This is a genomic window from Actinophytocola sp. NPDC049390 (assembly GCF_044466355.1).
Lineage (GTDB): Bacteria > Actinomycetota > Actinomycetes > Mycobacteriales > Pseudonocardiaceae > Actinophytocola.
Map to the genome: position 1 here is coordinate 201,576 of NZ_JBITMQ010000013.1, position 110,730 is coordinate 312,305.

Here is a 110,730-nt window from a genome sequence, read left to right on the forward strand (position 1 = left end):
CCCGCCTCAAGCCCGCGGACGGCGACTTCGGCACCTCCGAGGAGTGGCGCCACTACAACGCGCTGTACTTCTACTACGTCGTCGGCGTCCGCCCCTACAGCGTGCGCACGAAGGTCACCGAGATCGACCCGGTGGCCCGCCGCGCCCTCGCGTGGTTCGTCGACCAGGTCCCGGAACGCACCCTCCACAACTGGCAGGCGGCCGCCGCCAAGATCGTCGCGGCCGAGCTGCGCGTACCGGTTTCACCGTCATGACCTGCGGTTGGCAGTAGTTGGCAGCTCTTGGCGTGGCACTGGCAGTGCCCGCCGGGCGACCTTCGGTGGCGTCAACAACGACCCAGCCACGGAGGTTCACATGACCGCCACCATCGCCGCCACGAACACCACCGCCACCCCGAAGCTGCTCCGCGAGGCCGTCCTGCTCGACGGGTTCGCCACCCTCCCGTCCGGTGTCCTGCTCGCCGCGCTGGCCGGTGTGCTCGCCGAACCGTTCGGCATCCCCACCGGAGTACTGCTGGGCGCCGGGCTGTTCTTCGTCGCCTGGGGCGCCGCCGTGCTCTTCCTCGGCTTCCGCCCGGTGATCAACCGGCGGGCGACGATCGCGGTCGGCGTCGTCAACATGGTCTGCGCGGTCGACGGGCTCATCGTCGAACTGGCGGGCGTGGGCGAGCTGACCGCGCTCGGCTCGTTGCTGCTGGTCGCGCTGTCGGTGGTCGTGCTCGCCCTCGGCGCCTTCCAGGTGTTCGCCGCTACGCGGGGAAGCCGCGCATGATCGAGGTGAACTCGTAGTCGGACTGGTCGATGCTCGAGCAGGTGGGGGAGACCCCACCGCCCGGGCACGACCCGTTGTCGCGTCCGGCCGACCAGAAGGCCAGCAGCCCGATCCGGTTGGCGTTCGCCCAGTCGACGAGCTGCCGCGCGTCGGACTGGTCGAACACCTTCCCGTTGAAGTTCCGCCCGATCATCGGCGTGACCCCGAGGTGCCGCCGCAGGTCCGCGTCCGACATGGCCGGCCAGATCGTCCTCATCTGCCCGAGCACGCTCTCGGCCGCGGCGATCACCGCGTCACCCCAGTCCGGCCTGCTGGTGCCGAACTCCATGGTCATCGGGTTCACCAGCACGTCGACCCCGTGCGCCGCCGCCGACCGGAGCACCTGTACCGAGTAGGGGTCGAGCCCGTAGTCGTCGCCCTGCACCCGCAGCGTGTAGCTGATCGAGGTGCCGCGCTCGTCCTGGATCCGCTTGAGCGCCTGGTTGACCGTGTCCTGCGGGATGGTCGCCTCGACGTCGACGTCCAGGTGGTTCGCCCCGGTCGCGTCGAGGATCTTCCGGTAGGCGTCCGCGAGCGCGTCGACGCTGCCGCACGTGTACTCCAGGTACGGCCCGGCGGCGCCGCCGGTCGCGACGATCACGTCGCCGCCCATGGCCCGCAGAGCCTGGATGTCCCCGATGATCCGCGGGTCGTCGAGCGGGATCGTGCCACCCCACGACGGGTTGCAGCCGGTCGAGTCGGCGAGCACGAACGCGAGCGTGAACACCTTCTGCCCGGTCGCGTTCGCCACGTCCACAAGGGACGGCGACGGCATCGTGATGTCGATGTAGGGCGCCGCCGTCGGTCCGGCCACGGCGGCCTGTGCTGGTACGGCTCCGAAGATGCCCGCGGCGAGCGCCGCGACAGCGGTGATGATCGTCTTGCGCATGTCCCCGACACACCTCTCGCATCGCTGGAAGTAGGCGTGCGCTCACGTTAAGTGGTTCAGACCACAAGGTCAATAGGTCTAGACCACGGCCATGAGTCAGACTGTGCGCGTGACGTTCCCACCTGCTGCCGCGACCGCTGTCGGCTCGATGCCGGGCACCGACCCGGTGGCGGCGGCGGCCATCGTCGTCGGCGAGCTGCCCGGCCTGCCGAACCTGCCGGAGCTGCCGAAACGTGGTCTCGGTGCGGACATGATCGGCCGGACCGCCGCGCTGCTGGTCGACCTCGCCGTCGAGGTGGTGCCCTCGGCGTACCGGGTGGCGGCCCGTCCCGGCGGCGACCACCGCACGGCCGTCGACCACCTCCGCCGCGACCTCGACGCCTTCGAAGCGGCGACCGACTCCGCGAAGCCCTCGCTGGTGAAGGTGCAGCTGGCGGGCCCGTGGACGCTCACATCGGAGATCGAACTGCCCCGCGGCCACCGCGTCATGACCGACCCCGGCGCGCTCCGGGACTTCGGCGAGTCCCTCGCCGAGGGGCTGACGCGGCACGTCGCGGAGGTCCGCAAGCGCACGGGCGCCGAGGTGGTCGTCCAGTTCGACGAGCCGTCCCTGCCCGCGGTACTGGCGGGTGCGTTGCCCACCCCGTCCGGGCTGGGCATGGTGTCGGCCGTCGCCGAACCGGAGGCCCGCGAGGTCCTCCGCGTCCTGATCGACGCGGCCCGCGCGGCCACGGACCAGCCGGTGGTCGTCCACTGCTGCGCCCCGCGCCCCCCGGTCGCCCTGTTCCGGTCGGCGGGCGCCGACGCGATCTCCTTGGACGCGACCCTGCTCGACGGCATGCCCGCCGTGTTCGCCGACCAACTGGGCGAGGCGTGGGACGACGGCTGCGTGTTCTTCCTCGGCCTGGTCCCGAGCACCGAGCCGAACCGCCCACCCACCCTGCACGACGTGGCCCGCCCGGCGCTGGAACTGGTGGACCGCCTGGGTTTCCCGCGCACCCTGCTGGCGGAACGCGCGGTGCCGACACCGACGTGCGGGCTCGCCGGCGCCACGACCGCGTGGGTTCGGCGGGCGCTGGAGCTGACCCGCGACCTCGGCAAGGGCTTCGTGGAGCCACCCGAGTCCTGGTAGGTCAGCGCCTCGTTTCCTGCCACGACAGGGGCGGCTTCCCCGGACGCCATGAACCACACCACCGCCGCGGCGATCAGCGACGCGGGGATGGTGCCCGCACCGGCCGGGTTGCCGCGCACGAGCATGAACACGCCGATCGCCACTCCCTCGGCCCCCGCGACGACGGCCCACACCCGCAGGAACGTCCACCGGCCCGGTACCGGCGTCGGGACCGGGAGCGCCGGACGCTGCCCCGCGAACCACGTCAGCGCGACGTGAAGCGGCGAGCCCACGGACAGGGGCAGCCGGATCGGCGCCGACCGCAGTACCGGTGCGGTGTGGTCTATCCGCAGCACCCCGGCCGGCTCGTGAACCATCCCGGTGAGCTGGTCCGCCATGATCGTCCGGCGTCCCAGCAGCGGCGGCCCGAGGACGATCCGGTCGGGGTGCACGCTCACCTTCAGCGTCGTCTCCCGCTGTCCGACGTATCCCGTGGTGGTCCCCTCGGCCACCGCGGGCGCGGCAGGCGGCAGCGGCGGGTCCGCCGGGCCCAGCATCATCTCGGGGAGGGCACGCCGCAGCACCAGGAACAGGATGGCGGGCATGAACGCGACGAACATCAGCGGAAGAACGACGACCCTCGTCATGATGAGGGCGAACGACACCGCCGCGACGACCGCGGCGACGACGGTGAACACGCGTGACATGGCGTGATCCTGCCCTGTCCGGGGGCGAGGGGCGCATGTTCTCCGCACAGTCGCGGGAACATGTGCCCCCTGCGATCAGAAAAGGACCAGCCCCAGCGCCACGATCAGGACCACGACAGCCACCGCGATGGTGAAGACCGAGCGCCACCAGGGCGGTGGCATCGCCCCGGTCACCAGCTCCGGCCGCAGCGCCTCGACCGCGGCCCGCACCGGGTGCCCGCGCTTGAGCACCAACCCGACGGGCGACGGCACCCCGGCCGCCGCGTGCTCGACCCGCAGCACGTACCCGCTCCCGAGGTGACGTTCGCCCCGCTGGATCCCCACGATGTCGCCCGCCGAGACGAACCCGGCGTCGTCCGGCGACCCCGACACGGTGAACCCGTCGGGCTCGACGGTCACCGCCAGGAGAACCGTCCGCCGCCGGATCACGCCCCAGACCATGTGCACCCCTACATCGTGGCGCTCACTCCCGGCGGAACGTCAACGCCACCACGAACGTCAGCAGTGCGATCAGCGCCGACGTCGTGAACGCCGCCGTCATGCCGGTGACCAACGCGTCCGTGCCCGTGTGGCCGCGCGCCGCCGAGCCCGCCACGGTCACCAGCACGGCCAGCCCCAGCGTCGAGCCGATCTGTTGCATGGTCTGCAGCGCGCCGCCCGCCGCCCCCGCGTCGGCGGGCGGGACCGTCGACATGATCACCACGTTCAGCGGGGAGAACGCGAGACCACCGCCGACGCCCATCAGCACCATCGGCCCCAGGACGTCCGGCACGTAACCGGAACCGGCGGACAGTCCCGCGAGCCACCACAGCCCGGCCGACATCAGCAGGGTGCCGGTCACCGCGAGGGGCTTCGGGCCCAGGCGCGGCAACAGGCGGGGCACCAGCCGGGACAGCGCGAAGATCCCGACCGCCATCGGCAGGAACGCGAACCCCGTGGTCAGCGCCCCGTACCCGCTGATCTCCTGCAGGAACTGCGTCAGGAAGAAGAACGCGGACATCATCGACAGCGGCCCGAGGAAGAAGTTCGCGTACCCGGCCGCCCGGTTCCGGTCCGCGAACAGCCGCAGCGGCAGCATCGGGTGCTCACCGAAGGCCTGCCGCCACACGAACGCCACCAGCAGCAGGACCCCGGCGACCACCGACCACACCGCGAACCCGTCGCCCCACCCCGCCTCGGCGGCGCGGATGAACCCGAACACCAGCGACCCGACGCCGAGCGTCGCCAGCACGGCACCCGTCACGTCGAGCCGGGCCGGGTGCCGTGCCGGCTCGGCGATGTGGCGGGCGCCGAACGCCAGCACCACCGCTCCGAACGGCACGTTGATGAACATGACCGACCGCCACGTCAGCCACTCCGTCAGCAACCCGCCCAGGATCAGGCCCACGGCGAACCCCGACGACGCCATCGCCGAGAACAACGACAGCGCCCGCACTCGCGCCCGCGGTTCGGTGAACGTGCTGGTGAGCAACGCGATCGTGCTGGGTCCGGCGGCCGCCGCGCCGAGCCCCTGCACGATCCGCGCCGCGATCAGCAGCCACGCCGAGTCGGCGAGACCGCCCGCGAGCGACGCCGCCGTGAACACCCCGACGCCGACCAGGAACACGCGCCGCCGTCCGAACAGGTCGCCGAGCCTGCCGCCGAGCAGCAGCAACCCGCCGAACACCAGCGTGTACGCGTTCATCACCCACGACAGCCCGGCCGGTGAGAAGCCGAGGTCGGCGCGGATGCGGGGGAGCGCCACGTTCATCACGGTCGCGTCGAGCATGAGCATCAGCTGGCACGTGAGGATCAGTGCCAGCGCCACGCCCGGCCTTGCCGTCACCGGCCGGGCGATCGATTGAGTTGTCAAGGAACACACCCCTAAACGGAGACAGTCTCCATATGGCTGGCGCTAGCATATGGAGAGCGTCTCCGGTGCGCAAGAGTATCCGGAGGATCTCTCCGGATGGAGTGAATTTCGATGCGCGCCGACGCACGCCGCAACTACGAGCGGATCGTGGCCACCGCGCGTCAGGTGTTCTTCGAGAACGGCGTCGACGCGCCGCTCGACGACATCGTCAAGCGCGCGGGCGTCGGGCCGGGCACCCTCTACCGGCACTTCCCCCACCGCGAGGCGCTCATCGAGGCGGTCTACCGCAGTGAGATAGAAGAGGTCGCCGACCAGTCCCAGGCGCTCGCCGACGCGCTGCCCCCGTTGGAGGCCCTCCGCGAGTGGATCCGCGACCTGGTCAACTTCCAGACGGACCGGGCGGGCCTGACCGCGGCGATCAAGGCGGTCATCGACCAGGACTCGGAGACCTTCCAGTACTGCAAGCACAAGCTGCGGGACGCGGCGTGGTCGTTGCTCGAACCCGCCCAGGCCGTCGGCGCCGTGCGGTCCGACCTGGAACCGATCGACCTGATGCGGTTGTCGCACGGCATCGGCGCCGCCGCCAGGTACGCCGACGAGGAGAGCAGGGGACGGATGATCTCCATCCTGCTGGAGGGGTTGAAGGCGTGAGGTTCTTCCGCCGCAAGGAGACACGGGCGTCCGTCGCGCAGCCCGACCCGGCGACGCTCGCCGAACGGTTCTGGTGCGGCTGGTTCGAGATGCTGCCCGAGGTGGCCGCGTCGCTCGGCGACCGCGAGCCGCAGCGGGTCGAGAACCAGCTGTGCGCCCTCGTCGCCGACCTGCACCCCGACCTGCACTTCTCCCTCGAACGCGGACAGAAGGCGATCTACGCGCTGGTGCTGAGCGGGCAGGAGGACCCGCGACTGCGCCCCTACACCGACGCGTGGCGTGCGGCCGCACCGCCCGACGACGCCATCTGGGAGTACCACGACTCCGTGCCGCCCGTCCCGGACCCCACACAGGTCACCGTGAACCTCGGCGCCCACCGCGTCCCGCTCGCCGACATCCGCGTGGTCGCCCAGGTCGACGGCGACGTGGTCGACGTGGCCGTCTACCACCCGGAGATGGCCGCGCTCGACGACGCGGCCCGCGACGCCATGACCTACCTCCCGCTCGACGCGGCGCTGGGGGAGCGGCTCGCGGCACAGCGGCTGCGGCGCGTGGAGACCGCGACGACCGAACCCGCCGACACGATCGGGTTACTCGAGTTCCGGACGCTCGTGCGGGATCTCGACGAGGCCGAAAATGTCGGTGGTCCCGACTAGTCTGCCCTCGTGAGCAGCGCAGAAGACACTGCAGAAGACACCGTGAAGGCCGAAGGCGTCGAGGACGTGCCCTCGGAGGTGCGCGAGCGCCACCAGGCGCTGTCCGAGGAGATCAACGGGCACCGCTTCCGCTACTACGTGCTCGACTCGCCGACGATCTCCGACGGCGAGTTCGACGCGCTGTGGCACGAGTTGCTGGCCGTCGAGGAGGCGCACCCCGGCCTGGTCACGCCGGACTCGCCGAGCCAGCAGGTCGGTGGCACGTTCTCCACGGAGTTCAGGGCCGTCGACCACCTGGAGCGCATGCTCAGCCTCGACAACACCTTCGACGCCGACGAGCTGGGCGCGTGGGTGGACCGGGTCGAGAAGGAGCTGGGGCCCACGTCGTACCTGTGCGAGCTGAAGATCGACGGCCTCGCCATCAACCTCCTGTACGAGGACGGCCGCCTCGTCCGCGGGCTCACCCGTGGCGACGGCCGCACGGGCGAGGACGTCACGCTGAACATCCGCACCCTGGAGGACGTGCCGACCCGGCTCACCGGCACCGACGAGTTCCCGGTGCCCAAGCTCGTGGAGGTCCGCGGCGAGGTGTACTTCCGCGTCGAGGACTTCGCGGAGCTCAACGCGAAGCTCGTCGAGGCGGGCAAGCCCGCGTTCGCCAACCCGCGCAACACGGCAGCGGGTTCGTTGCGGCAGAAGGATCCCAAGGTCACCGCGAGCCGCAAGCTCAAGCTGATCTGTCACGGCCTCGGCAAGCGCGACGGCTTCGAGCCCGCCCGCCAGTCCGAGGCGTACGACGCGTTGAAGGCGTGGGGCCTGCCGGTGTCCACGCACACCAAGGTGATCGACAGCCGCGACGAACTGTTCGCGCACATCCAGTACTGGGGCGCGCACCGGCACGACGTCGAGCACGAGATCGACGGCATCGTGGTCAAGGTCGACGAGGTCACGAAGCAACGCAGGCTCGGCACCACGTCGCGGGCACCGCGCTGGGCCATCGCCTACAAGTACCCGCCGGAGGAGGCAACCACGACGCTCCTGGACATCCGGGTCAACGTCGGCCGCACCGGCCGGGTCACGCCGTACGCGGTGATGGAGCCGGTGAAGGTCGCCGGTTCGACGGTCGAGATGGCGACGCTGCACAACGCGAGCGAGGTCAAGCGCAAGGGCGTGTGGATCGGCGACCGTGTGGTCATCCGCAAGGCGGGCGACGTGATCCCCGAGGTGCTCGGCCCGGTGACGGACGCGCGCCCGGACGACGCGTACGAGTTCGTCATGCCGACGGAATGCCCGTCCTGCGGCACGACGCTCGCGTACGAGAAGGAGGGCGACGCCGACATCCGCTGCCCCAACGCCCGGTACTGCCCGGGGCAGCGCAAGGAACGCCTCTCCTACATCGCGGGCCGCTCGGCGCTGGACATCGAGGTGCTGGGGTACGAGGCCGCGGCCGCGCTCGTCGACTCCGGCGTGCTGGCCGACGAAGGCGACCTGTTCGACCTGGACGAGGAGAAGTTGCTCCAGGTCGAGCTGTTCCGCACCAAGGCGCGCGCGCTGTCGGCCAACGGCCAGAAGCTGTTGCAGAACCTGGCCACCGTGAAGGAGCGTCCACTGTGGCGTGTCCTGGTCGCGCTGTCGATCCGGCACGTCGGCCCGACCGCCGCGCGGGCACTGGCGCTGGAATTCGGTTCCTTGCCGCGCATCATGAACGCGTCGGAGGAGGAGCTTGCCCAGGCGGAGGGGGTCGGCCCGACGATCGTCACGGCGTTGCGGGAGTGGTTCGCGACCGACTGGCGCCGCGAGATCGTCGAGAAGTGGCAGCGGGCTGGCGTGCGCATGGAGGAGGAGCGCGACGAGTCGATCGTGCGCAACCTGGAGGGCATGTCGATCGTGGTGACCGGCAGCCTGCAGACCCTCTCCCGTGACGAGGCCAAGGAAGCGATCATGGCCCGTGGCGGCAAGGCGTCCGGTTCGGTGTCGAAGAAGACGGCGTTCGTGGTGGTCGGCGACGCGCCGGGCTCGAAGTACGACAAGGCCGTGCAGCTGAAGGTCCCGGTACTGGACGAGGACGGTTTCCGCGTGTTGCTCGACCAGGGGCCGGACGCGGCGCGGGACGTGGCGCAGGTGGGGGAAGAGGCAACGGATGAGTGAGGTGACGATCCGCCCCGCCCGTGAGGACGAGTTGGGGGTGGTCGGCGAGCTGACGATCAACGCCTACCACGCGGACGGTTTCGAGACTTCCGGCGAGTACGCGCTGAAACTCGCGGACGCGCGCCCGCGTGCACGGGAGGCGGAGTTGCTGGTGGCCGTGGACGACACCGACGCCGTGCTGGGCACCGTCACCGTCGCGCCGCCCGGCTCGCCGTGGGCGCAGGTGTCGGGCCCGGACGAGCTGGAGTTCCGGATGCTGGCGGTGGCTCCCGCGGCCAGGGGGAGGGGAGTGGGAGAGGCCCTGACACGGCGTGTGATCGAGCGGGCCGAGGAGCTGGGTTTGCGTGCGGTGACGTTGAGCAGTTCGCAGAACATGGTTGTCGCACACCGGTTGTACGAGCGACTGGGTTTCCGCCGCACGCCCGAGGCGGACTGGAGCCCGGTGCCCGGCGTCGACCTGATCACCTACCGGCTGGACCTGTAGCTCGTCGGCGCGCAGGGGCAGCACGTAGTTCACCGTGTGGCGCTGAACCTGAACGACCGGCCGCCGGTATGCGTGGCCGCGTCCTGGAAACCGTTGTGCCGCAAGCGGTCCGGCATGGTGCCCGGGTCGACCGGCACCATCGTGTCCCCGATGTGGATCAGCCGGAAGCGCAGGTTCACCACGCTGTCCGAGCCCGCGAACACCCCGCCCGGCCGCAGCACCCGGGCCGCCTCCGCGAACAACCGGTCCTGGTGTTCGGGTGACGGCACGTGGTGCAGCATCGTGAAGCACACGACCGCGTCGAACGTCTCGTCCTCGAAGGGGAGCGCGGCCGCGTCGCCTTCGCGCACGTCCACGTCCGGGAACCGCGTGCGCAGGTCACCGGCCAGCGCCGGGTCGACCTCCACCGCGGTCAGCTCACCGCCGTGTTCGGTGAGCCAGCGAGTCGTGATCCCGTAACCCGGCCCCAGCTCCAGGACCTTGCCGGTCAACGGGACGTCGCGGGTCGCCCACGGCAGCACCTGCGAGCGCATCCTCGTGGCCCAGCCGTCGGACTGGCAGATACGGCGATGTATGACGTTCATCGGCATGCGCTCGACGCTAAGGGCACGCTCGGCGCGGCCGAAACCACGTACTCTGACAGGCCATGTCGCGTTTCGGTCACCTGGACTCCTTCGCGTTGCCGCTCGGCGTGGCCCTGCCGCGTGGTCACCGGTTCCCGACGCACGTCCATCCCACGCACCAGCTGGTGTGGGCGCGCACCGGCGTGGTGACCGTCGGCGTCGCGGACACGACGTGGGTGCTGCCGCCGAGCCGTTCGCTGTTCGTCCCGGCCGGGGTCCCGCACACGACGGCGGCCGCGTCGACCATCGAACTGAACAGCCTCTACCTGAGCCCCGACCGCTGCCCGGCACTGTGGGCGGCCCCGACCGTGCTCGCCGCCACGGACATGTACGCCGCGCTGGTCGGCCACCTCACCCGCCCGGAACTGTCCGACGACGCACGCCGTCGCGCGGAGGCCGTGCTGTTCGACGTCCTGGTCCCCGCGCCCGTGGCGTCCGTCGACCTGAGGTGGCCCCGCGACGACCGTGCCCACCGGGTCGCCGACGCGCTCGCCGCCGACCCGGCCGACGACCGCGACGCCGCCGCGTGGGCCCGTGCGGTCGGCGCGAGCGAACGCACGCTGTCGCGGCTGTTCGTCGCGGAAACCGGCGTCAGCCTGGGCCGGTGGCGCACCCGCCTGCGCGTCCGCGCCGCGCTGGAGCTGCTGGCCGACGGCACCCCGGTCGCGGTGGCGGGCCGCCAGATCGGCTACCGCACGACGAGCGCGTTCATCGCCGCGTTCCGGCGGGAGGTCGGGGTGACGCCGTCACGGTGCTTCCCGTCCGGCTGATTTCGCCGGGCCATGCAACCCGCGGCGCGGGAAGTGGCGTGACTAATCCGTGAATTCACTCAGGAGGGCGCCATGAACGATCGCGACGAGGGGTTCGCCGCCTACTTCGCGAGCAGGTCTGGTGCGATGCGCGGCACGGCGTTCCTGCTGTGCGGGGACTGGCATCGCGCCGAGGACCTCGTGCAGACGGCGTTCGTGAAGCTGTACCGGGCGTGGCACCGGATCGCCGCCCACCAGAAGCTGGACGCCTACACGCGCCAGATCCTCGTGCGCACGTTCCTCGACGAGACCCGGCGCGGCTTCCTGTCCCGCGAGGAGCCGACCGCGGACCACGTCGACGGCGTCTCTCCCGATGCGAGCGGGATCGAGGACCGGTTGGTGCTGGTCCGTGCTCTCGCCGACCTGCCCGCCCGTCAGCGCGCCACGCTCGTGCTGCGTTTCTGGGAGGACATGTCGGTCGAGGACACGGCGAAGGTCCTGCGGTGCTCCGTCGGCACCGTGAAGAGCCAGACCTCCCGCGGCCTCGACGCGATGCGCGACCTGGTGCCCACCCCTTTCTGACCCCTTTCCGACCATGGACGAACACGGAGAACACGCATGAGCGAGCAGGACTTCAGAGACGCGCTGCGCAGGACGATGGACACGGCGACCGCGCCACCGCCCATGAGCGACGCGCCGGTGCTGGAGGCGGCCCACCGCGACCGGCGCCGCCGCCGCACGCTGTGGGCGTCCGCCGGCACCGCCGCGGTGGTCGCGGCCATCGCGGTCGGGGTGGTGGTCGTGGCTCCGTCGAAGTCGGGCGGTGACGGTGTCCAGGTCGGCAACCAGCCCCCTGGCCCGCGGTCCACGCAGGACGTGGCGACCCCGACGTCGGCCAACGAGCAGACCGGCGGGTCGGCCGTGGCGGAGGACGACACCGAAACGCTGCCGCCCGGGATGACCGACCGCACGCAGCGGTCCGGCCCGCAGCACGAACGCGGCGTCGCACTGGCCGTCGCCCTCGACGACGTGGTGACCGCCGCCGGTTTCGGCGCGCCCGGCGACCTCGAGGGCAACGGCGACCTCGCCGGCTCCCGGCTGAAGCACGACCAGGCGAACTACGACGGCAAGGTCGACGGGGTGGAGAAGTGGTCGTACATGGCCGCCACTCCGGTGACCAAGGGCAGCGGCGTCGGCGAGATGATCGTCGAGGTACGCACGGTGGACGAGCAGGCGTCCGGATGCGAGCTGGCGCCGATGTGGGGTATCGACGGCCAGTGCCGGGAGGTGATGGTCGACGGCAAGAAGGTGGGCGTCACCAGCGTCAACCACCCCGACCAGGAGCACCTCGACCAGGTCGCCGCGTACCGCCACGACGACGGCACCGTCGTCTACGTAGCACAGTCACTCGACTACGGCTTCACCAACCACCCGGCACTGACCGAACTGCCGTTCACCCCACAGCAACTGGCCACACTGGCCACAGACAACCGCTTCAAAGTAACCAAGTAACCCCGCGAGTCGCGCCCTCAGACACAGCGAGTCGCGCCCCCAGACACAGCGAGTCGCGTTCTCCAGCACATCGAGTTGTCGATTTCGTGCACCTGCCCGGCCCTGCCGCGGACCAAGATCGGCACGAAACATACAACTCGGTGCGCGCGAGAACGCGACTCGCGGTGTTCGAGAACGCGACTCGCGGTGTTCTGGCGCGCGACTCGCCGTGTCTGGGTACGCGACTCGCGGGGTTAGCCTGAGAGGACTACCGCGATGATGCCTGCCAGGTGGGCCAGGCGGGCCACTTCGGCGGCGCGGAACTGGGGGCCGCCTGGGCGGCCTACCAGCAGGACGCGTTCCGGTTTGCCCAGTGGGGTGGCGGCCAGTTCGGTGCCCAGTTCCTTCCAGGTCTCCGGTACCCAGGTCTCCTCGCCGTCGAGCACTGTTGCCCGGGCGAGCGGCAGGAACGGCAGGTCGAGAGTCTTGAGCTGAGGTGCCGCCGTCGACGCGGTCAGCGTTCGTGCGCCGCCCGCCTCCGGGCCCACGACCATGGCCCATCCGGCGCGGATGATCCTCGGCACGCCCTCGGTGAAGATGGTGAGGCCCTCGTCGGGCTGGGCGGCGACCTCTTCGACCAGCTCCAACTCACGGTGCGTGTCCAGTACGCCGGCATACGGTCGCACAGCGTCGACCTCGACGTCGTTGACCGATTCAGCAGCAGTGATCAGCACGTCCGGCAGGCGCCCCTTCGGCAGCTCGACGACCAGGTCGTCGATGGCCGAGCCGTTGTTCCGCTCCACGACGTCCACCGAGAGGATGTCGGCCCCGATGGCCCCGAGAGCGGTCGCGACCGCCCCGAGCGCTCCCGGAACGTCCGGGAGCTGAACCCGGATCAGGAAGGACAAGGCGAACGCCTCCCGCTACGTAGGTGTCGATCTCGTGCCGGCCGACGATTGTCGCAGACGCCGAGATGCCGCCGGGCCCGCCGTCCACACCCCGGGACTCGCGTGCCTGTGACCAGCTTGCCACCTCGATAACCCGTTCGTGTGCTCATCAGGGGCGCAAATAGACTGCGGATGCTTTCAGTTTCGAAAGACAACACACGTGAAAGAACGGTCGACCCAGGAGTCTCTCCGTGCCCAACATCTCCCGCGACGAGGTGGCTCACCTCGCTCGCCTGGCCAGGCTGGCCGTCACCGAGGACGAACTGGACACGTTCGCCGGTCAGCTGGACGTGATCCTCCAGTCGGTGGCGCGTGTCGGCGAGGTGGCCGCCGAGGACATCCCGCCGACCTCGCACGCCGTGCCGCTCACCAACGTGTTCCGCGACGACCTCGTGCGTCCCGGCCTCACACAGCAGCAGGCGCTGGCCGGTGCGCCGGCCGCCGAGGAAGGACGTTTCCGGGTGCCGAGGATTCTGGGAGAAGAGGCATGAGCGACCTGACGAGGCTGACCGCCGCCGAGCTGGCCGAGATGATCCAGAAGCGGGAGGTCTCCGCGGGCGAGGTCACGCAGGCGCACCTGGACCGGATCGCCGCGGTCGACAAGACCGTCAACGCGTTCCTGCACGTCGACACCGAGCGCGCGCTGTCCGCGGCGCGCGCCGTCGACGAGGACGTGGCGGCGGGCCGCGAGCCCGCGTCGCCGCTGGCGGGCGTGCCGCTCGCGCTGAAGGACGTCTTCACGATGGAAGGCGCGCCCACGACCTGCGGTTCGAAGATCCTCGAGGGCTGGCGGCCGCCGTACGACGCGACCGTCACCCGCAAGCTCCTCGAAGCCGGTGTGGTCATCCTCGGCAAGACGAACATGGACGAGTTCGCCATGGGCTCCTCCACCGAGAACTCCGCGTTCGGCCCCACCCGCAACCCGTGGGACCTCGACCGCATCCCCGGCGGCTCGGGCGGTGGCTCGTCCGCCTCCCTCGCCGCGTTCGAGGCGCCGCTCGCCATCGGCACCGACACGGGCGGCTCGATCCGCCAGCCCGCGTCCGTCACCGGCACGGTCGGCGTCAAGCCCACCTACGGCGGCGTCTCCCGGTACGGCCTCGTCGCGTTCTCCTCGTCGCTCGACCAGGGCGGCCCGTGCGCACGGACCGTGCTCGACGCGGCGCTGCTGCACGAGGTGATCGGCGGCCACGACCCGCTCGACTCCACCTCCATCGACGCGCCCGTGCCGCCGGTCGTCGCCGCCGCCCGCGAGGGTGCGCGCGGTGACCTGTCCGGCGTGCGGATCGGCGTCGTGAAACAGTTCCAGGGCGACGGCTACCAGGCGGGCGTCACCGCCGCGTTCCTGCAGGCGGTCGAGGCACTGACGGGCCTCGGCGCCGAGGTCGTCGAGGTGTCCTGCCCGAGCTTCGACTACGCGCTGCCCGCGTACTACCTGATCGCGCCGAGCGAGGCGTCGTCGAACCTCGCCCGCTTCGACGCGATGCGCTACGGCCTGCGGGTCGGCGACGACAGCGAGAACAGCGCCGAGCAGGTCATGGCGCTCACCCGGGAGGCCGGATTCGGCGCGGAGGTCAAGCGCCGCATCATGATCGGCACCTACGCGCTGTCGTCCGGCTACTACGACGCCTACTACGGGCAGGCGCAGAAGGTCCGCACGCTGATCACGCGTGACTTCGAGAAGGCGTTCGAGACCGTCGACGTGCTGGTCTCGCCGACCACGCCGACCACCGCGTTCCGCATCGGCGAGCGCGTGGACGACCCGATGGCCATGTACCTCGCCGACCTGTGCACCATCCCCGCCAACATGTCCGGCACGCCCGCCATGAGCGTCCCCGCCGGACTGTCCGACGAGGACGGTCTGCCGGTCGGCCTGCAGGTGATGGCGCCCGCGCTGGCCGAGCAGCGCATGTACAAGGTCGCGGCCGCCTACGAGGCCGCCCGCGACGCCGCGTCGGGCGGCAAGCTGATCAACCGCGTCCCCGAGCTGGAGGCCTGATGACCGTCGCGACCGTCCTCGACTACGACGAGGTCATCGAGCGTTTCGACCCGGTGCTCGGCCTCGAGGTGCACGTCGAGCTGAACACGCACACGAAGATGTTCTGCGGCTGCCCCACCACGTTCGGCGCGGAACCCAACACCCAGGTGTGCCCGACCTGCCTGGGCCTGCCGGGTTCGCTGCCGGTGGTGAACCGGGTGGCCGTCGAGTCGGCCATGCGGATCGGTCTCGCGCTGAACTGCGAGATCGCGCCGTGGTGCCGGTTCGCGCGGAAGAACTACTTCTACCCGGACATGCCGAAGAACTTCCAGACGTCGCAGTACGACGAGCCGATCGCGTTCAACGGGTCGCTGTCGATCACGCTGGATGACGGCACGGTCGTCGAGGTCGGCATCGAGCGCGCGCACATGGAGGAGGACACGGGCAAGTCGCTGCACGTCGGTGGCGCCACGGGTCGCATCCACGGCGCCGACCACTCGCTGCTCGACTACAACCGTGCCGGTGTGCCGCTGATCGAGATCGTCACGAAGCCGATCGAGGGCACGGGTGCGCGGGCGCCGGAGGTGGCGCGTGCGTACGTGACCGCGCTGCGGGACCTGCTGCGTGCGCTGGACGTGTCGGACGTGCGCATGGACCAGGGGTCGCTGCGCTGCGACGCGAACGTGTCGCTGATGCCCAAGGGCGCCACCGAGTACGGCACCCGCACCGAGACCAAGAACGTCAACTCGCTGCGCAGCGTCGAGCGCGCCGTGCGGTACGAGATGACGCGCCAGGCGGCGATCCTCGTCGAGGGCGGCTCGATCCTGCAGGAGACGCGCCACTTCCAGGAGGACACCGGCACCACGTCCGGTGGCCGTCGCAAGGAGACCTCGGAGGACTACCGGTACTTCCCGGAGCCCGACCTGGTGCCGATCGCGCCGTCCGCCGAGTGGGTGGAGAAGCTGCGTGCGACGCTGCCGGAGATGCCATGGGAGCGCCGCAAGCGCATCCAGGCCGACTGGTCGCTGACCGACCTGGAGCTGCGTGACCTGGTCAACGCCGGTGCGGTGGACCTGGTGGCGGCGACCGTCGACGCGGGCGCGTCCCCGGCCGAGGCCCGAGCCTGGTGGGTGAGCTTCCTCGCGCAGGAGGCCAACTCGCGGGCCATCGAGCTGGCCGCGCTGCCGATCGCCCCGGCGCAGGTCGCGCGGGTGTCGGCGCTGGTCGCCGAGGGCAAGCTGACGAACAAGCTGGCCCGCGAGGTCATCCTCGGCGTGCTGGCCGGCGAGGGCGAGCCGGACGAGGTCGTCGAGAAGCGCGGCCTCGCGGTCGTGTCCGACGACTCCGCCCTGTACGCCGCCATCGACGAGGCGCTGGCCGCGCAGCCGGACGTGGCGGACAAGATCCGCGGCGGCAAGGTCGCGGCGGCGGGCGCGATCGTGGGCGCGGTCATGAAGGCCACCAAGGGCCAGGCCGACGCGAAGCGGGTGCGCGAGCTGATCCTGGAGCGTTGCAAGTAGAGGCGGTGGCGCCCAGGTTCGGCGTCCTCGGTCCCCTGCAGATCACCGGCCACGACGGCCGGTGGCTGCGCCTGCGCGGGGAACGGCAGCGGTCGCTGCTCGCGATGCTGCTGTTCCACGCCAACGAACGCGTGCCGACGGACCGGCTCGTCGACGCGCTCTGGCCGGACGTCCCGCCGAAGTCGTACGCGTCCAACCTGCACACGTACGTGTCCAGGTTGCGGGAGCGGCTCGGTGACACGCCCATCGACCACGCCGGCCCCGGCTACCGGCTGCGGGTCGACGACGCGGACCTGGACCTGCTGACGTTCCGCACGGCCGGCGAGTCCGGCCGTGCCGCGCTGCGGGACGGGGACGCGGACACCGCGGCCCGGCACCTGCGGCTCGCGCTCGACCAGTGGCGGGACCGTCCGCTCGCCGACCTCGCGCTGCCCGCGCTCGACGCGGAGGTGGCGCGCCTGGAGATCGAGCGGCTGACCGTGTTCGAGGACTGGGTCGAGGCCGAGCTGGCGGTGGGCCGCCACGCCGAGCTGCTGGGCGAACTGCAGTCCGCGGTGGCGGAGCACCCGTTGCGGGAACGGCTCGTCGGCCAGCTCATGCGTGCGTTGCGCCGCTCGGGGCGGCAGGCCGACGCGCTCGCCGCGTACCGCACGGCCCGCACCACACTCGTCGAGGAGACCGGTCTCGAACCGGGCGCCGAGCTGCGTGCCGTGCACGCGGAGATCCTGCGGGGCGACGAGGCGGAACCGGCCACCGACGAGTGGCCCATCCGGCAGCTCCCCGCCGACAACCGCGTGTTCACCGGCCGCGACGGCACCGTCGACGAGCTGACCGCGCTGCTCACCGACCCCGGCGGGCTCCCGGTCGTGCTGACCGGCGAACCGGGCGTCGGCAAGAGCACCCTCGCCGTCCGCGTCGCGCACCGCCTGCAGACCGCGTTCCCCGACGGCCAGCTCTACGCCCACCTGGCGGGCGCCACCGCACCCCGTCCGGTCGGTGACGTCCTCGCCGACCTGCTGCGCAGCCTCGGCGTCACCGGTCCGGCCATCCCCGACGACGTGCACGCCAAGGCCGCGGTGCTGCGCAGCAGGCTCGCCGACCGCCGGGTCCTGCTGGTCCTCGACGACGCCGCCGACCCCGGCCAGGTCCGCCCGCTGCTGCCCGGCACCGCCAGCACCGCGGTGCTCGTGACCAGCAGGCGCAGGCTGTCCGGGCTCCTCGGCGCGCACCGCGTCACCGTCGGTTCGCTCACCGAGGCCGAGGCGCTCGACCTGCTCACCGCCATCGCCGGGACCCGCGTGACCGCCGACCCGCACGGTGCCCGCCGGATCGCCGCGGCCTGCGGCAACCTGCCGCTGGCACTGCGCATCGCGGGCACCCGCCTCGCGCTGCGGCCACAGCTGAGGCTCGCGACCCTCGCCGACCGGCTCTCCGACGAGCAGCGCCGCCTCGACGAGCTGGCGGTCAGCGACCTGCAGGTCCGCGCCGGGCTCGCGCTGAGCTACGCGGCACTGACCGAGCCGGCCCGGACCACGTTCCGCCTGGTCGGCGCGGCGGCCGTCGCCCGTGTGCCCTCGTGGGCGATCACCGTGCTGCAGGACGGGGTCGCGGGGGACGCGGCGGTCGACGAGCTGGTCGAGTCGAGCCTGCTGCAGCCGGTCGCCGACGACGCGTGCGGCGAGCCGCGCTACGAGGTCCACGACCTGGTGCTCACGTTCGCGCGGGAACGTCTCCTCGCCGAGGACGGCACCGCCGCCTGCGACGACGCGACGGCCCGGCTGCGGTCCGCGATCCTGTCGGTCGCGGACCGGCTGGGCAGGCACCTGCCCGCGGTGTTCCCGGAGCTGCCGGTCGACGCGGTCCCCGTCGTGCCGATGCCGGAGGAGAGCCTGGCCCGCTACGCCGCCGACCCGGGCAGCTGGTTCGCGACCGAGCACTCGTCGCTGGTCGCGGCCATCGGCGGACTCGTCGAGCGCGGCCGGTACCGGCACGCGGCGCGGATCTTCGAGCGGGTCGCGCGGTACCTGTGGCCGCAGGGTGCGTACACGGACCTGCGGACCTGTGCGTCGGCGCTCGCGGACGCGGCGCGCGCGGCGGGGGACGAGCGGGTCGAGGTGTGGGCGGAACTCGTCCACGCCCGCGTGCTGCACGTGCGTGGCCGCTACGCCGCCGCCGACGCGAAGTACCGCTGGTGCGCCGACCGGCTCGACGGGCCCGCGCTGGCGTGGGTGCTGACGCACCTCGCCGACTGCCTCATCGGCCTCGGCGTGCCGGAGGAGGCGCTGGCGCTGACGGACCGCGCCGCTTCGCTGTCCACTGAGGACGCTGTGGCGGCGACGCGGTCGGCCGCGTTGAACCGGCTCGGCCGGCCCGCCGAGTCGGTGCGGGTGGACACGGGCGCGCTCGCGGTCGCACGCGAGTCCGACGATCCGCGCGCGGTGGCCGACGCGCTGCAGAGCCTGTCGTGGAGCCTCGCGCTGACCGGGGAACTGGACCGGGCGGCAGCCACCGCGCGGGAGGCCGTGGCGCTGTTGCGGGACACGACCGCACGGCGTGCGCTGGCCCGGTCGCTGCGGACACTGGGCGCGATCCAGGCCGGACGGGGGGAACGCGCCAGCGCGCTGGCCGCGTTCAGCGAGTGCCGCGCGATCGCGGAGGAGATCAACGAGGTGCCGCGGGCCCTGTCGAGCAGGCGCGCGATCGCGGCGAGCTGGGTCGGGGACGGCCGCACCGACGACGCGGTGGTGGAGCTGCGGGTGTGCCTGGCCGCGTACCGGGAGATGGGGTCGGTGTCGTCGGTGGCGATCACGTTGCGGCTGCTGGCCGCCGCGTACGACGCCGGAGGCGAACCGGAGAAGGCGGAGAAGGCACGTGCGGAGGCCGACCGTACGGCCGACCCCCGCGACAGCAACGCGCACGCACTCACCGCGTTGCTCATGAACCTCACCAGGGTGCCGGGCCCCTCGCTCTCGGCACCCTGAGCGCGCGTCAGGCCTTGAGCGCCTTGCCGTAGCGGCCGATCGGCGGCAGCCACGTGAAGATGATCGAGACGATGGCGCCCAGGATCGCGAGCATCGCCAGCCCGGCCATGGTGGTCGTGGTCTCGTCGCCGAGGATCACCAGGCTGAAGATCATGGCGAACACGGCCGAGATGGTGACCAGCACGCGGGTCCAGGTGGCGGCCTTCATCATGAGCAGACCGAAGATCAGCATCGCGGCGCCCGCGCCGAGGGCGAGGTAGCCGCGGGTGGTGAAGGTGCTGATGATCTCGTCGAACGAGCCTTCGCCCGCGAGCTGGGCGAACGCGTCGAGGTCGGCCTCGGTGACGCTCTCGGGCATGCCCGCCTGTACGAGCAGGTCCCTGACGAGTTCCTTGCCCCCTGTGGCGATCAGGATGCCGTTGACGATCGCCGCCAGCGCGGTGACCACCACGACACCGACGGCCGCGACGAGCATCCCCGGCCTGCGGACAGGCGCGGGTGCGGTCGGCGTAACCGGAATTGCGGACACGATTCTCCTTGCTGAGTAACGGAAAAGTGGCAAGGTGACCACGAACGCGACACCCCTCGAGATCGCGGTGATCACCCAGGCGGAGCAGGCTAGGAGACCCCGCCACACGGAACGAACACAGGTCCGCCACCCCGGGTTCAAAAGTGTTGGTCCCGACCGAGCACCGCAGGCGGTTGGTGGCTGAGCGCCGTCACGTTCCCCTGAGGTAACTGCTGACCAGGCCAAGACTTGTGTGCAAAGATCTCTGGGCGCGCCTGGGCGTGTGCCTAGTCCGGGCCGCCCGCGCCGCCGCCGGTCGGGGGCAGGACCACGATCGCGCGGTCGTCGCTGGAGCCGGGCTTGCCGCCGTCCTTGTTGACCGTGCCCACGACCGCCACCTGCGCGTTCACGGCGTCCATGCCACCGAGCAGGCCGAAGCCCTCGTCCTTCGCCAGCGAGATCTGCGGCTTGCCGGAGAACGACCCGTCCGGCGCCATCGGCAGCATCTGCGCGTTGCCCGCCTTCGACGTCACGACCAGCACGCCGGTCGCGCTCGCCGTGCAGCCCGCGACACCCGGCCGGTCCGGCCACGTCCACGCGGGGGTCGACAGGGGCTTGCCCGGCGTCAGCCGGTACAGCACGTCCTGCGCCGGGGTCCGGTCGGTCACCCACGTGCCGGACCCGTCGAACGCCGCGCACACCCCGCCCGGCGCCCGCAGTCCGCTCGCCACGACCAGCGAACCCGGCGTCGGGTTGCCTTCCGCGGGTTGCCCGGACGCGTCGAACCGCAGCACCTTGCCCGCCAGCGACTTCAGGTCACCGGCCGCCTTCGGGTTGCCCGCGTCGCCCGTGGCCAGCACCAACGCGCCGCGACGGTCGAGCGCCAGCGCGCCCCGGTTGTTGGTGGCGCCCCGCGGGATGCCGGTGATGATCGGCTTCGGCACGTCACCCGGCGCGATCCGCACGACGCGGTTGTCGGTCGCGGTCGTCACGTAGGCGAAGATCAGCTGGTCCTCGGCGTAGGTGGGGGAGAGGGCGAGCCCGGTCAGGCCGCCGTCGGTGCTCCCGTCCACCGGCACGGTCGCCACGACCTGCGGGTCGTTGCCCATCTTGACCCGCAGGATCCGGCCGGTCTTCCGTTCGCCCACCAGCGCGGTCGGGTCCCGGCCGTCCCCGGGCAGCGCCGCGACCGCGCTCACGGTGTCCATGCAGGTGCCGATGACCGCCGGGTTGTAGTCGGTGCACCCGTCGGGCGGCGGGATCTTCGACGGCCGTCCGCCACCGCCGCCACCCGGTTCCGGGGGCTGCCCCTCGCCGGGGACCTGCGGTTCCGGGCCGCCCTGCGGGGTGAGCTGTTCCTGTGGCCGCCAGGCCTCCGGCGGCGGCTGGTCCGTGAACGTGGCACACCCGGCCGTGAGCAGGACGCCGCACAGCACGCCCGCGAACAGCACACGTGACCTCGAGGACATGGCCCCACGCTAGGGTCCCGCCCGTGAACCTCGGGTAAGTAGGGTGCCTGACGTGACGATCACCGTGCTGGTGCCGGACGAGGCCGGCGAAGCCGCGCTGGCCGGCGTGAACGGCCTCGACGTGGTCCGCTACGAGGTCGACGGCGAGCTGCCGGAACGTGCCGAGGTCCTGGTGCCCGGCTTCCTCGCACCGGCCGACCCGGCCGCGTTCCTCGCGCGGCTGCCGAATCTGGCGCTGATCCAGCTGCTCACCGCGGGCGCGGAGGCCTGGGTGGGCCAGGTGCCGGACCACGTCATGCTGTCGGTCGCCAGGGGCGCGCACGGCGGCAGCACCGCCGAGTGGGCGCTCGCCACGTTGCTCGCGGTGTACCGGGACCTGATCCCGTTCGAGCACGAGCGGGTGGCGCGCACGTGGGTGCGCAGGCCGACCGAGACGCTGATCGACAAGAAAGTGCTGGTCATCGGCGCGGGCGACCTCGGGACCCAGCTGAAGCGCAGGCTGGACGCGTGCGACGCGACCACCACGCTGGTCGGCACGACGGCCCGCGACGGCGTGCACGGCTTCGACGAGGTGCCCGCCCTGCTGGGGGCGCACGACGCGGTGGTGCTGATGGTGCCGCTGACACCGGCCACCGAGCGCATGGTCGACGCGGGGTTCCTGTCCAGGATGCGGGACGGTGCGGTGCTCGTGAACGCGGCCCGCGGCAAGGTCGTGGACACCGACGCCCTCGTGGCGGAACTGGCGAGCGGCAGGCTGCGTGCCGCTCTGGACGTGACCGAACCGGAGCCGCCGCCCGCGTGCCACCCGCTGTGGACGGTGCCGAACCTGCTGCTCACCCCGCATGTCGCGGCGAGCGTCGAAGGCTACGAGCGGCGGGCGTACGCGGTGGTGGCCGAGGAGATCGCGAGGTTCGCGGCGGGCGAGCGTCCGCGCAACCTGGTGCTGGGTCACTACTGATCGCAAGTTGGGGGTCCACGCCGTTCGGGCTAGGCGTTACCCTCCCCCGGGTGAGTACTGAAGACGACCGTGGCTACTACACCACGGCTGACTCCTCGTCCACGACACAGAGCTTCGGCCCGCGCCCAGGCACCAGCTCGTCGTCGATGTTCGACGACGACGATGACGACGGCTACACGAGCGCGCCGACCACAGCCCTCTCCAGCTTCGACCACGAGTCGCCGCTGGAGGCCTCCGCACGGGAGAGAACGCCGGAGTGGCACCGCGGGCTGGACTTCGGCCTGCTGGTGCTGCGCGTCGTCGTCGGCGCCCTGTTCGTCGCGCACGGCGCGGACAAGCTGTTCGGCTGGTTCAACGACGGCATGGGAATGGAGGCCACCAGGGAGATGCTCGTCGGGTTCGGGTACACCGAGCCCAGCGCGCTGGCCCTGGTCGTCGCGCTCACCGAGACCGTCGGTGGCGTGCTCCTCATCATCGGCCTGTTCTTCCCCGCCGGTGCCGCGGCCATTCTCGGCGTGATGGCCAACGTCATCGTCGTCAAGGGTGACTGGAACCTCTTCCTCGGCGGTGTCGAGCTGGAGATGGTCTACGCCGCCGCGGCGTTCGCCCTGCTGTTCACCGGTCCCGGCCGGTTCGCCATCGACCGGCACACGCACTGGTGGCGCAAGGCCCCGGCGTACGGCTTCGTGTTCCTGATCCTGGCCGCGGGCCTGACCGTGGTCACGCTGGTCGTGTTCCGCTGAGATACTGGCGGAGTGCCATCAGCACTACCGGACGGTGACGTAGCTCCCCCGGACGGCGCGCTGCCCGCGCAGGCCCTCGAGGGCCTGGGCAGGCGCCCGTTCGGGGTCTACGTGCACGTTCCCTTCTGCGCCACCCGCTGCGGCTACTGCGACTTCAACACGTACACGGCGGCGGAGCTGGCGAGTTCCCGCGCGTCCCCGCGGTCGTGGCTCGACGGCCTGCGGACGGAGCTGGCCCTGGCGGCGTCGGTTCTGGGCACCCCGCCACCCGCCGACACGGTCTTCGTCGGCGGCGGCACCCCGTCCCTGCTGGGCGCCGACGGCCTGCGCGACGTGCTGAACGCGGTCCGGGACACGCTCGGGCTGGCACCGGACGCGGAAGTGACCACGGAGTCCAACCCGGAGTCGACCGGCCCGGCGTTCTTCGAGGGGATTCGCGAGGCCGGGTACACGCGGATCTCTCTGGGCATGCAGTCGGCCGCCCCACACGTGCTGACCGTGCTCGACCGGAACCACACCCCGGGCAGGGCGACGGAAGCGGCCCGCGAGGCCCGCCGCGCGGGCTTCGACCACGTGAACCTGGACCTGATCTACGGCACCCCCGGAGAGAAGGAAGCCGACCTGGCCGCGTCCCTGGACGCCGTGCTGGACGCGGGCGTGGACCACGTCTCGGCGTACGCCCTGATCGTCGAGGAGGGTACGGCCCTGGCCCGCAGGATCGCCCGCGGTGTCCTGCCAGCACCGGACGACGACGTGCTGGCGGACCGCTACGAACAGGTGGACAGGGCGCTCTCGGCGGTGGGTCTCCACTGGTACGAGGTCTCCAACTGGGCCACCGAACCCAAGGCCTGGTGCAGGCACAACCTGGGCTACTGGCACGGCGCCGACTGGTGGGGCGCGGGCCCGGGCGCGCACAGCCATGTCGGCGGCGTCCGCTGGTGGAACGTCAAACACCCGGCCCGCTACGCGGCGACGCTGGCGGAAGGGATCTCGCCCGCGGCGGCCCGCGAAACCCTCACCCCGCAGGACCGCCACCTGGAGCGGGTCATGCTGGAACTCCGCCTGGTCGACGGTCTGCCGGTGGAGGTCCTGTCCGAGGCCGCGCAGAAGGAAGCGCACCAGGCGGCGGAGGAGGGCCTGCTGGACAGGGACGCGCTGGCAGGCGTCAACGGCCGCTTCGGCCGCTGCGTCCTGACCTTCAAGGGCCGCCTGCTCGCCGACGCAGTGGTCCGCCGCCTGACCTGACAACACCGCGAGTCGCGTTCTCCAACATGGCGAGTTGTGTGTTTCGTGCAGGTCTCACTGCACGAAACCGACAACTCGATGTGTTTGAGCGCGCGACTCGCCGTGTTTGCGTGTCAGGTCGGTTGTGGTGCTGCCAGCCCGGCCAGCATGCGACCGATGACCGTGCGGTACTCGTCTTGTAGCCGCGGCTTGTCGGCCTCGGTCGCCTTCGACAACGCCTGTCCCGCGCCGCCCAGCATGCAGAACGCGAGCCGGGACATGGTCTCCACCGGCAGGTCGACGACGTAGCCGCCCTCGACGAGCGCCCGCACGTACTCCTCGATCAGCCCGAACGCGAACTTGTTCTCGAGCTCCTCCCACCGCACCCACCCCATCGCGATGGGCGCCTCCTGCCACACGATCCGGCCGTACACCGGGTCCGCGCAGGTCTCGAGGAACGAGTCGAGCGCCAGCAGCGCCCGCTGCCACGGGTCCTCGCCGCGGTCGCCCGCCTCGGCCGACTGGCGCACCGCCTCGGTCTCCAGCTTCTCGAAGACCGCTTCGAACAGGGCTTTCTTGCTGGGGAAGTGGTGGTAGACGGCGCCGCGCGTGGCGAGGATGTCGGCCGCGACGTCCTCCAGCGAGGTCCCGGCGAACCCCAGCGTCGCGAAACGGCGTGTGGCCGCTTCCAGCAGTGCGGCCCTCGTCGCCTCCGAGAACTGGTCGCGCCTGCTCTTGCCCGTTGACATGCACGGAGTATAAGACATACGCTGTGTATGTGACCGACGCTGAGTAGGTGAATGCCATGTCCATGGCCTGGGAGAGGACCCACCGGCGGTACGCAGTGACACAGGCGGTGCTCGCGGCAGTGGCGAGCACCCGACGGCCGGACATCCCGGCCGACCTGCTGGGGGAGATCGACACGCTGTACGGCGACCTGGACACGTTCCTGTCCGACCTTCGCCGCCGCTGGTACCTGATGTTCGACGCACGCCTTGACGCGCTGCTCGAACAGCCGCCGCCCGACATGGCGCGCGCCACCGCGGATCTGCACCGCGACCTCGACCGCGAGCAGCCCGCGTTCCGCATCCTCTTCGAGGCGCACCCGGACCGTGTCGCGGTCCACGACCACCACACTGCCCACGCTCGGACGAGGAGGGTGTCGTGACGGACACCGAGCTGCTGTTCAACCCGTTCCTGCCCGACTTCAACGCCGACCCGTACCCGCACTACCAGCGCATGCGCGACGTCGACCCCGTGCACGAGCACCCGCTCGGCTTCTGGCTCGTCACCAGGTACGACGACGTCACGGCGTTGCTGCGCGCGAAGCTCTCGGTCGAGAGCCGCAACCTCGCGGGCGGCCTGATCGCCGACCAGTACGAGCAGCTCGACCCGGGAAGCGCCCGGGCACTGTCCATGCTGGACCGTGATCCGCCCGACCACACGCGCTTGCGGGCACTCGTCACCAAGGTCTTCACGCCCAAGGCCATCGCCGCGCTGGAGCCGATGGTGACCGAGCTCGTCGACCGGTCCCTCGACCGGGTCGCCGACGGCGGCGAGGTCGACCTGATCGACGAACTCGCCTTCCCGCTCCCGTTCGCGGTGATCTCCGAGATGCTCGGCACGCGCCCGGCAGACCACGAACGGCTCCGGGAACTGAGCGGCACCCTTGTGCGCTCGCTCGAAGTGCAGACCGACCCCGCCGTGATCCAGGCGATCGCCGACGCCGAGACCGAGCTGACCGAGATGATGCGGGACATCATCGCCTGGAAGCGCGACAACCCGGCCGACGACCTGCTGACGGCGCTGATCGCCGCCGAACACGACGGCGACCGGCTCACCGAGGACGAGCTGGTGGCACAGGTGCTGCTCCTGTACGTCGCGGGGCACGAGACCACGGTCAACCTGATCGGCAACGGCGCCATCGCCCTGCTGCGCAACCCGGACCAGCTCGCGCTGCTGCGGGCCCGCCCGGACCTCGCCGCGAACGCGGTGGAGGAGCTCCTGCGCTACGACAGCCCGGTGCAGCAGTCGCGCCGCATCACCATCGCTCCGTACACGATCGGCGGCCGCGAGATCCCCGCGGGCGCGTTCGTGATCGCCGGCCTGGCGTCCGCCAACCGCGACGACCGCCACTTCGGTCCCGACGCGAACGTGCTGCGCATCGACCGCGAGGAGGCCAGGACACACGTGTCGTTCGGCGCCGGCCCGCACCACTGTCTCGGCGCGGCGCTCGCCCGTCTCGAGGGCCGCCTCGCGTTGGGCAAGCTGGTCAGCCGCTTCCCGGACCTGTCGCTGAACGGCGACGTGGAGTGGAACGGACGGCTGAACCTGCGTGGCGCGGCGAAGCTCCCGGTCGCGGTCTGAACCCGGACCACGACCCGAGCGGCCGCGGGTAGCTCACGACGCGGCCGGACGTGGTGTGCACACGGTGGCCCGCGGGAAGTGGTCAGGGCGTCCGGCCGGGGCGGACAGTTCGCCGTAGACAGTCCCGGTTACGTGGCTGGTCGCCGAGGCTGGAACGCGCCGACGAGCCCAGCGAGGAACACGTCCAGCCCGAACTCGAACCGCTCCTCGGGCGTCGCCTCGGAGAGGATCTGCCCGACGCCGAGCAGGTTGGGGAACTGGGCGGGACGTGCCGCCATGTAGGCGCCGATCTCCTTGCCCCGCGCGGCGATCTGTGCCGGGTCGGCGTCCCCGGCCCTGGCCGCGCCCAGCTCGAACGCGAACGCCGCGCACCACAACGCCAACGTGTCGAACGCGAGTACCGCGACCCGGTCGGGCAGCCCGCCCGCGCGCAGCACGGCGAGCATCGCCTCACCGTAGGCGAGCGCGTTGGGGCCGGCGGGCACGATCGTCTCCAGGCCTACCCGGGCGATGCCCGGGTAGGACGTGAGCATCGCCAGCTGCGCCCTGGCCATCTCGACGACCTGCTCTGTCCACCGGCCGGGGTCGGGCGCCGGCCGGGGAAGCGTCCCGAGGAGCCGGTCGAGCATCAGCTCGTGCAGTTCTTCCTTGTTGCTGACGTGCGCGTACAGCGACGCCGGGCCCGTGCCCAGCTCCTGCGCCACCCGTCGCATGCTCACGGTGTCCAGGCTGCCCTTGCCGAGCAGCTCGAGCGCCGTGTCGACGATCAGGTCCTGGCTGAGCACCCGGCGCTGCTGCGCCGCCGCCCGCGACCTGGGCCATTCGGCCGCCAACCCCACCACCTCCGTAGTCGAGCAGCCTACTTGACACGAACACCGTTCGTGAATAGAACGGTGTTCGACACAACGAACACTGTTCGCGAGGAGTGAGTGATGACTGACGAGCGACACCCGGTGCTGGTCGTCGGCGCGGGGCTGGCGGGCCTGTCGGCGGCGATGTTCCTTGCCGTGCACGGAGTGCGTCCCCTGGTGGTCGAACGCCATCCGACGACGTCCGTCTACCCGAAGGCGAGAGGCCAGTTCCCGCACGTCATGGAGGCGCTCGCGGTGGCGGGCGTGGCGGGACGGATGGTGGACGCGAGCCCGCCCGAGACCGGATTCCGCATCGCGGTGGCCGAAAGCGTGACGGGCCGGGTCTACAACGACGTGATGGTGGACCGAAACCCCGACTTCGGTGAGCTGAGTCCGGCGGGCTGGGCCAACGCCAGCCAGGAACGTGCCGAACCCGTCCTGCTCGCCAGGGCGCGCGAACTGGGCGCGGACATCCGGTTCGCGACCGAGCTGGTGTCGTTCACGCAGGACGAGTCCGGGGTGCGCGCGGTGATCCGGGACGAGCGGGGTGAGCGGACGGTCCTGGCCGACTACCTGGTCGCGGCCGACGGTCACCGGAGTCCGATCCGGCACGCGCTGGGCATCGGTGTCCACGGTCGCGGCGACCTGAGCCGCTCCGTCGGCATCGTCTTCGAAGCCGATCTGGGCAGGAGTGGCTTCGGTCTGTTCTACCTGCGGAACCCGGAACTGCCGGAAGGCAGCGGTGTGGTGGTGAGCACCGACGAGCCACATCGTTACGCGCTCGCGGTCGGCTACCGCGAGGACGTCACGGACGCGGAGTGGCTGGACCTGATCCGCACCGCCACCGGTGTCCCGGACCTGAACCCGAGGCTGGTCACGAACGGCGTCACCAACGGCTACACCGCCGCTCGCGTGGCCGACAGCTTCTCGCGCGGCCGGGTCCACCTGATCGGCGACGCGGTCCGCGTGATGCCGCCGACGGGTGGTTTCGGTGGCAACACGGCGATCATGGACGGCTACTACCTGGCGTGGAAGCTCGCGATGGTGCTGAAGGGCGAGGCGGGGCCGGCGTTGCTGGACAGCCACGACCTCGAACGTCGCCCCTACGCGGACATCCTGGTCGAGCAGCAGTACGCGGCGTTCGTCCAGCGCATGCGCCCGGATCTGGTCGACGACACGGTCGCGGCCCCGATCGACCCGATCTCGACCTTGTTCTTCGGCTACCGGCACCTGTCGAACGCCGTGGCCGCGGAACCCGCCGAGGACGGTGCGCCGCTGGAGAACCCAGAGCAGCCGACGGGCCGGCCTGGTTCGCGTGCGCCGCACGTCCCGTTGCGCGGGAACGACAGTGAGCTGTCCACACGGGACCTCTTCGGCAGGAACTTCGTGTTGTTGGTGGCGTCGGCCGGGGAGAAGTGGTCGGAGGCGGCCCGGAAGGTGAACCTGAGCCTGACGGTCTACCGCGTCGGCACGGATGTGGAGGACTCGGAGGGGCGGTTCACGAAGACGTACGGCATCACGGAACGGGGTGCGGTGCTGGTTCGTCCGGACGGGTTCGTGGCCTGGCGCGCGGAGGCGGAGGACGGGGATCTGGCGGGCGCGGTGAACAGGATTCTGGCTCGCGAGTGACGGTTCGTCCCGAGTGGAGGCAGAGATGGAGCCAGGAACGCGCGGGAGGAACAGCGGAGGAGACGGCAGACGAGGGAGAGAGAACGGCGGGCTGACGAGGGAGGAGTCGATGGAGCGACAGGGGTGGGCCGCGACCGGTGTGATCGAGGTCGAGCCGGAGCGGGTGTGTGACGTGTTTCTCAGTGTGCGCGAAGGGGCGGTGGGCGCCGGGAACGCGCTGCTGCTGCGGGCGTTACCGGGTGCTGGTCGACTGATGAGGTCGGCGAGCCTGTGGGGTGGTCCTCGGGAGTTCGCCCTTCGCTACGGGGCGCATCCCGGCGGAATCGTCGAGGAGGACGCCGCCGCCGGGTACTTCGCGTTCCAGGGTGGGTACAAGTTCCGTGCCGAGTACCGGTTCTCGCCGCATCCCGCCGGCACCTTGCTGACCTACACGGCTGTCAACGTGGCGCCTGGAGCCCATCAGAGCAGGGCTTTCGTCCGGTTCCAGTTCTGGCTCGGGGGAAAGCTGAAGGTGGGCCTGCGCGGCGCCCTCAAACAGATCGGGAGGAGGTTCGGTTGTCGCGCGTACCCGGTGAGCTGACCTCCGGTCGTCGTCGGAAGTCGCCACGTGAATCGATTCAGGGTCGAGGTCGGATCGGCTGGCTACGCGGCTCGGCTCTGGTTGGTTGAGCCCCCTCGGGGCAAGTCGCGGACTCCATTTGGCACCGGTTCGACCGGTACTCGCCCGGACCTCCGTAAACTCGTGGTGAAGACGGGAGGTGACCTGATGGCGAGCACGGACGAGCGGCGGTTCGCGGTGCTGCGTGCGATCGTGGCCGACTACGTCTCCAGTCAGGAGCCGGTTGCCTCCAAAGCGATCGTCGAGCGGCACAACCTAGGGGTGTCCAGCGCCACCGTGCGCAACGACATGGCCTCCCTCGAGGAGGACGGGTACATCGCCCAACCGCACACGAGCGCCGGGCGGATCCCGACCGACAAGGGCTACCGGCTGTTCGTCGACCGCCTCACCGACGTCAAACCGCTGTCCTCGGCGGAGCGGCGCGCGATCCACTCCTTCCTGGAAGGGGCCATCGACCTCGACGACGTGATGCGGCGCAGCGTTCGGCTGCTCGCGCAGCTCACCCGGCAGGTCGCCGTGATCCAGTACCCGACGCTGACGCACTCGACGGTCCGGCACATCGAGCTGGTCCAGCTGACGCCCGCCCGGGTGATGCTGGTCCTGATCACCGACAACGGGCGGGTCGAGCAACGGACCGTCGACCTCGGGGACGTGACCACCGAGGAAACGATCTCGCGGCTGCGGAACATGTTGAACTCCACGCTCGTTGACCATCCGTTGACGGAGGCCGCGGCCAAGGTCAGCGAGCTGCTCGAGGACGCGCCGTCGGACCTGCGGGACGCAATGACGCGGCTCGCGACCGTGCTGGTGGAGTCCCTGGTGGAGCACCCCGAGGAGCGCCTGGTCCTGGGAGGCACCGCCAACCTGACCCGCAACGCGGCCGACTTCCCCGGGTCGCTGCGCCAGGTCCTCGAAGCACTCGAGGAACAGGTGGTGGTACTGAAGCTGTTCGCCGCCGCCAGCAAGCCTGGCACCATTACGGTGCGGATCGGGGAGGAGAACGAGGCCGCCGAGATGCGCAGCACCTCGGTGGTCTCCATCGGCTATGGCGCGCACCACACGCTTCTCGGCGGCATGGGCGTGGTCGGGCCGACGCGGATGGACTATCCGGGCACCATCGCGGCCGTGCGCGCGGTCGCCAACTACGTGGGAGACATCCTGTCCGGGCGATGATGCCCGCGACCGGACCGATCAGGGAGTGAGACCCCGGAGCCCTCCGGGGCAGGAGGACGGGAACACGGTGGCGAGGGACTACTACGGCACTCTCGGGGTGCGCCAGGACGCTACGTCCGACGAGATCAAGCGTGCCTACCGCAAGCTCGCGCGCGAGCTACATCCCGACGTCAACCCCGACGAGTCGGCCCAGGAGCGGTTCCGCGAGGTCACGGCGGCCTACGAGGTGCTCTCCGACCCGCAGAAGCGCAAGATCGTCGACATGGGCGGCGACCCGCTCGGCAACGGCGGCGGGGGCGGTGCCCGCGACCCGTTCGCCGGGTTCGGGCTCGGCGACATCATGGACGCCTTCTTCGGCGGCGGCGCCGGTGGCGGGCGAGGGCCCCGCAGCCGCGTGCAGCCCGGCTCCGACGCGCTCATCCGCATCGAGCTGACCCTCGAGGAGTGCAACACCGGTGTCTCCCGTGACCTGACCGTCGACACCGCCGTCCTCTGCGACCTGTGCCGGGGCGCGGGTACCGCCGAGGGCACCTCCGTCCAGGTCTGTGACACCTGCGCCGGCCGCGGCGAAATCCAGTCCGTCCAACGCTCGTTCCTCGGCCAGGTCGTCACCGCCCGGCCGTGCCCCGTCTGCCGCGGCGTCGGCGAGGTCATCCCCGACCCGTGCCGCCAGTGCGGCGGCGACGGTCGCGTCCGAGCCCGCCGCACCATCACCGCCAAGGTCCCGCCGGGTGTCGCCGACGGCATGCGGGTCCGGCTGTCCGGGCAAGGTGAGGTCGGCCCCGGAGGCGGGCCCGCCGGCGACCTGTACGTCGAGGTCGTCGAGCAGCCGCACCACACCTTCGAACGCAACGGCGCCGACCTGCACTGCACGGTGCGCATCCCCATGACCACCGCCGCGCTCGGCGCCGTCCTGCCGCTCGAGACCCTCGACGACACCGTCGAGCTAGAACTCGAACCAGGCACCCAGCCCAGCACCGAACTGCTCCTCACCGGGCACGGCCTCCCGCGGCTGCGGTCCTCCGGGCGCGTCGACGGACGTGGCGACCTGCACGTCCACGTCGAGGTCGAGATCCCGAACAAACTCGACGCCCGGCAGACCGAGCTGCTCCGCGAACTCGCCAACCTCCGCGGCGAAGAGGAACAGATCGTCGCCACCACCAACAACGGCCGAGGCGGCGGGCTGTTCTCCCGGCTCCGCGCACGGCACCGCTGAGCGAGGCTCGCGGAGCGAACCAACGTCGTGAGCGACACCGCACCCGTCTTTCTCGTCGACACCGTCCCGTCGGGCACCACCACGGTGCTCGACGGGACGGAAGGCAGGCACGCCGCCGCCGTTCGCCGACTGCAGCCCGGCGAGGAACTCGTCATCGCCGACGGGCACGGCACCGCCGCCGCCTGCGTCGTTGAAACGGTTCAAGGTAAAGAAAGTCTGACCCTGCGCCTCGTCCGGCGATGGACGGAACCCCAGCCACAGCCCCGGATCGTGCTCGCACAGGCACTCATCAAAGGCGACCGGGGCGAACTCGCCGTCGAGCTCGCCACCGAAACCGGCGTCGACGTGATCGTGCCGTGGCGCGCCGGCCGCAGCATCGTCAAATGGGAAGACGGCCCCCGCGGCGCCAAGGCCCTCGCCCGCTGGCGCAGCACCGCGCGCGAAGCGGCCAAACAGTCCCGGCGAACCTGGATCCCCGACGTCACCGAACCCGCCACCACTCGACAACTCGCCGAACTGGCAAGGAAAAGCGCCGCCACCGTCATCCTCGACGCCGCCGCCGAGACCGGCATCCGTGATCTCGAGCTGCCCGCCGACGGTGACCTGGTCCTGGTCGTGGGACCCGAAGGAGGTATTTCCGAAAGTGAGTCCGACACCCTCCGCACCGCAGGTGCGCAGGTAGCGAGGCTGGGTCCCACCGTCCTGCGGGCCTCGACGGCCGCTGCCGCCGCTATAGCAACGCTTGGAGTCCTGACGCCACGCTGGCGCTGAGCGTGCACAACGGTCTACTCTTTGCACAGCACCACTCTTGAAAACAAACGTGGGGCGAACGAGCTACCGCCGGACACCTCCCCCCTCGGTCCGGCGGCGTCGCGTCGCGGTGGAGCGACCCCCAGGCTTCACCGCGACGCGACATCCCCTTCCCTGTTCGGTGGTTCCCACCTTCCCGGGGGCCCTTGTGTCTGCCGGGGGGCCGAGCCCCCCGAAACCCCCCACGGTGCGGTTGGTGTCTGACCCAGCGTGGGCGCTTGAGGTGGCGCTTGAGTGGGGCCTTGAAGTGGGGCCTTGAAGTGGGGCCTTGAAGTGGGGCCTTGAAGTGGGCGCTTGAGTGAGGTCTTGAGTGGGCGGTTCTTGGGTGGGGTTCTTTGGGGTGGTGTTTGGGGTGGGGGTTGGTTGTGTGGGTTTTCCTTCTTGGCTTGGGTTTCTTCGGTTGGGGTTCGGCACTAGGTTGTTGTTGTGGCTGGTGGTGCTCCTGCGGTTGAGCTCGAGGTTGGGGACCGGGTTGTTCGGGTCAGCAACCCGCAGCGCGTTTACTTCTCCGCTCGGGGTGAGACCAAGCTCGACCTTGCGCGGTACTACCTGGCCGTGGGGGACGGGATCGTCAACGCGCTTCGTGAGCGGCCCTGCATGATGCACCGGTTTCCTGATGGGGTTGACGGGGAGAAGGTGCACCAGAAGCGGTTGCCGCGCGGGGCGCCGCCCTGGGTGGAGACCGTGCGGGTGCACTTTCCGCGTTATGGGCGGCATGCGGACGAGTTGTGTGTCACCGAACTCGCCAGCGTGATCTGGGCCGTTCAGATGTCCTGCGTCGAGTTCCACCCGTGGAACTCGCGACGCTCGGACACCGAGAAACCCGACGAGTGGCGGATCGACCTCGACCCCATGCCCGAGGCCACCTTCGACACCGTGCGGAAAGTGGCGCTCGTCGTGCAGGAGGTGCTCGCCGAACTCGGCGCCGTCGGGTTTCCCAAGACCTCCGGCGGGAAAGGGCTGCACATTTACGTTCGCATCCTTCCTTCGTGGGGTTTCCACGACGTGCGGCGGGCCGCACACGCGTTCGCACGGGAAGTCGAGCGGCGGGCCGACGGCCTCGTCGACCTCTCGTGGTGGCGGCGGGAACGAGATCCCGCGACCGTGTTCGTCGACTACAACCAGAACGCGCGGGATCACACGATCCGGTCGGCTTATTCCGTCATCGGGGTACCTGAGGCGCGGGTGTCGACACCCATTCGGTGGGACGAGATCCCGGACGTGGACCCGCGCGAGTTCACCATCGCCACCGTGCCCGCGCGGTACGCCAGGCTGGGGGACCTGCACGCCGACATCGACGCGCACGCGTTCGACCTGACACCGCTGCTCGAATGGGCCGACCGTGACGGGCAGGAGATCCCCGACCTCGACCAGAACGACCAGCCGACCGGCTAGCCTCAGCGCATGCCCGAGAACGACTGCCTGTTCTGCAAGATCATCGCGGGGGACATCCCCTCGACGACGGTGCTCGAGACCGACACCACCTACGCCTTCCGGGACATCAACCCGCAGGCAGACGTGCACGTCCTCGTGGTGCCGCGCACGCACCACGAAGACGCCGAGGCCCTCGCGAAAGCACCGAGGGAGCTGGCCGACGTGATCAGCACCGGCGTCGCCGTCGCCAAGCAGGAAGGCATCGACGCCGCCGGGTTCCGGCTGGTCTTCAACACCGGCGAACACGCAGGCCGCACCGTCTTCCACGCCCACCTGCACGTCCTCGGCGGCGAACAACTGGGCATGTTCGGACGCCCCGGCCACTGAGCACCCATAACGTCGATGCGAACTGTCGGTGGGGGCGACTAACATCGAACCGACAGCGACGACCGAAATGGCGCGACCAGGCGCAGAAGGCAGGACCGAAAGCACGTGACCGGTACCGCACGGGGCAGCGCGAGCCCCTCTTCTGCACCGACCCCAGCCGACCCGGCACAGTCCCGGTTCAACGTCCCCGACCAGGCCGTTCTGGCCCTGCTCGGCTCCCGTGACGAGAACCTGAAGGTGGCCGAGGAACTCCTCGACGCGGACATCCACGTCCGCGGCAACGAGGTCACCCTCTCCGGGGCACCCAGCGACGTCGCGTTCGCCGAACGGGTGTTCGCCGAGCTGGTCACCCTCGCGAGCCGCGGCCAGCAGCTCGGGCCCGACGCGGTGCGCCGCACCGTCGCGATGCTGTCCGCCGGCGGCACCGAATCGCCCGCCGAGGTGCTGAGCCTCGACATCATCTCGCGGCGCGGCCGCACGATCCGGCCCAAGACGCTGAACCAGAAGCGTTACGTCGACGCCATAGACCAGCACACGGTCGTGTTCTGCATCGGCCCGGCCGGCACCGGCAAGACCTACCTGGCCATGGCCAAAGCCGTCCAGGCGCTGCAGGCCAAGCAGGTCAACCGCATCATCCTGACCCGGCCCGCGGTCGAGGCGGGGGAGCGGCTCGGCTTCCTGCCCGGCACCCTGTACGAGAAGATCGACCCGTACCTGCGGCCGCTGTACGACGCGCTGCACGACATGGTCGACCCCGAGTCCATCCCGAGGCTCATGCAGGCGGGCACTATCGAGGTCGCGCCACTGGCCTACATGCGGGGCCGTACGTTGAACGACGCGTTCATCATTCTCGACGAGGCGCAGAACACCTCGCCCGAGCAGATGAAGATGTTCCTGACCCGCCTGGGCTTCGGCTCGAAGATCGTCGTGACCGGTGACGTCACACAGGTCGACCTGCCGGGCGGCGCGCAGAGCGGTCTTCGGGTCGTGCAGAACATCCTCGGCGACGTCGACGACGTGCACTTCGCGACGCTCTCAAGCAGCGACGTCGTGCGGCACAAGCTGGTCGGCGACATCGTCGACGCCTACGACCGGTGGTCGGCCACCCAGGACAACGACCAGGACGCGCGCCGCTCCGGCCCGCGTGGACAGGCGCGGCGAGGCCGGTAGTCATGAGTATCGAAATCGCCAACGAGTCGGGCGTGGCGGTTGACGAACCGTCCATTGTGGCCGCGGCCCGGTTCGCGCTCGACCGGATGAAGGTCAGCCGTCTCGCCGAGCTGTCGGTGCTGCTCGTCGGGCTGGACGAGATGGCCGACCTGCACGAGCGCTACCTCGACCTGCCAGGCCCGACGGACGTCATGGCGTTCCCCATGGACGAGCTCGAGTCCGCGCGCAGACCCGACGCGCCCGACCTGGGGCCGACGCTGCTCGGTGACCTCGTGCTGTGTCCGCGGTTCGCCCGCGACCAGGCCCGCAAGGCAGGCCACTCGCTGATGGACGAGCTGCACCTGCTGACCGTCCACGGTGTACTCCACCTGCTCGGCTACGACCACGCCGAGCCCGCCGAGGAACGTGAGATGTTCACGCTCCAGAAGCGGATCCTCGCCGACTTCACGAGCGAGCGGGCCGCCGCCCAGCGCCGGGCCGCGCAACGCCGCGAGGACGACAAGCTGCTCGGCGCGGCCGGGTTCATGGAGTCCGACGACCGCAAGCCGGACTCCGACGACACGGCCGGATAACCCTCGGGGGTCGAAGTGAGCAGCTCCGCGGGACTACTCGTGATCGCGGTACTCCTCGTGGTTCTCGCCGGTTTCTTCGCGTGCGCCGACGCCGCCATCTCGGCGGTGTCCCGCGCACGTGTCGACGGCCTGGTCCGCGGGAACCGCACGGGGGCCCGGCAGCTCCTCGCGGTCGTCGCGGAACGGCCCCGGCACATCAACCTGTTGCTCCTGCTGCGGCTCGGCTGCGAGCTGGCCGCGACCGTGCTGGTCACCGTGGCGTTCATGCGGATCATCGACTCGAACTGGGTCGCGGGGCTCGTCGCCGCGCTGTCCATGATCGTCGTGTCCTATGTGCTCGTCGGGGTCGGGCCACGCACACTGGGCAGGCAGCACCCGTACTCGGTCGGCCTCATCGCGGCCGGGCCGGTGCGCGCCCTGGGCACCGTCCTCGGGCCGTTGTCGCGTTTCCTGATCGTCGTCGGTAACGCCATCACGCCCGGTCGCGGGTTCCGCGAGGGCCCGTTCTCCTCCGAGGTCGAGCTGCGTGAGCTGGTCGACATGGCGCAGGAGAGCGGCGTCGTCGACGCGGGCGAGCGCGAGATGATCCACTCGGTGTTCGAGCTGCGCGGCACGATCGCGCGCGAGGTCATGGTGCCGCGCACCGAGATGGTGTGGATCGAGCAGACCAAGACCGTGCGGCAGGCGCTCGCGTTGTCGCTGCGCACCGGCTACACGCGACTGCCCGTGATCGGCGAGAGCGTCGACGAGGTCGTCGGCGTGGTCAACCTCAAGGACCTCGTCAAGGCCACAGTGGACCCGCGGGCCAACGGGCGTGCCGAACGCGGGCTGGTCAGCGAGTTGATGGGTGAGGCGACGTTCGTGCCCGACTCCAAGCGCCTCGACGACCTGCTGCGCGAGATGCAGCTGTCCCGCAACCACATGGCGATCGCCGTCGACGAGTACGGCGGCACCGCCGGCCTGCTGACCATCGAGGACATCCTGGAGGAGATCGTCGGCGAGATCACCGACGAGTCCGACACCGAGGACCGTCCGCCGGTCGAGCACCTCGACGACGGCGCCGTGCGGGTCAGCTCCCGGCTCCCGGTCGAGGACCTCGGCGAGCTGTTCGGCATCGAACTGGACGACACCGACGTCGAGACCGTCGGCGGCCTGCTCGCCCAGCAGCTCGGCCGCGTCCCGCTGCCCGGCACCGAGGCCGAGATCGAGGGCCTGTCGATGCGGGCCGAGGGCGGCAAAGACGGCCGCGGCCGGATGCGGATCACGTCGGTGGTCGTGCGCTGTGTGCCCGCGGCCGACGCGGCGGAGAAGGAAGGAAGCGAGAGTGGCTGACCTCGACCCCGAGGACGCGAAGCTGATCACCCTGGCGCGGTCGGCGCGAGCCCGCAGCGGGGCGGCCGAGGGCGCCGCCGTGCGTGACGACACCGGCCGCACCTACGTCGCCACCACCGTGGACCTGCCGTCGTTGCAGCTCACAGCCCTGCAGGGGGCGGTGGCGGCCGCCGTGTCCAGCGGCGTGCGCACGCTGGAGGCCGCCGCCGTGGTCACCGACCTGCTCGACGTGGACCGGGCGATCGTCGACGACCTCACACCGTCCGCGCCGCTGCTGGTCGCGGACCCGAACGGCGAGCCGCGCTGAGGCCGGACGACAATGGTGGGATGACCACACCGCACCGCTCCGGCTTCGCCTGCTTCGTCGGCAGGCCCAACACGGGCAAGTCGACGCTGACGAACGCGCTGGTCGGCAGCAAGGTGGCCATCACCTCCAGCAAGCCGCAGACCACGCGGCACGCGATCCGCGGCATCGTGCAGCGCCCCGACGCCCAGCTGATCATCGTGGACACCCCCGGCCTGCACCGCCCCCGCACGTTGCTGGGGCAGCGGCTCAACGACGTCGTGCGTGCCACGTGGTCCGAAGTGGACGTGGTCGGGTTCTGCGTGCCCGCCAACGAGAAGATCGGGCCCGGTGACCGGTTCATCGCGGCCGAGCTGGTGAAGCTGTCCCGGCACACGCCCGTCGTCGGCATCGTCACGAAGACCGACGTCGCGACGAAGAACCAGGTCGCCGACCAGCTCGTGGCGCTCCAGGAGGTCATGGAGTTCACCGACCTGATCCCGGTGTCCGCTGTGGATGGTTTCCAGGTCGACCGACTTGCCGACGTGCTGGTGTCCCGGCTGCCCGAAGGCCCCCAGCTGTACCCGGACGGCGAGCTGACCGACGAACCCGAGGCCACGCTGATCGCCGAACTGGTCCGTGAGGCGGCGCTCGAAGGTGTGCGCGACGAGCTGCCGCACTCGATCGCGGTGACCGTCGAGGAGATCACCGAACGCGAGGACCGCGACGACATGCTCGACGTGTGGGCGAACCTGTACGTCGAGCGCGACAGCCAGAAGGGCATCGTGCTGGGGCACAAGGGCGAGCGCCTCAAGTCCGTCGGCGCGACCGCCCGCCGCCACATCGAGGCGCTGCTGGGCAGCAAGGTGTACCTGCACCTGCACGTCAAGGTCGCGAAGGACTGGCAGCGCGACCCGAAACAGTTGCGCCGCCTCGGTTTCTGATCACGACACCCTGATCATCACTGTGGTGCCGTTGTTGCGGAGGATGTCCATGTTCGTGCCGCTCGCCGTGCCGATCGTGCCGGTGCCGCCCACGGAGGCCACCGTGCCGGACGGCAGCACGAACGTCGCGCCCCGCGGGCTGACGCTCACCACGACGATCTGTTCGCCCCTGATGGTGAGCATGTCGCCGGACTTGACCTCGACCTCGCAGGTGCCGTCGGCGCAGGCCTGAAGGTTGGTCCCGTCGGCGGCCACCTCCGGCACGGGGGCGGTCGTGGTGGTCGTTGTGGTGGTGGTGGTGGTCGTGGTGGTGGTCTCCGTCGTGGTCGTGGTCGTGGTCGTGGTCGTGGTCGGTTCCGGTTCAGGGGCCGCCGACCGGCTGACGGTGCAGCCCGCGACCATGAGCAGGAGCAGAGCGACGGCGGACATGAGCAGGCGCATGTCCGGAACTGTGACAGCCACGGCCCGGGACAGGTCCCCGATGGCACGAAACTGTCGGTGCTCGAAGGTAAGCTCCGTCCGTGAGCCTCTACCGCGACACCGGGGTCGTCCTCCGGGTACAGAAGCTCGGTGAGGCCGACCGGATCATCACGTTCGTCACGCAGCGCCACGGCAAGGTGCGTGCCGTCGCCAAGGGAGTGCGGCGCACGACCTCCCGGCTCGGTGCGCGGGTCGAGCCGTTCGCGCACGTCGACGTGCAGTTCTACACCGGTCGCACGCTCGACGTGATCACCCAGGTGCAGACGATCGACGCGTTCGGCGCCGGCATCGTGACCGACTACCAGCGCTACACCGCGGGCTGCGCGGTGCTGGAGACCGCCGACCGGATGTCCGCCGAGGAAGGGGAGCCGGTCCTGCGGCTCTACCTGCTCGTCACCGGTGCCCTGCGCGCGCTCGCGGACGGTGAGCGGGATCCCTCGCTCGTGCTCGACGCGTTCCTCATCCGGGCGATGGCGTTCGCCGGGTGGGCACCGGCGGTCAACGAGTGCGCACGGTGCAACGAGCCGGGGCCGCACCGCAGCTTCTCCGTGCAGGCCGGTGGTTCGGTGTGCCCGCGCTGCCGCCCACCCGGGTCGGCCGCGCCCGCCGAGGAGACACTCGACCTGATGAACGCGCTGGCGCTGGGCCGGTGGGACGTCGCGGAACGGTGTTCCGGCAACGCCCGCCGCGAGGGGTCCGGGCTCATCGCCGCGCTCCTCCAGTGGCACCTCGAACGACAGCTCCGTTCCCTCCCGCTGGTGGAACGCAAGGGCGTCCAAACGACTCAGTAGGGTCCCTCCCATGCTCCGCCGTCGTACCCGACCACAACCCCCCGAGCCCCACCCGTCCGGCGAGAAGCCGCCCGCCATTCCCGCGCAGTTCGTGCCTCGGCACGTCGCCATCGTCATGGACGGCAACGGGCGCTGGGCCAACCAGCGCGGCCTCACCCGCATCGAAGGGCACAAACGCGGCGAGGCGCAGGTCGTCGAGGTCGCCAAGGGCTGCATCGAACTGGGCGTCAAATGGCTGTCCCTGTACGCGTTCTCCACCGAGAACTGGCGCCGCAGCCCGGAAGAGGTCCGGTTCCTCATGGGCTTCTCACGCGAGGTCATCCGCAACCGCACCGACGAGCTGGACACCTTGGGCGTGCGGGTGCGGTGGGCCGGCAGGCGGCCCAAGCTGTGGCGGTCCGTCATCGCCGAGCTGGAGTTCGCCGCCGAGCGCACCAGGCACAACGACGTCCTCAACCTGGCCATGTGCATCAACTACGGCGGCCGCGCCGAGATCGGCGACGCCGCCAGGGAGATCGCGCGGCTCGCCGCCGAGGGCAGGCTGAACCCGGAGAAGGTCTCCGAACGCACCATCGCCAAGTACCTCTACCAGCCCGAGATGCCGGACGTGGACCTGTTCATCCGCCCGTCCGGCGAACAACGGACCTCCAACTTCATGCTGTGGCAGTCCGCTTACGCTGAGCTGGTGTTCCAGGACATCCTGTGGCCCGACTTCGACCGGCGCCACCTGTGGCGTGCCGTCGAGCAGTACGCCCGGCGCGACCGGCGCTTCGGCGGGGCCAAGGACAGCGACGAGGTCACGGCCGCACTCAAGGGAGATTCATGACTGAACAGGAAGCGTTGAGCACGGCGGACCTGCTCACCAAGGCCCGCACGGCGCTCGAGGCCTTCCACGACGTCCACGTCGACGACGACGGCGCGCTCACGTTCCGGCACGTGGACGTCCCGTGCGCGGTCCAGGCCATGCAGCTCGCCGAGGGCCTCACCGTCCTCAGCCTCACCTGCGTCGTCGCCTGGGACCTGCCGGATGATCCCAACCTCGCTCGTTCCGCCGCGGAACGCGCTGGTGAGGGACTTTTCGGCACGTTGGGCGTCGTGCACACCGAGCGCGGCATGGACGTCACGCTGCGCTACGCGTTCCCGGCCGACGGGATCAGCGAGTCGGCGCTCGGCACGTTGCTGATGCTCGTCGTGTCGACCGCGTCGCAGCTGCGCACCGAGCTGATCGGTGAGGCCAGGGGCGAGTGACGGAGACAGTCCAGGAGTCACCCCGGCAGACGCGGCCGCGGCGGCGGATCACGTCACTGGAGATCCTGTGCGTGCTGCTGGTGCTCGCGATCGTCGGGCAGGGCTGGCTCGCGGACCTGCTCGACGTGAAGGCCATCCAGACCGGGGCCACCATCTTCGTCGCCGTGTGCGTGCAGGCGCTCCCGTTCCTCGTGATCGGGGTGCTGATCAGCGGTGCGATCGCCGCGTTCGTGTCCGCCGACCGGCTGCGGAAGCTGCTGCCGAAGCGCGCCGCGCTGGCCGTGCCGGTCGCCGGGGTGGCCGGGGTCGCGCTGCCCAACTGCGAGTGCGCCGCGGTGCCCGTCACACGGCGGCTGATCCAGCAGCAGGTGCCCGCGTCGGTCGCCGTCACGTTCCTGCTCGCCGCACCGGCCGTGAACCCGATCGTGCTGGTCGCCACCGCGGTCGCGTTCCCCGGTGAGCCGAGGATGGTGCTGGCGCGGTTCCTCGGCTCGTTCGCCACCGCCGTCGTCATGGGCTGGGTGTGGGCGCGGTTCGGGCGGATGGAGTGGTTCGCGGAACGGGCGCTGCGGCGGCTGCCGGACCAGCACGACGACCGCGACCGGTGGGGCGTGTTCTTCGAGACCGCGCGGCAGGACCTGGTCGACGCTGGCGGGTTCCTCGTCGTCGGCGGACTGACGGCGGCGTTGCTCAACGTCGTCGTGCCGCCGTCGTGGACGGACGCGCTCGGCGAACAGGTGCTGCTCGGCGTGGTCGTGATGGCGGTGCTCGCGGTCGTGCTGGCGTTGTGCAGCGAGGCGGACGCGTTCGTGGTCGCGTCGCTGTCGACCATGCCACTGCTGCCCAAACTGGTGTTCCTGGTCGTGGGGCCCGCGATCGACGTCAAGCTGTTCGCGTTGCAGGCGGGCACGCTCGGCAGGCGGTTCGCGCTGCGGTTCGCGCCCATGACGTTCGCGGTCGCGGTGTTGTGCGCGGTGGTCGTGGGAGTCGTGGTGTTGCCGTCGTGAGGCGCGAGACGCAGAACATCCTGCTGGTCCTGCTCGGCGGCGCGCTGCTGAAGATCTCGTTCACCGGCACCTACCTGCGGTACGTGAAGCCGAGCCACCAGTGGCTGCTGATCGCGGGCGGCGCGATCATGATCCTGCTGGCCGCGGTGTCGATCGTGCGGGAGATACGCGGCGGCCGCGATCTCGACGACCACGGACACTCCCATTCGGCGCGCAGTGCGTGGCTGCTGGTCCTCCCGGTGCTCGCGGTGTTCCTCGTCGGGCCGCCGCCGCTGGGGTCGGACTCGGTCGAACGCGCGGCGGGCAACCGGCCGGAGGTGCCGTCGACGGAAGGGGAGGGCTCCGCGCTGTTCCCCGAGCTGCCGCCGGGCGACCCGATCGCGTTGCCGCTCAGCGACTTCTCGTCGCGCGCGGCGTGGGATCGCGGCCACTCGCTGGACGACCGGACCGCCCGTCTCACGGGATTCGTTGTGCAGGAAGGCGATGACACGTACGTGGCGCGCCTCGCGATAGGCTGCTGCGCGGCGGATGCCTTCCCGGTCAAGGTGAAGCTGCTCGGGCAGGAGCTGTCACACCTGGTGGACGACAGCTGGATCGTGGTCGATGTCGTGCTGCGTCCCGGGTCGGCGACCCGCGCCAACGAGTACGTCCCGTCCGCCACCGTCCAGGCGGTGCGCCCCATTCCGGAGCCCGAGGATCCCTATGAGCACTAGACGGGAGCGCAGGCTCGTGGACAGGTTCGAGCACGCGCGCGCACTCCACGAGGCAGGCAGGGTGCGCGAGGCCGAGGCCGAGTACCGCGCCGTGCTGTCCGCCCGCATGAAGGGCGGCGAACCGTTCCACCCCGAGACCCTCGCCGCGTGGCAGCAGCTGGCGTTGCTGATCTCGGTCGACGGCCGCGCCGACGAGGCCGCCGACATCGCCGCGAGGACCACCGAGTCGTATGCCCGCGAGTACGGGCTCAACCACCCGGAGACGTTGCAGAGCCGGGTCGGCCTCGCGCTCGTCCGGTTCACACAGGGCCGGTTCGCCGACGCCGCCGCACTGCACACGTCGGTGTTGCGGGAACGCGAACGATCCCTGGGCGAGGACGCCGCCGCCACGGTGGAGAGCCGCCGCCTCCTGGCCGGCACGCTCGCCCGTGTGGGCCGCGCCGCCGAGGCCGAGGACCTGTTGCGCCTCAACGTCACCCTCGCCCCGGACACGCACCGGCAGCTCGAGGCACGCACCGTCCTCGCCGACCTGCTGTTCCAGCTCGACCGGCTGCGGGAGGCACTGACCGAGTTCACCGCGGTGGCAGACGCGGCCCGCCATGGCCCGATCGCACTCGTGGCGCGGCAGGGCCGGGCGGGCGTGCTGTTCGCACTGGGCCGGCTCACCGAGGCGCTGACCGTGTACCGGTCGCTGGAGTTCGCGTCCGGCGACCAGAACAACGACCTGGTGCGCGCGTCGATCGAACACCTCCGCGCCGCCATGGGTGACGCGGAGACCGCGGTCGTGGAACTGCGGTCGCTGCTGGCGGACGTGCGGGAGCGGTGGGGCCCGACCGCACCCGTGGTACGGGCGACACTCCTGGTACTCGGCGACGTGTTGTTGATGGCGGACCAGCCGGCGGCCGCGGTCGAGGCGTTCGACGACGCGATCGACGCGCTGCGGCGCACGTGCGGCCCACGCGACTCGATGACGTTGTGCGCCCGGCACATGGTGGGAATCGCGCTGGTGCGGGTGGGGCAACTCGACGAGGCGGAACAGGAGTTCGTGGCCGCCGCGGACCGCGACGACCGCCCACCGGCACACAGCTGCGCGCTCGCGGTCCGGCAGGGGCTGGCCCGCATCGCCGCCGCCCGCGGCGAGTACAAGGCGGCCGCCACCACCCAGGCGGAGGTCGTGGCCGGGCTGACCGCGCTGTACGGACCCGACCACCCGAACACCCTGGAAGCCCGCTTCGACGCGGCCAACCTGTTGCGCCACCGCGCGTACCCCGTGGAGGCGGCGGCCGAGCACCGCGAGATCCTCGCCGCCCGCACCCGCGTACTCGGCGAGGACCACCCGGACACCCGCAAGAGCCGCGCGGCCCTGCGATGATCGACAAGGTGGCCTGGCTCCGCGTCGAGGACGGGAAGATCCTCAGCACGCGGTCGCGCGGCAAGGACGTCTTCTACCTGCCGGGCGGGAAACGCGAGCCCGGCGAGAGCGACGTCGAGACGCTGGTGCGCGAGATCGCCGAAGAGCTGACCGTGACGATCGCGCCCGAGAGTGTCGTGGCGGCCGGTGTCTACGAGGCACAGGCACACGGGCACGCGACGGGGGTCGTGGTACGCATGACGTGCTACGCCGCCGACTACGAGGGCACGCTCGCCCCGAGCCACGAGATCGAGGAGGTCGCGTGGCTGACGTACGCGGACCGCGACCGCGTGTCCCCGGTGGACCAACTGATCTTCGACGACCTGCACCGCTCCGGCCGCCTGCGACAGCCGTGACCGAACGGGTCGCGCGGATTCACGTGGCTGGGCTGGCTGACGGAACTCGAAGTGGCCGAAGCACCCACAGGAACCGCACGTCAGGCCGAGTCGCGGATGGCCAGCGTGACCGGCAGCACCGTCGTCTCCGGTCGGATGACGTCGCCAACCAGCAGCGACATCAGCTTCTTCACCATCTCGCGGATCTGCTGTCGCGGATCCTGGTGAATCGACGTCAGCGGGGGCTCCATCGCGGGCGCCAGCGTCGGATGGTCGTCGAACCCGATCACCGCGACGTCGTCCGGGACCGTGCGGCCGGCCGCACGCAACGCCTTCATCGCCCCGGCGGCCATCAGGTCGCTCGCCGCGAACACGGCGTCCAGGTCCGGGCAGCGAGCCAGCAGCTTCGCCGTCGCGGTCTCGCCGCTCGCCATCGTGAAGTCGCCGTGTTCCGACAGGTCGACCGGGTCCAGGCCGAACGACTCCAGCGCCGTCTGCCAGCCCGCCAGCCGGTCCGCGGCGGCCGGGTGGTCGAGCATGCCCGTCACCGTGCCGATGCGGCGGCGGCCGGAGTTGTACAGGTGCTCCACCGCCAGCCGGGCGCCGCCCTCGTTGTCGAAGTCGACCGCGTGCGCGCCCCGGCGGCCGGTGCCGGGCCGGCCGCCGTAGACGACCGGGATCCGTGCGAGGCGCAGTGCGGTCGGCAGCGGGTCGCCCTTGTGCGGCGCGAACACCAGCGCGCCGTCCGCGTGACCGCCTTCGAGGAACTTGATCGTGCGCGGGACGTCGTCGCGGGTGTCGACGAACATCAGCAGCATCTGCACGCCCGCGTCCGACAGCTCCCGGAACGCGCCGTGCATCACCGACGCGAAGTACGGGTCGTCGAGGACGTTCGCCTCGGGCTCGGACAGCACCACCGCGACCGCGCCGGTCCGCCGGGTCACGAGCGATCTCGCCGCCTGGTTGGGGGAGTAGCCGAGTTCGCGCGCCGCACCCAGCACTTTCTCCTTCGCACGGGTGCTCACGTACGCGTCGTCGTTCAGGGCGCGTGACGCGGTCGAGCGGGAGACGCCCGCGTACGCGGCAACGTCTTCCAGCGTCGGGCGCTCGTCCATCGGCATGACGGAAGTGTAACGGATTCTGGGAGCGCTCCCGGAAGGTCCTTGACACTTCGCCGTAACCAGGACCACACTCGGTACTCCCCAACTGGGAGCGCTCCCAGAAATCTGGACGCAAAGGGACAACAGACGTGCGAAGCAACCAACGACGGGTGTTCGCCGGCGCGATCGCCCTTGCCGCGGCGGTGGGCCTGACCGCCTGTGGCGACTCCGACGCCGACTCCGGATCTGGTTCGGGGCAGATCGAGCTGAGTATCGGCACGTTCACGGAGTTCGGGTACGAGGACCTCATCAAGGAGTACGAGGACCTCCACCCGAACATCAAGATCACCCATCACAAGACCGGGCAGGGCGGGCCGTACCACCAGCAGCTGCTGACCAAGCTCGCCGCCAACTCCGGCCTCGAGGACGTGGTCGCGATCGAGGAGGGACACCTCCCCGACGTGCTCGACAAGCCACACCTGTTCAACAACCTGGCCGAGATCGGCCCGAAGGACGTCAAGCCGGAGCGGTGGCTCGACTGGAAGTACCAGGCGGGCACGGCGAAGGACGGCACCTGGATCGGTTACGGCACCGACATCGGCCCGCTCGCCATGTGCTACCGCAAGGACCTCCTCGAGGCGGCGAAGCTGCCGACCGACGAGGCCTCGGTGAAGGCCATGTTCGAGTCCTGGGACTCGTACTTCGAGGCGGGCGACAAGTACGTCGAGGCCACCGGCAAGGCGTGGTTCGACTCTGCGTCGCAGATCTTCAACTCGATGCAGAACCAGCTCCCCGAGGGCTACCTGACCAAGGACGACAAGCTCGCCATCGAGTCCAACTCCGCCATCAAGGACAACTGGGACCAGGTGACCGCGGCGGTCGAGGGCAAGCAGAGCGCCAAGCTCGTCGCCTTCAGCCCCGAGTGGAACAACGGGTTCAAGCAGGGCGCCTTCGCGACCAAGACGTGCCCGTCGTGGATGCTCGGCGTGGTCAAGGAGCAGGCCGGCCCGGAGAACGCGGGCAAGTGGGCGGTCACCGACGCCTTCCCCAACGGTGGCGGCAACTGGGGCGGCTCGTACCTCGCGGTGCCCAAGCAGTCCCAGCACCCCAAGGAGGCCGCGGAGCTGGCGGCGTGGCTGACCGCGCCGGAACAGCAGGTCAAGGCGTTCGAGAAGACCGGCAACTTCCCCAGCCAGGTCGAGGCGCTCGACTCGCCGGAGCTGCTCGGCAGCACCAACGACTACTTCGGTGACGTGAAGGTCGGCCAGCTGTTCGCCACCATGGCGAAGAAGGTCGGCAAGGCCCAGTACAAGGGCCCCGGTGACGGCAAGATCCAGGAGAACGCCACGAGCCCGGCGCTGCAGGCGGTCGAAGCCGGCAAGTCGCCGGAGGAGGGCTGGCGGCAGGCGGTCGATGCCGCGAAGAAGATCGTCAAGTGATGACCACGGTAACCGGGCGGGCGTCTCACCAGGGGGTGGCGCCCGCCCCACCGCGGCCACCCGACAAGCTCACGTGGCGACAGCGACTGTCCAACATGGACGTCAAGTGGTCGCCCTACCTCTACATCGCGCCGTTCTTCGTCGTGTTCGGCGTGGTGGGGCTGTTCCCGCTGCTGTACACGTCGTTCCTGTCGCTGTACGACCGCGACCTGCTCGACCTCGAGGGCACGTTCATCGGGCTCGGCAACTACACGGAACTGCTGGCCGACAGCCAGTTCTGGAACGCCCTCGTCAACACGCTCAGCATCTTCGTGCTCTCCACCGGTCCGCAGATCGTGGTCGCGGTGGGGCTCGCCGCGCTGCTGAACACCCGGTTGCGTGCCCCGACCGGGTGGCGCGTCGGGGTTCTGCTGCCGTACGTGGTCAGCCTCGTCGCCGTCGGGATCATCTTCGCGAACCTGTTCGGGCCCAACTACGGGCTCGTCAACAGCGTCCTGGAGCTGCTCGGCATCGACCGGATCGACTGGCAGAGCAACCGGTTCTTCTCACACCTCGCCATCGCCACCATGGTGAACTGGCGCTGGACCGGGTACAACGCGCTCATCGTGCTGGCCGCGATGAAGGCGATCCCGAAGGAGATCCACGAGGCGGCGCTGATCGACGGCGCGTCGGCGGCCCGCCGGTTCTTCTCGGTCACGCTGCCGTTGCTGCGGCCCACGCTGATCTTCGTGGTCGTCACGTCGACCATCGGCGGGTTGCAGATCTTCACCGAGCCCAAGCTGTTCGACGCGATGCCGGGCTCCAACAACGGTGGCTCGTCCAACCAGTTCCAGACGATCACCTTGTACATGTACCAAACCGGCTTCGAGACGCAGCGGCTCGGCTACGCGTCGGCGGTCGCGTGGGTGCTGTTCCTGTTGATCATCGTCATCGCGGTCGTGAACTTCCTGTTGACGCGTCGGCTGGCGTCGACCGGAGCGGAGGACGAACGATGACCGCGATCTCGATGCGCACGATCCGCCGCAGGGCGCAGACCGGTGACAAACGCGCGTCGTTCTGGGTCTACGGGCTGCTGATCGCGTTCCTGCTCGGTTCGGTGTTCCCGTTCTTCTGGTCGTTCCTGGTGGCCTCGCGGGACAGCTCGATGCTGACCGAACGGGTGCCGCCACTGCTGCCCGGCGGGAACTTCCTCGCGAACGCGGCGCGCGTGTTCGACTCCGTGCCGTTCTGGAAGGCGCTCGGCAACAGCATCATCGTGTCCGGCACCGTCACGCTGACGACGGTGCTGTTCTCGACGCTGGCCGGGTTCGCGTTCGCCAAGCTGCGGTTCCGCGGCCGCGACGGGCTGTTCCTGTTCGTGGTCGCCACGCTGGCGGTGCCGACACAGCTCGGCATCATCCCGCTGTACATGGCGATGGCGGAGTTCGGCTGGGCGGGCGAGTTGCAGGCGGTGATCGTGCCGAACCTGGTGACCGCCATCGGGGTGTTCTGGATGCGCCAGTACACCGCGCAGGTGGTGCCGTACGAGCTGATCGAGGCGGCACGTGTCGACGGCTGCTCGATGATCCGCGTGTACTGGCACGTGTGCCTGCCCGCGGTGCGGCCCGCCGCGGCGTTCCTCGGCATGTTCACGTTCATGACGTCGTGGAACGACTTCCTGTGGCCGCTGGTGGTGCTCAACGCGGAGAACCCGACCGTGCAGATCGCGCTGGAGCGGCTGCAGAGCGGTTATTACATCGATTACTCCCTGGTGCTGGCCGGCACGACGCTGGCCACCATTCCGATTCTGATCGTGTTCGTCGTGCTCGGCCGCCAGATCGTGGCCGGGATCATGTCGGGCGCTGTAAAGGGGTGACCATGTCAGTTCTGCCGGAACAGTCGGAGTCCACTGCACTCCGCTTCCCGACGGGTTTCGTGTGGGGTGCGGCCACCGCGTCGTTCCAGGTCGAGGGCTCGACCGCGGCGGACGGCCGCGTGGAGTCCATCTGGGACGAGTTCTGCCGCCGTCCCGGTGCCGTGCACAACGGTGACACCGGCGAGCCGGGGGCGGATCACTACCGGCGCTACGCCGAGGACGTCGCCATGATGCGGTCGCTCGGGCTCGGCGCGTACCGGTTCTCGGTGGCGTGGCCGCGGCTGGCCGACCTCGGGTTCTACGACCGGCTCGTGGACGAGCTGCTGGCGAACGGGATCAGCCCGTGGGCGACGCTCTACCACTGGGACCTGCCGCAGGCCCTGGAGGAGAAGGGCGGGTGGACCAACCGCGACACGGCCTACCGGTTCGCGGAGTACGCGGCCGCCGTGGCCGGCAAGCTCGGTGACCGGGTCGCGGGCTGGCTGACGCTGAACGAGCCGTGGTGCTCTGCGTTCGCCGGGTACGCGAGCGGCAGGCACGCGCCGGGCGTGACGTCGGGCGACGCGGCGATCGCGGCGGTGCACCACCTGCTGCTCGGGCACGGCCTGGCGATGCGGGAGATCCGCGCGGTGGCCCCGGAGATCCCGGCGGGCATCACGCTGAACCTGTTCCCGGTGCACCCGGCGTCGGACGCGCCGGCGGACATCGACGCCGCCCGCCGCGTCGACGGCCTGCAGAACCGCATCTTCACCGAGCCGGTGTTGCGAGGCGTGTACCCGGACGACCTGCTGGTCGACCTGGCCCCGTACGGTCTGCCGTCGCTGATCCAGGACGGCGACCTCGACGTGATCAGCGCACCGATCGATCTGCTGGGCGTGAACTACTACCGCGCGTACCTGGTGGCCGCCGGTGGTGAGCCGGACGGTCCGTCGGAGTGGGTGGGCGCGGAGGACGTGCGGTTCCTGACGTCCGGGCACCCGAGGACGGAGATGGACTGGGAGGTCCAGCCGGAGGGGCTGACGGAGTTGCTCGTGTCGCTCAACGAGCAGAGCCCGGGCCTGCCGATGTACATCACGGAGAACGGCGCCGCGTACCCGGACACGCTGACCCCGGACGGCGCGGTGCGGGACGCGGACCGGATCGCGTTCCTCGACGGCCACCTGCGCGCGGCGCACGCGGCCATCGAGCAGGGGGTCGACCTGCGGGGGTACTTCTGCTGGTCGCTGATGGACAACCTCGAGTGGGCGGCCGGGTACGCGAAGCGGTTCGGGTTGGTGCACGTGGACTTCGAGACGCAGAAGCGGACGCTGAAGGACAGCGCGCGCTGGTACGCGGGTGTGATCGAGCGGAACGGGTTGCCCGCGGAGGGCTGACGGCTACCGGGGTCGGCCTCCGGCCCCCGGTTCCAGCGTCTCACCGACCACCGACAGCGAGGGGGTGCGGCGCGGCGGTTGTACACAGGCCAACCGCCGCGCCCGCGGTACCCGTCCACGGGCGGCCGGCAGCGGCGGCGTTTCTGTCGGTGCGCGGCACCAGGCTTGACATCGGGGCCGGAGGCCCGGGTTCTGCGCCGTGAGCGGGCAGCGTCGCGCGTCAGCTGGTGCAGGCCGCGCAGGCGGCGCAGGTGCCGAAGACCTCGACCGTGTGGCTGATCTCCGAGAAGCCGTTCTCCGCGGCGACCTTCTCCGCCCACTTCTCCACCGCTGGGCCCTCGACCTCGACCGTCCGGCCGCAGGCTCGGCAGACGAGGTGGTGATGGTGGTGCTGGGAGCAGCGGCGGTACACGGCCTCACCGCTGTCGATGCGGAGCACGTCGATCTCGCCCGCGTCCGCGAGGGACTGCAGCGTCCGGTACACCGTGGTCAGGCCGATGCCCTCGCCCCTGGTGCGGAGTTCCTCGTGCAGGTCCTGCGCGGAGCGGAACTCGTCCAGCTGCTCGAGCAGGCTCGCCACCGCGGCGCGCTGTTTCGTCGAACGCCTCCCCGGGACTGTCGGGGTGCGGCCCTCGCCCTTCGTCACTTGGCAGCCCCTTCCTCCACGTGCGCCACCGCGTCGACGACGATGTGCGACAGGTGTTCGTCGACCAGACGGTAGACCACCTCGCGACCGTGGCGTTCACCGTTGACCACACCGGCCGATTTCAGCACGCGCAGGTGCTGGCTGATCAGGGGTTGGGCCACCCCCAGCGTCTCCACCAGCTCGTGAACGCAGCGGTCGTGCGCGCGCAGTTCGAGCACGATCGCGATGCGGACCGGCGCCGCCAGCGCGCGGAGCAGGTCACCGGCCGCTGTCAACGTGTGCACCGGCCGGTGCTCGGCGCGGGTGGCCGTCGGCCGGTCGACCGAGTGCGGGACGGCCAGATCCGGTGACGAGGCGGCATCCGAGGTCACGGGAGCATCGTCCTCTCGGTCGGTTGCTGAAACGGATATTGGTTACCGTGTTCAACATCCTAGGCGGCCGGGCTATTTCGTCAGCAGCACCGACACAGCGACGGCCACCAGAACGGCCAGGATGAACACCCGGCCCACTCGCTCGCTCGGCGACAGTGCTCGCCACGTCACAGCGAGCAACACGCCGATGCCCGCCGCCAGCACACCCAGGACCACCGCGCCGACGGTGCCGCCGACCACGACCCCGATCACGAACACCACCGCGACCAGCAGGAAAGCCGCGAGCGGGGGCATCCGGGACAGCGGGCCGTCGCCTTCGACCAGCTTCGCTTTCGTCGAGCGCCTCTCGCGCACGCGTCCTCCTTGTGGCGGTATCCGGCTACCGTCGGCAACCTCGATGTGGGGTTTCGACGACTGGAAATCACTCGTTCGGGGCCGCCCACCGCCGAGTAATCTTTACCGGCCGCGCCCCGTCAACCGCCATTGAACGCCATGGCCGCGAGCGCGCGGCAGTTGGAGTGCTCATGCCCGCCGATCGCATCGACACCGTCGTCAGCCTGTGCAAGCGCAGGGGCTTCGTCTACCCGTGCGGGGAGATCTACGGTGGTACCCGCTCAGCGTGGGACTACGGCCCGCTCGGTGTCGAGCTGAAGAACAACATCAAGCGCGAGTGGTGGCGCACGATGGTGCAGCGGCGCGAGGACGTCGTCGGTATCGACTCGTCGGTCATCCTGCCCCGGCAGGTGTGGGAGGCCTCCGGCCACGTCGCGACCTTCCACGACCCGCTGGTGGAATGCCTGGCCTGCCACAAGCGGTTCCGGGCCGACCAACTCGCTGAGGACTACTCGGCACGGAGCGGTACCGACACCACGGAGGCCGACCTGTCCGAGGTGCCGTGCCCGTACTGCGGCGTCCGCGGCAACTACACCGAGCCCCGCGAGTTCACCATGATGGTGAAGACCCAGCTCGGGCCGGTCGAGACCGACGAGGGCCTGCACTACCTGCGGCCGGAGACCGCGCAGGGCATCTTCGTGAACTTCCTGAACGTGCTCACGACCTCCCGGCGCAAGCCGCCTTTCGGCATCGGGCAGATCGGCAAGTCGTTCCGCAACGAGATCACGCCCGGCAACTTCATCTTCCGGACCCGAGAGTTCGAGCAGATGGAGATGGAGTTCTTCGTCGAACCGGGCAGCGACGAGGAATGGCACCAGTACTGGATCGCCGAGCGGATGCGCTGGTACACCGACCTCGGCATCAAGCCCGACAACCTGCGGCTCCACGAGCACCCGGCCGAGAAGCTGTCGCACTACGCCAAGCGCACCGTCGACATCGAGTACCGCTTCGAGTTCGGCGGCCAGGAATGGGGCGAGCTGGAGGGCATCGCCAACCGCACCGACTTCGACCTCACCACGCACTCCAACCACTCCGGGGTCGACCTGTCCTACTTCGACCAGGCAACCAACTCCCGCTACAAGCCGTTCGTCATCGAACCGGCCGCCGGTGTCGGCCGCCCGCTGATGGCGTTCCTGCTCGACGCGTACCGCGAGGACGAGGCCCCCAACGCCAAGGGCGGCGTCGACAAGCGCGCCGTGCTCAGCCTCGACCGCAGGCTCGCGCCGGTGAAGGTCGCGGTGCTGCCGCTGTCCCGCAACCCGGACCTCACCCCCAAGGCCCGCGACCTCGCGGCGTCCCTGCGCCAGTACTGGAACGTCGACTTCGACGACGCGGGCGCCATCGGCCGCAGGTACCGCCGCCAGGACGAGATCGGCACCCCGTTCTGCGTGACCGTCGACTTCGACACGCTCCAGGACCAGGCCGTGACCGTCCGGGAGCGTGACTCGATGACCCAGGAACGGGTGTCGCTCGACAAGCTCCAGAGCTACCTCGGGGGCCAGTTGCTCGGCTGCTGAGCACAGGGCGGTACGTCGGCCCGGCGCTCGGCCGAGCCGTTCCGACGGGTGCTCAGCCGCGGACGTGCACGTGCCCGGGTAACGGCCACGGCGGTGTCGCGGGCAACGTCTCCCGTAACGGGAACCCGGCCTTCTCGGCGACCCGGCAGGAGGCCACGTTGTCCACCTGGTGACGGATCTCCAAGCCCGGGCCTCCCTCGTCGTGCGCCCAGGCCGCCAGTACGCGGACCGCGCGGGTCGCGACGTCACGGCCGCGTGCGTGCGCCGCCGTCCAGTAGCCGATCTCGCGCCCGTGCTTCAGGACCACGCATCCGGCGAGCCCGCCGTCGTCGAGGACGGCGAAGCTGTGCCGGGTGTTCGCGGCCCAGCCCTCCTGCTGCGCAGCCACCCACGCCGTCGCGTCCTCGGCGGTGGTGACGTGACGGGTGGTCCAGCGGCGCATCGCGGGATCGCGGTGGATCTCCACGAGTGCGGCCGCGTCGTCGTCGCTCCACGGGCGCAGGACGAGTCCTTCCGCCGTGAGTGTGGTCATCGGGCACCCTCCTGGCGAAGCGGATCGGCAGGTGTGGGAACTGTCAGGTATTCGCCCCGCTTGGCTTCTTCCGGGGTCACGTTCACGAGATCACCTGCTGATCCCGGTGCCAGGGATGGCGCGTGGTCATGGCTTCTTCTCCGATGGGGCAGGGAGGGGGCGTTCCTCCGGTTCCGGGTGCGTGCGGGGTGGTTCGTGAGCGGGATGGTGCAGGAGCGCCAGCAGGTGGGCGGCCGCCGCTTCGTTGGTCAGGATCTCGGGATCGTCAGACATTGACCCGCACGTCCGGGCGAGGGCGGGCGGCGGCGCGTTCGTAGGCGGCGCGCAGCAGTTCGATCACGGCGTTCGGCTCGTCGCGCAGTTGTGCCGGTGGGGTGTGCAGCACCAGCACACCGCACGCGGTCAGCCGCGCGGCTCTGCGGAGCACTGCCTTGGCGTCGTCGGGGGAGAGGTCGAACGCGTACGAGTCGACCTCCCATGCCAGACCGACCTCGTCCCACCACGCGTCGGCCGTCGCCACGTGGGAGCCGTTGGCGGACGTGATCGGGACGTGCCACGCCGGTGCGGGCAGGCCGAGCCGCTGGACGAGGCGTTTCGCCAGGCCCTGCGCGATCGAGCGGACCTTGTCGTCGATCTCGGCCAGCACGCGGCGGGGGAGCGCGGTGCCGCGGCTGCCCGCGCGGTCCAGTTCGTCCCGCAGCGTCGCCGGGGTGATCCTGCCCTGGGAGATCGTCTCCGCGAGCAGTGCCCGGACGTGCTCGGCCGCCTTCGCTCTGCGGCACGTGTCGATCGTCGCTCTCGGCAGCGGGGCCACCGGGAAGCCGGCCAGGTGCAGTGGGTCCGGGAGCTGGTGGGTGCGTTCGAAGTAGACGCCGTCCACCAGCCTGGGTTGTCGGTGCGGCGGCACGAGCAGGTGGACCGGACCGTCGAGCCTGCCGGCCGTCATCCCGTGCAGTGCCAGCGCGTCCACCCCGCTCAGCACCGCGTCCTGGCCCGCGACGGTCAGAGCGGCCTGTATGCGCTGGGTCCGGTTCGGCGGCTGGTTCGTGAGCAGCACGAGCCCCGATTCCAGCCGTTGCCACGGGCCGCCCGCCTGGCAGCGGTCGCGGATCACGCGGCTGGTGAGGCCCAGCGCGATCAGTTCGGTGGCCGGTGCGACGAGGTGGTCGAAGACGCGGGGGATCGCGTCGAGGTCGAGAGTTGCGCGGTTGTCGTTCACGCCGCCAAGCAAACCCGACGGCGCAGCCCTCCGCGCCCCGTCAAGATCAACATGTGGACAACTCGACCGGCTGTGGACAACTTGGCCCAAGCAACCATCGCCACCCCGAAATCGTCTGTCCTCGCGGGTAGCATCCGAACCTTTACGTGCGGTGTCTGGAAGGATGGCCGAAGTGAGTCACGACGAGCCGAGACCCGTGCGCCGGTTCCTCCGGCGCCTCCTCATCGGCGTGCTCCTGGTCGGCTTCCTCGTGGTCGGCGGCACGAGTTTCCGGGTCTGGCAGGTCGCCCGCGGGGACGACCGGGCGAGCGCCGACGTCGTGCTCGTCCTCGGCGCCGCCCAGTACGGGGGCACCCCCTCGAAGGTCCTCGAGGCCAGGCTGCGGCACGCCAAGAACCTCTACGACGAGGGCGTCGCGCCCTACATCGTCACCACCGGCGGCAACCAGCCCGGCGACACCTACACGGAGGCCACCGCGGGTGTCCGCTGGCTCACCGAGCACGGCGTGCCGGAGGACCACGTCATCCCCATCGGCAAGGGCAACGACACCCTGGGCAGCATCGAGGCGGCGGCCGAGGAGATCCACGGGCGGGGCTGGCGGTCCGTCGTGATCGTGAGCGACCCCTGGCACTCGCTGCGGGCCAGGACCATGGCGTCCGACGCGGGGCTCGAGGCGCGGACCTCGCCGACGCACAGCGGCCCGATCGTCCAGACCAGGCAGACGCAGATCCGCTACATCCTGTACGAGACCGCCGCGCTGCTGTACTACCGCGCGACCAAGGCGTCGGCGGACAACATCGGTGTGCCCGGCAATGTCGGGGCCGACAAGTAGCCTCCCCGCATGACCACGGGGTATGCCGAGCACGATGTCGCGCGCAGGTACGCGGAGCAGGAGAAGTCCGCGCCGCTGCCCGGCTCGCTGCCGTCGCTGCGCAGCTCCTTCTCCCGGGACCGCGCCCGCGTGCTCCACTCCGCGGCGCTGCGGCGTCTGGCGGGCAAGACGCAGGTCGTCGGCCCTGGTGAGGGCTCCGAGGTGAGCGGTGTGCCGCGCACCCGGCTCACCCACTCGCTCGAGGTCGCGCAGATCGGCCGCGGCATCGCGGAGGATCTGGGCTGCGACCCGGACCTCGTCGAGATGGCGGGGCTCGCGCACGACATCGGCCACCCACCGTTCGGCCACAACGGCGAGCGTGCGCTCGACGGGGTCGCCGAGGCCTGCGGCGGGTTCGAGGGCAACGCGCAGACGCTGCGGATCCTCACCCGTCTCGAGCCCAAGATCGCCGATCACGGGCTCAACCTGACCCGCGCGTCCCTCGACGCCGCCACGAAGTACCCGTGGCCACGCACCGAGGGGACCGTCAAGTTCGGTGTCTACGCAGACGACCTGCCGGTCTTCGACTGGCTGCGCGACGGTGCGCCCGCGGGCCGGTGCTGCCTGGAGGCCCAGGTCATGGACTGGGCGGACGACGTCGCCTACTCGGTGCACGACGTCGAGGACGGGGTGCGGGCCGGCCGCATCTCCGTCCCGGAGCTCAGCGACCGGGGCGAGCGGGCGGTGGTGGCGGAGCTGGCCGCCAAGTACTTCAGCGCGGAGCCGGTGTCCGCGCTGGAGGACGCGGCACGGGAGCTGCTGCGGGTGCCGGTCGTCGCCGACCTGACCGCCGCCGAGTACGACGGTTCGCTCGGCGCGCAGGTCGCGTTGAAGCGGCTGACCAGCGAACTCGTCGGCCGGTTCGTGTCCGCCGCGGTGACCGCCACCCGCGCGGCACACGGGGAGGGCGGGCTGACCAGGTACGCCGCCGACCTCGTCGTGCCACCGAGGGTCGCGGCGGAGGTGGCGCTGCTGAAGGCGGTGGCGCTGCGGTACGTGATGAGCGACCGGCAGCGGCTCGCGCTGCAGAGCCGTCAGCGGGAGCTGGTCGCCGAGCTGGTGGCGGAGCTGACCCGCCGCGGGGCGGACGCGCTGGAAGCCGCGTTCGCGCCGGCCTGGGCGCAGGCCGCCGGAGACGCGGAACGGCTGCGCGTCGTGATCGACCAGGTGGCCTCGCTGACCGACGCGCAGGCGGTCAGCTGGCACCGCGCACTCGTCGGGAGGCGGACAGTGTCGGAGTGACGTGGCACACTCGGGAACATGGCAGACACGACGCGTCCGCAGCCGACCCGCGACGGTGAGGGGTGCCGGTGACGCACCTCGCGTTCACACTGAGCCTGCACCGCGCCACCGCGCCGGACCTGGGCGCCAACGCCTGCTGGTCACCGTTCTCGGTGGCGAGCGCGCTGGGGCTGGTCGCGCAGGGGGCCCGCGGGCTGACCCGTGACGAGCTGGCCGTGCTGTTGCTGGGGGAGAAGTCCGGCGACCTGACCGAGCTGGGGGCGTTGCTGACCCGTGCCGGTGTGCTGCAACAGGCACGGGACAACGAGGACGAGCCGGTCATCGCCGTCGCCAACACGTTGTGGGCGGACGAGTCGATCGACGTGCACGCCTCCTACGTGGACGAGCTGGGGCGCTGGTCGAGCGGCATGGTGCGGGAGGCGCCGTTCCGGACGAACCCGCTCGGCGCCCGCGACATGATCAACGTCGACGTCGCGAAGACGACCCGTGACCTCATCCCCGAGTTGCTGCCGCCGGACGCGATCCGGGACGACACCGTGTCCGCGCTGGTCAACGCGCTGTACCTGAAGTGCGCGTGGAAGCACCGGTTCGGCGAGGGCGCCACGGCGCCGAGGCCGTTCCACACGCCAGGCGGCGCCAGGGACGTGCCGACCATGGAGCTGACCGAGCGGGTCGGCTACGCCAGGACGGACGGGTGGCAGGTCGTGAGCCTGCCCGCGGTCGGCGGTGTCGACGCGGTCGTGCTGCTGCCGGACGGCGACCTGACGGCCGCCGAGCCAGGGCTGGACGCGGACCTGCTGGGCCGCCTGCTCGCCGCGCCCCGGCCCGAACAGGTGCACCTGCTGCTGCCGAAGATCCACGTGAAGAAGCAGGCCGAGCTGACGCCACCGCTCAACCAGGTCGGGGTGCGGACGGTCTTCACCAGGGACGCGGATCTCGGCGGGATCACCGCGAGCGAGCTGGCCGTGCAGGCCGTGCTGCACGAGGCGGTGCTGAAGCTCGACGAGCAGGGCCTCGAGGGCGCGGCCGCCACCGCGGTGATGATGCGGCTCATGTCGCTGCCGGTGGGCGAGCCGGTCGAGGTGCGCGTGGACCGGCCGTTCCTGCTCGTGGTCAGGCACCGGGAGACCGGTGTCGTGTACTTCCTCGCCAGGGTGGTCGATCCGGCGGAGTGACCCTGTCACACCTCGGCGCCCCTGCTCGTCCAGACGATGACACGAGGAGGAGATCATGCCGAGAATCCCAGGGGTGGCGACGAAGGACGCGAGCCCGCTGATCCGGATGGGTTACTGGTTCGCGCGGCGGCGGTACACGGTCGTGCCGGAGCCGTTCTCCGTGCTGGCCCGGCACCGGAAGCTGTTCATGACCGCGGCGCGGCACGAGATGTCCGCGGAGAAGGCCAGCCGGACGCTGCCCGCCAACGTCCGCGAGCTGGCGGTGTACCGGGTCGCGCAGCAGCTCGGCTGCTCGTGGTGCGTCGACTTCGGCACCATGCTGCAGAAGCACGAGGGCCTGGACATCGAGCGGCTCAAGCGGATCGACGACTACCAGACGTCGGACACCTACTCGCGGCAGGAACGCCTGGCCGTCGCGTACGCCGACGCGATGACGACGACCCCGGTCAGCGTCACCGACGAGCAGGTGGCGGAGCTGCGCGAGGAGTTCGGCGACGAGGGCGTGGTCGAGCTGACCTACCAGATCGGCCTGGAGAACCAGCGGGCGCGGATGTACAGCTCGCTCGGCATCCGGGACCAGGGGTTCAGCTCCGGCGACGCGTGCCGCCTCCCGACGGCCGACGTCACCCAAGCGGAGCGACGGAGTTGAGCGGAGGACCGCGGCGAGCGGTTCACTCCAGCGACAGGTGCGTGAGCTTGTCCGGGTTCACGATGTCGTAGATCCGGCTGACCCGCCCGCCCTGGACGTCGAAGCTCATGACCCTGCGGTCGAGTGCCCACAGTCCGTCCTCGGCGGGCCGGGCCGGGATCGCCATCCCGATGTCGCCGTTGACCAGCACCAGCTCGCCCTGGATGAGGCGGTGTGCGCCGTACATCTCGACGAGACCCGCCAGGAACCGGCTGATCTTGTCGGCGCCGACCATGCGGCGGCGGGACGTGCGGGCCTTGCCGTTGCTGTCGCCGATGAGCACGGCCTCGGGGTGCAGCAGCTCGACGACCCCGTTGAGGTTGCCGGACAGGATGGCGCCCAGCAGCTTCTCGACGAGTTCGCGTTGGGCGCCCAGGTCGGTGTGGTCCGGCTTCTCCGCCTCGGCCGCCGCGCGCCTGCCCCGCGACGCGTGCTGGCGGGCGGTCGACTCCGTGACGCCGAGGATCTCCGCGATCTCCGAGAACGGCACGGAGAACGCGTCGTGCAGCACGAACGCGACGCGCTGCTCCGGGGTCAGGTTGTCCAGCACCACGAGCGCGGCCATCCGCACCTGTTCGTCGCGCACGACCGTCTCGAGTGGATCGTCGCCGGGCTGCGCGCCGTAGGGGGTGACGACCGGTTCCGGCAGCCACGGGCCGACGTACTTCTCGCGTTGCACGGCGGCCGAGCGCAGCCGGTCGAGGCAGATGCGCCCGACGACGGTGGTGAGCCAGCCGCGCAGGTCCCGGATCTCGGCGCGGCGCGCGTCGTCGAGCCCGGACAGCCGCAGCCACGCCTCCTGGACCGCGTCCTCCGCGTCGGAGATCGTGCTGGTCAGCCGGTAGGCGACGCCGATCAGGTGCGCGCGGTGTGCCGAGAACTCCTTGGCCAGAACCTCGTCGCTGACGGTCACACCCGCAATCCTACTGTCGGTCCGGACGCCTAGACTCGGACAACGTGGCAGGACGGATCCGGGAAAGCGACATCGCCGCGGTCCGAGACCGCAACCGAATCGACGACATCGTCGGCGAGTACGTGTCGCTGCGCCGAGCCGGTGGCGGCGCGTTGAAGGGCCTGTGCCCGTTCCACGACGAGAAGACACCGTCGTTCAACGTGCGGCCCACCCACGGCACCTTCCACTGCTTCGGCTGCGGCGAGGGCGGCGACGTCATCGCCTTCCTCATGAAGATCGACCACCTGAGCTTCGTCGAGGCGGTCGAGCGGCTCGCGGAACGCAGTGGCATTCAGCTGACCTACGAAGGCGGCGCACCCAGCCGCCAGCGCGACCGGGGCACCCGCACGCGGCTCATCGACGCCCACCGCGCGGCCGCCGAGTTCTACGCCGAGCAGCTCACCACCCCCGACGCGGTCAAGGCCCGGGAGTTCCTCGCCGAGCGCGGGTTCGACCAGGCCGCGGCCGTGCAGTTCGGCTGCGGGTACGCGCCCGCGGGCTGGGACAAGCTCACCAAGCACCTCCTCGGCCGCGGCTTCGACATGCAGGAGCTGATCAAGGGCGGGCTGTCCCGCGAGGGCAGGCAGGGGCCGATCGACCGGTTCCACCGCCGTCTGCTGTGGCCGATCAAGGACCTCGGCGGCGACGTCGTCGGGTTCGGCGCGCGCAGGCTCTACGACGACGACCAGATCCAGGCCAAGTACCTGAACACGTCCGAGAGCCCGATCTACAAGAAGTCGCAGGTGCTGTTCGGGCTCGACCTCGCCAAGCGGGAGATCGCGCGGCGCCACCAGGTCGTGGTCGTCGAGGGCTACACCGACGTGATGGCGATGCACCTCGCGGGCGTGCTCACCGCCGTCGCGTCCTGTGGCACCGCGTTCGGCGCCGAGCACATCACGGTGCTGCGCAGACTGCTGATGGACGACGACGCGTTCCGCGGCGAGGTGATCTACACCTTCGACGGCGACGAGGCGGGCCAGAAGGCGGCGCTCAAGGCGTTCGACGAGGACCAGAAGTTCGCCGCGCAGACGTTCATCGCGATCGCACCGGACGGGCAGGACCCGTGTGAGCTGCGGCAGGCCAAGGGCGACGTCGCGGTGCGTGACCTGGTCGCCCGGCGCCGACCGCTGTTCGAGTTCGCCATCAAGACCGAACTGGGGTCGCACAACCTCGACAACGCCGAGGGCCGCGTCGAGGCGCTGCGGCGGACCGTCCCGATGGTGGCGCGGATCAAGGAGATGGCGCTGCGGGACGAGTACGCGCGCCAGCTCGCGGGCTGGGTCGGCTGGGAGGACGTGGCGACCGTCGTGCGCCGGGTCCGGGAGACCGCGGGCGGCGGGCAGGCGCCCGCGCGGCGGGCCACCAGACCGGTCGACCCGGGGCAGGGCGCGCTCGCGGTCGACGTCGACGGGCCGCCGCGGCCGAACCCGCGCGACCCGCAGCTGCACGTCCAGCGCGAGGTGATCAAGCTGGCGCTGCAGGAACCGGCGTTCGCGGGGCCCATGTACGACGCGCTGCCGCAGGAGGTGTTCACGCATCCCGCCTACGCCGAGCTGCACCGGTCGGTGCTGAAGGCGGGCGGCACGGCGAGCGGCCTCGCCGGCGCGGAGCTGATCGACGCGGTGGTGAAGTGCTGCGAGTCGGGCATCGGCCGCAACCTGGTCACCGAGCTGGCCGTGGAACCCATTCCCACCAGGCAGAACATGATCGAGCGGTACGCCGCGGGCATGCTCGCCGCGCTCCAGCGGCAGCTGCTCGCCGGGCAGATCGCGGACATCAAGTCGCGGCTGCAGCGGCTGTCGCCGATCGAGGAACCGGACGAGGCGCGTGCGCTGTGGGGTGACCTCGTCGCACTGGAGCAGTACTACAAGGCGCTGGGGGAGCAGGCAGCCGGAGGCATGGCGTGAGCGTGTTGCGCAAACTGCTCGACAAGGTGATCGGCGACGGGACGCCCGCCGGGTTCACCGGCACCCTCGAGAAGGACGAGAGCGTCGCCGAGACGGCCGAGGTCCGCGGCGGCGGCCACCTCCTGGCGACGTCGCTGGGCCTGTGGGTGCCGGCCGAGGACGGGTACCGGCGCATCGGCTGGCACCTGCTCAGCAAGGTGACGTGGGGCGACGGCGTGCTGGTGGTCATCGAGGCCGACGAGACGGGGGAGGCGGGCGACGCGGTCCTGCTGACCGACCGGGCGCCGCGCCGGTACCCACTGGTCGATCCGGGCAAGCTGCCGCACGCCGTGCACCGCCGCGTGACCGAGTCGATCAGGTCGCGCCACCATCGGGACCTGCCGGGCGGGGGCGCGTGGTTCGTGCAGCGGAAGGTGCCGGGCCGCGACGGCATCGTGCTGCAGGTCAGGGCCGACCCGGGCACCGACGGGGACGCCGTGCGGACGGTCGCGGCGGAGGTGGCCGTCAAGATCCGGGAAGCGCTACAGTAACAGTACGTACGTACGGTTTGCTGGAGGCGTGCTGTGTGGGACCCCTCGAAGTACCTGGCGTTCGCCGACCACCGCTCGCGCCCGTTCTTCGACCTCGTCGGCCGGATCACCGCCGAGGCGCCGCGCCGGGTCGTGGACCTGGGCTGCGGGCCGGGCAACCTGACCGAGACGCTCGCGCTGCGGTGGCCGTCGGCGACGGTCGAGGCGTCGGACTCGTCACCGGAGATGGTCGCGGCGGCGCGGCAACGGGGGATCGACGCGACCGTGGCGGACGTGCGGGACTGGCAGCCGTCACCGGACACCGACGTGGTCGTGTCGAACGCCGTGTTGCAGTGGGTGCCAGGACACGAGGAACTGCTGGCGAGCTGGGTGCCGCGGCTGCCGCCGGGGGCGTGGCTCGCGTTCCAGGTGCCGGGCAACTTCGGCGCCCCGTCCCACGTCCGGGTGCGTGCGCTGGCCGCGACGCCGCGGTGGCGGGACCGTCTCGAGTCGGTGGTGTTGCGTGAGGACGACGCGGTGCTCGACCCCGAGGGCTACGCGAGCCTGCTGTCCGACGCCGGATGTGCCGTCGACGCCTGGGAGACCACCTACGTGCAGCGGCTGACCGGCGACGACCCCGTGCTGGAATGGGTGACGGGCACGGCACTGCGGCCGATCAGGACCGCTCTGTCCGATGAGGACTGGGCGGAGTTCCGGTCGGAGCTGGCGCCCGTGCTGCGCACCGAGTACCCGCGACGCGCGGACGGCACGACCTGGTTCCCGTTCCGGCGGGTGTTCGTCGTGGCGCGGGTTCCCTAGGGAAAGACACAACGGTCAGCGGCGGCGGATGCAGATCGTGTAGTTGAGGTACTCGCCCCACGCGCCGTTGTCCTCCCAGCCGTGCCAGCCGTCCGAGCCGCACAGGCTCGGGTCGAACGTGTCGGAGTCGTAGCCGGACACGTAGTGGGTCGCGTTGTCGCAGTCGGTGAACGTGGGGTCGGTGTCGTCGCCGGAGCCGACCAGCACGAGGCAGTGGTTCATCCGGGCGTAGGCGCCGTCGTTGCCGTACCGGAAGGTCATGCACACCCGCGTGGACAGGTCCGGGTCGTCCTCCTCCCGGTAGGTGCTGAGCCGCACCCGCACGTCGTCACCGCAGTCGTCGTGGGTGGACGTGCCGTGGAGGACGGTGAGCACCTCGAACACGTAGTCCTCGCACGGGACGACCTCCCACGGGGTGTCCGGGTCCTCGGCCCAGGCGCAGTCGCCCTCGTCGGCGTCGTAGACGGAGTCGTACTCCTCCTCCTCGGTGGTCGTTTCCTCGGTGTACTCGGGGGACGGCTCGTCGGTGGTGGTCGTCTCCTCCTCGGTCGTGGTGTCCGTGGTCTCGTCGCTGTAGGCGTAGGTCGGCGTGTCCTCGGTCGTGGTCGTCGACGACGAGTCCGCGCTGCTGTCGGTGTCCCGCTCGGGCCACAGCGCCCACACCACGAGGCAGGCGATGACCACGAACCCGGCGACGGCGGCCCAGATCGGCCCGGCCGGGTTGGTGGCGCGGGGCCGCGCCACGGCGACCGGCTCCGGGGGCAGGTGCCGAGTGACGGCCATCGTCACCGGGTCGTGCGGAACGGCGACGGTCTCGTCGTCCCTCGGCGCTGACAGGAGGGCGGCGACCTCGGCTTCCTGGTGCGTGATCAGGTCGTGCACCGGCCGCGGCCACGGCTTCGTGGCCGGGGTGATCAGGGGCGCGAGGTCTTCGAGCAACCCGGCAGGCGTCGGCCGCTCCGCCGGGTCCTTGGCGAGGCAACGCTCGACGACGCCGCGCACCTCGTCGGGGACCGCGCTCAGGTCGGGCTGGGAGTGCACGACGTTGTACAGCGTCTGCGGGGTCGACGGCCCGACGAACGGGCCCTTGCCGGTGCACGCGAGGAACAGCACGCAACCGAGGGAGAAGACGTCGCTGGCCGAGGTCAGCGCACCGCCCTCCGCCTGCTCGGGGGACATGAAGCCCGGCGAGCCGATCAGCCAGCCGGTGTGCGTGATCTCGCTGCCGCCTTCGCTGTCGGCGGCGCGCGCGATGCCGAAGTCGATCACCCGTGGGCCGTCGGCGGACAGCAGCACGTTGGACGGCTTCAGATCGCGGTGCACCAGGCCCGCGCCGTGCACGTCCACCAGCGCCGCGGCCAGCCCGGCCGCGAGGCGCACCGCGGCGTCCGCGGGCAGCGGGCCGGCCTGCGCGATCACGTCGGCCAGCGACGGTCCCGGCACGAACACCGACGCCAGCCACGGGGTCGGCGCGTCGGCGTCCGCGTCGACCACGGCCGCGGTGTAGGCACCGGACACCCTGCGGGACGCGGACACCTCACGGCGGAACCGGGACCGGAAGTCCTCGTCCTCGACCAGCTGCGCGCGCACCAGCTTGACGGCCACCAGCCGTCCGTCGGGGCCGGTGCCCAGCAGCACCCGGCCCATCCCGCCCCGGCCCAGCTCGGCCAGGATCCGGTAGCGCCCGATCTCCCTCGGGTCCGACGCACCCAGCGCTTTGATCACGTTTCCTCCGTAGCGACAAGCTCCGGGGAGAACGCTAGGGACGGCACATGAGGTTCTTCTGACACGCGAAGGCCCCTCGCGCCGGGTGTGGCACGAGGGGCCGTCGCGTGGTCAGCCGACCGAGACGGGATCTCGTTCACTCGCCGACGGCGGGGGCGGGGCCTGCGCGCGGTCGCCGTGACCCGGCCACCAGGCCGCGTGGCCCAGCAACGCGGTGAGGCTCGGCACCAGGAACATCGACATCACGAACGCCGCGATCAGGATGCCGACGGACACCGCGAAGCCCATCTCCATCAGGAACGAGACGCCGGCCAGCAGCATCGACGCGAACGTGCCCGCGAGGATCACGCCCGCCGCGCCGACGGACGGGCCGCCGTGCTCGACCGCCAGGTCCGCGGCCGTGCGCGGGTCGTTGCCGAGCTTCGCCTCCTCGCGCAGTCGCGCGATCATCAGGATGTTGTAGTCCGTGCCGATCGCCACCACGAACAGGTACACGAGCATCGGCAGCATGAACGACACCCCTGGCCGGTCACCGATGCCCTGGAACACCAGCACGGTCGCGCCCATGGTCGAGAAGAACCCGACGACCACGGCCAGCATCAGGTAGAGCGGCGCCACGATGCTGCGCAGCATCAACCCGAGCACGAGCGCGATCAGCACACCCGCGACCGGGAAGATCACCCACAGGTCCCGGGTGTTGGCGTCCCGGATGTCGGCGAACGCCGAGGTCAGGCCGCCCACCTTCGCCTCGCTGCCGTCCGGCGCCTGCGCGTGCGCCACGTCCCGCAGCTGACCGTCCACGAGGTCCAGCGACTCGTTCGCGTACGGGCTCGTGTCGAGCAGCAGGTCGATCTTGGCGATGTTCCGCTCTTCGTTCAGCGTGGCGGGCTGCCCGGTCGGGCTCGGCATCACGCCGCCGACACCGGGCACGTCGTCCAGCTTCTTCGCGTAGGCGGCGAGCTCCTGCTCGTCGAGCGTGCCGCTGTTCGCCTTCACGTACACCGACGTCGGGTTCAGCGCACCGGACGGGAAGCCGGTCTCCATGTACTCCAGACCGCGCGCGGACTCGGTGTCGCTGGGCAGCTGACCGGTCTGGTCGTAGTCGGTGTCGAACCCGAACATGCCCAGCGCCAGCGCCACCATCACGCCGCCGGACGCGACCGCCACGACCCCGGGACGGCGGCCGGTGAACGTGCCGAGCCGCTGGAACACCGTGCCCTTCGGCGTGCGCTGCCAGGACTTCGACGGCCAGAACACCTTGGTGCCCACCAGGGACACGACCGCGGGCACGAGGGTGACCGACGCGAACGCCATCAGCACCACCGCGATCGACAGGCCCGGCCCGAAGCTCGTGAACGCGCCGAACACCGCCAGCAGCAACGCCATGAACGCGATCACGATGGCCGCCGCCGCGGACGCGATGACCTCGCCGACCCGGGCCACGGCCGCGACGAGCGCGGTCTTCGGGTCGTCCCCGGCCCGAAGCCGTTCGCGGTAGCGGAACAGCAGGAACACGATGTAGTCGGTGCCGACGCCGTACAGCACGATCGTCATCACGATCTGCACCGACTGGTCGACCTGGAAGTCGAACGCCTGCGCCAGCCACGCGACCACCCCCGGTGCGATCGCGCTGACCACGCCGACCGTGACGATCGGCAGCAGCGCGGCGACGGGGCTCCGGTAGATCAGCAGCAACAGGCCGATGATCAGGACGATGGTAGCCGCGCCGACGATCACCAGCGCGGTGTCGAACGCGTCTGCGTTGTCGGCGAACATCGCGACGTCACCGGTGACCGCGTACTCCAGGTCGGTGCCGTCGAACCCGTCGGTGGCCCGCTCGCGGATCTCCTCGATCGCGTCGACGAGCTTCGGATCGTCCCCCATGCCTTCCAGCCCGACGCTGACCAGTTGCACATTCTTGTCGGGGGACAGGAGCTGGTCGCCGGTCATCGCTGCGGTGACCCGGTCGATCCCCGCGTCGGTGAGGTCCTTCGCGAGTGCCCCGATCGCGGTCCGGTCACCCTCGGACAGCGCCTCGCTGTCCTGCCGCTTGACCACGATCGTCGCGCTGGCCTGGTCGGTCCGCCCGAACGACTGCTCGGCCAGTTCGCCCGCCTGCACGGACTCGTAGTCCGCGGGCAGGAAGTTGGCCTGGTCGCGGGTGGTGACGTCGGCGAGCGTCGGCGCGAACGCGACGATCGCGACGGTGATCAGCAGCCATCCCGCGATCACTTTCCACGGGTTGTGCACGACCAGACGCCCCAGTCGTTCGAACATCATGCCTCCCCTGTCGATATGCGGCCCCCGAATCCACGCACCAGTCTACCTGCCGCCCGGTAGATAAGATCGTTTGAGGGGCTCAGCCGGGCGAACGCTAACGTGAGCGGGCTGAGAAACTGCTGAGGAGGAACGCGGATGGACGGGGACACCCGCGAGACGATTCGTGCGGTTGCCCTGGAGCTGTTCTCGGACAAGGGGTTCGAGCAGACCAGCCTACGGGAGATCGCCGAACGTGTCGGGCTGACGAAGGCCTCGCTGTACTACCACTACCCGTCCAAGCAGGCGCTGCTGCTCGCGGTCGTGGATCCGGTGATCACGGGCTGGCGGTCGATCGTCGACGACACGGCGAGGCTCGAACGCAGCCCCGACACCGTGCGATCGGTCGTCGAGCGGTGCCTGGAGGTGTTCCTGCGCAACCGGTCGGTGGCGGGGATCTTCCAGCGTGACGCCGCCGGGGTGGCCGTGGTGCTCGGTTCGCTGTGGGACGACGTGATGGACCTCGGGAAGCGGCTCGTCGCGTGGCTCGCCGGCCCGTCGCCGACGTCCGCGGACCGGTTGCGTGCGATCGCCGCGATGGAGGTGCTCGGCGCGGTCCTGTCCTCGGCGACGTACCAGGACGACGGCGAGTTCACCGACGACGAGATGCGCGCCGTGTTCTCACAGGCGGCGATGGACGTGCTCCGGCTGCCCGTTGAACCCGCCGGGTCCGGTACGCGTTAGTCGGTATGACCCTGTCTCTCCACGCATAGGACTTCTTCGATGTTTCGACGCGTTGGTGTTGTACTGGCCGCCCTGCTCGTGTTCTCACCCGGTCTTGCCGCCGCGGCCCCGGCGTTCCCCACGACGATCGACCTGCCGAACGGGTTCCAGCCGGAGGGCATCGCGATCGGCCCAGGCCCGGTGGCCTACTTCGGGTCGCTGGCCGACGGCGACATCTACCGGGCCGACCTGCGGACCGGTCGCGGGAAGGTGATCAGCGAAGGGCCCGGCACGCCGTCGGTGGGCATGAAGACGGACGCCAAGGGGCGTCTGTACGTCGCGGGCGGCGCCGCCGGGAACGCGCGGGTGGTCGACACGCGTACCGGCACGGTGCTGGCGTCCCACCAGCTGACCACGGCGGCCGCGTTCGTGAACGACGTGGCGCTGGCCGGCGGCTCGGCGTGGTTCACCGACTCGGTGAACCAGCGGCTGTACCGGCTCGATCGCGGCACCGTCACGATGGTCCCGATCACCGGCGACCTGGTCTACGGCACGGGCTTCAACGCCAACGGCATCGCGCCGACGCCGGACGGCGAGGCCCTGCTGGTGGTGCAGTCCAACACGGGCAAGCTGTTCCGCGTGGGCTTCGACGGCCGTTCGACCGAGGTCGCGCTGGACTACACGCTCACGAACGGCGACGGCCTGCTGCTGTCCGGACGGACCCTGTACGTCGTGCAGAACCGGCTGAACACGGTGGCGGTGCTGCACCTCGACCGCCACGCCACGAGCGCGACGCTCACGACCACGCTGACCGACGAGCGGTTCGACGTGCCGACCACGGTCGCCGCGTTCGGGCACCGGCTGTACCTGCCGAACGCCCGCTTCGGCACGACGCCGGGGCCCGACGTGGAGTACCAGGCGGTCGCTGTTCCGGCGCCGCGCTGAGCTTCCGGAGGACCTGCTCGGCTGTCCACTGCACGCGGACGCGCACGTCGTCGCGGTCGACCGCCATGTGGATGGGCCGGTCCCGCGTAGACGCGTCCGCGGGCTCAGGCCTTGCCCGCGACCTCGGCGCGCGCGAGCGCGATCGCGTCGGTCACGCGGCTGCGGGCGACCCCGAGCCTGCGCGCGAGCTCGGAGGCGCCGATGGGTTCCGGACCGGTGGTGTTGGCCTCCAGGAGCGCGTGGCGGCGTTCGTGGGAGAGCACCGCCTTGGTGACCTCGATCAGTTCCTTGGCGGCGCGGGCGCGCTCGACGGGGTCGAAGCCGCGGAGCGCGGTGAGGTCCTGGATCAGTTGTTCAAGGGTCCGGTCAGCCTTGGAGGGACGGCGGCGCTGGGGAGTGGTCATGAACCAACTGTGCTCCCTAGGCAGTGCGATGTCAAACTGCGGGGGAGCGCAGCGTGTCCGCCTACAGAAAACGCCCCAGGTGCGTGACCTGGGGCGGGAGCTCCTCCAGCTGGACTCGAACCAGCAACCCTTCGATTAACAGTCGAATGCTCTGCCAATTGAGCTATGGAGGATCGCCTGCCGGACCCCGTCCGGCGAGAGCTAACTCTAGCGCATGCCGGAACGGGGGTTCGCGCCACCCGGCGATCGGGGCGCGCGTGGGGGAAGATGGAGGGGAAACAGCAGGTCGAGCCATGGGAGGCGAGGACACATGAAGGCGTTCATCCTGGGCGCCGCGGTCGGGTACGTGCTGGGTGCGAAGGCGGGCCGTAGCCGATACGACCAGATCATGCGGACCTACCGCAAGGTCGCCGACCACCCGGCCGTGCAGGGCGCGGCGGGCATCGCGCGGGCCAAGGTCGGTGAGAAGACCGGCCTCGGCAACAAGAGCAAGACGACGGCCCAGCAGAGCAACGGCCGGCGTGAGCCTGCCTACACCCCGTCGTGATCCGCGGGGGCTGCCGAAGGCGCAGCTCCACCTGCACCTGACCGGTGCCATGCGGCCGGCCACGCTCCTCGAGCTGGCCGGCCGCCACGGCATCACGGTGCCCCCGCCACTCCCCGGTGGCGCCGGGACGTGGGCGGCCTTCCAGGACCGCTACGACGCGTCCCGCGCGACGCTCCGCACCCCGGCCGACATCGCACGCGTCATCGCCGAAGCGGCGGCCGACGACGCCGCCGACGGTTGTCGCTGGCTGGAGATCCAGGTCGACCCGACGTCGTACGCGCCCGTGTTCGGCGGACTCGAACCGGTGCTGGAGGCGGTCCTCGCCGGGGCCGCCGCCGCGCCCATCCCGGTCGGCGTGCTGATCGCGTCCAGCTGGCAGCGCCCGCCCGCCCACGCGGAGGCACTCGCCAAGCTGGCCGCCAGGTACGCCCCGCACGGGGTGGTCGGCTTCGGGCTCTCCAACGACGAACGGGGCGTGGACGTCGCCGACTTCGTACCCGCGTTCCGGGTCGCCGCCGACGCCGGGCTCCTGGGGGCGCCGCATTCGGGTTTCTACACCCCGGCCGCGCACGTGCGGTCCTGCGTGGAATTGCTCGGCGCGTCCCGGATCGGCCACGGGACCTCCGCCATCGTCGATCCTTCGGTGGTCGCGCTGCTCGCGGAACGACAGGTGGCGGTGGAGATCTGCCCGACGTCCTACCCGCCGTTCGGCGTGCACGAACTGGCCGCCATCCCCGTGCGCTCGTTCCTGTCGGCCGGGGTGCCGGTGGCGTTGTCGACCGACGATCCCTTGCTGTTCGGGGTCGGGCTGGCGGGGCAGTACGAGATCTGCCGGGACGTGCTCGGGCTGACGGACGCCGAGCTGGCCGCCGTCGCCGCGGGCGGCATCCGGGCCTCGGCCGCCCCGGATTCGTTGAAGAAGACGCTGCTCACCGAGGTCGACGAGTGGCGCTCTTGCGAAAGCAAGTAACCTTTCCGCACACACCGTTCACTGGGGGCGGTAGCTCAGTCGGTTAGAGCAGGGGACTCATAATCCCTTGGCCGTGGGTTCGAGCCCCACCCGCCCCACTGTCAGGTAATACGAAGGGACTCTATCCCGCATACAGCTTGAAGGTCAAGGGATTCGGGCCGTAGACTTCGCCGCATGAGCGACGACGTCGAGCCCCTGCGTCCCCTGATCCAGGACTGGGAGCGACACCTCCGGGCGAAGAACCGTGCGCCCAACACCATCACCACCTACCTACGCAGCGCCGAGGAGTTCGTCGACTACCTCGAGGGGCAGGGCAAGCCCGCGTATGCCGAAGCGCTGGACGCCGCGTCGGGCGGGCACAAGCTCGTCGAGGACTTCATGGTCTACATGCAGGCGCGCCCGCACCGACGCACCGGCAGGCCGATCACCGCGGGCCAGGCGGCCAAGCACTACCGCCAGCTCCAGCAGTTCTGCCGCTGGCTCGACGAGGTGGAAGACCTCATCGCCGTGACGCCGTTCTCGAAGACCTCGCCGCCGTCCATCCCTGACGTGCCGGTGGACGTACTTACCGCCGACCAGCTGCGGGCGCTCGTCGCGGCTGCCGCGGGCAAGGACTTCACCCACCGGCGCGACGAAGCGCTCATCCGGCTGTTCGCCGACACCGGCTGCCGGGCCGACGAGGTCGCGACGCTGCGGCTGGAGCGCGAGGGCCCGGACGGGAAGGTGTCCGACATCGACTTCGACCACGACACCATCCACGTCATGGGTAAGGGCCGGCGCCCGCGGGTCGTGCCGTTCGGGCCCACCACCGGCGAGGCGCTGCGGCGCTACATCCGGGCCCGGCGGCGCCACAGCTGGGCGGGGAGGTCGGATGCGGTCTGGCTGGGCCGCCAGGGGGAGCTGACGGCCGACGGCATCCGGTCGCTCCTGGACCGCCGGGCCGACCAGGCAGGGGTGCCACACGTGCACCCGCACATGTTCCGGCACACCCTCGCCCACCGCTGGCTGGCGGCCGGAGGCCAGGAGCACGACCTCATGCGCGTCATGGGCTGGCGCTCGCGGGAGATGGTCGCGCGGTACGGAGCCTCCGTCGCGGACGAGCGGGCCCGGGACGCGCACCGTCGCCTCGACCTGACGAAGGACCTCTAGTTCCACTCCGGCTGCTGCGCGTCGTCGCGGACCAGGTACAGGTTCGGCCCACCGACTGACCGCACCGGCTGTGCGGCCTGACACGTGTGCCCCTGCGCGGTCTCCAGCCGACGCAGCCGGAACGCGATGTCCGCCAGGTCGTCCTCGGTGCGGTCCTCCAGCGCGTGCGTGCGCCACGCCCAGCAGACGATCGGGCCGATGGTGCACGTGATGACCAGAAAGGTCAGGGCTGCCGAGAACACGAAGCCTTGGACCTTATCGGTCTCGACGACGCGTGTCAGCCAGAACAGCATCAGGGTCGCCGCGCCGGGGAGGGCGGTGGCGGACACCCACACACGGGCGGGTGCGGCGGCGCGGCGGGGGAGAGCGGTAGTCGGCATTGATCAGTCCCCACGAACGGTCGTTGATTTACGAACAATCCTTTGTGGAGAGCTATCCATGACGATCTACGCAGAGTTACTGCCGTGACCAATCTGAAACGTTACTTCCTGGTAGGCGCAGGCTATGACGCGGATGCACTACCACGCAGGGTAGCGTCCTCGTCGCGCATCTGTTCGATAACCGCCCAGAACGCCGTTGCCCCCAGGCGCTGACGGATCTGCCGGAGCTGGATTGCCGGGTCGTCAGCGTCGGCGGCCGTGATCGGGGTGTAACCCGGCGCCCGGAATGCCGGCGGCTGCCCGGCCACAACCGCCCTCGGGTCCACGGGCGTGGGCTCACGGGCCTCGTCGATCGCTGCGATGCTGCCCAGCGCCCACTGGAGCGCGGCCTCCACGTTGCGGATCGTCTTCGGGTAGCTGTCGCCGCCGCGCCGAATGCTCAACAGGGTGTTCTTGGAGACGCCCGCGGCCTGAGCCACCTCGTCCCAGCTCAGGCCCAGCTGTTTGCGGCGTTCGTCCATGAGTATGTCTCGCGAGGGGAGTCGCTTCGGCATGCGCCCAGTCTAGGCCCTCTCTGTGTGAAGTCTATACCCACCGTGTGCATCGCAATACGGGCCGACATCGTGAGGGGTCTTTCCAAGATTTTCGCAGAGCGGGTTGACTTTACGCGCAGACTGAACCTAGATTGAACTCATGCAAGCAACAGCCCCGGCCAAGCCGGTCACCGCGGAGGAGATCCTCGCCGAGTACGAGGTCACCCTCCCGGCCCGGGCGGCCAAGGAGACGTGCTCCTACTGCGGCGGCAGCGGCACCGTCCAGGTGTCCGACGACCGTCGCGACGGCGACACCACCTGCCCCTCGTGCGGCGGCACGGGCGAGCACTGATGACCAGCGACCGGGCCCGCGGTGCCGACGGCATGGTGCCGCTCGTCCAGCGCCCGCCGCGCCCGCGGGTCCGGTCGCCCCAAAACACGCCACAGATCGGAGTCCGCTGTGACTGAATCCGAGATACAGGACTACTGGCGGTCCTTCGAGGACCACCTACGGCCTGTGGCGCCCGAACCGCCCGAGCTGGTGGACGTGGACTGGCACACCGCGTTCGAGTAATCCCCCAACCGTCCCGAGTTGATCGACCCATCTCCTGGGTCTATTCGGGCTGCCCAAAACCTCACAGCTCCCTCGCTATCAGCGCTCGCCGGCTAGGACCCGGGTCGACGCGGAGGGGTACCGCATAGCTCGCAAGAGCAGCGCAGCGGGTCGACGCACCGAATATCGCCCGCACCCTCCGTCAGCGCTAGGAAGCCAGCCGTCCACACCGGACGGCACGGGGTTCGATTCCCCCTGACGGATCGCATTCCCTTTCGCAAACGAATCGAGTCCGTCATGAACATCCTCGCCAGCACCGCCTACCGGGGCCGGACCCTCGAAGTCGCCGAGGAGACCCGCCTTCGCGACGCCACCGACGAGCACGGCAACGAGGTCCTCATCAGCACCGGCCGCCGCCACATCCTCGTCAACGGCACCCGGCAGTTCGGCTTCGACCGCGACACCGACCCGGAGTTCATCCTCGCCGAGGCCCGCCGCTACATCGACGCCGCCGACATGGCCGCCGAGCGCAACGCCCAGCTGGCCGCGGCCGGGGGCTACGTGCCCACGCGTGACGCCCACTTCGCCTCCAGCTGGAGGGCCGCGGCGTGAAATGCGACCGACCGAAGTGCAACAAGCAGACGACGGGCGACGCCCTCTACTGCTCCGACCGCTGCTTCGACCTGGACAACGACCCGACACCCATCACGGTGCTGGCCCGAAACAAGGCGGGCGGTTTCGGCCGCGATCTCCAGTGGCAGGTGCCGGATGCCGTCATCCTCCCGGCGGTGGCCGAATGAGCCTGCACGACATCTTCGACCTCGGCGACGACCGCTACACCGCGCAGGTCGTGCCCGACGCCTACCCCGCCCAGCCGCAGCCCCGGCTCAGCAACTGGTCCGCCGAGGACCGCGAGGCGTTCTGCGGGGAGTACCCCGAGGAGCGGCTGCACCACTACGGCCCGGACCCCGGACATGGCGGACTGACCCGGCACATCGGAAGCCGGAAGAACTGCTCAGGGCCGGACTGCGACGACGAGGCGGCCTGACGTGTTCACCCCCGAGGACATCGCCGACCTGCACCGCGCCGCCGAGATCGTCCAGGCCGTCGCCGACCGCCACCACACCGCCGACCTCCGCGCGGTCTCCGCCCTCTGCTCGGCCCTCCAGGAACTCCGCCTGTCCGAGCGCTACGACGCCAACCCCACGACCACAAGGAGATGACCATGGCCAAGTTCGGCGGCTTCTTCTTCGCCCACGAGCACGAGAAGGACAACCGGCAGCTCGACTCCGAGATCCAGGAGGTCAACGCCGAGATCCGCAAGCGGACCAACAACGGCCTCGACTGCGAGGACCAGGAGGCCCGGCTGCAGAACCTCTACGACGCGAAGCACAGGAAGAACTGATGGGCTACGCGATCATCTTCCTCGTCGCCCTGCTCCTGGTCTGCGCGGTGTCGTCGTGATGGACATGACCCCCGAGGCCATCTCCGAGCGGAGCCTCCGCGCCCGGCTCGCGGCGCACGCCCGTTGGGCCAACACCCCCGACCGCGCCGCCGCGACGGCCGCCGCCCGGCAGGCCAACCTCGACCGGTTCGAGAAGCAGGTCGCCGACGCGCATCCCGACCTCGACCCCGCCACCGTCGCGAAGCTCGCCGACAACGCGAAGACCGCGCACTACACCCGCATGGCCCTGGCGTCGGCTCGGGCAAGGAAGAAGGCGTCATGAGCACGCAGACCCAGACGCTGCCGGAGCAGATGACCGAGACCGACTGGGACGAGGGTCTCGTGCACGTCTTCTGCGACTGCGACGAGAACGTGTCGATGTGTGGGGCTCCGCTGACGGGTCCGATCATCGACCACCCGACGGACGACGACTGCCCGCTGTGCGTGCTGATCGAGGACGACCCGTGCCCGAGGTGCGGACTGTGACCGACCAGAAGCCCCCGCCCACGCGGGTCACCCCCGACCCGGACAGCCGGCTGGCCCGCCTCGTCGCCGAGCGCGCGGCCCTCGCCCCGGCCGTGTCCGACGCCAAGAAGCGCCTCAAGGAGATCGAGGACGCCATCAAGGTCGAGCTGACCAACGCCGCCCCGGACTCCGCGAACACCGTCGCGACCGTCCCCGGGTGCAAGCCCGTCCGCCTGGCCTGGCAGCCCCGCCCGCAGTTCCAGGAGAGGCGGTTCAAGGAAGCCCACCCCGAGCTGGCGCGGCAGTTCACCGACCAGGACGCCGGGTTCTGGAGCCTGAGAGAGGTGTCGACGTGACGATCTTCAACGCGTACAACGAGTTCACCGGGGCCCGCAGCAAGGCCGTTCTGTCCGAGGTCTGGCACGAACGCATCCGGCAGGACGAGCGGTGGGGCGAGCAGAACCACCCGGACCTGGACCCGCGCCTACCGCGGCACGTGCCGCTCCGTGACTTCGCGGCCTTCGCCCGGCACTGGAAGGCGGCCAACGAGTACGCAGTCAGCCAAGGCGCAGAGTCCTGGGACGGCATCCTCCTGGAAGAGGTCTACGAGGCGCTGTCCGAAGAGGACCCCGCCAAGCTGCGCGCCGAGCTGATCCAGGTGGCGGCCGTCGCGGTTGCGTGGGTCGAGGCCATCGATCGGAGGTCGGCGTGACCCCGACGTTCTCATGGCTGGTGGCTGGTCCCGCCGAGACGTGGTGCTCGGACGGCTGGTGCCACTGCCGTGCCCCGGCCCACCGCCCTGAAGGGACCAACCCGGACGGACGTGAGTACATCGTAATCGAGGAGCAGCCGTGAAGCGCATCGCCATCGCCGTCGGGGGCTTCGTCCTCGGGTACGCCTACGCGTTCGTGTCGGCCCTCGTCGCGAGCAAGGGCGGGGCCAAGGACAAGGTCACCCTGCCGCACCCGCCCGGCACCTGCGCCTCGGACTGCCCGTGGCCGGACGGCACGCACCCGCACCAGTTGATCAGCCTGAAGGACGCGGCGGCCCGGTTCGGCATCAACCTCGACGGCTCGGACAGGCACGACGTGCTGCCGACGGACGACGAGATCGACGTGCCGCCCTGGGTGACGAGCCTCGCCTACCGCTCGGACGCGGACTGGGATCGGAATGGCTGAGCCCGGCGAGCACCCCCTGACCCGGCCCATCTACGACGCCCTCCGGCAGCGCGGAACCGCCCCGCCCCTGCCGCGCGCCTACGGCCTCCGCCTCGTGAGCGAGGTGCTCCGGGCCGTCGAACACCACCGTCTACTTGAGACCACAAAGGACAAGACATGACCGACTTCAGACCCGGGGACCGGGTGCGGGTGAGCTACGAGGCCGAGTACCTGCGCGCGCACCGAACGCAGGACGGCTGCCACGAGGTACGGGTGCCGGACGACACGAACACCCGCGTGACCTTGCGGTCGGCCACCGTCGAGCTGATCGAGCGGGCCGACGACCCGAGCAAGGACCCGGTGGGGACGATCCGCCGACACCCAAAGTGCGGCCCGTACATCAGGATGGACTACACCACCGCTAACCCGTGGCTCGGCTTCAACGGGCTGTGCTCCTGGAACGACCACGAGGGCATGGTCGGGTCGGAGGTCGTCGGGGCCGTGCCGGACACCCCGGCCGCCGAGAAGCAGGCCGAGCAGGAGCGTCCGCTGTGGACCGGCGACGGCAGCGAGGAGCCGCCCGAGTACGTGACCAAGGTGCGCTGGTCGCGGTACGACCCGGAAGCCAACGGCACCCCGTTCGCAGGGCGCGCTGAGGACGGCCGCTGGTTCTGGATGTACGAGGCCGACGAGTCGCCAACGCGCGGCAGCTACACCTTCGCCCAGTTGGCCGAGATCTTCGGAGGCGCGTACACCGAGGTCCGTGCGTGACGGAGATCTCCGTGGCCGACGCCATGTCCTCCGGGCCCCGGCCCAAGCCCCTGCGCGGCAACACCGCCTGGGCGGACCGCTACGCCGGGGAGCTGCGGGACATGGTCGTCAGCCACGCCCGCCGTGCGCCGCGGTCCGTGCAGCGCCACCTCGGGCCGTCGGAACTGGGCTTGGCCTGTGACCGGCAGGTCGTCGGGAAGATGGCCGGGCAGGCCAGCACCAACCACATCCACGACCCCTGGGCCTCGATCATGGGCACCGCCGGGCACGCCTGGATGGAGACCGCCCTGCACGACTTCAACCAGTCGGTGGGCCTGCGGTGGCTGCCCGAACGGCAGGTCACCGACCCGAACCTCCCGGACAACCCCGGCACCGGCGACGCCTACGACGGCTGGCAGCGGATCGTCGCGGACTGGAAGTTCCTCGGCCGCACCACCCTCGACAAGGTCCGCCGCGACGGCCCGCCGCAAAAGTACCGCGTGCAGCTCAAGATCTACGGGGCCGGATTCGCGGCGCTGGGCCTGCCCGTCGAGCGGGTCGTGCTCGTCGCCTTCCCCCGCACCGAGGCCACCCTGGACAAGCTCTACGTCTGGGAGCAGGAGTGGCGGGCCAACGACCCCGAGCTGCTCTGGGTGTACGAACGCACGCCCGTCCGCGCCCAGCTCGCCCAAGCCGTCACCTCGGGGGCCCTCGACCTCATGCAGGTCCCGGCCACCCCGTCCGACGACGACTGCCACTTCTGCCCCTTCTACCGCAGTGACGCCACCGAGGCAGGCTACGGGTGTCCAGGGACCAAGCTGTTAAGGGGGTCTCGGTGAAGACACCGGCGGAGGTACGTCACGGACAAACAGTCACGCCCGGCCCAAACGCCTGCTGGTTGTGGACGGGCGGGCTAGATCCGGCGGGGTACGCGCGGTTTCGCGACGACACAGGGCGGAAGGTCTACGTACATCGGTGGGCCTACGAGCACTACGTCGGGCCGGTACCGGAGGGTCTTGTCCTGGACCACCTCTGCCGCATCCGCCACTGCTCGAACCCGGCGCACCTGGAGGCAGTCACCCAGGACGAGAACATGCGCCGAGGTGCGCACGCCACGAAAACGCACTGCAAGCACGGCCACCCGATGTCCGAGGTCCTCCAGTACAAGGACGGCCCAAGGCGCGTGTGCCGGACGTGCAAGCGGGCGTCTGCCAGAGCCAGCTACCTGGCCCGCAAGAACCGACCCGAAGCCATGGCCGGGGGCTACGGCTGCCCCGGCACGAAGATGAGGAGCGCGGCATGACCCGCAACGAACTCGACCAGAAGCTCCGCAAGCAGCGCGGATACGGCCTCGGCGAACGCAACCCGGCCACCCTGTGCACCCGCGACGGCGGGGAGACCTACGACACCCACGTCCGACAGAGCGCGTACTGGGCCCGTCTCCGCAAGATCGTGTCCGGCCCGGCCGGTTTGGTCGGCCTGAAGTACTGACCCCCCGCCCCGGGGACAACTCCATACCGCACCGACCCGCCCACACCAGGCGGGCTTTTTCATGCCCACCAACAGGAAGAGATCAGACACAGTGGACCTCTCGAACCTCACCCCCGAGCAGCTCGCCACCATCCAGGCCGTGCTCACGGCTCAGCCGCAGGCCCCGACCAACGCCGGTGTGGCGGCCAACGTCACCCCCGCAGCGCCGACCGCCGAGCCCGCCCCGACCGTCGAGGTGTCCGTCGGCGACGTCCTCGGCAGCTCGGCGTACGGCCCGGCGCTGTTCGCCAAGGAAGACCCGATCGGCACCAGCTTCACCGGTGTCGTGGCCCAGCCGACGCGGGCCGTACAGCTGCGCGACTTCACCACCAAGGCCCCGCTGTTCTTCGACGACGGCCGCCCGAAGCCACAGCTGATCATCGGCCTGGACGTGCCGGTGTCCGAGCGTCACCCCGAGGGCCGCGCCACCTGGTACGCCAAGGGCAAGGACATACCGGAGATCAACAAGGCGATGACGGCGGCCGGCGTGCCCACCGAGGTCATCAAGCAGGGCCTCGAGGTCGGGGCGACGATCACCGTCACCTACGCCCGGGACCAGAAGAACCCGCGCTACCCGAACGCCAACCCGTCGAAGATCCGCGAGGTCGTGTACGTCCGGCCCGGCACGACCCCGCCGCCCGCGGCACCGACCGCACCGGCCCAGCCGGCGGCCCCGGTCACCCCCGCACCGGCCGTCGCGCAGGCCCCGGCAGCCAACGCCCCCAGCCCGGAGGTCGCGGCGCTGCTGGCCCAGCTGCAGGCCGGGCAGACCCCGGCGGCCTGACCCCACCCCGGAAGCCCCGTCCTCGGCAGTACGTCGGGGGCGGGGCTTTCCCCTACCGGAAGGACACGACCGTGAGCGACCAACACGCCCCGCCGTGGGTGGCTGCGGTGCTGCCCGAGGAGATCGGAAGGCAGCGCACGGCGAGCTGGCCGGACTTCCACCCCGAGGACTTCTGCCACCGGTGCGGGCGGCGCAACCCGGTCTGGTACGTCGATGCGGAGCTGTGGAACAAAGGTACGGCGGAGCGTCGGGCAACAACAGGCTTCGACTCCGTGCTGTGCCCATCCTGCTTCGTCGAGATGTACGAACGGAAGACCGGACAGCAACCTCTCTGGCGCGTTGACCCCTGCGGTCTGGAGACCGCGTGAGGCCCGACGTCTACGGCGACCTGTCCGCCGACGGCTCGTCCATCATCCTCGTACCCGGGTCCGGCGACGTGCACGCCCTCCGCGAGCGGGAGCTGGCGCTGCTGACCCCACTCGTCAAGCTCACCACCCCGCCCGTCGGGCTGACCCTGCCGCTGTCCTGGCCCGCCGTCGTGCAGCTGGCCGAGACCTACGGCAGCCGGTTAAAGCCCCAGGGGCGGCTCGTCGAGTGGATTCAGGCCGAGGCGTTCAAGCGGGCCAACCCCGTCGGCAACGAGCCGATCATGTACCGGCTGCTGTCCCTGCCGGACGGCCTGAAGCCCCGGCCCTACCAGTACTCAGGTGCCCGGCTGATCGCGGCGGTGGGCAAGGTCCTGATCACTGACGAGCCGGGTACGGGCAAGACCATCACCACGATCCTCGGACTGCTCAGCCGGGACCAGGACGTCGAGCTGCGCACCTTCCCGGCCGTCGTCGTCTGCCCGGCGTCCGTCGTGGACAGCTGGGTCAAGGCGTGGCAGACCTGGGCCCCGCACCTGACCGCCCTCGCCTGGCGCGGCACCCCGGCGAAGCGGCGCAAGCTGGCCGGGATCGCGGACGTCTACGTCGCCAGCTACGACACCGCGCGCATCGACATCGGCACGGCGGCCAAGCCCGGCCCGCTTACCGACCTCGCACCGGCGGCCGTGGTCGTCGACGAGTGCCACCTCATCAAGAGCCCCGACGCCGCGCGCAGCAAGGCAATCCGCCGCCTGGCGGCCGGAGCCGAGACCGTCGTCGCGCTGTCCGGCACACCCATCACCCACAACCCCGGCGACCTCTGGCCGACGCTGGTCTGCCTGGAACCCACCGCCTGGCCGTCCCGCGAGCGCTGGGTCAACCGGTACTGCACCGTCGTCCCCGGCGACTACTCCGACACCATCATCGGGCTGAAGCCCGGCCAGCCGGAGAACGAGTTCCGCACCGCGCTGCTCGGCGCGCACCGGCGCGTGGCGAAGGCCGACGTGCTCGACCAGCTGCCGCCCAAGGTCTACTCGGTGCGGACCGTCGAGCTGCCGGAGATCAACCGCAAGCGGTACGCCGCGATGGAGCGGGACATGCTCGCCGAGCTCGACGACGGCCAGGAGCTGTCGGCCTTCTCCGTGCTCACGCAGCTCAACTTCCTCTCGGCCCTGTCCTGTGCGGATGCCGACGTCGAGGTCACGACGAGCGTGGACGAGGAGACCGGCGAGGAGAAGCAGCACTACCACGCCGTGCTCAAGGCCCCGAGCTGGAAGGTCGACGCGCTGCTCGAAGTGCTGGAGGAGCGGCCCGGCTCACCCGTCGTCGCGTTCGCGCAGTCCCGGCAGCTGATGACCCTGGCCGGGCACGCGGCCGAGAAGGCGGGCTACAAGGTCGGGTACATCGTCGGCGGGCAGACCCCGGCGCGGCGCACCGAGAACGTCGACGCCTTCCAGCGAGGCGAGCTGGACCTGATCTGCGTGACCACCCAGGCCGGCGGCGTCGGCATCACCCTGACCGCGGCGAGCACGGCGGTGTTCTTGCAGCGCCCCTGGTCCCTCGTGGACGCCCTCCAGGCCGAGGACCGCCTGCACCGCATCGGGGCCGAGCAGCACGACTGCATCGAGATCATCGACGTGGTCGCGGCCAACACCATCGACAGCCGGGTCCGCGAGGCGCTGAGGGAAAAAGGTCAGCAGCTCTCCGACCTGGTCCAGGACCCCCGCATCGTCAGCGAGCTACTCGGCGGTGCGTCCACTTCAGACAGGAGAGCAGCATGAAGTACATCCGGACGCGCTGGTACCTGATCGGCCTGATGCTCGGCTCGGTCAACGGGACCCTCATCACCCAGGCGTTCTGGGGCGTGGGGATCTTCTCGTGATCCGCGTCCTCGGTATCGACCCCGGCGGGACCACGGGGCTGGCGGTGCTCGACTTCCCGGACGTCTACCCCGTCGGCGAGGAGTTCGGTCAGCTGCCCCCGGACCGAGTGCTGCAGCTCGTGCTGTGGTGGCTACGGGATGCCGGGCACCGGGTCAACCTCGTCGCTATCGAGAAGTTCGTCGTATCCCGGCGCTCCGGCCGCAGCTCGACCGCGCAGGCAGGCGAGCAGGCCCGGCTGATCATCGGCGGGGTAGCCCAGCTCTGCCAGCAGCACGGCGTCCGGCTCGTCCAGCGCCCGGCCGGGGTCGTCAAACCCTGGGCGACCGACCGGCGGCTCGACGCGGCGGGCCTGCTCGCACCCACCCGAGGCATGGGCCACGCCCGCGACGCCGCCCGGCACGCCCTCTACGCGGCCGTCCGAGACCTGCGGCTGCCCGATCCACTGTCCACGAAGGAGAGAACGTGACCGACTACCCCGCGTGGCTGGACTTCGTCCTGTTCATGTGCCTCGGCTACACCGTGTCGGACGTCACCGGGAAGGTGCTCGGCATCGTCCTGGACCGCAAGGAGGACGCGTGAAGATCGTCGGACTGACCGGCAAGAAGCGCAGCGGCAAGGACACCGCGGCGACGGCCCTCGTCGAGCAGCGCGGGTTCGTGCGCGTCGGGTTCGCGGACGCCGTGAAGGACCTGGCGCTGCGGGTGAACCCCCAGATCCTGAACGCCCCGGGGCCGTACGGACGGCTGTCGTGGGCGGTCAAGCACTACGGCTGGGAGATGACCAAGAACACCCCCGAGGTGCGGCGGTTCCTTCAGGAGCTGGGCATCGGCGTGCGGGACATTGAGGACGATTTCTGGCTCAGTGCATGGACCCGCGCCCTGGTCCGGAAGCACCCGCAGGCACAGCACGTGGTCGTACCTGACGTCCGCTTCGCTAACGAGGCTGAGGCACTGCGGTCCGACTTCTGGGTACGAGGCGACGCACTCCTGATCCGCATCGAGCGGCCCGACCTCGCCGACGACGGCGACCGGCACGTCTCCGAGACCGAGATGGACCGCATCGAGCCGGACCTCACGATCGTCAACGACGGCACCGCGGCGGACCTCCGGGCGAAGGTGCTCGCGGCCTACGACGAGTGGGTGGGCGCGTGAAGATCGGCTCCCTATGCACCGGGTACGGCGGGCTGGACATGGCCGCGCGCAACGTCTTCGGCGGTCAGCTCGCGTGGGTGTCGGACATCGAGCCCGGCCCGATCACGCTCCTGGAGCACCACCACCCCGGCGTGCCGAACCTCGGAGACCTCAAGGTCATCGACTGGTCGGCCGTCGAACCTGTCGACATCCTCACGGCCGGCTACCCGTGCCAGCCGTTCAGCAACGCGGGACTCCGGAAGGGAACCGATGACCCCCGACACATCTGGCCCTACATCGCCTACGGCATCGACCGACTCCGGCCCCGAATCGTGGTACTCGAAAACGTTGGGGCCCACCTCAAGCGCGGCTTCCGAGTCGTGGCCGCAGACCTTGCCGCGCTCGGGTACCGCGTCGCGTGGACACTGCTCCGTGCTTCCGACGTCGGTGCCGCCCACCGGCGGGAGCGACTGTTCATCGTTGCTGCCGACACCTCACGCGAACATGACGACTGGCCCGGGAACGTCCGGCCGGGACGGTGGGCTGAACATCCAGACGGCGGTGGCCCGGCTGGTGGGCTGAGCCTGCTTCCGACACCGACAGCCAGAGACTGGAAGGGCAGGAACCAACGGGACGACGAGACCTGCCTCCCCGGCGCGGTCTTCCCCCTCCTGCCGACGCCGACCGTCGGGAACGTCACGGGCGGCAACCTGACCCGGAGCGGGGCACGATCGGACGAACCCCTTCTGCCTGGCGTGGTGGCGCAGGCGACGCAAGGCGAGGCCGTCGACTGGCAGGAGTACGAGCCGGCCATCCGCCGGTGGGAGTCCGTGCTCGGGCGTCCGGCCCCGTACCCGGCGACCCGCGGCCCACGCGGCGGCGTGAAGGTGGCCCCCGCCTTCGGCGAGTGGCTGATGGGCCTGCCCGCCGGGTGGATCTCCGAGGTCCCCGGGCTGTCCATCAACGAGCAACTCAAGCTCGTCGGGAACGGCGTGGTGCCGCAGCAGGCAGAGCACGCGATTCGGTGGCTTGTCGACCAGATCGCGACAGCCCAGGCCGCCGCGGCCTGACCGTCCAACCCCGACAACTACACAGAGGAGCACGCGTGGGCGTGTACAGCGATGCCTTGGTGCCCTACGTGCAGGCCGGCTGGCCGTGCGTGCTGCCGGTGCCGAGCACGACCAAGCACCCGCCACCCGTCGGGTACACCGGGGCCGAGGGAGCCGACCCCACCCCCGAGCAGTACGCCGCGTGGCACGCCGCCTTGCCGAACCACTCCGTCGCGCTGCGCATGCCGGACGGGGTCATCGGCATCGACGTCGACCACTACGACAAGGGTGAGGTCCGCAAGCGCGGAGGCGACCACATCGCGGAGCTCGAGGAGCGGCTCGGCCCGCTGCCGCCCACCTGGGTCAGCTCGGCCCGCCCGGCGCCGTCCGGCATTCGCTTCTACCGCGTCCCGGCAGGGCGGTACCGGACCAAGCTGTCGGACTCCATCGAGATCATCCAGCGGCACCACCGGTACGCCGTCGTCGCGCCGAGCGAGCACGCCACGGCTGACCACGACTACGCCTGGTTCCAGGAGACGACGGTCGAGCCCCGGGTGTCAACGCGGTGGCCGGACGAGGTGCCGTCGATCAGTGATCTGGCCGTGCTGCCCGAAGCGTGGGTCGAGCACCTCCGCGAGGGGGCGACCGAGGCGGGCCCGGCGTCGGCGGCTGTCGGCGCGGGACAGGCCCTGCTGGCCGAGCTGGAGGACGACGACCGCGAGCCCTGCGCCGAGGTCTACAGCGCGCGGCTCAAGGCCCTGGAGATGATGCGGGCGGCCGACTCCGGCTCCCGGCACGACACCGCCACCGAGCGCGTCCACCACCTCGTCATGCTCGGCGCGGCCGGTCACCCCGGGGTCGGTCCGGTGCTCGCCGAGCTGGCCGAGGTCTGGGCCGTCGAGATCGCGGCGGGGGAGGGCCGGGAGGACGAGCACGCCCGCCGGGCGCTCACCTCCGCGCGCAAGGCCGTCACGGAGTTCGGGCCGCGCCAGGTACCGGCTGACCCTTGCCTGCTCGCCTCGGCGGTCGAGGTGGCGGCGCCCGCGGCGGAGTACGACAGGGTGAACGGGTCCCTCACCGACGAGGAAGCCGAGTACTGGTACGACCTGGACGACGACGGTACCGAGCCCGCAAGGCTGTGGTCGGTCCGCGAGGTCATCGGCACCCACGCCTTCGACCCGCAGGCCGGTCTCGACCTCACCCTCGCGCAGACCGTGCTCGAGCGGGTGGCCCCGGCGGTGCGCTACGCCGAGGACGCCGAGTCCTGGCTGCGCCGCGGGCCGGAGCTGTGGGAGCTGGCGGGTAAGGAGTACGCCGCCACGATCGTCACGCAGGTGGCGCAGCTCATGCCCGCGGGCAACCCCGATGGCGAGGGCGACGAGAAGGCCCGCGCGGACCGGCGCAAGCGATTCATGACCTCGGCGTCGGCCGGCGCGATCGCCAAGCAGATGGTCGCCCTTGCCCGCGACCCGGGCAGCCCCATCCGCACACGCCTGGCAGACCTCGACGCCGAGCCGTGGGTGTTCTGGGCGGGCGGGCAGGCGTGGGACCTCCGAGGCACCGAGCTGTCCGAGCTGGACCTCGACCCCGGCACCCCGCACCTGCACGCCGCGGCACTCGCCCCGGAGTGGATCGAAACGCCGCACTGGGATGCCTACCTGGCGGCAGTCCTATCCGATCCGGAGCTGCGGGCCTGGACCCTGCGCGTGCTGTCCATCGGCCTGACCGGCTACCCGGACGCCGCGTTGCCGATCCTGCTGGGCGAGCCGGGCGTCGGCAAGACCTCCCTGGTCAAGCTGATCATGTCCGTGCTCGGGACCTACGCCCATGCGGCCGACCCCCGGCTGCTCGTCGACGGCAACAGCCACGCCTCCATCGTCTACGCCCTCAAGGGCCGCCGGCTGTCCTTCATCGACGAGGGGCCGCGGCGCGGGCGGTGGGCGACCGAGCGGCTCAAGCAGCTGACCGGCGGCGGCGAGCTGACCGGCAACCGCATGAGGGAGAACCCGATCACCTTCAGCCCGACCCACACCCTCGTGCTCACCGCCAACGACGAGCCCCAGCTCACCGACGAGGGCCTGCGGCGACGCGTCCGGCTCATCCCCTTCAGCGGTGACCCCGCGGAGGTACGGGAGCGCAGGGCGGCCCTCGGGCCCATCGGCGGCGCGGTCTGGCGCCGGGAAGCCCCGGGCATCCTGGCCCAGCTGATGCGCGAGGCGGGGCTGTGGCTGGCCGACCCGGACAGCGCCCTCACCGCGGCGGCGCCTGCGAGCGTGCGGGACCTCGCCGAGGAGATCAGCCGGGAGCAGGACACCGTGCGGACGTGGGTCGAGTCCGAGACCGAGCCGGACCGCGAGGGCATGCCCGCCATGCGGCTGTACGAGGCGTTCGCCGACTGGTGCAAGCGCCTGTCCATCCGGGACGTCCCGAGCCCGACGGCGTGGGGCCGGAAGCTGACCGACCTCGGCTACCCGTCCAAGCACGGCAAGGCAGCCCGCACCCGCCCGCTGCGGCTGTCCTACGGCGGCGGGGTGACAGTCGGCAGCTCGCTGCCTGTCGCCGATTCGGTAACGACGCCCGTGACCTCGCCGTTACTGGTCCGTGACCGGGGTGACGGGTTGGTGACGGGTTTGGTGACGGGTTTGACCCCCAACCCGTCACCCACGTTTCCGCAGGTAGACCATCGTGCTTCTGTAGGTGGTGACGGGTGTGACGGGTTTACTCCGGTATACCCAGAAATATCTACTACAACATCATCTACAGAAAATCAGGGGAAAGGGGAGTTTTCCTCAAACCCGTCACCGCGCGACAGAACGACGGCACCTTTGCGCAGGTCAGAGGGCGGTGACGGGTTGGCCGCTGAACCCGTCACCAAGATCGATGATCAGTCACAGGACGGTAACGTCGCAGGTAGACCACCGTCTCGGTCCCGCAAGGCGGCTCTGACCCCCGAGGAGAAGGCCGCCCGGACCGAGCAGGCGCGGGCCAAGCGCGCGGCGGCTGCCGAGGAGAAGCGGCTCGCCGCGGTGGCTGAGGCCAACGGCCGGGCGCTGACCCTGCCCGCGGTTGTGGACCGGGTGCCCGGCGGCGTGGCCGTGCGGGAGGAGCCCCTCTTCGAGGCGGCCCGACTGGTCGAGGTGGCGATGGTCCGGTCCGGCGGCCTGACGGTGGACATCGAGCACACCGGCTACCCGGTCGGCCACCGCCTGCACGCGCTGCGGACCATCCAGCTCGGCGACGCACTGACGACCGTGGTCTTCGACGGCGCCGACCCCGACCACCGGGCCGTGGCCCGCGCGTTGTTCGACCGGTGTGGCGAGCTGGGCCTGAAGCTGCACGCCCACTCGGCGACCGCCGACCTCATCCCCCTCGCACACGCAGGAGTCCTCGATGCAGCTTGAGCGCGCCTGGGAGCTGATGCACGACACGGTCATCCCGGCCAAGCTCGCCGACCCGCAGTCCACCGGCTCGGACCCCGGGCTCAAGGCGCTCTCCGGGGCGCTGCTCGGGGACCTGGCCACCGCACCGGCCGCTGACGCCGCCCGCAAGGCGCTGTTCAAGGCGGGCCGCTGGAACGAGTCGACGGGCTGGGCGCACGTCAGCCACCACCACGAGACGATGGTCCGCTACGACGCGAGCGACGTCCTGGACACCGCGGCGGTCGCGCTGAAGGTGCCCTGGCCCGAGCCGGAGGTACTCGAGCGGGAGCGGCTCGCCCAGCGGATGACCGCGCGGGTGGCGCACCGCGGCCTGCGGATCGACGGCGAGCACGTGGACCGGATGCTGACCAAGCACGAGTTCGAGCGCAACGTCGCCCGGGACCACGTGCAGGGCTTCGGGGTCGACAACCCCGGGTCGGCCAAGCAGGTCGGGGACCGGCTGATCGAGTTGGGCGCGACGCTGCCCGAGACCGGCACCGGCAAGCCGAGCGTGGCCGCCGAGGTGCTGGAGGGCATGCGGGAGACCGAGGGTCCTGCCGGTGAGCTGGTCCGCGCGGTGCTCGACTACCGCCACCACGACAAGGCCGTCTCCGCGTTCCTGGAGCCCTACCGGGACCTCGTGGTCAACGGCGACGGCCGCGCCCGCCCGACGGTCTACACGCTGGCCGCCGACACCGGGCGCATGTCCTGCGTGCGGCCCAACCTCCAGCAGGTCCCGCAGAAGGGCGGCTTCCGGGCGTGCATCACCGCCGACCCGGGGCACCTGCTCATCTCCGCGGACTTCTCGGGCGTCGAGACCCGGGTCGCCGCGGCGCTGAGCCAGGACGCCAACCTGATGCGCTACATCGCGGACGAGGACGCCGGGCTGTCCGACGGCCTGCACTGGGCCATCGCGCGGGAGGTCTGGGGCCCTGAGGCCACGAAGGCGGACCGCTACCGCGCCAAGCGGATCGTGTTCGGGCGGCTCTACGGCGGCGGGGTGCCGACCTTGGCCAAGCAGGCGGGGGTGTCCGAGAGCGTGGCCGCGTCCGCCGTGGACGTTATCGACGCCCTGACGCCTCAGCTGGCCGCCTGGTCCGAGCAGACCCGCAGGGAGATCCGGGCCGGGCAGACCCAGTTCCGCAGCTACTCGGGCCGGGTCATCCACCTGCCGCGCGAGTTCCCGCACAAGGGCCCCAACTTCAAGATCCAGGGCACGGCGCGGGAGCTGCTGGTGGACGTCTTCCCGCGGTGGCGGGACACGCAGTGGGGGGACTGCACGCTCCTGCCGATCCACGACGAGCTGATCGCGATGGTCCCGGAGGACGAGGCCGAAGAGGCGACCGCCACGCTGGTCCGGTGCATGGAGGCCGAGCTGTTCGGCGTGCGGATCGTGGTCGAGTCCGACCCGCCGAGCTTCGCCTGGCAGGACGCCGTCTAGGAGGTGATCGACATGACCGCATGCAACCGGTTCGTCTACTGGTGGGACGGTGAGTACGAGGGTTACTGCGAGCTGCCGGACGGCCACGAGGGCCCGCACTACGACGGGCTGAGCTGGTTCAACGACGACAACGAAGAGGTTGAGGCCGAGTGACCGAGACGCTCTGCGTGATCGACGAGGAGCCCGCCGACGGCGCCCAGCTCTGCCGGGGGTGCCTCGACCAGCTGGCCGCGCGCCTGCGGGAGGTGCCGGGCCTGGTCGACGAGCTGGAGGTGACCATCACCCGGCAGGACAAGGTGGGCGTGCGCGGTGGCGGGGGCAGCAAGCCGGTCGACCCGCCGCTGCCGTTCAACCTGAGCGCCTCGGACGCCCGGACCGACCTCCGGGACAAGCTGCTGTCTTGGGCCGGTGACGTCGCCGAGCGGTCGGGAGCACGCCTGTGGCCGGTCTACAGCCGAGGCACCGCCGCCACCGCCTCTGTCTGGCTGCTGACTCACCTCCGGGCCGTAGCCCACCACCCTGCCGCCGGCGACCTCTACGAGGAGATCACCGAGGCGGTCTGGCGCGCGGTCAAGGCCGTGGACCAGAAGCCCGGCAAGGTGTTCGCCGGGTGGTGCTGTGCGGCCCTGTACGCCCCGCCTGGCCGCTCGACGGCGGTCTGCCGGGAGTGCGGCACCGAGCACGACGTGCAGGCCACCCGGGACGAGATGCGGGCCGCGCTGGAGGAGCACCGAGCTACCGCCGCCGACGCCGCCCGGATGCTCGAGGCCCTCGGGGTGTCAGTGACCCCGGCACGCATTCGGAAGTGGGCGCACCGCGGGAAGGTGGTCGCCGACGGCCGCGGCACCTACCGGCTCGGCGACCTCGTACAGGCCGCCGCGGCGTAATCAGCGCGTCGTCTGAACGCAGTCTTGACACAGACTGCACTGGAACGCTACATTAATCATGTTGGAGACATGTCCCCCGGGGTAAGACCGCGACAGGCGCCCGGGGGACATCTCCATGTCTGGAGGACCCATGGCGCTCTCGGAGCGACTGTCCGCCCCGCCTGCAGGCCCTCAGCGGCCGTGCGGTGTGCGGCGCATCCTCACCCGGCTGACCGACGCCGATCGGGCCGCCTTCGTGGCCGCCCTCGACGACGACCGCTGGACTACGACGGCCCTCCTTGCGGAGCTGCAGGCCGAGGGGCACGAGGTGTCCCACACGACCGTGCTCCGGCACAGGAAGGGGCTGTGCTCCTGTGGGCCTCGCTGACCGCCTGACCACTCCGGCCGCCGCCCCCGTCCACCGGGCCCGGGTCCAGCACCCGAAGGGCTTCGAGCCGGGCGTGCGGTACGCAGGCGGCCAGCCGGTCGAGGTGACGGCCCAGCTGTCGGAGATCCCCGAGACAGAGACCGCCTGGCGCGAACAGATCCAGCGTGTCACAGGGCACGCCCTGCCGGACGACCGCAAGGTCGAGCTGACGCAGGTGCGGTACTGGGGAGACCCCGCTAAGCCGTACGTCTACTGCAGGTTCACGATCTCCGACCGCGGGGGCGCCGGGGATCGGCTGGACCTGGAGGACATCCTCACCGCCACCAAGGCGTTCCGGCAGAGCTGCCCCCCGGCTTCGAACACCGGACGCGCCTTGGTGGTGGCCTGGGCTGACCTACAGGTCGGCAAGGTGGGGTCGCGCGGGGGTACCGAGGAGCTCGTGGCCCGGGTCATTGACCGGCTCGACTCCTTGGAGGCCCTCGCTGCGCGGTCGGGCTGCGACTCGGCCTACCTGGTCGACGTGGGCGACTGTGTGGAGTCCTTCGAGAACGTGCCCTCCCAGGCGTTCACCAACGACCTGAGCTTCCCGGAGCAACTCCGCGTGGCCAGGAGGCTCTACACCGAGGCCGCCCTGCGCTTGGCCCGGATCTTCCCGAAGGTCACCTGCGTGGGCGTGCCGTCCAACCACGGTGCGTGGCGGCGCGGCAAGGACGCCCTCGGCAGGCCTGGCGACGACTTCGGTCTCGAGATGCTGACCGCGGTCGCGGACGCCTTCGCCCTGAACGACTCGCTGTCCCACGTGGACTTCGTGGTGCCGGACGTCTGGCAGGAGGTCGTGGCGCTCGACGTCCACGGAACCATCCTCGCCGTGGCGCACGGCCACCAGGTCAACCGCCCAGACCAGCTGCCCCTCTGGTGGGCGAAGCAGGTGCACGGCGGGCAGGCTGCGGCCGACGCGGACATCCTGCTAACCGGCCACTTCCACCACCTGCGAGTGCAGCCCTCGGGCCGCTCGGTCCACACCGGACGGGCCAAGTGGTGGATTCAGGCACCGACCATGGACAACGGCAGCGACTGGTACCGCCTGAAGGCGGGCGACGACACCGACCCCGCGCTGCTGACCTTCGTGGTCGACGGCAACGGCTGGTCGAGCTTGGAGCTGCTTTGATCATCGAAGTCACGCTCGACGGCCGGGGTCAGGTCCGCATCGAGACCGAATACGCCGGGTCGCCCAAGCAGATCAAGGGCCTGGTGGACCACGCCGCACGGACCATCACGCGGGTGGAGGCCAAGCCGCAGGGCTACGGCTTCGGCGCTGGCGGCTCGACCCACCTCGGTCACGGTGAAGGCAGCGAGGCAGACCCCACTGAGTTCGGATGGGTGGTGCGGTGATGGGCATCTTCAGCAGGACTGGCACCGTGCCGCTGTCCACGCCTGCGGTGCAGGCCCGTGTGGTCATGAATCGCCGCGAGCAGCAGCGTGCCCGGGATCTCGGCGCCGACGCTCGCGAGCTGTACTTCGAGGAGCAGATGAACGTCTGGCTCGACGTGCTGTGCGAGCGGCTCGGGCTGTCGGGGGCTGTGGCCTACCAGCCGGGCGGGTTCGTTCCGGGGCCGGGCACTTCGTAGCGGGGCGGGGTTCGATGGGGGAGACCTACCGAACCTGCCCCACCTGCCGCACCCGGTTCGAGGTCAACCACCCACAGCAGCGCTTCTGCTCCAAGCCGTGCCGGCGACGCAAGGCAGGCAGCCCGCCGCCGACCGAGGCTGAGCGCACCAGGCTGAGGGCGAAGGCCCGGGCACGCGGTGCCCACCACTCCTCCACCTGGTACCGCAAGGTCAGGCCGAAGGTCCTCGACCGCGACGGCTGGACGTGCCGGATGCCGGTGTGCCGGATGCCCACCCGGGCCATACCCCGTACCCCACCCCGCCCCCGGCATCCCCTGTCCGGCAGCGTGGACCTGGTCATCCCCAAGTCACTTGGTGGAAAAGAATTCGATCTTAACAACCTTCGTGCCGCGCACTACGGCTGCAACGCTTCGCGCGGTAACCGCAGGTCAGAGCCCGCTCGATCCTCCACATCGGACGCGAACAGTCGCGAGTGGTAGGTAGGGGAGCAGGCCGGGGGAGGGGGGCCGGGGGTCCTCGAGGCCAGTTGATCAAGGCCAAGACGACTCCGGCCCCTTCCCTTTTTCCCCCCGCAAACTGGATCACTGGAGCGTCACGATGGCCGACAGCCCAGCCCTGCGGGCGAAGCGCTCCCGGCGGCACAAGGCCGGTGACCACCGTCTGTGCAGGTCAGAGACCTGTGACGCGGCTGGTACGCCGCAACGTGACGCTGAAACGGATCGTGACGACACGCGTGACGTTCCCGTCACGGAGCCCGGTACCCGCGGCGCGCGGCTGTGGCGGCAGATGAACGAGGGCGCCGGGCTGGCCCCGCCTCAGGTCGTGCTGCTCGAAGAGGCGTGCCGCATGGCGGACCGTCTCGACCAGCTCGACGCAATGCTCGCCGACCCACGTAAGTCCTGGCTACGGCTGGACTTGAACGACGGCGGTGAGATTTCCGTGATCGTCGACAAGCTGCTGTCCGAGACGCGCATGCAGGAGACCGCGCTGAAGGGCATCGTCGCCGAGCTGCGCCAGGCCGCCGAGGTTGAGGGCGCGGGAGCCCCGTCGAACCCGACACCGAGCACCACCAGCGGGGGAGGCGGCAACGTTGTCGGCATCCGTTCCCGCATTGCTGAGAAGCGAGCGCAAACCGCGGGTTGAGGTCCGTCCGGCTGGGATCGTCGGGTCGTTCGGCCCTGAGGCGCTGGAGCTTGGTCTCCGCGCGGGGATCGCCGCCGACGACTGGCAGGCCGACGCGCTCAACCTGCTGCTGTCGTTCCGCTCGGACGGGATGTGGGCCTGCCGCGAGTACTGCGAGTGGGTCGCCCGCCAGAACGGCAAGGGCGTCATCCTCGAGCTGCGGGTGCTGGCCGGGCTGTTCCTGCTCGGTGAGAAGACCATCCTGTGGAGCGCGCACGAGGTCAAGACCGCGAAGAAGGCCGCCCGGCGCATGCGCGCGCACTTCGGCCGGCTCGGCACGCGGTTCGAGCGGCGCGGCTCCGAGCACTACGCGATCGACCTGGACGGCGAGCGCTTCACAGTCAAGGTCGGGCAGACCAACGGCCAGGAGTCCTTCGAGATTCTCGAGACCGGGCAACTGGTGCTGTTCGTGGCGAGGAGCAAGGGCTCCGGCCGCGGCATCGACGCCGTCGACCTGAACATCATCGACGAGACGTTCGCGTACACGTTTGAGCAGCAGGACGCGATCGGCCCGACGCAGCGCGCCGCGCTGAACCCGCAGACCATCTACACCTCGTCGCCGCCGCTCGACGGTGTGTCGGGCGAGGTCATGCACCGCCTGCGCAAGCGGGCCGAGTCCGCTGACCCGGGTCGGCTAGGCTACCGCGACTTCGGCGCGGCCGGGCGGCTCGAGGACCTCCGCGAGCTGTCGCCCGCCGAGCTGGCCGCGTTCCTGTCGGACGTCGAGCGGTGGGCCAACACGAACCCCGCGCTGGGCACGGACCGACTCACGCTCGAGGACGTCGAGAACGACCTGGCGTCCATGTCCGAGATGGGCTTCGCCCGCGAGATCCTCGGCATCTGGCCCCGGCCGGTTGAGTCCGCGGGCGGCACGATCGACGCCGGGCAGTGGGCCGACCTCGAGGACACCGAGTCCAAGCTGGTCGGTCGCGTCCGGTTCGCGCTCGACACGTCGCCGGACCGCAGCCACAGCACGGTCGCGGTCGCAGGCCGCCGCGCGGACGGGCGCTTCCACGTCGAGGTGATCGACGCCAAGCCGGGTACGGGCTGGGTGGTCGCGAGGACCGCCGAGCTGTACCGGCGCTGGGACTGTGGCCCGGTGGTCATCGATCCGCGCAGCGCCGCGGGCGCGTTCATTCAGCCGCTGATCGAGGCAGGCGTCGAGGTCGAGCTGATCACGACGGCCGAGCTGGGCCAGGCCACGGGCGAGTTCATCGACGCGCTCACCAACGACCAGCTGCGGCACATCGGCCAGCAGAGCCTGACGACGGCCGCCCTGGGTGGACAGCTCCGCCCGGTGGGCGATGCCTACGCCTGGGCCCGCAAGGACATCTCCGTGGACATCACGCCGCTGGTCGCCGCGACCCTCGCCCTGCACGGCACTGCCGCCGCCCCCGAACCCGAGGACGTCGAGCCCTGGGTCATGACCGAGGACGACTGGGAGGACGACTGATGCGCGCCAAGCTCCCGAAGCTGTCGCCCGCCGCCGCCCGCGAGCTGGCGCTCGCACTGTTCCTGGTGCTAGCCGCCGTGTTCCTGACGGTTGGCACTGCCGCCATCTACCCGCCCGCGGGCTGGCTCGTCGCCGGGGTGTGCACCGCCGTGCTGGCCGTGCTGTTCCTGTTCGGGGATGAGGAGTCGCCGTGAGGCTGTCGCGCCGTTTGGTGACTGGCCGCAAGGCTTTGCTTCGCCCGCCCGGTTGGGATCTCACTGCGTCGCGTTCTGCGTTCGGGCTGCTGCCGTGGGATTCCCGGGAGCAGGCGGAGCCCGAGTTCGCCGGGATGATCCAGGCTGCTTACAAGAAGAACGGCATCATCTTCGCGCTGAACCTCACGCGCATGCTGATCTTCAGTGAGGCTCGATTCCAGTACCGCCAGATCCGCAAGGGTCGGCCGGGGGACCTCTTTGGAGGCCCAGCGCTGGCAAAGCTCGAGCGCCCCTGGCGCGGTGGCACGACGGGTGACCTGCTGGCCCGGATGATCCAGAAGGCCGACCTGAGCGGCACCGCGTTCTGCGTTGACCGTCCGCACGGCCTGGCTCTCCCCAACTCCCAGTACATGACGATCGTCCTGGGGTCGCACGGCGAGCCGGTCGAGAGCGGCGACGACCTCGACGCCGAGGTACTTGCCTACGTCTACGACCCGCGACCGGGAGTGGCCGAGCCCGAGATCCTGATGCCGGACGAGGTCGCGTGCTTCGCGCCGATCCCCGACCCTGACTTCCGGTTCCGTGGCATGAGCTGGGTCACGCCGGTCATGGACGAGCTGGAGTCCGACCAGGCCGCCACCAAGCACAAGTGGAAGTACTTCTCGCAGGGCGCCACCGGGCGCATGGTCGTCACGGTCGACAAGGACATGACGCCGGAGCGGTTCGAGAAGTACAAGCACGACATCGACAAGCGCACCAAGGGCGCCAGCAACGCCTACAAGACCCTGTACCTGGGCGGCGGTGCGGACGCGAAGGTCGTCGGGGCTGACCTGAAGAACCTTGACTTCCGCGCGGTGCAAGGCGCCGGGGAGACCCGGGTCGCCGCCGCGGCCGGAGTGCCGCCAGTCATCGCTGGATTCTCCGAGGGCCTGCAGGCCGCCACGTACAGCAACTACGGCCAGGCGCGCAGGCGATTCGCCGACGGCACGCTGCGCCCGCTGTGGCGGAACGTGGCCGGGTCGCTTGCGTCCATCGTGGACGTCCCTGCTGACGCCGAACTCTGGTACGACGATCGAGACATCGCGTTCCTCCGTGAGGACAAGAAGGACTCCGCGGAGATCCAGTCCACCGAGGCACAGACGATTCGCAACCTTCTGGACGCTGGGTACACGCCCGAGTCCGTGACTGCTGCCGTACAAGCCGGCGACTGGTCCCTTCTCACGCACACCGGCCTGTTCAGCGTTCAGCTGCAGAAGCCGGGTGAAACCGCCAACACGGGCACCTCGGCAGGGGGCCCCAACCCCGCCCCGCCGGAGGAGTAGCCACTGTGGACACGAAGAGTCTGCGCGTCGAGCTGAAGGACGCCGACGAGGACAAGGGCGAGGTGACCGCGGTCTTCTCGACCCTCGACGTCGAGGACAAGCACGGCGACGTCACGCTGAAGGGCGCGTTCGAGGACGGCGCCGAGGTGCTGATCTCGGCGTACCAGCATGAGAGCTGGATGGGTTCGCTGCCAGTCGGCAAGGGTGTCATCCGGGAGACCAAGACCGAGGCCGTGTTCAACGGCAAGTTCTGGCTGGACACCCAGACGGGTGCTGACCACTTCCGCGCCGTCAAGCACGCGGGTGACCTCATGGAGTGGAGCTACGGCTACGACGTCGTGAAGGCGTCCTTCGGGGAGCATGAGGACCGGTCGGTCCGTTTCCTCGAGAAGCTGAAGGTCCACGAGGTGTCCCCGGTGCTCATCGGTGCCGGAGTCAACACACGCACGCTGGCGACCAAGAGCGCCGGCATGAAGTTCACCGATGAGGGCCTGGCGGTCGTGGCCGCCGTGGAGTCCTACATCGATCGCGCCGCGGACGTCATGGCGAAGCGGCAGGAGAAGGGCAAGGCCCTGGGTGCGGAGAGCACCGAGGTGACCGAGCGCGTGCACGCCGCCCTGAAGCGGCTGGCCGAACTGCTCGACGCCGAGCCCACCCCCGAGAACGAGGCCGACATCGCGCGGGAGATCGCGCGACTCGCGGCCTTCGAACTCGGCTGACCACTTCCAATACGCCTGTCCAAGGAGGACACGTGGCATTCAAGAAGCTGGACGACGTCCAGTCCGCGATCACGGAGAAGTCGAAGACGCTGCACGCGGTGTTCGACGAGGCCGGCCCGGAGATGGACCTCGACAAGGTCAAGACGCTGTCGGGTGACTCCCGCGCCAAGGCCGCCGAGATCCGCAAGATGAACGACGAGCTGACGGACCTCGGCAAGCAGCGCGACGACCTGCTCGCCGTGCAGAAGGCCGCCGACGCCGCCCGCGAGCAGAAGGGCCAGGATGGCCCGGGCGAGCGCGAGGACCGCCGCCCCGACCGTGACCGCGAGTACAAGTCGTTCGGTCAGCGGTTCATCGAGTCCGCACAGTACAAGGCGTGGACCCCCAACTCGGGCGAGCTGAAGACCACGCACATCGACGTCGAGCTGAAGACGCTGTTCCAGCGCACCGACGGTTGGTCCCCCGAGGTCCTCCGGTCGGGCCGGGTGGTGCCGATCGCGACCACGCCGATCGACGTGCTGGACCTGTTCCCGGTCGTGACGACCAGTCAGTCCGCGAACAAGTACATGCAGGAGACCGTCTACACCAACAACGCGGCCGAGCTCGCCGAGGCGGGACTCTACCCCGAGTCCGCGTTCAAGGTCGTCGAGGTCACTGACCCGATCCAGAAGATCGGTAACTCCCTGCCGATCACGGACGAGCAGCTCGAGGACGAGAGCCAGGCGAAGTCCTACGTCGAGGGCCGTCTGCTCTTCGGTCTGCGCCAGCGGCTGAACACGCAGGTCCTCGTCGGCAACGGCACCTCGCCGAACCTGCGCGGTCTGCTCAACGTCGTGGGCATCCAGACCCAGGCCAAGGGTACCGACCCGGTGCCGGACGCCGTGTACAAGGCGATGGTCAAGGTGATGACCGGGACCGGCCAGGCCGTGCCCAACGCGTACGTGACCAACCCGCTGGACTGGCAGGAAGTCCGACTGCTGCGCACCGCCGACGGCATCTACATCTGGGGCTCGCCCTCGGAGGCCGGGCCGGACCGCATCTGGGGCCTGCAGGTCGCGCTCGCGCAGGGCCTGACCGAGAACACCGGTGTGGTCGGCGACTTCGCCAACTTCGCCGAGCTGGTGGCCCGTCGCGGCGTCGAGCTGAAGACGACCGACTCGCACGCCGACGACTTCCTCAACGGCAAGCAGCGCATCCGCGCCGACGTGCGCGTGGGCGTCACCTTCTACCGCCCGACCGCGTTCGCGACGGTCACCGGCATCTGATCCTCCGGCCCCGGGCTGTCTCCTGCCGACGGTCCGGGGCCGGACCCCAGTCCCGAAAGGACACTCATGGCTGTCATCGAGCCCGGCAAGGTTATCCCGGGCGCCGGTCTGGACGCGCCGCTGCGCAACGCGGGCGCCCCGACCGTCAACGTGACGTTCCTCGGGGTGGCGGTGGTCGGCTCGCTGTTGATCGACACGACCAACGGCAAGCTCTACATCTGCACCGCGACGAACGGGACGTCCACCATCACCTGGACCGTCGTGGGGACGCAGGTCTGATGCCGGACGGAAAGCGCCTGTGGCGCACCGCTGACGGCGGCCTGGTCGAGGACGGGCACCCCGCCGCGGTCTCGCTGGCGTATGGCGCGGACGACGCGCTGTCCCCCGAGGACGCCGCCGCGCTCGCCGAGCAGAAGGCCGCGAAGCCCGCCGCCAACAAGGCCCGCCGACCCGCCGAGAACAAGGGACGCTGAGCATGGCCACCCTCGACGTGCTGACCCTGGCCGAAGGCAAGGCCGCCGTGAAGCAGACCGCCACCACCGCCAGCGATGACGAGATCAAGCGGTGGATCACCGCCGTGTCGCTGCGGCTGGATGAGCTGGTCGGCCCGGTGGTACGCCGCGCGGTCACGGACGAACTCGACGGGGGTGACTGCTCCGTCTTCCTCACCAAGTACCCAGTCGCCTCGATCACCTCGGTCAAGGAGTACGACCGGGACGGTACGGAGACGGTGCTCACCGCGGAGACCAACCCGGTCAAGCCCGCCGACGGCTACCGGACCCGGAAGTACTCCGGCGACCCGACCCTGCTCGGCAACGAGCTGCTGCGCCGGGACACCGGCTACGCCGCCGAGTTCGCCGCGGGCGAGGGCAACGTCGTGGTCGAGTACACCGCCGGTCGGTTCGCCACCACGGCCGACGTCGACGAGCGGTTCAAGGCCGCCGCCAAGCTGATGATGAAGAACGTCTGGCGGTCGGAGATGACCGCGACACAGAACGTCGACGAGTACGACGTGCCGCAGTCCAACTTCCCGACCTACGTGATCAGCAAGGCCGTGAAGGACCTGTTCCCGGGCGAGCTGCAGGGGCACTACCTGTGAGCGGCGCGGGAACGAGTCTGATCGCGTTCAAGACCGCGCTGGTCGACCGGCTCGGCGAGCGCCCCGGACTCGCGGGTGTCGCCGTGTTGTATGCGCGGTCCGATGTGGATTCTCTGCCTGACGAGGCCATCTGGCTGGAGAAGGCCGAGACCGAGTCGCTGGAGTTCCCCGCGTTCCGGCCGACCAAGATGGAGCTGCAGGAGGTCTACGACCTCGACGTCACGGTCCAGGTCCGGCTGACGCAGGGCCAGACCCAGCGGCAGGCCGACGCCCGCGCGCTCGAGCTTCTCGCCGAGCTGCAGCAGCAGCTGGCCGAGGCTCCGCAGCTCTGCGACGACATCCAGTGGGCGAAGCCCGAGAGCTGGAAGTACCACGGCGGCCAGCTCGACTCGGGCCACGGCTGCCGCTTCGACATCGTCGTCCGCGTCCACGCGCGGATGGAATGACCCAAGGAGATACCAACATGCGCGTGGTCTACGTAGGACCGCACGACGCCGTCGAGGTGCCCGAGCTGGGCCTCGTCGTGCGCCGGGGCGAGCCGGTCGAGGTGCTCGACGGCGACGCCGAACAGCTGCTGAAGCAGGACGTCTGGGACGCCGCTCCCGCCGCGAAGGCTCCGGCCGCCAAGAAGGGGAGTGACGCCTGATGGCTGTCAGCGACAAGGCGCAGCTGGGCGCCAAGACCGAGACGACCTACGGCACCAGCGCCGCGCCGGTCGACAAGTTCTTCGACTTCGTGTCGGAGTCCGCCGCGTTCGAGCAGACCCGAATCGAGTCATCCAGCCTCCGAGCACAGTCCCGCGTGATCACCACGGACAACTGGGCGCTGGGCAGCCAGTCCGTGTCGGGTGACTTCGACATGGAGCTGCGGCCGAAGGGGCAGGCGTTCTGGCTGGCGCACGCAATCGGAACCGCGGTCACCTCGCAGCCCGACGCCGCCGGCAACCCGACGGTGTACCTGCACACGATCACCCCAGCCGCGCTCCCGCAATCGTTCACACTGCAGATCGCGAAGCCGGACATCGCCGACACGGCGCACCCGTTCACGTACACGGGCTGCCGGGTCAGCGACTGGGAGCTGACCTGCGAGGTCGACTCGTTCGCGCACCTGAAGCTGTCCTTCCTCGGACAGGCCGAGTCCACGGCGACCGCGCTGGCTGTCGCGTCCTACCCGACGGGCAACAAGCCGTACACGTTCGTGCAGGGCACGATCACGGTGGCGGGGTCGGCCGCGAAGGTGAAGTCGTTGTCGCTGCAGGGGGCCAACAACCTCACTGACGACCGGGTCTTCCTCGGCTCGACGCTCCGGGACCGCCCGGAGGAGAACGCGCTGCGGGAGTACACCGGGTCGCTGGAGGCCGAGTTCAACGGGCTCACCCAGTACAACCGGTTCGTCCAGGGTACCGAGGCCGAGGTCGTGCTGCTGTTCGAGGGCGCGACGATCTCCTCGACGTACAAGTACCAGTGCAAGATCACGATGAACGTGCGGTTCGACGGGGAGACCCCGAAGGTCGGCGGCCCGGAGATCGTGCAGGCACCGATGCCGTACAAGGTCATCAACAACGGGACGACCTCGATCAAGGTCGAGTACCAGACCACGGACACCACCGCGGCCTGACGCGTCGAGGGGGGCCCGCATGATCGATGTGTCGAAGACGTCCATCGACGACATGCGGGCCCTCCTCCGCGAGATCAAGAAGCTGGCCCCGGAGACCCGGAAGAAGCTGCAACGCAAGCTCCGCGCGTCCGTGAACAAGACCGCCGCGAAGATCCGCACCAAGCAGCCCAAGCAGTCTGGGTTGCTGCGGCGCCGGACCCGCGCGGGCGCACGGGCTGGCCGGGCCGAGATCCGCGCGCGGGCACCGTACTCGCGCATCGTCGAGCGCGGCGGCAAGCACCCCGTGTTCGGCGAGAAGGACAAGGCGAAGTGGGTCTACCAGGAGCCGCAGCCCGCCATCTTCCCGACGGTGGTCGAGGACCAGCCCACCTACTTCAACGACGCCAACCGGGCCCTTGCTGAGGCCCTGAGGGAGATCAAATTCCAATGACCCCGCGCAAGGCAGGCGCGGCCGACAAGGGCCGTGTGACCGTGGACATGAACGACCTCACATGCTCGGAGATCGAGCAGGTTGAGGACCTCATCGACGCGTCGATCGTGTCCGTGATGGACCCGAACGGTAGGCAGGGCAAGGCGATGCGCGCGCTTGGCTTCGTCGTCGCAAAGCGCACCAACCCGGAGCTGACCTACGAGCAGGCCGGTGACCTGCGGGTTTTTTTCAAGATGCCGAGCCCGGCCAGCGAGAAGGACAGCGCGACCGGCTCCTGACCAGCGTCACCCTCACCCGCCACTTCGGACTGTCCCTTTCGGACGTTCGTAGCTTGCGGCAGTGGGAGGTCCAGGCACTGCTTGACCTGCGCGACAAAGAACTCACCGCCGCGGCGCGGGCACAGCAGCAGAGGAGGTAGCGGTGGCTAGCTCCCAGCGCGACGTGGTGGTCCGGTTCCTCGCGAACACGCAGCAGCTGGACAAGGGCGGCAAGGCCGCCGAGGGTCGGCTGCAGGGGATCGCCACCAGCCTGCAGGGAATCGCCGCGCTCGGCGCCGTCGTCGCCGGTGTGAACTTCTTCAAGACCGCGATCGACGAGGCACGCGACGCCGAGCGCACCGGCCGCAAGACCGAGGCCGTGCTGCGGTCGACGGGGCAGCAGGCGCACGTCACCGCGGACCAGGTCGGCGAGCTGGCGGAGTCGCTGTCCAATAAGGCCGGTGTCGACGACGAGGTCATCCAGCAGGGCGAGAACGTCCTGCTCACCTTCACCAAGATCCGCAACGAGGTCGGCGAAGGTAACAACATCTTCGACCAGACGACCGCCGTCTCGCTGGACATGGCCGCCGCGCTGGACCGGACCGGCGACGCCGGAGCCTCGCTGCAGGAAAACATCATCCGCGTCGGCAAGGCGCTCAACGACCCGATCAGGGGGCTCACCGCCCTGACCAAGGTCGGCGTCAGCTTCACCGAGCAGCAGCGCGCACAGGTCACCGCGCTGGTCGAGTCGGGCGACATCCTCGGCGCGCAGAAGATCATCCTTCGCGAGCTGCAGACCGAGTTCGGCGGGATGGCCGAGGCGTCCGCGGACTCGACCGACAAGGCGATCGTCAGCTGGGGCAACCTCGCCGAGTCCGTCGGCATGAAGGTCATGCCCGCCGTGAACGCGGTGTCTGACTGGGCGCTGCGCACTGGCGTTCCCGCGCTGGGCAGTGTGGCCGACACGGTCGGGGACGTCGTGATCCCCGCGTTCGGCGGCCTGGTGTCGGTGGTCAAGGACGTCATCGAGCTGTGGCAGGACCTGCCGTCACCGGTGCAGAACGCCGCAATCGCCATGGGCCTGTGGGCCGTGGCGGGCGGCCGGGTGCAGAGCATGCTCGCCCCGCTCCGTTCCGGAACGCGCGGCTTCGGCGACGACGTTCGCACGGCGATGGGCGCGTTCGACGTGAACCGGGTGACCGGCACGTTCATGGCGCTGGAGGAGCGCCTGCCGGTCGTCGGCCGGATGGGCGAGTCGTTCCGTCGGGCGCGCGGCGACGTGTCCACCTTCGGCTCGACCATGAAGGGCGTCGGCGCCGCCGGGTTCACCGGCATGCGCGCGGCGGCCGGCGGGTTGATGGGCATCCTCGGCGGGCCGTTCGGGCTCGCGCTGGCTGGCGTCACCGCGGCTGTGTCGCTGTTCACGAGCAGCAACGCCGAGGCGGAGGCGCAGCAGCAAGCGTTCGCGGACGCCTCCAAGGATGTGGCCAAGGTTCTCCAGGAGGAGAACAACGCGCTCAACGAGAAGACCCGCACAGCGGGCGCCGCGGCGCTGGAGGAGAAGCGGCTCCTTGAGACGGCTGAGCAGCACGGCATCAACACGGCCTTGCTTACCGACGCGTACCTCGGCAACAACGAGGCGCGCAAGCAGGTCAACGAGTCCATCCGTGGGCAGATCCAGGCGCTGAACGATCTTCAAGATGCCGCGCTGGACCCCGATAGCGAGACGTTCGACCCGAACCGGGCTGCCGGATACCAGCGTGAGATCGAGGCCCTGCAGCGGCTGCAGACGGAGATCGACGGCGCGGTGGGCACGCGGGAGAAGTCGTCGGCCGCGATCGACCGCGAGGCTCGGGCCGCCAGAGAGGCCACCGCCGCGCAGTACGGCGTCGCCGGTGCGCAGTCCGCCGCGAGCCAGTCCACCAACCACATGAAGGTGGCGACGGAGGAACTCGGCGGCGAGTACGACGACACGAAGACCGCGCTAGAGAACCTCACCGAGGCCCTGCGTGCGTACAACGGCGAGGCCATCAACGCGATGGAGGCTGAGGAGCGCTGGTTCGCCACCGAGGATCAGCTCACCGAGTCGATCAAGCGTAACGGCACCACGCTTGACATCAACACCGAGAAGGGCCGCGAGAACCGGGACAACCTGCAGTCTCGCGCCCAGGCCGCGAAGGACATGTTCATCGCCGACCTCAACAACGGGGTGGCGATCGACAAGGCCACGGCCAAGTACCACAAGAACATCGGTCAGCTCAAGGCGTCCGCGGGTCAGATGGGCCTGAACGAGAAGGCCGCCAACGAGATCATCGACACGTACGGCGCCATCCCGAAGGATGTGTCCACAAAGTTCACGCTCAAGGGTGTGTCCGATGTGGACGCCAAGCTTAACCGGTACTCGGCGTCGCAGTACCTGCTGTCGCACGGTACGCCGATCACCCCGGCCAACCTGCGCGCCGTGCAGAAGGACCTGAAGATGGGGTCCTACGCGACGGGCGGCGAGGTCACCGGGCCGGGCTCGGCTACGTCGGACGACATCCTCGCGTGGTTGTCGAACGGCGAGTTCGTCCAGCGTGCCGCCGCGGTGCAGTACTACGGCCCGGGATTCATGGCCGCGCTGAACGACAAGCAGATCCCGCGCGAGGCGCTGCCGGGCTACGCCAAGGGCGGCGCGGTGACGTGGCCGTTCGGCATCGACATCTCGAAGACCAAGATCCCGGACCCGATCCAGGCCGCAATCGCTGCGGCCGGAAGCGTCGGCGGCGGTAGCGGGGTGCAGCGCTGGGCCCCGCTGGTGCTGCAGGTGCTGCGCATGCTCGGCCAGTCGTCCGGGCTGCTGCCGAACGTGCTGCGCCGGATGAACCAGGAGAGCGGCGGCAACCCGCGGGCCATCAACCTGTGGGACAGCAACGCCCGCAAGGGCACGCCGTCGATCGGTCTCATGCAGACGATCGGCCCGACCTTCGCCGCGTACGCCGGACCGTTCCGGTCGCGAGGGATCTACGACCCGCTGGCCAACATCTACGCGGGCCTGAACTACGCGATCAACCGGTACGGCTCGCTCAAGTACGCGATGGACAAGCCGGGCGGGTACCGCAACGGCGGTTGGTTGATGCCGGGCCAGCTGGCCTACAACGAGACCCGCAAGCCCGAGGCCGTCTTCAACGAGCGGCAGCTCAAGGCGATGGAGCAAGGCGGGCAGACGGTCGAGAAGCACTACCACCTGACCACGATCACGCAGGCCCACCAGATCGACGTGCCGACGCAGTTCGCGCGCATGGAAGCCATGGAGGTTCTGTGAGCGAGGTTGTGTCGTGGGTCGACGCGGATGGTGAGGTCACAACCCTGCCCGTCGAGTGGCGTGCGCGCGGCCGGTTCATGCCGAAGGTCATCATCCAGTCGGACAAGGTGCCGGGCCAGGCGGGGTCACGTCCTCGTCAGGTCCGGCACGACGACCACGAGTTCCTGCTGCCGTTGTTCTGGCAGGCTGCTTCGGACGTCGCGCTGCGCACCGACCTCCGGGACCTCATCCGCAAGATGAACCCGGCCAACGACGACGGCACGCCGCGGTACGGCAAGGTGCGTGTGGTCAGCCCGGTCGGCGACGTCCGGGAGATCACCTGCCTGTACACGGCAGGGCTTGAGCTGGACGAGACCGTCGACGACGCGTCAGGCCTGACCTGGCAGCGCGCGGCGGTTTCGTTCCTGGCGCACGACCCGTACTGGTACGACGCGTCGCCGGTGTCGTCGCCGGTGTGGACGATTACCGACACCCCGAACTTCTTCCCCATCCTGCCTATCAGCCTGACCGCGTCCGAGCTGGTCGTCGCCGAGACGATCACGAACGCGGGCGACGTACAGGCGTGGCCGGTGTGGACGATTACCGGGCCGGGCTCGCTGGTGAAGCTGAGCAACCTGAGCACGGGGCAAACGCTGTACTTCCCGTCGCTGTCGCTGGGCATCGGCCAGTTCCTGACGATCGACACCCGGCCGGGCGTGAAGTCCGTGTTGCTGAACGACGGCACGAACGCGTACTCACTGCTGGAACCAACATCCGCGCTGTGGCCGCTGCGTAGCGGGGCCAACCAAGTGCGGCTGGAGATGTCAGGTGTGGACGCGACGGACTCCTCGCTGCAGGTGACCTACTACCAGAGGTTCCTTTCGCCATGACGGCTCCCCCGTGGAAGGTCGAGGTGCGCACCCAAGATCTTCAGCGGGTGGGCGAGCTCGACGACTATCAGTCCCTGGACCTGACGTTGCGGTTCAACGACGTCAGCACCTGGCAACTCAAGATCGATCGGGAGAACCGGCTCGCTGCCGACCTCTGCCAACCGGGCGCCGGGATCATCGTCAGCCGCAACGGCGTCACGATCCTGTCCGGCGAGTGGGACGAGCAGCAACACCACACCAGCGACGACGACAACTCGTTGACGGTGACCGGGGTGGACGATACCGACTGGTTGCGCCTGCGGCTCGCGCACCCCCAACCGCTATCGACGGCACCGCCGTACTCGACGACCGCCGAGGACGTCCGCACGGGCGGGGCGTCGTCGGTGCTGCGGCAGTACGTCGGTGTGAACATCTCGATCGACGGGGCCACCCCGACGATCGTGCCGCGCCAGTACTCCGGCATGAGCCGGGGTGCTGATCCCGCCTACGGCGCGACGGTCACGGGCCGGGCCCGCTGGCAGGGGCTGCTGACGATGATGCAGGAGCTGGCTACGGCCGGCGCGGTGGACGGGCTGCAGCTCGGGTTCCGCGTGGTCCAGGTCGGGGACGCCTTGCAGTACCAGGGGTACGTGCCGGTCGACCGTACGGCGGACGTCGTGTTCAGCCGCGGCCGCGGCAACCTCAGCGACGTCAGCTACCGACGGACCCGGCCCCGCGCGAACTACTGGTACGTCGGCGGCGACGGCGAGGGCACGGCCCGCACGATCTACGAGTACGGCGACGCCGCGAGTATCGCGCAGTGGCGCCGGCGTGAGGGCGAGTTCGTCGACGCCCAGTCCGCGGCCACCGCCGCCGAGTTGCAGCAGGCCGCGCTGAAGGCCGCCGCCGACCAGGGCGAGACGTCCGCGCTGTCGGTCACCCCGCTGGACCTCGAGGGGCTCCAGTTCGGTGTGCACTACTACCTCGGCGACCGCATCACCGCCGTGCTCGACACGCTCGGTCCGGGCGGCCGGAACATTCCAGGCGACTCGGTATCGGACGTCCTGCGCGAGTGCAAGCTGAGCCTCACCCCGGACGGCTACACCGTCACCCCGGCTGTCGGTTCGCCGGGCACCACCGCCAACGCGGGCGGCAACTTCGTCCCCACACGCATGTTCCGTCGCATCTCACAGCTGGCGTCGCGTGTGATCAACCTCGAAAGGCGGTGAGCCGTGGCGTCCACTTTGGACACGTACGGCCCGTTCAACGGGACTCCTCAGTACGAGGACTTCTGGCGCGACATGATGAAACACATGCTGGGCAGCTCGTCCGGTGTGGTGCGCGGGTTCGGGTTCGACTTCCTGGCGTTCGGCGACAGCTCGGGTATGCAGGTCAAGGTCAACTCGGGTGAGTGCTGGGTGCGCGGCCACTACGGCAAGAGCACCGGCACGAAGACGATCCCCATCGCCAGCAACGCAACCGGCTCGACGCGCATCGACCGGGTCGTCTTGCGCGCGGACTTCGTCAACAACCGCATCGAGGTCGATGTCCTGACCGGCACGACATCCGCCCCGGCCGTCACGCAGAACTCCTCGATCTGGGAGACCTCCCTCGCGCTGGTGTCGGTGCCGAACGGCGCGGTGACGATCTCGGCGGGCAACGTGACCGACGAGCGCGTCTATACGACGGTGGTCGGCAAGTACGCCCGGACCTCGACCACGTCGGTGCCGGTGTCTGGCGGGTCCTACGCGGACGTCGTGCTGAACAGCACCGAGATCCCCACAGGCGACATCGCGCTGAACACGTCGACAGGGGTGATCACGCTCGGCCGGTCTGGCGTCTGGCAGATCAGCGCGATCGTCGGGTTCAGCGCGAGCGGCTCCGGCGGCCGCCGGGTGCAGATCACCACCAGCTCCGGCGCCACGGTGTACGCCCGCAACGATTGCCCCAACATGGGCACTACGGAGCCCACCTACATCGGCTGCTCGACGACGGAAAAGTTCAACGCCGGACAGACCCTGAAGCTGCGCGTGTGGCAGAACGGGGCGTCCGCCGTGAACACGATCGCCGGCGAGGCCACGCTATCTGCCGCGTGGCTGGGGCCGTGATGGACGAGACCCTGCGCACCCTGCTCGCCCGGCTCGAATCCAAGATCGACCAGCTCGACGACAAACTCGACCGCCACCGCGAGGACTACCTGCCGCGCGTCGGCCAGCTCGAGTACCGCGTCACCGAGCTGGAGAAGGCCGCCGACACCAAGGGCGTCCGCCGCTTCTCGACGAAGCAGATGTCCGGCGTGGCCGGGTTGTCCGCGGTCCTGGCTGTTGCCGTCGACTACCTCAAGACCCTGTTCGGAGGCTGAACCCGCGTGGCAACCATCGTCTACGTGACCCCGCACCAGGACGACGAGACGCTGTCCATGGGCGCGTCCATCCGTCGCCACCTGGAGTCCGGCCTGCACGACGTGCACGTGCTGCTGCTCACCACGGGCAGCGGGTCCGGTGCGCAGGCCATCGTCGGTCTGTCCGATGCGGACTTCAGCGCGGCACGGGACGACGAGCTGGTGCGGGCGGTGCGCGCGCTCGGGGTGCGTGCCGACCACATCCACTACGCCAGCAACCGGATCGTCGGCAAGTCGACCCTGTCGGTGTGTGAGGCGCAGTCCGCGATCGCTGCGTTCGTGGCCGCACACCCCGGCGCGTGGGTCAAGACCTACAGCAACCGCCCCGCCAGCGGCCGCCACGTCGACCACGTCAACGCGGGCCAAGCCGCGGTCAACTTGCTGACCGACGGGACGCTCGGCCCGAACTCGCTGCGCCTGTACGTCGAGCCGTGGGCGTTGCAGGCGTTCCGGTCCGCACACCCGAGCGTGTCGGTCGGCACCGAGGCCGCCGCGGGCTCGACTGCCGCCCGGGTCCGCCGGGCGCTGGACGAGTACGAGGACGTCGACCGCCCCGGCTACCGGTACGGCATCGGCGGGATCAGCGTGCCGTCGTACTTCGACCTGGTGCGGGCCAACCCCGTCAGCTACTACCACGTTCCGTAGGAGGCCCGCGTGGCACGCATGCCCGGTGTCGAGTTCCTCGGCATCGCCAACAACGGCAGCATGTCCACCTGGGACATCGTCTGCGTTCACACCATCGTCGGTTACCAGTCTGGCGGCAACGCCGCGCACTTCACCACCGGCGCCAGCGGGCGGATCGTGCAGGCACGCGACACTCGCCACCGCTCGGCCGCAAACCTGAACGGCAACTGGCACGTCATCGCGATCGAGAACGAGGACCACGGCTCGGCGTACGGCGCCTGGTCGGGCAGCAACGTGCCGCGTTTCACCGCCGCGCAGGCCGAGGCGATCGCGAAGATCCTGGTCTGGGCGCACCGCGCGCACGGCATCCCGCTCACGCTGGTCCCGGACTCGAAGGTCGGTCGCCGCGGCATCGCCTACCACCGCCAGGGCTGCGACCCCTACCGCGTCGCGGGCGGGGAGCTGTGGTCCTCGGCCTACGGCAAGGTCTGTCCGGGGGACCGGCGGATCACACAGCTCATCAACGAGATCATCCCGCGGGCCCGCGCGCTCGCATCCGGCACGGAGGACGACATGACCGAGGCCCAGGCGAAGCAGCTCGACTACACGATGCGCGTGGCCGTCGAGAACCAGAGCAGGATCAACGAGGCCAACGCGGCGCTGGGCAAGCTGGCCACCCGGCTGACCGGCATCGAGGCCAAGCTCGCCGAGGTGGCGGCCGGCGGCGGCACCGTCGACGTGCTCGCGCTGGCGTCCGCGCTGGCCGACGAGCAGGACCGCCGCGCCCGCGACGGCCTCCCGAACACGGGCCCCGTCAGCTGATGCCGTTCCTCTCCGGGCCGCCGCGCGTGGAGCAGGTGGACGCCAAGAGGTGGCGCCTGCTCCGGTCGGTGCAGTACGCGGGCGACCTCGGGGTCCTCGTGCCCGTCGGGTACGTGACCGACTTCGCTAGCGTGCCGCGGCTGCTGTGGTGGTTCACGCCGCCGTCGGGGGAGTACACCCTCGCCGCGATCGTGCACGACTACCTGATCTCCGACTCCCTGCCCGCCGGGTACGTATCGTCGCCCGAGGTCGACCGGGAGTTCCGCGTGGCTATGCAGTCGCTCGACGTCGGCTTCGTCCGCCGGTGGCTGATGTGGGCTGGCGTCCGCTGGGCCGCCGTGCTCAACCCCGTGCGGCGTCCGGGCTGGCTTCGGACACTGCCTCAGCTCCTGCTCGTCACCGCGCTGGCCCTCGCGCCGGTCGCGGCGGGACTTGCTTTCATCCTGATCTGAAGGAGGCCGCGTGGCGACACGACTGCCCAACGCATCACAGCAGGCCGCGGCTGACGGCGTCGTGGACCGGACCGACACCGGGACCGGCACCGCCACGGGCCTGCTCCGCATCTACACCGGCGCGCAGCCCGCCGACGCCGACACAGCCGCGAGCGGAACCCTGCTCGCTGAGTGCACCCTGGCGAACCCCGCGTTCGGCGCGGCCAACGCGTCCGGCACGGCGACCCTGCTGAGCGTCCCGCGCACCACGACTGGCCTCGCGACCGGCACCGCGGGCTGGTTCCGTGTGGTCAACCGCGACGGCGCCAGCGTGTACGACGGGCTGGTCTCGATGTCCGGTGGCGGCGGGGAACTGATCCTCGACAACACGAGCATCGCGTCCGGCCAGACCGTCAACATCACCGGCCTGACCTACACCCAGCCCGCCTGATCCTGAGG

At 70.3% G+C, this 110,730-nt stretch carries 132 protein-coding genes and 2 tRNA genes (1 of these 134 cut by a window edge); 110 read left to right on the forward strand and 24 right to left on the reverse strand.

The annotated features are described in order from the left end of the window. Both ACIBVP_RS32460 and ACIBVP_RS32465 read left to right on the forward strand, forming a co-directional pair. A protein-coding gene (locus ACIBVP_RS32460) for a hypothetical protein (protein WP_396110218.1) crosses the window boundary here: on the forward strand, positions 1-254 show its final stretch. Its footprint begins 1,024 nt before the window's first position; the window shows 254 of its 1,278 coding nt (coding positions 1,025-1,278); its start codon lies beyond the left edge, outside the window; it ends in the stop codon at positions 252-254. 100 nt (positions 255-354) lie between these two features. Further along, the gene (locus tag ACIBVP_RS32465; protein WP_396110219.1) at positions 355-771 is read left to right on the forward strand and encodes a hypothetical protein; all 417 of its coding nucleotides are present in this window, start codon (positions 355-357) and stop codon (positions 769-771) included. On the opposite strand, the gene ACIBVP_RS32470 is transcribed toward ACIBVP_RS32465, so the two are convergent. After that, on the reverse strand, positions 749-1,699 hold the full coding sequence (locus ACIBVP_RS32470; RefSeq protein ID WP_396110220.1) for a chitinase: 951 nt from the start codon (positions 1,697-1,699) through the stop codon (positions 749-751). The genes ACIBVP_RS32465 and ACIBVP_RS32470 overlap by 23 nt on opposite strands. 91 nt (positions 1,700-1,790) lie before the next feature. On the opposite strand from ACIBVP_RS32470, the gene ACIBVP_RS32475 reads away from it, so the two are divergent. From ACIBVP_RS32475 to ACIBVP_RS32485, 3 genes are all read left to right on the forward strand, one after another. Further along, positions 1,791-2,831 (forward strand): methionine synthase, encoded by a 1,041-nt coding sequence (locus tag ACIBVP_RS32475; RefSeq protein WP_396110222.1) that lies wholly within the window; start codon positions 1,791-1,793, stop codon positions 2,829-2,831. A gap of 48 nt (positions 2,832-2,879) precedes the next feature. Next, entirely contained in the window at positions 2,880-3,089 is a 210-nt protein-coding gene (locus ACIBVP_RS32480) for a hypothetical protein (protein ID WP_396110223.1), read from the forward strand. A 117-nt stretch (positions 3,090-3,206) separates the two neighbouring features. After that, complete coding sequence (locus ACIBVP_RS32485) at positions 3,207-3,524, forward strand: hypothetical protein (protein WP_396110224.1); 318 nt, start codon at positions 3,207-3,209, stop codon at positions 3,522-3,524. Between the two features lie 68 nt (positions 3,525-3,592). On the opposite strand, the gene ACIBVP_RS32490 is transcribed toward ACIBVP_RS32485, so the two are convergent. Together ACIBVP_RS32490 and ACIBVP_RS32495 are read right to left on the reverse strand one after the other, a co-directional pair. After that, the gene (locus ACIBVP_RS32490; RefSeq protein WP_396110226.1) at positions 3,593-3,964 is read right to left on the reverse strand and encodes a hypothetical protein; all 372 of its coding nucleotides are present in this window, start codon (positions 3,962-3,964) and stop codon (positions 3,593-3,595) included. Between the two features lie 16 nt (positions 3,965-3,980). Next, positions 3,981-5,378, reverse strand: coding sequence for an MFS transporter (locus tag ACIBVP_RS32495; protein WP_396110227.1), 1,398 nt, complete (start codon positions 5,376-5,378; stop codon positions 3,981-3,983). Between the two features lie 102 nt (positions 5,379-5,480). On the opposite strand from ACIBVP_RS32495, the gene ACIBVP_RS32500 reads away from it, so the two are divergent. From ACIBVP_RS32500 to ACIBVP_RS32515, 4 genes are read left to right on the forward strand one after another with little or no spacing between them, the layout of a single operon-like run. After that, a complete protein-coding gene (locus tag ACIBVP_RS32500) occupies positions 5,481-6,020 on the forward strand; it encodes a TetR/AcrR family transcriptional regulator (protein WP_396110228.1) in 540 nt (179 codons plus the stop codon). Next, positions 6,017-6,676: a hypothetical protein gene (locus ACIBVP_RS32505; RefSeq protein ID WP_396110229.1), complete on the forward strand. Its 660-nt coding sequence runs from the start codon at positions 6,017-6,019 to the stop codon at positions 6,674-6,676. Before ACIBVP_RS32500 ends, ACIBVP_RS32505 begins: the two co-directional genes overlap by 4 nt. A gap of 9 nt (positions 6,677-6,685) precedes the next feature. Further along, the gene (gene ligA / locus ACIBVP_RS32510) at positions 6,686-8,824 is read left to right on the forward strand and encodes an NAD-dependent DNA ligase LigA (RefSeq protein WP_396110231.1); all 2,139 of its coding nucleotides are present in this window, start codon (positions 6,686-6,688) and stop codon (positions 8,822-8,824) included. Further along, complete coding sequence (locus tag ACIBVP_RS32515) at positions 8,817-9,308, forward strand: GNAT family N-acetyltransferase (RefSeq protein WP_396110232.1); 492 nt, start codon at positions 8,817-8,819, stop codon at positions 9,306-9,308. Before ligA ends, ACIBVP_RS32515 begins: the two co-directional genes overlap by 8 nt. A 29-nt stretch (positions 9,309-9,337) precedes the next feature. Here ACIBVP_RS32515 and ACIBVP_RS32520 read toward each other — a convergent pair whose 3' ends face one another. Next, positions 9,338-9,898, reverse strand: a complete 561-nt coding sequence (locus ACIBVP_RS32520) for a methyltransferase domain-containing protein (RefSeq protein ID WP_396110233.1) — start codon at positions 9,896-9,898, stop codon at positions 9,338-9,340. Between the two features lie 56 nt (positions 9,899-9,954). Between ACIBVP_RS32520 and ACIBVP_RS32525 the strand changes: the two genes are divergently transcribed. From ACIBVP_RS32525 to ACIBVP_RS32535, 3 genes are all read left to right on the forward strand, one after another. Further along, positions 9,955-10,701, forward strand: coding sequence for an AraC family transcriptional regulator (locus tag ACIBVP_RS32525; RefSeq protein ID WP_396110235.1), 747 nt, complete (start codon positions 9,955-9,957; stop codon positions 10,699-10,701). A 72-nt stretch (positions 10,702-10,773) separates the two neighbouring features. Then, entirely contained in the window at positions 10,774-11,262 is a 489-nt protein-coding gene (locus ACIBVP_RS32530) for a SigE family RNA polymerase sigma factor (protein ID WP_396110236.1), read from the forward strand. A 36-nt stretch (positions 11,263-11,298) separates the two neighbouring features. Beyond that, entirely contained in the window at positions 11,299-12,192 is an 894-nt protein-coding gene (locus ACIBVP_RS32535; RefSeq protein WP_396110237.1) for a hypothetical protein, read from the forward strand. 233 nt (positions 12,193-12,425) lie between these two features. Here ACIBVP_RS32535 and ACIBVP_RS32540 read toward each other — a convergent pair whose 3' ends face one another. Beyond that, positions 12,426-13,079, reverse strand: coding sequence for an amino acid-binding protein (locus ACIBVP_RS32540; RefSeq protein ID WP_396110238.1), 654 nt, complete (start codon positions 13,077-13,079; stop codon positions 12,426-12,428). A gap of 230 nt (positions 13,080-13,309) precedes the next feature. Between ACIBVP_RS32540 and gatC the strand changes: the two genes are divergently transcribed. The 4 genes from gatC to ACIBVP_RS32560 are packed head-to-tail and all read left to right on the forward strand — an operon-like array spanning position 13,310 to position 19,597. After that, the gene (gatC, locus tag ACIBVP_RS32545; protein WP_396110239.1) at positions 13,310-13,609 is read left to right on the forward strand and encodes an Asp-tRNA(Asn)/Glu-tRNA(Gln) amidotransferase subunit GatC; all 300 of its coding nucleotides are present in this window, start codon (positions 13,310-13,312) and stop codon (positions 13,607-13,609) included. Continuing rightward, the gene (gene gatA / locus ACIBVP_RS32550) at positions 13,606-15,117 is read left to right on the forward strand and encodes an Asp-tRNA(Asn)/Glu-tRNA(Gln) amidotransferase subunit GatA (RefSeq protein WP_396110240.1); all 1,512 of its coding nucleotides are present in this window, start codon (positions 13,606-13,608) and stop codon (positions 15,115-15,117) included. Before gatC ends, gatA begins: the two co-directional genes overlap by 4 nt. Next, positions 15,117-16,616, forward strand: coding sequence for an Asp-tRNA(Asn)/Glu-tRNA(Gln) amidotransferase subunit GatB (gene gatB / locus ACIBVP_RS32555; protein ID WP_396110241.1), 1,500 nt, complete (start codon positions 15,117-15,119; stop codon positions 16,614-16,616). Before gatA ends, gatB begins: the two co-directional genes overlap by 1 nt. 5 nt (positions 16,617-16,621) lie before the next feature. Beyond that, the gene (locus ACIBVP_RS32560; protein ID WP_396110242.1) at positions 16,622-19,597 is read left to right on the forward strand and encodes a BTAD domain-containing putative transcriptional regulator; all 2,976 of its coding nucleotides are present in this window, start codon (positions 16,622-16,624) and stop codon (positions 19,595-19,597) included. A 7-nt stretch (positions 19,598-19,604) separates the two neighbouring features. On the opposite strand, the gene ACIBVP_RS32565 is transcribed toward ACIBVP_RS32560, so the two are convergent. Next, complete coding sequence (locus ACIBVP_RS32565; protein WP_396110243.1) at positions 19,605-20,126, reverse strand: hypothetical protein; 522 nt, start codon at positions 20,124-20,126, stop codon at positions 19,605-19,607. 266 nt (positions 20,127-20,392) lie between these two features. Beyond that, positions 20,393-21,574, reverse strand: coding sequence for a PQQ-dependent sugar dehydrogenase (locus tag ACIBVP_RS32570; protein ID WP_396110244.1), 1,182 nt, complete (start codon positions 21,572-21,574; stop codon positions 20,393-20,395). 52 nt (positions 21,575-21,626) lie between these two features. Between ACIBVP_RS32570 and ACIBVP_RS32575 the strand changes: the two genes are divergently transcribed. Genes ACIBVP_RS32575 through hemW form a run of 3 tightly spaced genes read left to right on the forward strand, consistent with a single transcriptional unit; the run spans position 21,627 to position 24,520 of the window. Continuing rightward, positions 21,627-22,532 carry an NAD(P)-dependent oxidoreductase gene (locus ACIBVP_RS32575; RefSeq protein WP_396110245.1) on the forward strand — a complete coding sequence of 302 codons (906 nt, stop codon included), beginning with the start codon at positions 21,627-21,629 and terminating at the stop codon, positions 22,530-22,532. Positions 22,533-22,582: 50 nt separating this feature from the next. Then, a complete protein-coding gene (locus ACIBVP_RS32580; protein WP_396110246.1) occupies positions 22,583-23,275 on the forward strand; it encodes a DoxX family protein in 693 nt (230 codons plus the stop codon). A gap of 12 nt (positions 23,276-23,287) precedes the next feature. Next, positions 23,288-24,520, forward strand: a complete 1,233-nt coding sequence (gene hemW, locus ACIBVP_RS32585; RefSeq protein WP_396110247.1) for a radical SAM family heme chaperone HemW — start codon at positions 23,288-23,290, stop codon at positions 24,518-24,520. Between the two features lie 113 nt (positions 24,521-24,633). On the opposite strand, the gene ACIBVP_RS32590 is transcribed toward hemW, so the two are convergent. Further along, positions 24,634-25,248 carry a TetR/AcrR family transcriptional regulator gene (locus ACIBVP_RS32590; RefSeq protein WP_396110248.1) on the reverse strand — a complete coding sequence of 205 codons (615 nt, stop codon included), beginning with the start codon at positions 25,246-25,248 and terminating at the stop codon, positions 24,634-24,636. 56 nt (positions 25,249-25,304) lie between these two features. On the opposite strand from ACIBVP_RS32590, the gene ACIBVP_RS32595 reads away from it, so the two are divergent. After that, positions 25,305-25,667, forward strand: a complete 363-nt coding sequence (locus ACIBVP_RS32595; RefSeq protein WP_396110249.1) for a hypothetical protein — start codon at positions 25,305-25,307, stop codon at positions 25,665-25,667. Then, on the forward strand, positions 25,664-26,866 hold the full coding sequence (locus tag ACIBVP_RS32600; RefSeq protein WP_396110250.1) for a cytochrome P450: 1,203 nt from the start codon (positions 25,664-25,666) through the stop codon (positions 26,864-26,866). Before ACIBVP_RS32595 ends, ACIBVP_RS32600 begins: the two co-directional genes overlap by 4 nt. Positions 26,867-26,994: 128 nt before the next feature. Here the strand turns inward: ACIBVP_RS32600 and ACIBVP_RS32605 are convergent, their stop codons facing one another. Continuing rightward, entirely contained in the window at positions 26,995-27,699 is a 705-nt protein-coding gene (locus tag ACIBVP_RS32605; protein ID WP_396110251.1) for a TetR/AcrR family transcriptional regulator, read from the reverse strand. 99 nt (positions 27,700-27,798) lie between these two features. Here ACIBVP_RS32605 and ACIBVP_RS32610 point away from each other — a divergent pair, with 99 nt between their 5' ends. From ACIBVP_RS32610 to era, 12 genes are all read left to right on the forward strand, one after another. Then, entirely contained in the window at positions 27,799-29,346 is a 1,548-nt protein-coding gene (locus ACIBVP_RS32610; protein ID WP_396110252.1) for an FAD-dependent monooxygenase, read from the forward strand. Positions 29,347-29,455: 109 nt separating this feature from the next. After that, entirely contained in the window at positions 29,456-29,926 is a 471-nt protein-coding gene (locus ACIBVP_RS32615) for a hypothetical protein (protein ID WP_396110253.1), read from the forward strand. 186 nt (positions 29,927-30,112) lie between these two features. Next, positions 30,113-31,138 (forward strand): heat-inducible transcriptional repressor HrcA, encoded by a 1,026-nt coding sequence (hrcA, locus tag ACIBVP_RS32620; protein ID WP_396110254.1) that lies wholly within the window; start codon positions 30,113-30,115, stop codon positions 31,136-31,138. Positions 31,139-31,205: 67 nt separating this feature from the next. Then, complete coding sequence (gene dnaJ / locus ACIBVP_RS32625; protein WP_396110255.1) at positions 31,206-32,354, forward strand: molecular chaperone DnaJ; 1,149 nt, start codon at positions 31,206-31,208, stop codon at positions 32,352-32,354. A 27-nt stretch (positions 32,355-32,381) separates the two neighbouring features. Continuing rightward, complete coding sequence (locus ACIBVP_RS32630; protein WP_396110256.1) at positions 32,382-33,125, forward strand: 16S rRNA (uracil(1498)-N(3))-methyltransferase; 744 nt, start codon at positions 32,382-32,384, stop codon at positions 33,123-33,125. A 465-nt stretch (positions 33,126-33,590) separates the two neighbouring features. Continuing rightward, positions 33,591-34,559, forward strand: coding sequence for a DNA polymerase domain-containing protein (locus ACIBVP_RS32635; protein ID WP_396110257.1), 969 nt, complete (start codon positions 33,591-33,593; stop codon positions 34,557-34,559). A 9-nt stretch (positions 34,560-34,568) separates the two neighbouring features. Next, the gene (locus ACIBVP_RS32640) at positions 34,569-34,925 is read left to right on the forward strand and encodes a histidine triad nucleotide-binding protein (RefSeq protein WP_396110258.1); all 357 of its coding nucleotides are present in this window, start codon (positions 34,569-34,571) and stop codon (positions 34,923-34,925) included. A 105-nt stretch (positions 34,926-35,030) separates the two neighbouring features. Beyond that, entirely contained in the window at positions 35,031-36,095 is a 1,065-nt protein-coding gene (locus tag ACIBVP_RS32645; RefSeq protein WP_396110259.1) for a PhoH family protein, read from the forward strand. A gap of 2 nt (positions 36,096-36,097) precedes the next feature. Continuing rightward, positions 36,098-36,667 carry an rRNA maturation RNase YbeY gene (ybeY, locus tag ACIBVP_RS32650; protein WP_396110260.1) on the forward strand — a complete coding sequence of 190 codons (570 nt, stop codon included), beginning with the start codon at positions 36,098-36,100 and terminating at the stop codon, positions 36,665-36,667. 15 nt (positions 36,668-36,682) lie between these two features. Beyond that, positions 36,683-37,999 (forward strand): hemolysin family protein, encoded by a 1,317-nt coding sequence (locus ACIBVP_RS32655; protein ID WP_396110261.1) that lies wholly within the window; start codon positions 36,683-36,685, stop codon positions 37,997-37,999. Continuing rightward, entirely contained in the window at positions 37,992-38,306 is a 315-nt protein-coding gene (locus ACIBVP_RS32660) for a cytidine deaminase (RefSeq protein WP_396110262.1), read from the forward strand. The genes ACIBVP_RS32655 and ACIBVP_RS32660 overlap by 8 nt, the downstream gene beginning before the upstream one ends. A 20-nt stretch (positions 38,307-38,326) precedes the next feature. After that, complete coding sequence (era, locus tag ACIBVP_RS32665) at positions 38,327-39,226, forward strand: GTPase Era (RefSeq protein ID WP_396110263.1); 900 nt, start codon at positions 38,327-38,329, stop codon at positions 39,224-39,226. On the opposite strand, the gene ACIBVP_RS32670 is transcribed toward era, so the two are convergent. Further along, positions 39,227-39,667, reverse strand: coding sequence for a hypothetical protein (locus ACIBVP_RS32670; protein WP_396110264.1), 441 nt, complete (start codon positions 39,665-39,667; stop codon positions 39,227-39,229). It lies immediately after the preceding gene. Between the two features lie 80 nt (positions 39,668-39,747). Here ACIBVP_RS32670 and recO point away from each other — a divergent pair, with 80 nt between their 5' ends. The 7 genes from recO to ACIBVP_RS32705 are packed head-to-tail and all read left to right on the forward strand — an operon-like array spanning position 39,748 to position 45,232. Continuing rightward, entirely contained in the window at positions 39,748-40,497 is a 750-nt protein-coding gene (recO, locus tag ACIBVP_RS32675) for a DNA repair protein RecO (RefSeq protein WP_396110265.1), read from the forward strand. Between the two features lie 10 nt (positions 40,498-40,507). After that, positions 40,508-41,323: an isoprenyl transferase gene (locus ACIBVP_RS32680; protein ID WP_396110266.1), complete on the forward strand. Its 816-nt coding sequence runs from the start codon at positions 40,508-40,510 to the stop codon at positions 41,321-41,323. Next, positions 41,320-41,745, forward strand: coding sequence for a YbjN domain-containing protein (locus ACIBVP_RS32685; RefSeq protein WP_396110267.1), 426 nt, complete (start codon positions 41,320-41,322; stop codon positions 41,743-41,745). The genes ACIBVP_RS32680 and ACIBVP_RS32685 overlap by 4 nt, the downstream gene beginning before the upstream one ends. Further along, the gene (locus ACIBVP_RS32690) at positions 41,742-42,752 is read left to right on the forward strand and encodes a permease (RefSeq protein WP_396110268.1); all 1,011 of its coding nucleotides are present in this window, start codon (positions 41,742-41,744) and stop codon (positions 42,750-42,752) included. Before ACIBVP_RS32685 ends, ACIBVP_RS32690 begins: the two co-directional genes overlap by 4 nt. Further along, positions 42,749-43,465 carry a TIGR03943 family putative permease subunit gene (locus ACIBVP_RS32695; protein WP_396110269.1) on the forward strand — a complete coding sequence of 239 codons (717 nt, stop codon included), beginning with the start codon at positions 42,749-42,751 and terminating at the stop codon, positions 43,463-43,465. Before ACIBVP_RS32690 ends, ACIBVP_RS32695 begins: the two co-directional genes overlap by 4 nt. Further along, entirely contained in the window at positions 43,455-44,837 is a 1,383-nt protein-coding gene (locus tag ACIBVP_RS32700) for a tetratricopeptide repeat protein (protein WP_396110270.1), read from the forward strand. Before ACIBVP_RS32695 ends, ACIBVP_RS32700 begins: the two co-directional genes overlap by 11 nt. Next, positions 44,834-45,232, forward strand: a complete 399-nt coding sequence (locus ACIBVP_RS32705; protein ID WP_396110271.1) for an NUDIX domain-containing protein — start codon at positions 44,834-44,836, stop codon at positions 45,230-45,232. Before ACIBVP_RS32700 ends, ACIBVP_RS32705 begins: the two co-directional genes overlap by 4 nt. Positions 45,233-45,312: 80 nt before the next feature. On the opposite strand, the gene ACIBVP_RS32710 is transcribed toward ACIBVP_RS32705, so the two are convergent. Next, positions 45,313-46,332, reverse strand: a complete 1,020-nt coding sequence (locus ACIBVP_RS32710; RefSeq protein ID WP_396110272.1) for a LacI family DNA-binding transcriptional regulator — start codon at positions 46,330-46,332, stop codon at positions 45,313-45,315. A 128-nt stretch (positions 46,333-46,460) separates the two neighbouring features. On the opposite strand from ACIBVP_RS32710, the gene ACIBVP_RS32715 reads away from it, so the two are divergent. From ACIBVP_RS32715 to ACIBVP_RS32730, 4 genes are read left to right on the forward strand one after another with little or no spacing between them, the layout of a single operon-like run. Continuing rightward, positions 46,461-47,750, forward strand: coding sequence for an extracellular solute-binding protein (locus tag ACIBVP_RS32715; protein ID WP_396110273.1), 1,290 nt, complete (start codon positions 46,461-46,463; stop codon positions 47,748-47,750). After that, positions 47,750-48,745, forward strand: a complete 996-nt coding sequence (locus tag ACIBVP_RS32720) for a carbohydrate ABC transporter permease (RefSeq protein WP_396110274.1) — start codon at positions 47,750-47,752, stop codon at positions 48,743-48,745. The genes ACIBVP_RS32715 and ACIBVP_RS32720 overlap by 1 nt, the downstream gene beginning before the upstream one ends. Continuing rightward, positions 48,742-49,605 carry a carbohydrate ABC transporter permease gene (locus ACIBVP_RS32725; RefSeq protein ID WP_396110275.1) on the forward strand — a complete coding sequence of 288 codons (864 nt, stop codon included), beginning with the start codon at positions 48,742-48,744 and terminating at the stop codon, positions 49,603-49,605. Before ACIBVP_RS32720 ends, ACIBVP_RS32725 begins: the two co-directional genes overlap by 4 nt. Before the next feature lie 2 nt (positions 49,606-49,607). Then, positions 49,608-50,978, forward strand: coding sequence for a GH1 family beta-glucosidase (locus tag ACIBVP_RS32730; RefSeq protein WP_396110277.1), 1,371 nt, complete (start codon positions 49,608-49,610; stop codon positions 50,976-50,978). A gap of 220 nt (positions 50,979-51,198) precedes the next feature. Here ACIBVP_RS32730 and ACIBVP_RS32735 read toward each other — a convergent pair whose 3' ends face one another. The 3 genes from ACIBVP_RS32735 to ACIBVP_RS32745 all read right to left on the reverse strand — a co-directional run bounded on the left by ACIBVP_RS32735 (position 51,199) and on the right by ACIBVP_RS32745 (position 52,394). Continuing rightward, entirely contained in the window at positions 51,199-51,624 is a 426-nt protein-coding gene (locus ACIBVP_RS32735) for a Fur family transcriptional regulator (protein ID WP_396110278.1), read from the reverse strand. Then, on the reverse strand, positions 51,621-51,965 hold the full coding sequence (locus ACIBVP_RS32740) for an ArsR/SmtB family transcription factor (RefSeq protein ID WP_396110385.1): 345 nt from the start codon (positions 51,963-51,965) through the stop codon (positions 51,621-51,623). Before ACIBVP_RS32740 ends, ACIBVP_RS32735 begins: the two co-directional genes overlap by 4 nt. Before the next feature lie 102 nt (positions 51,966-52,067). Continuing rightward, positions 52,068-52,394, reverse strand: a complete 327-nt coding sequence (locus ACIBVP_RS32745; RefSeq protein WP_396110386.1) for a DUF6703 family protein — start codon at positions 52,392-52,394, stop codon at positions 52,068-52,070. A 125-nt stretch (positions 52,395-52,519) separates the two neighbouring features. On the opposite strand from ACIBVP_RS32745, the gene ACIBVP_RS32750 reads away from it, so the two are divergent. Further along, on the forward strand, positions 52,520-53,905 hold the full coding sequence (locus tag ACIBVP_RS32750) for a glycine--tRNA ligase (protein WP_396110279.1): 1,386 nt from the start codon (positions 52,520-52,522) through the stop codon (positions 53,903-53,905). Positions 53,906-53,957: 52 nt separating this feature from the next. Here ACIBVP_RS32750 and ACIBVP_RS32755 read toward each other — a convergent pair whose 3' ends face one another. The 3 genes from ACIBVP_RS32755 to ACIBVP_RS32765 form a co-directional block, all read right to left on the reverse strand. Further along, positions 53,958-54,437, reverse strand: a complete 480-nt coding sequence (locus ACIBVP_RS32755) for a GNAT family N-acetyltransferase (protein WP_396110280.1) — start codon at positions 54,435-54,437, stop codon at positions 53,958-53,960. 126 nt (positions 54,438-54,563) lie between these two features. After that, positions 54,564-54,710 carry a hypothetical protein gene (locus ACIBVP_RS32760; RefSeq protein ID WP_396110281.1) on the reverse strand — a complete coding sequence of 49 codons (147 nt, stop codon included), beginning with the start codon at positions 54,708-54,710 and terminating at the stop codon, positions 54,564-54,566. Further along, positions 54,703-55,656 (reverse strand): hypothetical protein, encoded by a 954-nt coding sequence (locus tag ACIBVP_RS32765; protein WP_396110282.1) that lies wholly within the window; start codon positions 55,654-55,656, stop codon positions 54,703-54,705. The genes ACIBVP_RS32760 and ACIBVP_RS32765 overlap by 8 nt, the downstream gene beginning before the upstream one ends. 163 nt (positions 55,657-55,819) lie before the next feature. Between ACIBVP_RS32765 and ACIBVP_RS32770 the strand changes: the two genes are divergently transcribed. The 4 genes from ACIBVP_RS32770 (at position 55,820) to ACIBVP_RS32785 (ending at position 59,593) form a co-directional block, all read left to right on the forward strand. Then, positions 55,820-56,488 carry a YdcF family protein gene (locus ACIBVP_RS32770; protein WP_396110283.1) on the forward strand — a complete coding sequence of 223 codons (669 nt, stop codon included), beginning with the start codon at positions 55,820-55,822 and terminating at the stop codon, positions 56,486-56,488. 9 nt (positions 56,489-56,497) lie between these two features. Next, a complete protein-coding gene (locus ACIBVP_RS32775) occupies positions 56,498-57,769 on the forward strand; it encodes a deoxyguanosinetriphosphate triphosphohydrolase (RefSeq protein WP_396110284.1) in 1,272 nt (423 codons plus the stop codon). Positions 57,770-57,837: 68 nt separating this feature from the next. Beyond that, a complete protein-coding gene (locus ACIBVP_RS32780; RefSeq protein WP_396110285.1) occupies positions 57,838-58,944 on the forward strand; it encodes a serpin family protein in 1,107 nt (368 codons plus the stop codon). A 55-nt stretch (positions 58,945-58,999) separates the two neighbouring features. After that, positions 59,000-59,593, forward strand: a complete 594-nt coding sequence (locus ACIBVP_RS32785) for a carboxymuconolactone decarboxylase family protein (RefSeq protein ID WP_396110286.1) — start codon at positions 59,000-59,002, stop codon at positions 59,591-59,593. A gap of 22 nt (positions 59,594-59,615) precedes the next feature. Here ACIBVP_RS32785 and ACIBVP_RS32790 read toward each other — a convergent pair whose 3' ends face one another. Further along, positions 59,616-60,554: a sigma-70 family RNA polymerase sigma factor gene (locus ACIBVP_RS32790; protein WP_396110387.1), complete on the reverse strand. Its 939-nt coding sequence runs from the start codon at positions 60,552-60,554 to the stop codon at positions 59,616-59,618. 35 nt (positions 60,555-60,589) lie between these two features. Here ACIBVP_RS32790 and dnaG point away from each other — a divergent pair, with 35 nt between their 5' ends. From dnaG to ACIBVP_RS32805, 3 genes are read left to right on the forward strand one after another with little or no spacing between them, the layout of a single operon-like run. Further along, on the forward strand, positions 60,590-62,491 hold the full coding sequence (gene dnaG, locus ACIBVP_RS32795) for a DNA primase (RefSeq protein WP_396110287.1): 1,902 nt from the start codon (positions 60,590-60,592) through the stop codon (positions 62,489-62,491). Next, a complete protein-coding gene (locus tag ACIBVP_RS32800) occupies positions 62,488-63,021 on the forward strand; it encodes a hypothetical protein (protein ID WP_396110288.1) in 534 nt (177 codons plus the stop codon). Before dnaG ends, ACIBVP_RS32800 begins: the two co-directional genes overlap by 4 nt. A 33-nt stretch (positions 63,022-63,054) precedes the next feature. Continuing rightward, on the forward strand, positions 63,055-63,819 hold the full coding sequence (locus ACIBVP_RS32805) for a trans-aconitate 2-methyltransferase (RefSeq protein ID WP_396110289.1): 765 nt from the start codon (positions 63,055-63,057) through the stop codon (positions 63,817-63,819). A gap of 15 nt (positions 63,820-63,834) precedes the next feature. On the opposite strand, the gene ACIBVP_RS32810 is transcribed toward ACIBVP_RS32805, so the two are convergent. After that, complete coding sequence (locus ACIBVP_RS32810; RefSeq protein ID WP_396110388.1) at positions 63,835-65,541, reverse strand: protein kinase; 1,707 nt, start codon at positions 65,539-65,541, stop codon at positions 63,835-63,837. Between the two features lie 114 nt (positions 65,542-65,655). Continuing rightward, on the reverse strand, positions 65,656-67,824 hold the full coding sequence (locus tag ACIBVP_RS32815) for an MMPL family transporter (protein ID WP_396110290.1): 2,169 nt from the start codon (positions 67,822-67,824) through the stop codon (positions 65,656-65,658). A gap of 135 nt (positions 67,825-67,959) precedes the next feature. Between ACIBVP_RS32815 and ACIBVP_RS32820 the strand changes: the two genes are divergently transcribed. Then, positions 67,960-68,544 carry a TetR/AcrR family transcriptional regulator gene (locus ACIBVP_RS32820; RefSeq protein WP_396110291.1) on the forward strand — a complete coding sequence of 195 codons (585 nt, stop codon included), beginning with the start codon at positions 67,960-67,962 and terminating at the stop codon, positions 68,542-68,544. 39 nt (positions 68,545-68,583) lie between these two features. Further along, complete coding sequence (locus ACIBVP_RS32825) at positions 68,584-69,468, forward strand: SMP-30/gluconolactonase/LRE family protein (RefSeq protein ID WP_396110292.1); 885 nt, start codon at positions 68,584-68,586, stop codon at positions 69,466-69,468. Positions 69,469-69,572: 104 nt separating this feature from the next. On the opposite strand, the gene ACIBVP_RS32830 is transcribed toward ACIBVP_RS32825, so the two are convergent. Beyond that, positions 69,573-69,872 (reverse strand): hypothetical protein, encoded by a 300-nt coding sequence (locus ACIBVP_RS32830; protein ID WP_396110293.1) that lies wholly within the window; start codon positions 69,870-69,872, stop codon positions 69,573-69,575. A gap of 100 nt (positions 69,873-69,972) precedes the next feature. Continuing rightward, positions 69,973-70,045 (reverse strand) — tRNA-Asn (locus ACIBVP_RS32835). Positions 70,046-70,182: 137 nt separating this feature from the next. Here ACIBVP_RS32835 and ACIBVP_RS32840 point away from each other — a divergent pair. The 4 genes from ACIBVP_RS32840 to ACIBVP_RS32855 all read left to right on the forward strand — a co-directional run bounded on the left by ACIBVP_RS32840 (position 70,183) and on the right by ACIBVP_RS32855 (position 72,538). Further along, entirely contained in the window at positions 70,183-70,419 is a 237-nt protein-coding gene (locus ACIBVP_RS32840) for a hypothetical protein (RefSeq protein WP_396110294.1), read from the forward strand. After that, positions 70,394-71,389 carry an adenosine deaminase gene (add, locus tag ACIBVP_RS32845; protein WP_396110295.1) on the forward strand — a complete coding sequence of 332 codons (996 nt, stop codon included), beginning with the start codon at positions 70,394-70,396 and terminating at the stop codon, positions 71,387-71,389. Before ACIBVP_RS32840 ends, add begins: the two co-directional genes overlap by 26 nt. Positions 71,390-71,413: 24 nt before the next feature. Continuing rightward, positions 71,414-71,487: transfer RNA gene (locus tag ACIBVP_RS32850), tRNA-Ile, on the forward strand. Positions 71,488-71,563: 76 nt separating this feature from the next. Beyond that, entirely contained in the window at positions 71,564-72,538 is a 975-nt protein-coding gene (locus ACIBVP_RS32855; protein WP_396110297.1) for a tyrosine-type recombinase/integrase, read from the forward strand. Here the strand turns inward: ACIBVP_RS32855 and ACIBVP_RS32860 are convergent. After that, positions 72,535-72,918 (reverse strand): hypothetical protein, encoded by a 384-nt coding sequence (locus ACIBVP_RS32860; RefSeq protein WP_396110298.1) that lies wholly within the window; start codon positions 72,916-72,918, stop codon positions 72,535-72,537. The two genes, ACIBVP_RS32855 and ACIBVP_RS32860, sit on opposite strands and share 4 nt — an antisense overlap. Before the next feature lie 122 nt (positions 72,919-73,040). Further along, entirely contained in the window at positions 73,041-73,472 is a 432-nt protein-coding gene (locus ACIBVP_RS32865; RefSeq protein WP_396110299.1) for a helix-turn-helix domain-containing protein, read from the reverse strand. 139 nt (positions 73,473-73,611) lie between these two features. Here ACIBVP_RS32865 and ACIBVP_RS32870 point away from each other — a divergent pair, with 139 nt between their 5' ends. The 52 genes from ACIBVP_RS32870 to ACIBVP_RS33125 all read left to right on the forward strand — a co-directional run bounded on the left by ACIBVP_RS32870 (position 73,612) and on the right by ACIBVP_RS33125 (position 110,722). Then, positions 73,612-73,803 (forward strand): hypothetical protein, encoded by a 192-nt coding sequence (locus ACIBVP_RS32870; protein WP_396110300.1) that lies wholly within the window; start codon positions 73,612-73,614, stop codon positions 73,801-73,803. A gap of 498 nt (positions 73,804-74,301) precedes the next feature. Further along, the gene (locus ACIBVP_RS32875) at positions 74,302-74,616 is read left to right on the forward strand and encodes a hypothetical protein (protein WP_396110301.1); all 315 of its coding nucleotides are present in this window, start codon (positions 74,302-74,304) and stop codon (positions 74,614-74,616) included. Then, a complete protein-coding gene (locus ACIBVP_RS32880; protein WP_396110302.1) occupies positions 74,613-74,804 on the forward strand; it encodes a hypothetical protein in 192 nt (63 codons plus the stop codon). Before ACIBVP_RS32875 ends, ACIBVP_RS32880 begins: the two co-directional genes overlap by 4 nt. Next, the gene (locus ACIBVP_RS32885; protein ID WP_396110303.1) at positions 74,801-75,052 is read left to right on the forward strand and encodes a hypothetical protein; all 252 of its coding nucleotides are present in this window, start codon (positions 74,801-74,803) and stop codon (positions 75,050-75,052) included. Before ACIBVP_RS32880 ends, ACIBVP_RS32885 begins: the two co-directional genes overlap by 4 nt. Before the next feature lies 1 nt (position 75,053). Continuing rightward, on the forward strand, positions 75,054-75,227 hold the full coding sequence (locus tag ACIBVP_RS32890) for a hypothetical protein (RefSeq protein WP_396110304.1): 174 nt from the start codon (positions 75,054-75,056) through the stop codon (positions 75,225-75,227). A 2-nt stretch (positions 75,228-75,229) separates the two neighbouring features. Next, complete coding sequence (locus ACIBVP_RS32895) at positions 75,230-75,409, forward strand: hypothetical protein (protein ID WP_396110305.1); 180 nt, start codon at positions 75,230-75,232, stop codon at positions 75,407-75,409. Between the two features lie 58 nt (positions 75,410-75,467). After that, entirely contained in the window at positions 75,468-75,731 is a 264-nt protein-coding gene (locus ACIBVP_RS32900) for a hypothetical protein (RefSeq protein WP_396110390.1), read from the forward strand. Beyond that, positions 75,728-75,934, forward strand: a complete 207-nt coding sequence (locus ACIBVP_RS32905; RefSeq protein WP_396110306.1) for a hypothetical protein — start codon at positions 75,728-75,730, stop codon at positions 75,932-75,934. The genes ACIBVP_RS32900 and ACIBVP_RS32905 overlap by 4 nt, the downstream gene beginning before the upstream one ends. Further along, complete coding sequence (locus ACIBVP_RS32910; RefSeq protein WP_396110307.1) at positions 75,931-76,269, forward strand: hypothetical protein; 339 nt, start codon at positions 75,931-75,933, stop codon at positions 76,267-76,269. Before ACIBVP_RS32905 ends, ACIBVP_RS32910 begins: the two co-directional genes overlap by 4 nt. Then, complete coding sequence (locus ACIBVP_RS32915) at positions 76,266-76,625, forward strand: hypothetical protein (protein WP_396110308.1); 360 nt, start codon at positions 76,266-76,268, stop codon at positions 76,623-76,625. Before ACIBVP_RS32910 ends, ACIBVP_RS32915 begins: the two co-directional genes overlap by 4 nt. Before the next feature lie 139 nt (positions 76,626-76,764). Then, a complete protein-coding gene (locus ACIBVP_RS32920) occupies positions 76,765-77,091 on the forward strand; it encodes a hypothetical protein (protein ID WP_396110309.1) in 327 nt (108 codons plus the stop codon). 156 nt (positions 77,092-77,247) lie between these two features. After that, positions 77,248-77,841 (forward strand): hypothetical protein, encoded by a 594-nt coding sequence (locus ACIBVP_RS32925; RefSeq protein WP_396110310.1) that lies wholly within the window; start codon positions 77,248-77,250, stop codon positions 77,839-77,841. After that, positions 77,838-78,659: a hypothetical protein gene (locus tag ACIBVP_RS32930; protein WP_396110311.1), complete on the forward strand. Its 822-nt coding sequence runs from the start codon at positions 77,838-77,840 to the stop codon at positions 78,657-78,659. Before ACIBVP_RS32925 ends, ACIBVP_RS32930 begins: the two co-directional genes overlap by 4 nt. Continuing rightward, on the forward strand, positions 78,656-79,123 hold the full coding sequence (locus ACIBVP_RS32935) for an HNH endonuclease signature motif containing protein (RefSeq protein WP_396110312.1): 468 nt from the start codon (positions 78,656-78,658) through the stop codon (positions 79,121-79,123). The genes ACIBVP_RS32930 and ACIBVP_RS32935 overlap by 4 nt, the downstream gene beginning before the upstream one ends. Continuing rightward, positions 79,120-79,311, forward strand: coding sequence for a hypothetical protein (locus ACIBVP_RS32940; protein WP_396110314.1), 192 nt, complete (start codon positions 79,120-79,122; stop codon positions 79,309-79,311). Before ACIBVP_RS32935 ends, ACIBVP_RS32940 begins: the two co-directional genes overlap by 4 nt. A gap of 91 nt (positions 79,312-79,402) precedes the next feature. Further along, entirely contained in the window at positions 79,403-80,134 is a 732-nt protein-coding gene (locus tag ACIBVP_RS32945; protein ID WP_396110315.1) for a hypothetical protein, read from the forward strand. 71 nt (positions 80,135-80,205) lie between these two features. Then, a complete protein-coding gene (locus ACIBVP_RS32950; protein ID WP_396110316.1) occupies positions 80,206-80,502 on the forward strand; it encodes a hypothetical protein in 297 nt (98 codons plus the stop codon). After that, complete coding sequence (locus ACIBVP_RS32955; protein WP_396110317.1) at positions 80,499-82,280, forward strand: DEAD/DEAH box helicase; 1,782 nt, start codon at positions 80,499-80,501, stop codon at positions 82,278-82,280. Before ACIBVP_RS32950 ends, ACIBVP_RS32955 begins: the two co-directional genes overlap by 4 nt. Positions 82,281-82,377: 97 nt before the next feature. Beyond that, complete coding sequence (locus ACIBVP_RS32960) at positions 82,378-82,848, forward strand: hypothetical protein (protein ID WP_396110318.1); 471 nt, start codon at positions 82,378-82,380, stop codon at positions 82,846-82,848. A gap of 109 nt (positions 82,849-82,957) precedes the next feature. After that, positions 82,958-83,533 (forward strand): hypothetical protein, encoded by a 576-nt coding sequence (locus tag ACIBVP_RS32965; protein WP_396110319.1) that lies wholly within the window; start codon positions 82,958-82,960, stop codon positions 83,531-83,533. Next, a complete protein-coding gene (locus ACIBVP_RS32970; protein WP_396110320.1) occupies positions 83,530-84,582 on the forward strand; it encodes a DNA cytosine methyltransferase in 1,053 nt (350 codons plus the stop codon). The genes ACIBVP_RS32965 and ACIBVP_RS32970 overlap by 4 nt, the downstream gene beginning before the upstream one ends. A gap of 35 nt (positions 84,583-84,617) precedes the next feature. After that, positions 84,618-87,962, forward strand: coding sequence for a phage/plasmid primase, P4 family (locus ACIBVP_RS32975; protein WP_396110321.1), 3,345 nt, complete (start codon positions 84,618-84,620; stop codon positions 87,960-87,962). After that, positions 87,952-89,421 (forward strand): DNA polymerase, encoded by a 1,470-nt coding sequence (locus tag ACIBVP_RS32980; RefSeq protein ID WP_396110322.1) that lies wholly within the window; start codon positions 87,952-87,954, stop codon positions 89,419-89,421. Before ACIBVP_RS32975 ends, ACIBVP_RS32980 begins: the two co-directional genes overlap by 11 nt. A 12-nt stretch (positions 89,422-89,433) precedes the next feature. Then, positions 89,434-89,574 carry a hypothetical protein gene (locus ACIBVP_RS32985; protein WP_396110323.1) on the forward strand — a complete coding sequence of 47 codons (141 nt, stop codon included), beginning with the start codon at positions 89,434-89,436 and terminating at the stop codon, positions 89,572-89,574. Then, a complete protein-coding gene (locus ACIBVP_RS32990) occupies positions 89,571-90,308 on the forward strand; it encodes a hypothetical protein (RefSeq protein ID WP_396110324.1) in 738 nt (245 codons plus the stop codon). Before ACIBVP_RS32985 ends, ACIBVP_RS32990 begins: the two co-directional genes overlap by 4 nt. A 130-nt stretch (positions 90,309-90,438) precedes the next feature. Continuing rightward, positions 90,439-90,675 carry a hypothetical protein gene (locus tag ACIBVP_RS32995; protein ID WP_396110325.1) on the forward strand — a complete coding sequence of 79 codons (237 nt, stop codon included), beginning with the start codon at positions 90,439-90,441 and terminating at the stop codon, positions 90,673-90,675. Further along, complete coding sequence (locus ACIBVP_RS33000; protein WP_396110326.1) at positions 90,662-91,843, forward strand: hypothetical protein; 1,182 nt, start codon at positions 90,662-90,664, stop codon at positions 91,841-91,843. The genes ACIBVP_RS32995 and ACIBVP_RS33000 overlap by 14 nt, the downstream gene beginning before the upstream one ends. Further along, the gene (locus ACIBVP_RS33005; RefSeq protein WP_396110327.1) at positions 91,840-92,067 is read left to right on the forward strand and encodes a hypothetical protein; all 228 of its coding nucleotides are present in this window, start codon (positions 91,840-91,842) and stop codon (positions 92,065-92,067) included. Before ACIBVP_RS33000 ends, ACIBVP_RS33005 begins: the two co-directional genes overlap by 4 nt. Continuing rightward, a complete protein-coding gene (locus ACIBVP_RS33010; RefSeq protein WP_396110328.1) occupies positions 92,067-92,303 on the forward strand; it encodes a hypothetical protein in 237 nt (78 codons plus the stop codon). The genes ACIBVP_RS33005 and ACIBVP_RS33010 overlap by 1 nt, the downstream gene beginning before the upstream one ends. 597 nt (positions 92,304-92,900) lie before the next feature. Beyond that, positions 92,901-93,446 carry a hypothetical protein gene (locus ACIBVP_RS33015; RefSeq protein WP_396110329.1) on the forward strand — a complete coding sequence of 182 codons (546 nt, stop codon included), beginning with the start codon at positions 92,901-92,903 and terminating at the stop codon, positions 93,444-93,446. Beyond that, positions 93,415-94,938 carry a hypothetical protein gene (locus tag ACIBVP_RS33020; protein WP_396110330.1) on the forward strand — a complete coding sequence of 508 codons (1,524 nt, stop codon included), beginning with the start codon at positions 93,415-93,417 and terminating at the stop codon, positions 94,936-94,938. Before ACIBVP_RS33015 ends, ACIBVP_RS33020 begins: the two co-directional genes overlap by 32 nt. Next, on the forward strand, positions 94,938-95,132 hold the full coding sequence (locus ACIBVP_RS33025) for a hypothetical protein (RefSeq protein ID WP_396110331.1): 195 nt from the start codon (positions 94,938-94,940) through the stop codon (positions 95,130-95,132). Before ACIBVP_RS33020 ends, ACIBVP_RS33025 begins: the two co-directional genes overlap by 1 nt. Beyond that, positions 95,129-96,454, forward strand: a complete 1,326-nt coding sequence (locus ACIBVP_RS33030) for a phage portal protein (protein ID WP_396110332.1) — start codon at positions 95,129-95,131, stop codon at positions 96,452-96,454. Before ACIBVP_RS33025 ends, ACIBVP_RS33030 begins: the two co-directional genes overlap by 4 nt. A gap of 5 nt (positions 96,455-96,459) precedes the next feature. Continuing rightward, a complete protein-coding gene (locus ACIBVP_RS33035) occupies positions 96,460-97,173 on the forward strand; it encodes an HK97 family phage prohead protease (protein ID WP_396110333.1) in 714 nt (237 codons plus the stop codon). Between the two features lie 32 nt (positions 97,174-97,205). Then, on the forward strand, positions 97,206-98,438 hold the full coding sequence (locus ACIBVP_RS33040; protein ID WP_396110334.1) for a phage major capsid protein: 1,233 nt from the start codon (positions 97,206-97,208) through the stop codon (positions 98,436-98,438). 66 nt (positions 98,439-98,504) lie between these two features. Continuing rightward, complete coding sequence (locus tag ACIBVP_RS33045) at positions 98,505-98,717, forward strand: hypothetical protein (RefSeq protein WP_396110335.1); 213 nt, start codon at positions 98,505-98,507, stop codon at positions 98,715-98,717. Continuing rightward, positions 98,717-98,911 (forward strand): hypothetical protein, encoded by a 195-nt coding sequence (locus tag ACIBVP_RS33050; RefSeq protein WP_396110336.1) that lies wholly within the window; start codon positions 98,717-98,719, stop codon positions 98,909-98,911. The genes ACIBVP_RS33045 and ACIBVP_RS33050 overlap by 1 nt, the downstream gene beginning before the upstream one ends. A 2-nt stretch (positions 98,912-98,913) precedes the next feature. Beyond that, entirely contained in the window at positions 98,914-99,537 is a 624-nt protein-coding gene (locus ACIBVP_RS33055) for a hypothetical protein (protein ID WP_396110337.1), read from the forward strand. After that, positions 99,534-99,983, forward strand: a complete 450-nt coding sequence (locus tag ACIBVP_RS33060; protein WP_396110338.1) for a hypothetical protein — start codon at positions 99,534-99,536, stop codon at positions 99,981-99,983. Before ACIBVP_RS33055 ends, ACIBVP_RS33060 begins: the two co-directional genes overlap by 4 nt. Positions 99,984-100,000: 17 nt before the next feature. Continuing rightward, positions 100,001-100,183 (forward strand): hypothetical protein, encoded by a 183-nt coding sequence (locus ACIBVP_RS33065; protein ID WP_396110339.1) that lies wholly within the window; start codon positions 100,001-100,003, stop codon positions 100,181-100,183. Continuing rightward, a complete protein-coding gene (locus tag ACIBVP_RS33070; RefSeq protein WP_396110340.1) occupies positions 100,183-101,154 on the forward strand; it encodes a phage tail tube protein in 972 nt (323 codons plus the stop codon). The genes ACIBVP_RS33065 and ACIBVP_RS33070 overlap by 1 nt, the downstream gene beginning before the upstream one ends. 19 nt (positions 101,155-101,173) lie before the next feature. Then, on the forward strand, positions 101,174-101,584 hold the full coding sequence (locus tag ACIBVP_RS33075; protein WP_396110341.1) for an HK97 gp10 family phage protein: 411 nt from the start codon (positions 101,174-101,176) through the stop codon (positions 101,582-101,584). Then, a complete protein-coding gene (locus ACIBVP_RS33080) occupies positions 101,581-101,862 on the forward strand; it encodes a hypothetical protein (RefSeq protein ID WP_396110342.1) in 282 nt (93 codons plus the stop codon). Before ACIBVP_RS33075 ends, ACIBVP_RS33080 begins: the two co-directional genes overlap by 4 nt. A 142-nt stretch (positions 101,863-102,004) precedes the next feature. Continuing rightward, positions 102,005-105,145 (forward strand): transglycosylase SLT domain-containing protein, encoded by a 3,141-nt coding sequence (locus tag ACIBVP_RS33085; protein ID WP_396110343.1) that lies wholly within the window; start codon positions 102,005-102,007, stop codon positions 105,143-105,145. Then, the gene (locus tag ACIBVP_RS33090) at positions 105,142-106,014 is read left to right on the forward strand and encodes a phage distal tail protein (RefSeq protein ID WP_396110344.1); all 873 of its coding nucleotides are present in this window, start codon (positions 105,142-105,144) and stop codon (positions 106,012-106,014) included. The genes ACIBVP_RS33085 and ACIBVP_RS33090 overlap by 4 nt, the downstream gene beginning before the upstream one ends. Further along, positions 106,011-107,222 (forward strand): hypothetical protein, encoded by a 1,212-nt coding sequence (locus ACIBVP_RS33095; protein WP_396110345.1) that lies wholly within the window; start codon positions 106,011-106,013, stop codon positions 107,220-107,222. The genes ACIBVP_RS33090 and ACIBVP_RS33095 overlap by 4 nt, the downstream gene beginning before the upstream one ends. 3 nt (positions 107,223-107,225) lie before the next feature. Continuing rightward, entirely contained in the window at positions 107,226-108,101 is an 876-nt protein-coding gene (locus ACIBVP_RS33100) for a hypothetical protein (RefSeq protein WP_396110347.1), read from the forward strand. Continuing rightward, positions 108,086-108,355 carry a hypothetical protein gene (locus ACIBVP_RS33105; protein ID WP_396110348.1) on the forward strand — a complete coding sequence of 90 codons (270 nt, stop codon included), beginning with the start codon at positions 108,086-108,088 and terminating at the stop codon, positions 108,353-108,355. The genes ACIBVP_RS33100 and ACIBVP_RS33105 overlap by 16 nt, the downstream gene beginning before the upstream one ends. A 6-nt stretch (positions 108,356-108,361) precedes the next feature. Then, positions 108,362-109,039: a PIG-L family deacetylase gene (locus ACIBVP_RS33110; protein ID WP_396110349.1), complete on the forward strand. Its 678-nt coding sequence runs from the start codon at positions 108,362-108,364 to the stop codon at positions 109,037-109,039. A gap of 18 nt (positions 109,040-109,057) precedes the next feature. Beyond that, positions 109,058-109,840, forward strand: coding sequence for an N-acetylmuramoyl-L-alanine amidase (locus ACIBVP_RS33115; RefSeq protein WP_396110391.1), 783 nt, complete (start codon positions 109,058-109,060; stop codon positions 109,838-109,840). Further along, on the forward strand, positions 109,840-110,292 hold the full coding sequence (locus tag ACIBVP_RS33120) for a DUF1353 domain-containing protein (RefSeq protein WP_396110350.1): 453 nt from the start codon (positions 109,840-109,842) through the stop codon (positions 110,290-110,292). The genes ACIBVP_RS33115 and ACIBVP_RS33120 overlap by 1 nt, the downstream gene beginning before the upstream one ends. A 10-nt stretch (positions 110,293-110,302) precedes the next feature. Further along, complete coding sequence (locus tag ACIBVP_RS33125) at positions 110,303-110,722, forward strand: hypothetical protein (protein ID WP_396110351.1); 420 nt, start codon at positions 110,303-110,305, stop codon at positions 110,720-110,722. The last annotated feature ends 8 nt before the right edge of the window (positions 110,723-110,730 follow it).

Bases quoted from the DNA above. Each gene is read 5' to 3' on its own strand.
- gatB (WP_396110241.1), top strand. From the start codon at position 15,117: ATGACCGTCGCGACCGTCCTCGACTACGACGAGGTCATCGAGCGTTTC.
- ACIBVP_RS32865 (WP_396110299.1), bottom strand. From the start codon at position 73,472: ATGCCGAAGCGACTCCCCTCGCGAGACATACTCATGGACGAACGCCGC.
- ACIBVP_RS32570 (WP_396110244.1), bottom strand. From the start codon at position 21,574: ATGTCCTCGAGGTCACGTGTGCTGTTCGCGGGCGTGCTGTGCGGCGTC.
- gatA (WP_396110240.1), top strand. From the start codon at position 13,606: ATGAGCGACCTGACGAGGCTGACCGCCGCCGAGCTGGCCGAGATGATC.
- ACIBVP_RS32705 (WP_396110271.1), top strand. From the start codon at position 44,834: ATGATCGACAAGGTGGCCTGGCTCCGCGTCGAGGACGGGAAGATCCTC.
- ACIBVP_RS32985 (WP_396110323.1), top strand. From the start codon at position 89,434: ATGACCGCATGCAACCGGTTCGTCTACTGGTGGGACGGTGAGTACGAG.
- ACIBVP_RS32725 (WP_396110275.1), top strand. From the start codon at position 48,742: ATGACCGCGATCTCGATGCGCACGATCCGCCGCAGGGCGCAGACCGGT.
- ACIBVP_RS33115 (WP_396110391.1), top strand. From the start codon at position 109,058: ATGCCCGGTGTCGAGTTCCTCGGCATCGCCAACAACGGCAGCATGTCC.
- ACIBVP_RS33080 (WP_396110342.1), top strand. From the start codon at position 101,581: ATGACCCCGCGCAAGGCAGGCGCGGCCGACAAGGGCCGTGTGACCGTG.
- ACIBVP_RS32855 (WP_396110297.1), top strand. From the start codon at position 71,564: ATGAGCGACGACGTCGAGCCCCTGCGTCCCCTGATCCAGGACTGGGAG.
- ACIBVP_RS32750 (WP_396110279.1), top strand. From the start codon at position 52,520: ATGCCCGCCGATCGCATCGACACCGTCGTCAGCCTGTGCAAGCGCAGG.
- ACIBVP_RS33055 (WP_396110337.1), top strand. From the start codon at position 98,914: ATGGCCACCCTCGACGTGCTGACCCTGGCCGAAGGCAAGGCCGCCGTG.
- ACIBVP_RS33050 (WP_396110336.1), top strand. From the start codon at position 98,717: ATGCCGGACGGAAAGCGCCTGTGGCGCACCGCTGACGGCGGCCTGGTC.
- ACIBVP_RS32755 (WP_396110280.1), bottom strand. From the start codon at position 54,437: ATGACCACACTCACGGCGGAAGGACTCGTCCTGCGCCCGTGGAGCGAC.
- ACIBVP_RS33065 (WP_396110339.1), top strand. From the start codon at position 100,001: ATGCGCGTGGTCTACGTAGGACCGCACGACGCCGTCGAGGTGCCCGAG.
- ACIBVP_RS32995 (WP_396110325.1), top strand. From the start codon at position 90,439: ATGGCGCTCTCGGAGCGACTGTCCGCCCCGCCTGCAGGCCCTCAGCGG.
- ACIBVP_RS32590 (WP_396110248.1), bottom strand. From the start codon at position 25,248: ATGTCAACGGGCAAGAGCAGGCGCGACCAGTTCTCGGAGGCGACGAGG.
- ACIBVP_RS32475 (WP_396110222.1), top strand. From the start codon at position 1,791: ATGAGTCAGACTGTGCGCGTGACGTTCCCACCTGCTGCCGCGACCGCT.
- ACIBVP_RS32710 (WP_396110272.1), bottom strand. From the start codon at position 46,332: ATGCCGATGGACGAGCGCCCGACGCTGGAAGACGTTGCCGCGTACGCG.
- ACIBVP_RS32860 (WP_396110298.1), bottom strand. From the start codon at position 72,918: ATGCCGACTACCGCTCTCCCCCGCCGCGCCGCCGCACCCGCCCGTGTG.
- ACIBVP_RS32530 (WP_396110236.1), top strand. From the start codon at position 10,774: ATGAACGATCGCGACGAGGGGTTCGCCGCCTACTTCGCGAGCAGGTCT.
- ACIBVP_RS32820 (WP_396110291.1), top strand. From the start codon at position 67,960: ATGGACGGGGACACCCGCGAGACGATTCGTGCGGTTGCCCTGGAGCTG.
- ybeY (WP_396110260.1), top strand. From the start codon at position 36,098: ATGAGTATCGAAATCGCCAACGAGTCGGGCGTGGCGGTTGACGAACCG.
- ACIBVP_RS32640 (WP_396110258.1), top strand. From the start codon at position 34,569: ATGCCCGAGAACGACTGCCTGTTCTGCAAGATCATCGCGGGGGACATC.
- ACIBVP_RS32885 (WP_396110303.1), top strand. From the start codon at position 74,801: ATGAGCCTGCACGACATCTTCGACCTCGGCGACGACCGCTACACCGCG.
- ACIBVP_RS32900 (WP_396110390.1), top strand. From the start codon at position 75,468: ATGGACATGACCCCCGAGGCCATCTCCGAGCGGAGCCTCCGCGCCCGG.
- ACIBVP_RS32940 (WP_396110314.1), top strand. From the start codon at position 79,120: ATGACCCGCAACGAACTCGACCAGAAGCTCCGCAAGCAGCGCGGATAC.
- ACIBVP_RS32840 (WP_396110294.1), top strand. From the start codon at position 70,183: ATGAAGGCGTTCATCCTGGGCGCCGCGGTCGGGTACGTGCTGGGTGCG.
- ACIBVP_RS32595 (WP_396110249.1), top strand. From the start codon at position 25,305: ATGTCCATGGCCTGGGAGAGGACCCACCGGCGGTACGCAGTGACACAG.
- ACIBVP_RS32895 (WP_396110305.1), top strand. From the start codon at position 75,230: ATGGCCAAGTTCGGCGGCTTCTTCTTCGCCCACGAGCACGAGAAGGAC.
- ACIBVP_RS32465 (WP_396110219.1), top strand. From the start codon at position 355: ATGACCGCCACCATCGCCGCCACGAACACCACCGCCACCCCGAAGCTG.
- ACIBVP_RS32485 (WP_396110224.1), top strand. From the start codon at position 3,207: ATGATCGTCCGGCGTCCCAGCAGCGGCGGCCCGAGGACGATCCGGTCG.
- ACIBVP_RS32925 (WP_396110310.1), top strand. From the start codon at position 77,248: ATGACCGACTTCAGACCCGGGGACCGGGTGCGGGTGAGCTACGAGGCC.
- ACIBVP_RS32770 (WP_396110283.1), top strand. From the start codon at position 55,820: ATGGCCGAAGTGAGTCACGACGAGCCGAGACCCGTGCGCCGGTTCCTC.
- ACIBVP_RS33025 (WP_396110331.1), top strand. From the start codon at position 94,938: ATGCGCGCCAAGCTCCCGAAGCTGTCGCCCGCCGCCGCCCGCGAGCTG.
- ACIBVP_RS33095 (WP_396110345.1), top strand. From the start codon at position 106,011: ATGACGGCTCCCCCGTGGAAGGTCGAGGTGCGCACCCAAGATCTTCAG.
- ACIBVP_RS32670 (WP_396110264.1), bottom strand. From the start codon at position 39,667: ATGCGCCTGCTCATGTCCGCCGTCGCTCTGCTCCTGCTCATGGTCGCG.
- ACIBVP_RS33075 (WP_396110341.1), top strand. From the start codon at position 101,174: ATGATCGATGTGTCGAAGACGTCCATCGACGACATGCGGGCCCTCCTC.
- ACIBVP_RS32730 (WP_396110277.1), top strand. From the start codon at position 49,608: ATGTCAGTTCTGCCGGAACAGTCGGAGTCCACTGCACTCCGCTTCCCG.
- ACIBVP_RS32685 (WP_396110267.1), top strand. From the start codon at position 41,320: ATGACTGAACAGGAAGCGTTGAGCACGGCGGACCTGCTCACCAAGGCC.
- ACIBVP_RS32760 (WP_396110281.1), bottom strand. From the start codon at position 54,710: ATGTCTGACGATCCCGAGATCCTGACCAACGAAGCGGCGGCCGCCCAC.
- ACIBVP_RS33120 (WP_396110350.1), top strand. From the start codon at position 109,840: ATGCCGTTCCTCTCCGGGCCGCCGCGCGTGGAGCAGGTGGACGCCAAG.
- ACIBVP_RS32480 (WP_396110223.1), top strand. From the start codon at position 2,880: ATGAACCACACCACCGCCGCGGCGATCAGCGACGCGGGGATGGTGCCC.
- ACIBVP_RS32980 (WP_396110322.1), top strand. From the start codon at position 87,952: ATGCAGCTTGAGCGCGCCTGGGAGCTGATGCACGACACGGTCATCCCG.
- ACIBVP_RS32870 (WP_396110300.1), top strand. From the start codon at position 73,612: ATGCAAGCAACAGCCCCGGCCAAGCCGGTCACCGCGGAGGAGATCCTC.
- ACIBVP_RS32815 (WP_396110290.1), bottom strand. From the start codon at position 67,824: ATGATGTTCGAACGACTGGGGCGTCTGGTCGTGCACAACCCGTGGAAA.
- ACIBVP_RS32785 (WP_396110286.1), top strand. From the start codon at position 59,000: ATGCCGAGAATCCCAGGGGTGGCGACGAAGGACGCGAGCCCGCTGATC.
- ACIBVP_RS32830 (WP_396110293.1), bottom strand. From the start codon at position 69,872: ATGACCACTCCCCAGCGCCGCCGTCCCTCCAAGGCTGACCGGACCCTT.
- ACIBVP_RS32720 (WP_396110274.1), top strand. From the start codon at position 47,750: ATGACCACGGTAACCGGGCGGGCGTCTCACCAGGGGGTGGCGCCCGCC.
- ACIBVP_RS32520 (WP_396110233.1), bottom strand. From the start codon at position 9,898: ATGCCGATGAACGTCATACATCGCCGTATCTGCCAGTCCGACGGCTGG.
- ACIBVP_RS32825 (WP_396110292.1), top strand. From the start codon at position 68,584: ATGTTTCGACGCGTTGGTGTTGTACTGGCCGCCCTGCTCGTGTTCTCA.
- ACIBVP_RS32680 (WP_396110266.1), top strand. From the start codon at position 40,508: ATGCTCCGCCGTCGTACCCGACCACAACCCCCCGAGCCCCACCCGTCC.
- ACIBVP_RS32535 (WP_396110237.1), top strand. From the start codon at position 11,299: ATGAGCGAGCAGGACTTCAGAGACGCGCTGCGCAGGACGATGGACACG.
- hrcA (WP_396110254.1), top strand. From the start codon at position 30,113: ATGGCGAGCACGGACGAGCGGCGGTTCGCGGTGCTGCGTGCGATCGTG.
- ACIBVP_RS32525 (WP_396110235.1), top strand. From the start codon at position 9,955: ATGTCGCGTTTCGGTCACCTGGACTCCTTCGCGTTGCCGCTCGGCGTG.
- ACIBVP_RS32500 (WP_396110228.1), top strand. From the start codon at position 5,481: ATGCGCGCCGACGCACGCCGCAACTACGAGCGGATCGTGGCCACCGCG.
- ACIBVP_RS32615 (WP_396110253.1), top strand. From the start codon at position 29,456: ATGGAGCGACAGGGGTGGGCCGCGACCGGTGTGATCGAGGTCGAGCCG.
- ACIBVP_RS33015 (WP_396110329.1), top strand. From the start codon at position 92,901: ATGGCCGACAGCCCAGCCCTGCGGGCGAAGCGCTCCCGGCGGCACAAG.
- ACIBVP_RS33010 (WP_396110328.1), top strand. From the start codon at position 92,067: ATGGGCATCTTCAGCAGGACTGGCACCGTGCCGCTGTCCACGCCTGCG.
- era (WP_396110263.1), top strand. From the start codon at position 38,327: ATGACCACACCGCACCGCTCCGGCTTCGCCTGCTTCGTCGGCAGGCCC.
- ACIBVP_RS32775 (WP_396110284.1), top strand. From the start codon at position 56,498: ATGACCACGGGGTATGCCGAGCACGATGTCGCGCGCAGGTACGCGGAG.
- ACIBVP_RS32515 (WP_396110232.1), top strand. From the start codon at position 8,817: ATGAGTGAGGTGACGATCCGCCCCGCCCGTGAGGACGAGTTGGGGGTG.
- ACIBVP_RS32700 (WP_396110270.1), top strand. From the start codon at position 43,455: ATGAGCACTAGACGGGAGCGCAGGCTCGTGGACAGGTTCGAGCACGCG.
- ACIBVP_RS32470 (WP_396110220.1), bottom strand. From the start codon at position 1,699: ATGCGCAAGACGATCATCACCGCTGTCGCGGCGCTCGCCGCGGGCATC.
- ACIBVP_RS33070 (WP_396110340.1), top strand. From the start codon at position 100,183: ATGGCTGTCAGCGACAAGGCGCAGCTGGGCGCCAAGACCGAGACGACC.
- ACIBVP_RS33045 (WP_396110335.1), top strand. From the start codon at position 98,505: ATGGCTGTCATCGAGCCCGGCAAGGTTATCCCGGGCGCCGGTCTGGAC.
- ACIBVP_RS32875 (WP_396110301.1), top strand. From the start codon at position 74,302: ATGAACATCCTCGCCAGCACCGCCTACCGGGGCCGGACCCTCGAAGTC.
- ACIBVP_RS32610 (WP_396110252.1), top strand. From the start codon at position 27,799: ATGACTGACGAGCGACACCCGGTGCTGGTCGTCGGCGCGGGGCTGGCG.
- ACIBVP_RS32905 (WP_396110306.1), top strand. From the start codon at position 75,728: ATGAGCACGCAGACCCAGACGCTGCCGGAGCAGATGACCGAGACCGAC.